The sequence below is a fragment of the Chryseobacterium tructae genome (assembly GCF_030409875.1).
GTDB lineage: Bacteria > Bacteroidota > Bacteroidia > Flavobacteriales > Weeksellaceae > Chryseobacterium > Chryseobacterium tructae.
In genome coordinates, this window is sequence record NZ_JAUFQR010000001.1 from 2,249,188 (window position 1) to 2,364,530 (window position 115,343).

The 115,343-nt window shown below is 35.1% G+C and carries 110 protein-coding genes, 6 tRNA genes and 2 pseudogenes (2 of these 118 only partly in view); 64 read left to right on the forward strand and 54 right to left on the reverse strand.

Translation table 11 applies throughout. The features are described 5' to 3' along the window. The 5 genes from QWZ06_RS11110 to QWZ06_RS11130 form a co-directional block, all read left to right on the forward strand. Positions 1 to 1,886 carry the 3' portion of a YCF48-related protein gene (locus tag QWZ06_RS11110; protein WP_290298046.1) on the forward strand. Its footprint begins 163 nt before the window's first position, so only the last 1,886 of its 2,049 coding nucleotides appear in the window; its start codon lies beyond the left edge, outside the window; it ends in the stop codon at positions 1,884 to 1,886. A gap of 28 nt (positions 1,887 to 1,914) precedes the next feature. Further along, positions 1,915 to 2,661 (forward strand): hypothetical protein, encoded by a 747-nt coding sequence (locus QWZ06_RS11115; RefSeq protein WP_290298048.1) that lies wholly within the window; start codon positions 1,915 to 1,917, stop codon positions 2,659 to 2,661. 47 nt (positions 2,662 to 2,708) lie between these two features. Further along, positions 2,709 to 3,008 (forward strand): helix-turn-helix domain-containing protein, encoded by a 300-nt coding sequence (locus QWZ06_RS11120; RefSeq protein ID WP_290298050.1) that lies wholly within the window; start codon positions 2,709 to 2,711, stop codon positions 3,006 to 3,008. A gap of 154 nt (positions 3,009 to 3,162) precedes the next feature. Then, positions 3,163 to 3,948, forward strand: coding sequence for an SDR family NAD(P)-dependent oxidoreductase (locus QWZ06_RS11125; RefSeq protein WP_290298051.1), 786 nt, complete (start codon positions 3,163 to 3,165; stop codon positions 3,946 to 3,948). Further along, positions 3,945 to 4,916 carry an NAD-dependent epimerase/dehydratase family protein gene (locus QWZ06_RS11130; protein WP_290298053.1) on the forward strand — a complete coding sequence of 324 codons (972 nt, stop codon included), beginning with the start codon at positions 3,945 to 3,947 and terminating at the stop codon, positions 4,914 to 4,916. The genes QWZ06_RS11125 and QWZ06_RS11130 overlap by 4 nt, the downstream gene beginning before the upstream one ends. Before the next feature lie 54 nt (positions 4,917 to 4,970). Here the strand turns inward: QWZ06_RS11130 and QWZ06_RS11135 are convergent, their stop codons facing one another. From QWZ06_RS11135 to QWZ06_RS11170, 8 genes are all read right to left on the reverse strand, one after another. Further along, entirely contained in the window at positions 4,971 to 5,678 is a 708-nt protein-coding gene (locus tag QWZ06_RS11135; protein WP_290298054.1) for a hypothetical protein, read from the reverse strand. Continuing rightward, the gene (locus QWZ06_RS11140) at positions 5,618 to 6,259 is read right to left on the reverse strand and encodes an L-type lectin family protein (RefSeq protein WP_494337501.1); all 642 of its coding nucleotides are present in this window, start codon (positions 6,257 to 6,259) and stop codon (positions 5,618 to 5,620) included. The genes QWZ06_RS11135 and QWZ06_RS11140 overlap by 61 nt, the downstream gene beginning before the upstream one ends. A gap of 258 nt (positions 6,260 to 6,517) precedes the next feature. Next, positions 6,518 to 7,090: a phage tail-like protein gene (locus QWZ06_RS11145; protein WP_290298056.1), complete on the reverse strand. Its 573-nt coding sequence runs from the start codon at positions 7,088 to 7,090 to the stop codon at positions 6,518 to 6,520. Positions 7,091 to 7,655: 565 nt separating this feature from the next. Then, entirely contained in the window at positions 7,656 to 8,015 is a 360-nt protein-coding gene (locus QWZ06_RS11150; RefSeq protein WP_290298057.1) for a DUF4180 domain-containing protein, read from the reverse strand. Between the two features lie 40 nt (positions 8,016 to 8,055). Then, on the reverse strand, positions 8,056 to 8,898 hold the full coding sequence (gene prmC / locus QWZ06_RS11155) for a peptide chain release factor N(5)-glutamine methyltransferase (RefSeq protein ID WP_290298060.1): 843 nt from the start codon (positions 8,896 to 8,898) through the stop codon (positions 8,056 to 8,058). Beyond that, positions 8,899 to 9,657 carry a peroxide stress protein YaaA gene (gene yaaA, locus QWZ06_RS11160; RefSeq protein ID WP_290298061.1) on the reverse strand — a complete coding sequence of 253 codons (759 nt, stop codon included), beginning with the start codon at positions 9,655 to 9,657 and terminating at the stop codon, positions 8,899 to 8,901. A gap of 4 nt (positions 9,658 to 9,661) precedes the next feature. After that, positions 9,662 to 10,363: a CPBP family intramembrane glutamic endopeptidase gene (locus QWZ06_RS11165; protein ID WP_290298063.1), complete on the reverse strand. Its 702-nt coding sequence runs from the start codon at positions 10,361 to 10,363 to the stop codon at positions 9,662 to 9,664. Positions 10,364 to 10,430: 67 nt separating this feature from the next. Beyond that, entirely contained in the window at positions 10,431 to 11,042 is a 612-nt protein-coding gene (locus tag QWZ06_RS11170) for an L-threonylcarbamoyladenylate synthase (protein ID WP_089736094.1), read from the reverse strand. A 101-nt stretch (positions 11,043 to 11,143) separates the two neighbouring features. Here QWZ06_RS11170 and QWZ06_RS11175 point away from each other — a divergent pair. The 6 genes from QWZ06_RS11175 (at position 11,144) to QWZ06_RS11200 (ending at position 11,775) form a co-directional block, all read left to right on the forward strand. Continuing rightward, positions 11,144 to 11,216: transfer RNA gene (locus QWZ06_RS11175), tRNA-Met, on the forward strand. A 39-nt stretch (positions 11,217 to 11,255) separates the two neighbouring features. Beyond that, positions 11,256 to 11,328, forward strand: a tRNA-Met gene (locus tag QWZ06_RS11180). A gap of 38 nt (positions 11,329 to 11,366) precedes the next feature. After that, positions 11,367 to 11,439: transfer RNA gene (locus tag QWZ06_RS11185), tRNA-Met, on the forward strand. Between the two features lie 39 nt (positions 11,440 to 11,478). Next, a tRNA-Met gene (locus tag QWZ06_RS11190) sits at positions 11,479 to 11,551 on the forward strand. Between the two features lie 39 nt (positions 11,552 to 11,590). Continuing rightward, positions 11,591 to 11,663 (forward strand) — tRNA-Met (locus QWZ06_RS11195). A gap of 39 nt (positions 11,664 to 11,702) precedes the next feature. Beyond that, positions 11,703 to 11,775: transfer RNA gene (locus QWZ06_RS11200), tRNA-Met, on the forward strand. A 166-nt stretch (positions 11,776 to 11,941) separates the two neighbouring features. Here the strand turns inward: QWZ06_RS11200 and QWZ06_RS11205 are convergent. The 6 genes from QWZ06_RS11205 to QWZ06_RS11230 form a co-directional block, all read right to left on the reverse strand. Next, a complete protein-coding gene (locus QWZ06_RS11205) occupies positions 11,942 to 12,472 on the reverse strand; it encodes a terpene synthase family protein (protein WP_290298068.1) in 531 nt (176 codons plus the stop codon). 10 nt (positions 12,473 to 12,482) lie between these two features. Continuing rightward, positions 12,483 to 12,824 carry an isoprenoid biosynthesis enzyme family protein gene (locus QWZ06_RS11210; RefSeq protein WP_290298069.1) on the reverse strand — a complete coding sequence of 114 codons (342 nt, stop codon included), beginning with the start codon at positions 12,822 to 12,824 and terminating at the stop codon, positions 12,483 to 12,485. 54 nt (positions 12,825 to 12,878) lie between these two features. Further along, entirely contained in the window at positions 12,879 to 13,892 is a 1,014-nt protein-coding gene (locus QWZ06_RS11215) for a terpene synthase family protein (RefSeq protein ID WP_290298070.1), read from the reverse strand. A gap of 883 nt (positions 13,893 to 14,775) precedes the next feature. After that, positions 14,776 to 15,582, reverse strand: coding sequence for a class I SAM-dependent methyltransferase (locus QWZ06_RS11220; RefSeq protein ID WP_290298072.1), 807 nt, complete (start codon positions 15,580 to 15,582; stop codon positions 14,776 to 14,778). 68 nt (positions 15,583 to 15,650) lie between these two features. After that, entirely contained in the window at positions 15,651 to 15,893 is a 243-nt protein-coding gene (locus QWZ06_RS11225) for an Ada metal-binding domain-containing protein (protein WP_290298074.1), read from the reverse strand. 254 nt (positions 15,894 to 16,147) lie between these two features. Continuing rightward, entirely contained in the window at positions 16,148 to 16,861 is a 714-nt protein-coding gene (locus QWZ06_RS11230) for a 2OG-Fe(II) oxygenase (protein ID WP_290298076.1), read from the reverse strand. A 196-nt stretch (positions 16,862 to 17,057) separates the two neighbouring features. Here QWZ06_RS11230 and QWZ06_RS11235 point away from each other — a divergent pair, with 196 nt between their 5' ends. Next, complete coding sequence (locus QWZ06_RS11235) at positions 17,058 to 17,504, forward strand: GNAT family N-acetyltransferase (RefSeq protein WP_290298078.1); 447 nt, start codon at positions 17,058 to 17,060, stop codon at positions 17,502 to 17,504. A gap of 459 nt (positions 17,505 to 17,963) precedes the next feature. Here QWZ06_RS11235 and QWZ06_RS11240 read toward each other — a convergent pair whose 3' ends face one another. Beyond that, positions 17,964 to 18,545: a hypothetical protein gene (locus tag QWZ06_RS11240; RefSeq protein WP_290298079.1), complete on the reverse strand. Its 582-nt coding sequence runs from the start codon at positions 18,543 to 18,545 to the stop codon at positions 17,964 to 17,966. A gap of 262 nt (positions 18,546 to 18,807) precedes the next feature. Here QWZ06_RS11240 and QWZ06_RS11245 point away from each other — a divergent pair, with 262 nt between their 5' ends. The 4 genes from QWZ06_RS11245 to QWZ06_RS11260 all read left to right on the forward strand — a co-directional run bounded on the left by QWZ06_RS11245 (position 18,808) and on the right by QWZ06_RS11260 (position 23,792). Further along, entirely contained in the window at positions 18,808 to 19,179 is a 372-nt protein-coding gene (locus tag QWZ06_RS11245; protein WP_290298081.1) for a hypothetical protein, read from the forward strand. 190 nt (positions 19,180 to 19,369) lie between these two features. Beyond that, a complete protein-coding gene (locus QWZ06_RS11250) occupies positions 19,370 to 19,852 on the forward strand; it encodes a DsrE family protein (protein ID WP_290298083.1) in 483 nt (160 codons plus the stop codon). Positions 19,853 to 20,225: 373 nt separating this feature from the next. Further along, positions 20,226 to 22,583 carry a TonB-dependent receptor gene (locus tag QWZ06_RS11255; protein ID WP_290298085.1) on the forward strand — a complete coding sequence of 786 codons (2,358 nt, stop codon included), beginning with the start codon at positions 20,226 to 20,228 and terminating at the stop codon, positions 22,581 to 22,583. A gap of 6 nt (positions 22,584 to 22,589) precedes the next feature. Then, entirely contained in the window at positions 22,590 to 23,792 is a 1,203-nt protein-coding gene (locus QWZ06_RS11260; RefSeq protein ID WP_290298086.1) for a DUF4374 domain-containing protein, read from the forward strand. 130 nt (positions 23,793 to 23,922) lie between these two features. Here QWZ06_RS11260 and QWZ06_RS11265 read toward each other — a convergent pair whose 3' ends face one another. After that, the gene (locus QWZ06_RS11265; protein WP_290298087.1) at positions 23,923 to 26,046 is read right to left on the reverse strand and encodes a TonB-dependent receptor domain-containing protein; all 2,124 of its coding nucleotides are present in this window, start codon (positions 26,044 to 26,046) and stop codon (positions 23,923 to 23,925) included. A gap of 10 nt (positions 26,047 to 26,056) precedes the next feature. Further along, on the reverse strand, positions 26,057 to 27,265 hold the full coding sequence (locus tag QWZ06_RS11270; protein WP_290298089.1) for a PepSY-associated TM helix domain-containing protein: 1,209 nt from the start codon (positions 27,263 to 27,265) through the stop codon (positions 26,057 to 26,059). Between the two features lie 441 nt (positions 27,266 to 27,706). Here QWZ06_RS11270 and QWZ06_RS11275 point away from each other — a divergent pair, with 441 nt between their 5' ends. The 6 genes from QWZ06_RS11275 (at position 27,707) to QWZ06_RS27855 (ending at position 31,539) form a co-directional block, all read left to right on the forward strand. Next, positions 27,707 to 28,072, forward strand: a complete 366-nt coding sequence (locus tag QWZ06_RS11275) for a BlaI/MecI/CopY family transcriptional regulator (protein ID WP_290301345.1) — start codon at positions 27,707 to 27,709, stop codon at positions 28,070 to 28,072. A gap of 5 nt (positions 28,073 to 28,077) precedes the next feature. Continuing rightward, a complete protein-coding gene (locus QWZ06_RS11280) occupies positions 28,078 to 29,883 on the forward strand; it encodes a M56 family metallopeptidase (RefSeq protein WP_290298090.1) in 1,806 nt (601 codons plus the stop codon). 57 nt (positions 29,884 to 29,940) lie between these two features. Next, positions 29,941 to 30,471 (forward strand): GLPGLI family protein, encoded by a 531-nt coding sequence (locus QWZ06_RS11285; RefSeq protein WP_290298091.1) that lies wholly within the window; start codon positions 29,941 to 29,943, stop codon positions 30,469 to 30,471. 29 nt (positions 30,472 to 30,500) lie between these two features. Further along, positions 30,501 to 30,845 (forward strand): hypothetical protein, encoded by a 345-nt coding sequence (locus QWZ06_RS11290; protein ID WP_290298094.1) that lies wholly within the window; start codon positions 30,501 to 30,503, stop codon positions 30,843 to 30,845. Between the two features lie 128 nt (positions 30,846 to 30,973). Continuing rightward, positions 30,974 to 31,237, forward strand: a complete 264-nt coding sequence (locus QWZ06_RS27850) for a maltose acetyltransferase domain-containing protein (protein ID WP_353959961.1) — start codon at positions 30,974 to 30,976, stop codon at positions 31,235 to 31,237. Beyond that, a complete protein-coding gene (locus QWZ06_RS27855) occupies positions 31,234 to 31,539 on the forward strand; it encodes a sugar O-acetyltransferase (protein WP_353959962.1) in 306 nt (101 codons plus the stop codon). Before QWZ06_RS27850 ends, QWZ06_RS27855 begins: the two co-directional genes overlap by 4 nt. Positions 31,540 to 31,598: 59 nt before the next feature. Here the strand turns inward: QWZ06_RS27855 and fsa are convergent, their stop codons facing one another. After that, a complete protein-coding gene (gene fsa / locus QWZ06_RS11300) occupies positions 31,599 to 32,252 on the reverse strand; it encodes a fructose-6-phosphate aldolase (protein WP_290298099.1) in 654 nt (217 codons plus the stop codon). A gap of 237 nt (positions 32,253 to 32,489) precedes the next feature. Between fsa and QWZ06_RS11305 the strand changes: the two genes are divergently transcribed. Beyond that, a complete protein-coding gene (locus QWZ06_RS11305; RefSeq protein ID WP_290298100.1) occupies positions 32,490 to 32,975 on the forward strand; it encodes a YdeI/OmpD-associated family protein in 486 nt (161 codons plus the stop codon). Positions 32,976 to 33,052: 77 nt separating this feature from the next. Here QWZ06_RS11305 and QWZ06_RS11310 read toward each other — a convergent pair whose 3' ends face one another. Together QWZ06_RS11310 and QWZ06_RS11315 are read right to left on the reverse strand one after the other, a co-directional pair. Further along, positions 33,053 to 33,256: a hypothetical protein gene (locus tag QWZ06_RS11310; RefSeq protein ID WP_290298101.1), complete on the reverse strand. Its 204-nt coding sequence runs from the start codon at positions 33,254 to 33,256 to the stop codon at positions 33,053 to 33,055. Between the two features lie 152 nt (positions 33,257 to 33,408). Then, complete coding sequence (locus tag QWZ06_RS11315) at positions 33,409 to 33,612, reverse strand: hypothetical protein (RefSeq protein ID WP_290298102.1); 204 nt, start codon at positions 33,610 to 33,612, stop codon at positions 33,409 to 33,411. A 186-nt stretch (positions 33,613 to 33,798) separates the two neighbouring features. Between QWZ06_RS11315 and pepE the strand changes: the two genes are divergently transcribed. The 4 genes from pepE (at position 33,799) to QWZ06_RS11335 (ending at position 38,020) form a co-directional block, all read left to right on the forward strand. After that, entirely contained in the window at positions 33,799 to 34,491 is a 693-nt protein-coding gene (gene pepE / locus QWZ06_RS11320; RefSeq protein ID WP_290298103.1) for a dipeptidase PepE, read from the forward strand. After that, positions 34,491 to 35,354: a hypothetical protein gene (locus tag QWZ06_RS11325; protein ID WP_290298104.1), complete on the forward strand. Its 864-nt coding sequence runs from the start codon at positions 34,491 to 34,493 to the stop codon at positions 35,352 to 35,354. The genes pepE and QWZ06_RS11325 overlap by 1 nt, the downstream gene beginning before the upstream one ends. Before the next feature lie 119 nt (positions 35,355 to 35,473). Continuing rightward, entirely contained in the window at positions 35,474 to 36,847 is a 1,374-nt protein-coding gene (gene dacB, locus QWZ06_RS11330) for a D-alanyl-D-alanine carboxypeptidase/D-alanyl-D-alanine endopeptidase (RefSeq protein WP_290298105.1), read from the forward strand. Between the two features lie 6 nt (positions 36,848 to 36,853). Next, positions 36,854 to 38,020: a sensor histidine kinase gene (locus QWZ06_RS11335; RefSeq protein ID WP_290298106.1), complete on the forward strand. Its 1,167-nt coding sequence runs from the start codon at positions 36,854 to 36,856 to the stop codon at positions 38,018 to 38,020. A 106-nt stretch (positions 38,021 to 38,126) separates the two neighbouring features. Here QWZ06_RS11335 and QWZ06_RS11340 read toward each other — a convergent pair whose 3' ends face one another. From QWZ06_RS11340 to QWZ06_RS11375, 8 genes are all read right to left on the reverse strand, one after another. Further along, positions 38,127 to 39,983 carry a M61 family metallopeptidase gene (locus QWZ06_RS11340; protein WP_290298107.1) on the reverse strand — a complete coding sequence of 619 codons (1,857 nt, stop codon included), beginning with the start codon at positions 39,981 to 39,983 and terminating at the stop codon, positions 38,127 to 38,129. Positions 39,984 to 40,117: 134 nt separating this feature from the next. Further along, positions 40,118 to 41,755 (reverse strand): M1 family metallopeptidase, encoded by a 1,638-nt coding sequence (locus QWZ06_RS11345; protein WP_290298109.1) that lies wholly within the window; start codon positions 41,753 to 41,755, stop codon positions 40,118 to 40,120. Positions 41,756 to 41,895: 140 nt separating this feature from the next. Next, positions 41,896 to 44,877: a reprolysin-like metallopeptidase gene (locus tag QWZ06_RS11350; protein ID WP_290298111.1), complete on the reverse strand. Its 2,982-nt coding sequence runs from the start codon at positions 44,875 to 44,877 to the stop codon at positions 41,896 to 41,898. 320 nt (positions 44,878 to 45,197) lie between these two features. Further along, on the reverse strand, positions 45,198 to 48,164 hold the full coding sequence (locus tag QWZ06_RS11355) for a reprolysin-like metallopeptidase (RefSeq protein WP_290298113.1): 2,967 nt from the start codon (positions 48,162 to 48,164) through the stop codon (positions 45,198 to 45,200). A gap of 250 nt (positions 48,165 to 48,414) precedes the next feature. After that, entirely contained in the window at positions 48,415 to 49,242 is an 828-nt protein-coding gene (gene tatC, locus QWZ06_RS11360; protein ID WP_290298115.1) for a twin-arginine translocase subunit TatC, read from the reverse strand. 216 nt (positions 49,243 to 49,458) lie between these two features. Beyond that, positions 49,459 to 50,145, reverse strand: a complete 687-nt coding sequence (locus QWZ06_RS11365) for a type 1 glutamine amidotransferase domain-containing protein (protein WP_290298117.1) — start codon at positions 50,143 to 50,145, stop codon at positions 49,459 to 49,461. 102 nt (positions 50,146 to 50,247) lie between these two features. Next, on the reverse strand, positions 50,248 to 50,808 hold the full coding sequence (locus tag QWZ06_RS11370) for a Crp/Fnr family transcriptional regulator (protein ID WP_290298119.1): 561 nt from the start codon (positions 50,806 to 50,808) through the stop codon (positions 50,248 to 50,250). An 11-nt stretch (positions 50,809 to 50,819) separates the two neighbouring features. Then, a complete protein-coding gene (locus tag QWZ06_RS11375) occupies positions 50,820 to 51,779 on the reverse strand; it encodes a KpsF/GutQ family sugar-phosphate isomerase (RefSeq protein ID WP_290298121.1) in 960 nt (319 codons plus the stop codon). Between the two features lie 281 nt (positions 51,780 to 52,060). Between QWZ06_RS11375 and QWZ06_RS11380 the strand changes: the two are divergent. The 8 genes and pseudogenes from QWZ06_RS11380 to QWZ06_RS11410 all read left to right on the forward strand — a co-directional run. After that, positions 52,061 to 53,691, forward strand: a pseudogene (locus QWZ06_RS11380) (RecQ family ATP-dependent DNA helicase); the annotation flags it as partial. Between the two features lie 108 nt (positions 53,692 to 53,799). Continuing rightward, complete coding sequence (locus tag QWZ06_RS27860) at positions 53,800 to 54,141, forward strand: hypothetical protein (protein ID WP_353960012.1); 342 nt, start codon at positions 53,800 to 53,802, stop codon at positions 54,139 to 54,141. Positions 54,142 to 54,607: 466 nt separating this feature from the next. Then, a complete protein-coding gene (locus QWZ06_RS11385; protein ID WP_290298123.1) occupies positions 54,608 to 55,687 on the forward strand; it encodes a glycosyltransferase in 1,080 nt (359 codons plus the stop codon). 60 nt (positions 55,688 to 55,747) lie between these two features. Continuing rightward, positions 55,748 to 56,881 carry a helix-turn-helix domain-containing protein gene (locus tag QWZ06_RS11390; RefSeq protein ID WP_290298125.1) on the forward strand — a complete coding sequence of 378 codons (1,134 nt, stop codon included), beginning with the start codon at positions 55,748 to 55,750 and terminating at the stop codon, positions 56,879 to 56,881. Positions 56,882 to 56,938: 57 nt separating this feature from the next. After that, the gene (locus QWZ06_RS11395) at positions 56,939 to 57,592 is read left to right on the forward strand and encodes a DUF2306 domain-containing protein (RefSeq protein WP_290298127.1); all 654 of its coding nucleotides are present in this window, start codon (positions 56,939 to 56,941) and stop codon (positions 57,590 to 57,592) included. 54 nt (positions 57,593 to 57,646) lie between these two features. Then, complete coding sequence (locus tag QWZ06_RS11400; protein ID WP_290298128.1) at positions 57,647 to 57,994, forward strand: hypothetical protein; 348 nt, start codon at positions 57,647 to 57,649, stop codon at positions 57,992 to 57,994. Between the two features lie 127 nt (positions 57,995 to 58,121). Further along, positions 58,122 to 59,525, forward strand: a complete 1,404-nt coding sequence (lpdA, locus tag QWZ06_RS11405) for a dihydrolipoyl dehydrogenase (protein ID WP_160137345.1) — start codon at positions 58,122 to 58,124, stop codon at positions 59,523 to 59,525. Between the two features lie 523 nt (positions 59,526 to 60,048). Then, positions 60,049 to 60,888, forward strand: coding sequence for a proline and serine-rich protein 1 family protein (locus QWZ06_RS11410; RefSeq protein ID WP_290298130.1), 840 nt, complete (start codon positions 60,049 to 60,051; stop codon positions 60,886 to 60,888). Positions 60,889 to 61,116: 228 nt separating this feature from the next. On the opposite strand, the gene QWZ06_RS11415 is transcribed toward QWZ06_RS11410, so the two are convergent. Further along, positions 61,117 to 61,563, reverse strand: a complete 447-nt coding sequence (locus tag QWZ06_RS11415) for a hypothetical protein (RefSeq protein WP_290298131.1) — start codon at positions 61,561 to 61,563, stop codon at positions 61,117 to 61,119. Between the two features lie 130 nt (positions 61,564 to 61,693). Here QWZ06_RS11415 and QWZ06_RS11420 point away from each other — a divergent pair, with 130 nt between their 5' ends. After that, positions 61,694 to 62,521, forward strand: a complete 828-nt coding sequence (locus tag QWZ06_RS11420) for a CvfB family protein (RefSeq protein ID WP_290298133.1) — start codon at positions 61,694 to 61,696, stop codon at positions 62,519 to 62,521. A 34-nt stretch (positions 62,522 to 62,555) separates the two neighbouring features. Here the strand turns inward: QWZ06_RS11420 and QWZ06_RS11425 are convergent, their stop codons facing one another. After that, positions 62,556 to 66,506: a DUF7948 domain-containing protein gene (locus QWZ06_RS11425; protein WP_449252260.1), complete on the reverse strand. Its 3,951-nt coding sequence runs from the start codon at positions 66,504 to 66,506 to the stop codon at positions 62,556 to 62,558. 263 nt (positions 66,507 to 66,769) lie between these two features. On the opposite strand from QWZ06_RS11425, the gene QWZ06_RS11430 reads away from it, so the two are divergent. The 5 genes and pseudogenes from QWZ06_RS11430 to QWZ06_RS11450 all read left to right on the forward strand — a co-directional run bounded on the left by QWZ06_RS11430 (position 66,770) and on the right by QWZ06_RS11450 (position 72,956). Next, complete coding sequence (locus tag QWZ06_RS11430) at positions 66,770 to 67,243, forward strand: TetR/AcrR family transcriptional regulator (RefSeq protein ID WP_290298135.1); 474 nt, start codon at positions 66,770 to 66,772, stop codon at positions 67,241 to 67,243. Positions 67,244 to 67,330: 87 nt separating this feature from the next. Then, a complete protein-coding gene (locus QWZ06_RS11435; protein WP_290298136.1) occupies positions 67,331 to 68,314 on the forward strand; it encodes a TolC family protein in 984 nt (327 codons plus the stop codon). Between the two features lie 20 nt (positions 68,315 to 68,334). Next, positions 68,335 to 68,697 carry a TolC family protein gene (locus tag QWZ06_RS11440; RefSeq protein WP_290298137.1) on the forward strand — a complete coding sequence of 121 codons (363 nt, stop codon included), beginning with the start codon at positions 68,335 to 68,337 and terminating at the stop codon, positions 68,695 to 68,697. A 6-nt stretch (positions 68,698 to 68,703) separates the two neighbouring features. Further along, on the forward strand, positions 68,704 to 69,765 hold the full coding sequence (locus QWZ06_RS11445) for an efflux RND transporter periplasmic adaptor subunit (protein ID WP_290298138.1): 1,062 nt from the start codon (positions 68,704 to 68,706) through the stop codon (positions 69,763 to 69,765). A 7-nt stretch (positions 69,766 to 69,772) separates the two neighbouring features. After that, positions 69,773 to 72,956, forward strand: a pseudogene (locus QWZ06_RS11450) (efflux RND transporter permease subunit). Positions 72,957 to 73,289: 333 nt separating this feature from the next. Here QWZ06_RS11450 and QWZ06_RS11455 read toward each other — a convergent pair. The 5 genes from QWZ06_RS11455 to QWZ06_RS11475 form a co-directional block, all read right to left on the reverse strand. After that, the gene (locus QWZ06_RS11455) at positions 73,290 to 73,736 is read right to left on the reverse strand and encodes a KTSC domain-containing protein (protein WP_290298139.1); all 447 of its coding nucleotides are present in this window, start codon (positions 73,734 to 73,736) and stop codon (positions 73,290 to 73,292) included. A 153-nt stretch (positions 73,737 to 73,889) separates the two neighbouring features. Next, positions 73,890 to 74,849 carry a hypothetical protein gene (locus QWZ06_RS11460; protein ID WP_290298141.1) on the reverse strand — a complete coding sequence of 320 codons (960 nt, stop codon included), beginning with the start codon at positions 74,847 to 74,849 and terminating at the stop codon, positions 73,890 to 73,892. A gap of 117 nt (positions 74,850 to 74,966) precedes the next feature. Then, entirely contained in the window at positions 74,967 to 75,734 is a 768-nt protein-coding gene (locus QWZ06_RS11465) for a hypothetical protein (RefSeq protein WP_290298142.1), read from the reverse strand. A gap of 159 nt (positions 75,735 to 75,893) precedes the next feature. Continuing rightward, complete coding sequence (locus QWZ06_RS11470; RefSeq protein WP_290298143.1) at positions 75,894 to 76,463, reverse strand: hypothetical protein; 570 nt, start codon at positions 76,461 to 76,463, stop codon at positions 75,894 to 75,896. Further along, complete coding sequence (locus tag QWZ06_RS11475) at positions 76,460 to 76,651, reverse strand: hypothetical protein (RefSeq protein ID WP_290298144.1); 192 nt, start codon at positions 76,649 to 76,651, stop codon at positions 76,460 to 76,462. Before QWZ06_RS11475 ends, QWZ06_RS11470 begins: the two co-directional genes overlap by 4 nt. A gap of 233 nt (positions 76,652 to 76,884) precedes the next feature. Between QWZ06_RS11475 and QWZ06_RS11480 the strand changes: the two genes are divergently transcribed. The 3 genes from QWZ06_RS11480 (at position 76,885) to QWZ06_RS11490 (ending at position 81,661) form a co-directional block, all read left to right on the forward strand. Beyond that, positions 76,885 to 78,708: a tetratricopeptide repeat protein gene (locus QWZ06_RS11480; protein ID WP_290298146.1), complete on the forward strand. Its 1,824-nt coding sequence runs from the start codon at positions 76,885 to 76,887 to the stop codon at positions 78,706 to 78,708. A gap of 77 nt (positions 78,709 to 78,785) precedes the next feature. Further along, positions 78,786 to 79,184 carry a hypothetical protein gene (locus tag QWZ06_RS11485; protein WP_290298148.1) on the forward strand — a complete coding sequence of 133 codons (399 nt, stop codon included), beginning with the start codon at positions 78,786 to 78,788 and terminating at the stop codon, positions 79,182 to 79,184. Between the two features lie 17 nt (positions 79,185 to 79,201). Beyond that, complete coding sequence (locus tag QWZ06_RS11490; RefSeq protein ID WP_290298151.1) at positions 79,202 to 81,661, forward strand: SEL1-like repeat protein; 2,460 nt, start codon at positions 79,202 to 79,204, stop codon at positions 81,659 to 81,661. Positions 81,662 to 81,779: 118 nt separating this feature from the next. On the opposite strand, the gene QWZ06_RS11495 is transcribed toward QWZ06_RS11490, so the two are convergent. The 8 genes from QWZ06_RS11495 to QWZ06_RS11530 form a co-directional block, all read right to left on the reverse strand. Continuing rightward, a complete protein-coding gene (locus QWZ06_RS11495) occupies positions 81,780 to 82,160 on the reverse strand; it encodes a VOC family protein (RefSeq protein WP_290298152.1) in 381 nt (126 codons plus the stop codon). A gap of 579 nt (positions 82,161 to 82,739) precedes the next feature. Beyond that, positions 82,740 to 83,396 (reverse strand): DUF2306 domain-containing protein, encoded by a 657-nt coding sequence (locus QWZ06_RS11500; RefSeq protein ID WP_290298153.1) that lies wholly within the window; start codon positions 83,394 to 83,396, stop codon positions 82,740 to 82,742. 9 nt (positions 83,397 to 83,405) lie between these two features. After that, positions 83,406 to 83,864 carry a DUF2750 domain-containing protein gene (locus QWZ06_RS11505; RefSeq protein ID WP_290298154.1) on the reverse strand — a complete coding sequence of 153 codons (459 nt, stop codon included), beginning with the start codon at positions 83,862 to 83,864 and terminating at the stop codon, positions 83,406 to 83,408. Between the two features lie 18 nt (positions 83,865 to 83,882). Continuing rightward, positions 83,883 to 84,530 carry a DUF4279 domain-containing protein gene (locus QWZ06_RS11510; protein ID WP_290298156.1) on the reverse strand — a complete coding sequence of 216 codons (648 nt, stop codon included), beginning with the start codon at positions 84,528 to 84,530 and terminating at the stop codon, positions 83,883 to 83,885. A gap of 81 nt (positions 84,531 to 84,611) precedes the next feature. Beyond that, positions 84,612 to 85,193 (reverse strand): GDP-mannose pyrophosphatase NudK, encoded by a 582-nt coding sequence (gene nudK, locus QWZ06_RS11515; RefSeq protein WP_290298158.1) that lies wholly within the window; start codon positions 85,191 to 85,193, stop codon positions 84,612 to 84,614. A gap of 26 nt (positions 85,194 to 85,219) precedes the next feature. Beyond that, positions 85,220 to 86,128: a TIGR01777 family oxidoreductase gene (locus QWZ06_RS11520; RefSeq protein ID WP_290298161.1), complete on the reverse strand. Its 909-nt coding sequence runs from the start codon at positions 86,126 to 86,128 to the stop codon at positions 85,220 to 85,222. 32 nt (positions 86,129 to 86,160) lie between these two features. Further along, on the reverse strand, positions 86,161 to 86,505 hold the full coding sequence (locus QWZ06_RS11525; protein ID WP_290298163.1) for a hypothetical protein: 345 nt from the start codon (positions 86,503 to 86,505) through the stop codon (positions 86,161 to 86,163). Between the two features lie 5 nt (positions 86,506 to 86,510). Then, positions 86,511 to 87,113: an HPP family protein gene (locus QWZ06_RS11530; RefSeq protein WP_290298165.1), complete on the reverse strand. Its 603-nt coding sequence runs from the start codon at positions 87,111 to 87,113 to the stop codon at positions 86,511 to 86,513. A gap of 370 nt (positions 87,114 to 87,483) precedes the next feature. On the opposite strand from QWZ06_RS11530, the gene pnuC reads away from it, so the two are divergent. Then, entirely contained in the window at positions 87,484 to 88,080 is a 597-nt protein-coding gene (gene pnuC, locus QWZ06_RS11535) for a nicotinamide riboside transporter PnuC (RefSeq protein ID WP_290298167.1), read from the forward strand. After that, on the forward strand, positions 88,067 to 89,080 hold the full coding sequence (locus QWZ06_RS11540) for an acyl-CoA dehydrogenase family protein (protein WP_290298168.1): 1,014 nt from the start codon (positions 88,067 to 88,069) through the stop codon (positions 89,078 to 89,080). The genes pnuC and QWZ06_RS11540 overlap by 14 nt, the downstream gene beginning before the upstream one ends. Before the next feature lie 119 nt (positions 89,081 to 89,199). Here QWZ06_RS11540 and QWZ06_RS11545 read toward each other — a convergent pair whose 3' ends face one another. Continuing rightward, positions 89,200 to 90,366, reverse strand: a complete 1,167-nt coding sequence (locus tag QWZ06_RS11545; protein ID WP_290298170.1) for an iron-containing alcohol dehydrogenase — start codon at positions 90,364 to 90,366, stop codon at positions 89,200 to 89,202. A 67-nt stretch (positions 90,367 to 90,433) separates the two neighbouring features. Further along, positions 90,434 to 91,309: an AraC family transcriptional regulator gene (locus QWZ06_RS11550; RefSeq protein WP_290298172.1), complete on the reverse strand. Its 876-nt coding sequence runs from the start codon at positions 91,307 to 91,309 to the stop codon at positions 90,434 to 90,436. A gap of 359 nt (positions 91,310 to 91,668) precedes the next feature. Between QWZ06_RS11550 and QWZ06_RS11555 the strand changes: the two genes are divergently transcribed. Next, a complete protein-coding gene (locus QWZ06_RS11555) occupies positions 91,669 to 91,839 on the forward strand; it encodes a single-stranded DNA-binding protein (RefSeq protein ID WP_290298173.1) in 171 nt (56 codons plus the stop codon). 322 nt (positions 91,840 to 92,161) lie between these two features. Here QWZ06_RS11555 and QWZ06_RS11560 read toward each other — a convergent pair whose 3' ends face one another. After that, complete coding sequence (locus tag QWZ06_RS11560; protein WP_290298176.1) at positions 92,162 to 94,819, reverse strand: GTPase; 2,658 nt, start codon at positions 94,817 to 94,819, stop codon at positions 92,162 to 92,164. A 379-nt stretch (positions 94,820 to 95,198) separates the two neighbouring features. Between QWZ06_RS11560 and QWZ06_RS11565 the strand changes: the two genes are divergently transcribed. The 16 genes from QWZ06_RS11565 to QWZ06_RS11635 all read left to right on the forward strand — a co-directional run bounded on the left by QWZ06_RS11565 (position 95,199) and on the right by QWZ06_RS11635 (position 106,204). Then, positions 95,199 to 95,531, forward strand: coding sequence for a single-stranded DNA-binding protein (locus tag QWZ06_RS11565; RefSeq protein WP_045497669.1), 333 nt, complete (start codon positions 95,199 to 95,201; stop codon positions 95,529 to 95,531). A 14-nt stretch (positions 95,532 to 95,545) separates the two neighbouring features. Beyond that, on the forward strand, positions 95,546 to 96,001 hold the full coding sequence (locus QWZ06_RS11570; protein WP_290298181.1) for an HRDC domain-containing protein: 456 nt from the start codon (positions 95,546 to 95,548) through the stop codon (positions 95,999 to 96,001). Between the two features lie 137 nt (positions 96,002 to 96,138). Further along, positions 96,139 to 96,681 (forward strand): hypothetical protein, encoded by a 543-nt coding sequence (locus QWZ06_RS11575; protein WP_290298183.1) that lies wholly within the window; start codon positions 96,139 to 96,141, stop codon positions 96,679 to 96,681. Between the two features lie 97 nt (positions 96,682 to 96,778). Further along, positions 96,779 to 98,146 carry a histidine--tRNA ligase gene (gene hisS / locus QWZ06_RS11580; protein ID WP_290298186.1) on the forward strand — a complete coding sequence of 456 codons (1,368 nt, stop codon included), beginning with the start codon at positions 96,779 to 96,781 and terminating at the stop codon, positions 98,144 to 98,146. A 27-nt stretch (positions 98,147 to 98,173) separates the two neighbouring features. Beyond that, positions 98,174 to 98,902, forward strand: coding sequence for a hypothetical protein (locus QWZ06_RS11585; RefSeq protein WP_290298187.1), 729 nt, complete (start codon positions 98,174 to 98,176; stop codon positions 98,900 to 98,902). A 180-nt stretch (positions 98,903 to 99,082) separates the two neighbouring features. Next, positions 99,083 to 99,607: an SHOCT domain-containing protein gene (locus tag QWZ06_RS11590; protein ID WP_290298190.1), complete on the forward strand. Its 525-nt coding sequence runs from the start codon at positions 99,083 to 99,085 to the stop codon at positions 99,605 to 99,607. A gap of 19 nt (positions 99,608 to 99,626) precedes the next feature. Then, positions 99,627 to 100,118, forward strand: coding sequence for an SHOCT domain-containing protein (locus QWZ06_RS11595; RefSeq protein WP_290298193.1), 492 nt, complete (start codon positions 99,627 to 99,629; stop codon positions 100,116 to 100,118). Positions 100,119 to 100,303: 185 nt separating this feature from the next. Continuing rightward, entirely contained in the window at positions 100,304 to 100,597 is a 294-nt protein-coding gene (locus QWZ06_RS11600; RefSeq protein WP_290298196.1) for a DUF4428 domain-containing protein, read from the forward strand. A gap of 59 nt (positions 100,598 to 100,656) precedes the next feature. Continuing rightward, entirely contained in the window at positions 100,657 to 100,932 is a 276-nt protein-coding gene (locus QWZ06_RS11605; protein WP_290301346.1) for a PH domain-containing protein, read from the forward strand. Between the two features lie 140 nt (positions 100,933 to 101,072). After that, entirely contained in the window at positions 101,073 to 101,162 is a 90-nt protein-coding gene (locus tag QWZ06_RS27865; RefSeq protein ID WP_353960013.1) for an SHOCT domain-containing protein, read from the forward strand. A gap of 91 nt (positions 101,163 to 101,253) precedes the next feature. Then, on the forward strand, positions 101,254 to 102,132 hold the full coding sequence (locus QWZ06_RS11610) for an SHOCT domain-containing protein (RefSeq protein WP_290298198.1): 879 nt from the start codon (positions 101,254 to 101,256) through the stop codon (positions 102,130 to 102,132). A gap of 12 nt (positions 102,133 to 102,144) precedes the next feature. Continuing rightward, a complete protein-coding gene (locus QWZ06_RS11615) occupies positions 102,145 to 103,023 on the forward strand; it encodes a PH domain-containing protein (RefSeq protein WP_290298200.1) in 879 nt (292 codons plus the stop codon). 18 nt (positions 103,024 to 103,041) lie between these two features. Beyond that, positions 103,042 to 103,695 (forward strand): GNAT family N-acetyltransferase, encoded by a 654-nt coding sequence (locus tag QWZ06_RS11620; protein ID WP_290298202.1) that lies wholly within the window; start codon positions 103,042 to 103,044, stop codon positions 103,693 to 103,695. Positions 103,696 to 103,720: 25 nt separating this feature from the next. Next, positions 103,721 to 104,803, forward strand: coding sequence for a leucine-rich repeat domain-containing protein (locus QWZ06_RS11625; RefSeq protein ID WP_290298204.1), 1,083 nt, complete (start codon positions 103,721 to 103,723; stop codon positions 104,801 to 104,803). A 136-nt stretch (positions 104,804 to 104,939) separates the two neighbouring features. Further along, positions 104,940 to 105,470 carry a PH domain-containing protein gene (locus tag QWZ06_RS11630; RefSeq protein WP_290298207.1) on the forward strand — a complete coding sequence of 177 codons (531 nt, stop codon included), beginning with the start codon at positions 104,940 to 104,942 and terminating at the stop codon, positions 105,468 to 105,470. Then, a complete protein-coding gene (locus QWZ06_RS11635) occupies positions 105,467 to 106,204 on the forward strand; it encodes a hypothetical protein (RefSeq protein ID WP_290298210.1) in 738 nt (245 codons plus the stop codon). The genes QWZ06_RS11630 and QWZ06_RS11635 overlap by 4 nt, the downstream gene beginning before the upstream one ends. A 95-nt stretch (positions 106,205 to 106,299) precedes the next feature. Here QWZ06_RS11635 and QWZ06_RS11640 read toward each other — a convergent pair whose 3' ends face one another. The 3 genes from QWZ06_RS11640 to QWZ06_RS11650 form a co-directional block, all read right to left on the reverse strand. Continuing rightward, entirely contained in the window at positions 106,300 to 106,536 is a 237-nt protein-coding gene (locus QWZ06_RS11640; RefSeq protein WP_290298212.1) for a YtxH domain-containing protein, read from the reverse strand. A 100-nt stretch (positions 106,537 to 106,636) separates the two neighbouring features. After that, the gene (locus QWZ06_RS11645) at positions 106,637 to 107,479 is read right to left on the reverse strand and encodes an isoaspartyl peptidase/L-asparaginase (RefSeq protein ID WP_290298215.1); all 843 of its coding nucleotides are present in this window, start codon (positions 107,477 to 107,479) and stop codon (positions 106,637 to 106,639) included. Positions 107,480 to 107,807: 328 nt separating this feature from the next. Next, the gene (locus QWZ06_RS11650; protein WP_290298218.1) at positions 107,808 to 108,698 is read right to left on the reverse strand and encodes a cyanophycinase; all 891 of its coding nucleotides are present in this window, start codon (positions 108,696 to 108,698) and stop codon (positions 107,808 to 107,810) included. Positions 108,699 to 108,895: 197 nt separating this feature from the next. On the opposite strand from QWZ06_RS11650, the gene cphA reads away from it, so the two are divergent. Continuing rightward, on the forward strand, positions 108,896 to 111,526 hold the full coding sequence (cphA, locus tag QWZ06_RS11655; RefSeq protein ID WP_290298220.1) for a cyanophycin synthetase: 2,631 nt from the start codon (positions 108,896 to 108,898) through the stop codon (positions 111,524 to 111,526). A 142-nt stretch (positions 111,527 to 111,668) separates the two neighbouring features. Here the strand turns inward: cphA and QWZ06_RS11660 are convergent, their stop codons facing one another. The 5 genes from QWZ06_RS11660 to QWZ06_RS11680 form a co-directional block, all read right to left on the reverse strand. After that, on the reverse strand, positions 111,669 to 112,112 hold the full coding sequence (locus QWZ06_RS11660) for a MepB family protein (RefSeq protein WP_290298221.1): 444 nt from the start codon (positions 112,110 to 112,112) through the stop codon (positions 111,669 to 111,671). Positions 112,113 to 112,186: 74 nt separating this feature from the next. Further along, entirely contained in the window at positions 112,187 to 112,648 is a 462-nt protein-coding gene (locus QWZ06_RS11665) for a hypothetical protein (RefSeq protein WP_290298222.1), read from the reverse strand. A gap of 20 nt (positions 112,649 to 112,668) precedes the next feature. Next, positions 112,669 to 113,853, reverse strand: coding sequence for a hypothetical protein (locus QWZ06_RS11670; RefSeq protein WP_290298224.1), 1,185 nt, complete (start codon positions 113,851 to 113,853; stop codon positions 112,669 to 112,671). A gap of 212 nt (positions 113,854 to 114,065) precedes the next feature. Further along, entirely contained in the window at positions 114,066 to 114,899 is an 834-nt protein-coding gene (locus tag QWZ06_RS11675) for a type 1 glutamine amidotransferase (RefSeq protein ID WP_290298225.1), read from the reverse strand. Positions 114,900 to 114,932: 33 nt separating this feature from the next. After that, positions 114,933 to 115,343 carry the 3' end of a carboxylate-amine ligase gene (locus tag QWZ06_RS11680; protein ID WP_290298227.1) on the reverse strand. Its footprint extends 711 nt past the window's final position, so 411 of the gene's 1,122 nt are visible here — the last part of the coding sequence; its start codon lies beyond the right edge, outside the window; the stop codon is at positions 114,933 to 114,935.

A 115,343-nucleotide genomic window follows, 5' to 3' on the forward strand; every position in this document is an offset into this window, starting at 1 on the left:
TATCTACTAATAATAAAGGAGTTACCTGGAATGTTAAACAGAAATTGAATTTTTTCCCACGCGATATAAAATTCAGAAATAATATAGGATTTATTGTAGGAGACAATACGGTTCTCCGCTCTGATGATTATGGGGTGACCTGGAATCCTGTAAATACTTATGGATTTTTATTAAACTCTATCAATTTTATCAATGATGATGTGGTGTATATTTCCGGACAGACGCAGACATTAAAATCTTCGGATAAAGGACTTACGTTTCCTGTTAATACAACCATGTATAATATGTCGGCAGCCATTACGGTCTTTACAGATGCTAATACAGCTAACGTTGCGACTTATGATGGAAGGTTACTGAGAACAGTAGATGGAGGAAACAGTTGGGTAACTGTTTATTCTGATTCAAGTTCAAATAATGGGTTTTACTCTGTTGTTTTTCCATCCCAAAATGTAGGATATGCAAACAAAGGCTTTGGAAATATGCTTAAGACTACTGATGGTGGGCAGACCTGGACTACTTTAAGCGAGAGTATCTATTATAGAGAAGCATACGGGATGCAGTTTTTTGATGAAAACAATGGGTTTACAGTAGGAGATGGCGGTGCCATCTATAAAACAACAAATGGAGGTACTTCATGGCAATGGATTAGTTCGTCTCCAACATTTGTCTATGGTGATGATTATGATTTAAACGGACTGTATTTTTTTGATACTCAAAATGCTATTTGTGTTGGAAATAACGGTAGAATCATAAAAACCCAAAATGGAGGCACAACCTGGTCCAATTATTCACCCACTTACGATATTATTAATGAACTACATTTTACAGATGCTAATAATGCGTATATGAAAACAGATAGGGGAGGTTTTTTCAAAACATCAAATGCCGGAGACTCCTGGGAGAAAGTCCAATATCCTCCTCACCAGTCTTATAGTCATAAATTTTCTTTCCTGAATGAAAATGTAGGATACTCAATTGGAGCCAACCAGGGAGTTGTATACAAAACAACAAATGGAGCTCAAAGCTGGGTAGCAAGCCCGGTTATTCAATATGAGCCATTGTATGCTGTAAGCTTCCTGAATGAAAATGTAGGCTATGTAAGTGGTGGATATGATACATCAAATAAAGGAATATATAAAACAGTAGATGGAGCATCTACATGGCAGAAAATCTCAAATATGAGATTTTCCAGTTTTAAATTTTTCAATAATAATGTAGGTTTCGGAGTTGTATCAGGATCTTTGGGAAAGCTATATAAAACTTTGGATGGAGGAATTACCTGGAATATATGCCTTAATGAAGGTACTTCGAGCATATATTATGATATTCTGAATGAAAACCAGATCTTTCTGCAAGGGGATAATGGTAATTTCTTTAAATCAAATGACGGAGGAAATACATGGATGAAGCTTCAAACACCTTCTTATGGTTTTGATAAAATTAAATTTGTAAATCAGAATACAGGGTATGTTGCAAATAAAGAAATGGTATATAAAACGGAAGACGGTGGAACTACCTGGAATATGATTTTAAATAATAACTACGATTTTGATATAATAACATTGGAAGTTGGTGGTGATTATTTATATTTGTCTGGTAATGGAGGTAGAGTTTATAAATATTCGTTAGGCTTCTTATCTGCGAGTGAGGTTGGGGTAAATAGTAACAACATTAAAATCTATCCTAATCCTGCAACAGATTATGTTACAGTAAGCTCTAAGAAGAAAATAAAAGAGATCAAATTGATTGATATTTCAGGGAAAACGCTAAAAACCGTTATAAATACACCCCAAATCAATGTATCTGAGTATCATCCGGGAATGTACTTTATGGAGATAATTTTTGGTGACAACACCAAGCAAGTAACCAAAATTATCAAAAAATAGCGGGATATATTTAAGATAATAAAAACCAATGAACACATCAGAATTCAACAGTTTCATCGTGATACTTATCTATGGTTCATTGGTTTTGCTTTCTCTGCTGAACATTGCCAATCCTTTAAAAGTAAACCGAAAAGCCAACTTCTGGTTCGGGATCTTTCTTTTTCTCTGGTCTACCTTCTGGATGGATGAAGTTCTTTTCCTGATAACAGGTTCAATGATCGAATTTCATTCCCTTTTTCTGATTCGACTTATACAATATCTCACCCCCATCTTTTTTTACTTCAGTGTATTATTTTACACCAATCCTTCTTTTACCTTTAAAATAACGGATGTGAAATTTTTGCTGTTTCCAGCAGCATTCCTGGTTTGCCTTGTATTGTCAAGTCTTGGTTATACCACTCCTTTTGAATTTCTGAGCATTATTTTGATCCTGATTCAGGCGTTATTCTATACTGTACTTTCTTATATTACGATCAGAAAACACCAACAGAAAATTCAGCAGTTCTCTTCCAATACAGAAGGAATCAATCTGAACTGGCTCGAATACATTATTCTGGTAATTCTTGCGGTAAACATTATCTATGTCGTTTACAATCTGTTTTATGATCCCAAATCATTAAACTTTTTTATCAATGCAGTATTCCTATTAGTTATTTACTGTGTAGGATACTATTCTTTGAAACAAAAAGAAATTTATCCATTAGAAGAAAAACAACGGGAGGAATTGATCTCTATTGAGGATAATACAAATTCGGAAGAAGTAAAAAGAAACTAATTCCTGATGAAGAACTTATCAAGATCAAAATGCAGCTTGAAAGCATTATGGAAATCCAGAAACCTTACCTGGATAGTGAGTTGAATCTTATCAAGCTGGCAGAAATAGTATCCGTTTCTACCCATCATTTGTCTTATGTGATTAACACCGGTTTCCAAAAGAACTTTTTCCAGTATGTAAACGAGTACAGAGTGGAGTATGCTCAAACACTTCTGAAGGATTCCAACAGCAAACTATCCATTCTTGGAATTGCTTACGAATCAGGGTTTAATTCCAAGACATCTTTTAATACAACCTTTAAAAAATTGACCGGACAAACTCCGTCTGAGTTTAAAAATAGGTTCTGATTTATAAACTTTTACTTTTTGTGATTATTTAAGTGCTTGGTTTTTAATTATTTAAATACGTTCTGCAATTTTTGTTGAAAATAAGTTCGTCCAGATAACTCGGAACATTAAAAAGCTCCTCTCATGATAGCTTTGTACTGTAAAATTTAATCTTATGGATACTAAAGAATCATACGCTGTGGTAACAGGAGCAAGCCAAGGACTGGGCAAAGCCTTTGCTGAAAATCTGGCCCGGAAAAATATCAATGTCATTTTGGTAAGTCTTCCCAACCAGAACTTAAAAGAACTTACTCATAGACTTGAGGAGATATACCGTATAAAAGCTCATTATTATGAAGTGGATCTTTCGGTTAATGAAAATGTGATGAAGCTTACAGAATGGCTTAATTCGTCTTTTCATATTCATATTCTGATCAATAATGCAGGACTTGGAGGTACCAGAAAGTTCACCGAAGCAACTTCAGATTATATCAATACCATTCTGCAGGTCAATGTAACCGCTACATCATTGATTACCCATCAGCTGCTACCCAATCTTTTAAAACAACCCAAAGCTTATATTTTAAATGTTTCCAGCATGGCCGCATTTTCTCCGATAGGGTTTAAAACCGTATATCCTGCTTCTAAAAGCTTTATCCATTCTTTTTCCAGAGGTTTGCATGAAGAATTGAAAGGCACTAGTGTTTTTGTAAGCGTGGTGAATCCGGGTGCCATGAAAACTAACGCAGATGTCTGCAAGAGAATTGAAAAACAGGGCTTATTTGGAAGATTGACGCTTTTAAATCCTGATAAAGTGGCAGCAAGATGTATTCAACGGTTATTTAAAAAAGATTCCGTAATTATGGTCAACCCAATAAGCTGGCTGATGATGAAGATTCTTCCGATATGGATAAAACTTCCTCTCATGACCCAAGCCATTAAAAGAGAGATCGAAGCATGAAAAAAGTTTTTGTAACCGGAGCCACAGGGCTTCTGGGAGCTAATGTTATCATTAAATTATTACAAGATGGTTATTCTGTTATTGCTCTGGTGCGCCAGAAAAGCAAATATCTGGGTGAAGAAAATGAAAACTTGACATTGATTGAAGGGAGCCTGATTTCTGATCTCTCTTCATACCTTACCAATATTGACTGTATTATTCATATGGCTGCAGAAACGAACCAAAACCTGATTCGTTATGAAGATTATAGAAAAATAAATTACGATATCACTATAAAGCTCTTCTCCCAGGCAGAAGCTTGTGGAGTCAGACGATTTCTGTTGGTAAGCTCAGCTAACACCATAGGATATGGAAGTGAAAAAGAACCAGGAAATGAGAAAGCACTTCAAAAATATCCTTTTACAGACTCCTTTTATGCGCAGAGCAAGTTGGAAGCTGAAAATTATCTTTTAGAAAACCGTAAAAATACAGGAGTCATTATTCTGAATCCCACATTTATGATCGGAGCTTATGATACAAAACCAAGTTCCGGGAAACTGATTTTCTGGGCCTGGAAAAAGAATCTGGTATTTTATCCGAAAGGAGGGAAGAACTTTGTACATGTGGAAGATGCTGCCATCGGAATATTAAATGCAATTGAAAACGGAAGAGATGGAGAAAAATATCTTTTAGCCAATGAAAATTTAAGTTACAGAGAGTTTTTTAATAAAGTAAACCGAATTACCCATCAAAAACCAGTTATGATAGCCATTCCCAATACGTTTTTAAGCTTCCTTGGATGGATTGGGGATGGGTTGAGAAAACTGAAAATAGAAACAAACCTCAGTACTTCCAATATGAAAGCGCTTCAGATCAGAAATTATTATTCTCATCAGAAATCAATAGAAGAGTTTCGGATTCAGTACCAGCTTATTGATAAAGCGATTGAAGATGCTGTTCAGTATTTTATTAAAAGTAATAAAGGTTGATTTTTCATTTCGTTCATTAAAAAAAGCCAGCTTTTAAAAGCTGGCTCTGTCCAATTATTTTGTTATCGTTTGTGTTATATTTCTATTGGAAACAACGCAGGCTTTGCTGCAGTTATTTGTACTTGAAATATTAACCTGTACCAATGCTGGCAATGACCTGTATTCTTCCTTATTATAAGGAGCTTCAGTGCCATTTCTTCCACCGCCTTTAATATCATACTGAATTTGGGCAACTCCGGTAAATCCACTCGCAGGCCTAAAAGAAAGCGCTCCGGTAGTGGGTAAATAGGTCCATGTTCCCTGACTGTTGGTGTAAACACCACCTGTTATGTTCGGAATTACAGCTCCCTTGTTATCCAAAAATCTGAATGAATTAAAATCAAGGTTATTATATGAAAGTGTTGGTGGGTTTTGACCACTTGCTGAAGAATAAGCTGCATCATTAAGCAAAGGATAATAGGTTGACTTGATGCCCGGGCAGCCTGCAAACAGGTCATCTGTTACTTCGGCAGCATAAGGCCTTGTAACCCCTAAGTTTCTCAATAAATGGATATTTTTGGCCGCTCCTGTAGAAGCTGCAAATCCAATTCTAAAAGTAGAAGGAGCTGAAGTATCCAGAGTTCTTACCCTAGTGTTGGATATGGTAGTCTCGGTATATTTCAGAGAAGTAGGGTAATAATAATTATCAATTACTTTCTCCTTTATGTTTCCATGCTGTATTTCCAGGGTAATATTGTAACCGCCTGCCGGATTGGGAACCAAACGACATATGCTTTACGAAATCTTGCATCATTTTCATTTTGAGGAAACGTAGTTCCTCCACTTTCAATGCTGAATTGCTGAAGATTCGGGTTTTTAATACCGATATATTTTCCTGTTGCAGTATCCAGATAAGCAGACCTGTTATTGCTGGTAGTGGAGGCATTGGTTGCTATACTGTAAAGCAACGGATACCCGTTATATCCTGCAGGCTCAGCCGATGATAAATATTGGTTTCCACGCTTACCTCTTAAAGAGACATTGCTTCGCCCATCAGCCAGTGTTACTCCAAATATTCCATTTCTGACTCTTTCACCCTGGTTAAAGCTTGTTTTAAAATTTCCAAATTCATCCAGCCCTATTCCAAGATAGGCTCCTCTCAACCCTTCGGTAGATTCCCGGCCTCGTACAAAACTATAACCTAATCCTCCTCCAAAATATCCAAGATTAAGTTGTTCTTTAGGGATAGATCCGTCTACCAGGAATATAGAAATACCATCTCCTCCATTACTGTTGCCTCCATAAATGGCAAATTCAAATTCAAATTTAATTCCCTGATCACTTTTAAATGTCTTATCCGCCAAGATAACTCCTCCTGAAATGTTATTGACGCTGCGGGTTAGTCGTAATCCGTCTGTGGTAAAGGTAGCGTCATTCTGAACACCACTTGTTGCTACTTTATAAGCTTCCTGAGGCTGTAATCCCTCTGTAAAGTTGACAAATAGGGATATCCGGTTCCCTGTTCATTCTGTGCATAAATATTTTGAGCGAAAATGACCAGGAGAAAAGTAAGCAAGAATCTGTTGTATTGTATAATTGATTTACTTTTTATCATACTTCAATTATTTGACAACAAAAACAATATTGATAAAAGAACAGTCTGTAGCGGCTGCTTTTACATCATACTTCATTACACCATCATCAGAAATAGTAATATTACTGAATACATTAGGATCAGCATCAGTTACATAATAGTAAAGATCTTTGCTTGAAGGGAAAAAAGGAATGGATGCAGGAGCACTGGTACTTTTGGCTTTTGGTGATCCAAACTGAGTTTTATACAGCGTATATAAATCTTTAGTTCGGCCAGCTACAGTGGTAGAAGTATCAAAAGAAACACTTGGCATATAAAACATTTTTACAGCATTATTGCTAATACATAACCAATCCGGATTGGTTGGGGTTCCCACATTCTGACTTAAACATTTCTTATCAGTATCATAAATAAGAAGTGAGTTGGCCGGATTTGAAATAGCATCTCTTTTTGCAGTAGTAAGTCTCGGTATCAACATTCCCTTATCCTGACTGTAAATATCAAGGGCTGCACTGCCGTCTGGTTTGGGTGTGTTAATCCCTACTTGGGCAAATGAAAACGAACTTACTAAAACGATCGGTAGAAATAATTTTTTAATCATGATGTTCTTAAATAATTTTTTATCTAGGTATTTTATGTTTTTTTTAATGGTTATGTTTTTAGTTAGGAGAGAATCTTCAGGAGGCTTAATTCCATAAAGGAAATAAGAATCCCTAACAGTTCATTGAAACAATGAATTGTTACGTTCAAAAAATGACATAATAAGGCCTTTTATTTCAAAAGCCAATAACAGATAGAACAACGATGTCTCATAAAGAAACATGCTATGTTTAACCGGAAAGTCGAAAAAAATGAATTGAATTAAGTGGCGGTGTAAGCCCTTAAATAATTAAGATTCATATTCCCTCGTGTTTTTTGTAAATGTACGAATAAAATATGAAAGGGCTTGTTTTCGGGTTGTTAATTTTTATTTTCCTTAATTAGTTGATTTAATTATTATATTTTAGTTTAAATTTTTATATAATTAATAAATTATTGAGATTGTTTTTAATGTGTAAATCTTTGTATTTTATTAAAAATTTGAAAAATAAACGGTGTAGACAGGTAGAAATTGGGAAAAATACTTTAAATTTTTCTTTTTTTTATCTAAAGAACTGAAAAATAGTCTAGTTTGAAAAATGAGTCAACGCCTCTTCCAACGTTTCTACAAAATTGACATGCCCGGTTTTATTACTTTCAAAGATGAAATCCCTCATGCTTTTGCTTTCGTATTTATTAAAATCGCCAACAATAGCTAATCCAATGCGGTAATTTGAAAATTTTTGCAGAATTTCTCCAGCTATTTTAGTCCTCAGGTCAAAAAAGGCCGGAGTAATATTTTTTTCATAGAGAACTACTTTATCAAATCCTTGATAATAGATGTTTCCCATAAGATCTAATGCGTCTTCTGCTGATTGGATAATGATTTGATATGAAGTTACTTCTGCGATTTGCCTGTTTCCGACATTGTGCGGTTTGATCACCATGATTTCTGTGATGTATGGTTATTATACAGGATAAAATTACTTATTTTCTACCATAAATAAACCGATCATTTTCAGATAAGTCTTTTAACAGTTGTGCGTTGGAGAAATAGTGATATAGTTCCAACGTTTCTTGCCCCAACTTTTGATTGATCTCTAAAAATAAAAGTCCGTTATTTTTCAAATGTTCTTGGGAATCCTCTGCAATCTTTCTGTAAAAAATCAAAGCATCAGATGTAGGGGAGAAAAGCGCCATTGTAGGCTCAAATCCTTTCACCGAATCAGCAATTTCCGTTTCCTCTTCAACGCCTATATAAGGTGGATTTGAAATGATAATGTCGTATTCTTCAGTTAATTGGGTGTTCAGATAGTCTGCATGGATGAATTGAATATCAAGCTGATGATAATCTGCATTTCGTTTGGCTGTTTCAAGTGCCTTTTCAGAAAAATCTATTGATGATACTTCAGCATCAGGAAAATGTTTCTTTAAAACCAAAGGAATTACACCACTTCCGGTACCAATATCAAGAATCTTTAACGCTTTATTTCCTGATTTTTTAATCTCCTGAATGGCAATTTCAAGAAGCTCTTCCGTTTCCGGGCGAGGGATCAATACATTTTCATCCACTAGAAATTTCATTCCGTAAAACTCCGTCTCACCAAGAATTTGTTGATAAGGTCTTCCTGTTTTTAAAATTGAAATCAATTCACCAAGCTTTTGTTCATCATCTGTCAAAAGTTCCTGTTCTGAAAATCTTCTTTGTTCAAAAGAATCAAAGCCTGTAATTTTCTGAATAAATATTGAGGCTAAAAAAGCGCTTTCCGACTCAGTATAAAGGCCGGAAAGTTCTGCTTTGAAATATTTTTTATATGCTGAAACTGTCATTTATCTCGTGAAAACAAGTTTAGTGTCTGTAGATTTTTCTTCATCAATTCTATAGCCTTCATAGTTGAAAGCTTTTACATCTTCCAGTGTTTTGGCATTGGTTTCTGCACAGAATCTTACCACGAGACCTCTTGCATGTTTTGTGTACACTACAATGGTTTTCAGTTTACCTTCTCTTAATTCATAAAAATCAAAATCAATTACCTTATGGTTCAGTTTTTTTCTATCAATAACTTTTCCATATTCATTGCTGGCCAGGTGAAGCAGGATTTCTCCTTTTTTCATTTCAGAATTCAGTTGCTCTGTGATCTTCTCTCTCCAGAATTCATAGAGATTTTTGTACTGATCGAATTCAAAAGGACGTCCCATTTCCAGTCTGTAAAGCATTACTTTATCAGAAGGTTTCAGAAGACCGTACAATCCGGAAAGCATTCTGTAGTTTTTTTGAAGGTAATCTACGGCATCTTTATCAAGCGTTTTAGCATCCAATCCTCTGTACACTTCGCCTGTAAAAGCAAACATAGCAGGAGTAGATTCTTTCGCAGTAGGCTTTGATTTCCATTTTTGATTTCTTTCCCAGTTTTCATCAGCCAGCTTTGGCGAGATCTCCATAAGCTCAGAAAGATATTTGGGTGATTTTTCCTTTAAATAAGTTTGTATAAATGCTGCATCTTCAATGAATTTAGGAGTAGTAGATTTCAACAAATCGGTTGAATTTTCTACATTCATTAATTTGGCAGGTGATGTTACAATTTTCATAATATTAAAATACAGATAAATGTTTAAAATCAATAAAATTCATGGCCATCAGTGAGATCAGATCGATCATAAAATGACAGACGATCAGAATTTTAATGTTTGAATATTTTTTATAAAACATAGCAAAAACGACTCCAATAAAGAAAGGTACTACTACCTGGCCAATGGTTCCGTAAGTGCTGTGCAGAATTCCGAATAAAGCTGCGGAGACTAAGATCCCCGAAAGCGAACTGTTATATATTTTCTCAACCCTAGGTTGTATATAACCTCGCATCAGAAGTTCTTCAACAATGCCCGCTGTAAGGCATGTGAAAATAATTAAAAAGTAATTATTTTTAAAAAGGGTGGTGAATTGCAGAATTTTACTACTGTCTTCTTTATGGATGAAAAACTGAATCAATACATTCAGAATAGCTCCCCCGAATACACAGATCAGATATAGACAGATCACTGCTTTTATATTGAATGCAACAGAATACTTTTTTTCTTTTTTAAGCAAAAAAGAACCCTTTTCAATAAAGAGACTGTACAGAAATAAAATGAGCAAAACAGCCCAAATAGCAAGTCTGCTAAAAAAGAATATAGTACCCGTAACGATCTTTACTCCTGTAATCATACTGATAACAGGGAATACGTAAAGCATCACAATGCCTAAAAGCACAAATGTGAGCAGAATTCCTACAGAATATTTTCCATTAAGTCCCATACAACCTACCAACCGTAATTCTTACTTTGAATCTGAACCTTGAATTTTAAATGTCAAAAGATTTAAACTAAATAATTCCTTTTCCCTGACGAATAATTTCCGGCTCACCAGAAGTAAGGTCTACAATAGTGGAAGCTACATTATCACCATATCCTGAGTCGATAACAATATCTACCAGGTGATCATATTTTTCAGCGATCAATTCCGGGTCGGTAGAGTATTCGATAATTTCATCATCATCTCTGATAGAAGTTGAAGCAATAGGATGTCCTAGCTTTTCAACAATAAGTTGCGGAATCGGGTGATCCGGAACACGGATACCGATTGTTTTATGTCCTTTATAAGCCAGAGGTAAACTTTTGTTAGCTTCAAGAATGAAAGTGAATGGTCCCGGAAGATGACTTTTCAGAAACCTGAAAACTGAAGTATCAATAGGCCTTGTAAAGTCGGAAAGATGACTCAGATCATTACAAATAATCGAGAATTTTGACTTTTCAAGCTTTAATTTTTTCAATTGAGCCAACTTTTCCATGGCTTTTATATCAAAAATATTACAGCCAAGTGCATAAATTGTATCTGAAGGATAGATAATCAATCCGCCATTATTTAATGTTTTAATGACTTCATTCACAAGATTTTCCTGTGGATTGTCGGGATAAATTTTTAATATCTTTGCCATAAAACAAAGATACAAATAATAAAATAGTTTTCATAAAAGTCCTTTATTTAAAAGAAAAATTAGGATTTGTGAAAAATATTCGTACCTTTGCAATCCAATATCGCGGGATGGAGCAGTAGGTAGCTCGTCGGGCTCATAACCCGAAGGTCATCGGTTCGAGTCCGGTTCCCGCTACTAAGTTAAGTGCTTTCGGTAAGCACTCTAAAAATACACCGCGGGATGGAGCAGTAGGTAGCTCGTCGGGCTCATAACCCGAAGGTCATCGGTTCGAGTCCGGTTCCCGCTACTAAGTAAGTGTTTTCGGTAAACACTCTAAAAATACACCGCGGGATGGAGCAGTAGGTAGCTCGTCGGGCTCATAACCCGAAGGTCATCGGTTCGAGTCCGGTTCCCGCTACTAAGTTAAGTGCTTTCGGTAAGCACTCTAAAAATACACCGCGGGATGGAGCAGTAGGTAGCTCGTCGGGCTCATAACCCGAAGGTCATCGGTTCGAGTCCGGTTCCCGCTACTAAGTTAAGTGCTTTCGGTAAGCACTCTAAAAATACACCGCGGGATGGAGCAGTAGGTAGCTCGTCGGGCTCATAACCCGAAGGTCATCGGTTCGAGTCCGGTTCCCGCTACTAAGCTAAGTGTTTTCGGTAAACACTCTAAAAATACACCGCGGGATGGAGCAGTAGGTAGCTCGTCGGGCTCATAACCCGAAGGTCATCGGTTCGAGTCCGGTTCCCGCTACTCAACGAGAGGAGCAATATAATATTGCTCCTCTTTTTTTATGGATAAAATTTGATTTTCAAATATGATTATATTGAAATTCCATATTCAGGTTTTGGAAATTCACCGGGGGTTTTATATCGGGTAGAATTTCCTTTATGGTACCATGCACCTAAGCCGGAGATCATTAAAGCCATATTGTGAACAAAGCGTTCAATATTCTTTGTTCCAGCCCAAAATCAGGTAGGTTGTTTTGCAGTTCTACAAATTCATTTACATATGAATCATGGATGCGCATGGCTTCTGTAGTAGCTTCTTCTAATGAAACTTTATACTGATTTTTTATAACAAGTATAATATTGAGAACTTCAGTATCTACAGCGAGTTCTTTTTCTATTGAAGCAAAATCATTTTGAATCGCCATAATACGACACATGAGCATTTTCAATCGCTTAATTGTTGGGTGTTCAGATATAGAGTTTGGAACAATATAATTAATTGATGGCTCAACCGGATCTCCGTAAGGATACATGGAAATTGAATATTCACGGATAAGTAAAAGATTATTTAAAGTAGGGAATTCTTTTTTTAGTTTATATGGCGTTTCTTCCATAATTCCATAAGTGGTATAGCTGTAAAAATCTTTTGTCCAGCGTTCAAACCAGTCATTATTAACGTAAGGAAGAAATTCTTGTCTGCTTAAGGCTACTTGTCTCATAAGCCCAATATCAATCTGATTTAGGTTTTTCGCCCATCATAATATCCATAATATGGTTTCTGATATCGATGAGTTTATTAACAGGACATACCTCGTAATAGTCATCATATAATGTAAGCCATACCATAAATCTTGCTATGGGCCTGATTTGCTCTATGGTAGAAGCTGCTGGAAACATGTAAGAAGTGGCTTCTGCAAGACCATGTTTCTTATATTTTTTTCTCGTGGATTCAGACATGAACTGGTAATCTGTATCAATCCAACTTGTTTCTTCTTCATAAAAAGATTGAGAAAAAGGACCAATTTCATATGACCAAGGATACTGTAAAATAGGAACATCTTTTTGTTTCATGATTTAAAATATTTAATAAGTGATATAAATTTTTATGTACTCTTTTTATAAAGATTATTTTTGGTTGAGCCTTTCTTTTAATTCACCAGCACTTGGAAATTCAGCTTGGTTATAACGATCCAGCTTGGTAGAAATGTTCTTCCATCCGCTAAGTACCATACTCATGTAATGTACCCAATTGACCACAGCATCGTGCCATATCCCGAAATCCGGAAGTGAAGCTTGCAGTTCTAAAAATTCCTTTAGATCTTCATTATGCAAACGAAGATCTTCCAGGCAGGCTTCTTTCAAAGACATTTGATTTTGATGTTGGATTACTTTCACAATATTATAATAGATGCTGTCTGTGGCTTCATCTTTTATAACGGATTGTACTTCATTGAAAAAGGTAACTAAATGACAGGCTAATGCTTGCAGGCGCTGAATCACAGGATGTTCATGTATTTCTGGAGGAAGAACAACGCCTGTTTCTACCTCTGTCAGCTGTAGGAAAGGATAGAGGCATATAGAATCTTCTCGTAAAATAATGCACTCTTTCACAGAGGGATACATTTTATTTTTCTTGTACTTAAGCTCGGTTTCAAGCCCGTTAAAATACCTGCTGATCATTTGTGTAAAACGAGTGAGTGATTCTTTTGGTATAAACTGTAGTAATTCTTCTCTAAGAGAAACAAGCATAGCTCCTAAAGGTATTCCTGATTCTTCAGCGTTGATCTCGCCATTTAATATGGCAACTGATTGAGTATGTACATATCCAATTTCATTGGGGTCGCTTTCCTCATAGAGGTCGTCATTATACAAAGTCCATAGCATCAATCTGCAGATAGGTTTGAAGCGTTCAGGTGATGCGGTTGGGAACCACTGAGCTGCAATATGAGCGGTTTGGGTTTTTTTATACTTTTTGCGGAGATCAGGATTCTGTGCATAAAGCCAAAAGTATTCTCCATCGATCCACTGGCTCTCAGTAATCTCTTGCAGTTGTTCTGCGTTAGGATTTTTTAATGTAGGAAACGGGTACCTGAACTGCTGACGAAGCAACTCAAGTGTACTAAAATTTTCTTGATTCATAACTAATGTGTTTGGTTTTGTATAAATGTACGATTATTTATAAAAATATATTAATTATTTAATTATAAATGATTATTAAAATAAAGTTTGTTTATAAATTAAATATATCACCATTATATGAAATAATTTGAAATCCTCTTCAATACAGGAAATATTTATTTTAGTTCACTTTTGATCTCAAATGAAACGGATAAATTTGCGAAGTAAAAAGAGGAGTATATTTTCACTTTTTTGAGGTTTATTCTGACTTGTGAAGAAACCTTTTTCCCCTTTTTCGTTACTTACAATGTAGTAAACTCTAGAATTTTAGTTTTTATTTACATATATATATAATGTTAAGTTCTACGTAGATTAAATAGCTCATGAATAGTTTTGTACTTTATCATTGAGTATTATTATGAATGATGTTGGGAGATGATAAGATGCTAAGTCTTTTTGAATAGCTGCTGCTTGTAAGAATATGGGGGATTTTATCTGAGGTATTCTCCCAGATTACACAAATATTTAACCACCACGAATGCATTAATAATTTTATTTATCCAAAAAAACAATGTACTTATTGTGGTTAAAAAATAAGTGGTTTAATCGCATAGGAATATAGAATCTTGTAATGAAAAGATATGATTTCCTGCGGAGAATCTTGAATTCTTTTATGCCTTAAAAAGAGCAAGTATGATAAGGACTTTATGCTTTTGCGTTTTTAAACTTGGAAAATTCAAAGATTTTGTTGATTACGCAGATTCTTTTAAAGAGATAAATTACCTCTTTGAGATTGTATAATTGCCACGAATACAATAATGATTTTATTCTTTAATCCGTGGCAAAAATATGGTGCTTGTTTCCGGTTCCAAAAATCCTGAGAAACTCTAGAAATCAGAAGATATTAATGGCTTTTCTTTGTAGCCACTACAGAATATACCATAGGGATCTTGTCTTCCAAATGGGCTATTCTATATTTTTGAGGCTCAAATTCAACGGTTCCATTGAAACAATTGTAGGGTGAATAATCAAACTCATCAAGGCTGTTGATTTCAAGTCCGTTTTTGATAAGACTGTTCATTACTTCACTTAATCCATGGTTCCACATAACATAAGATTGTGTGATATCAGCGTTTTTGTCAGCATAAGTTCCACTTTGAGTTTCGAGGATAGCTCCGGAATTAAAATATCGGTAGCCTACGGTTTCAAAATTATCATCAAACATCCAAACCACAGGATGAAATTCAACAAATACAAATTTCCCATTGGGCTTTAGAAAATGTGAAATGACTTTTGCCCATTTGTCCAGATCCGGTAACCAACCAATAGTTCCATAGCTGGTAAAAACAATATCAAACTGTTTGTCCAGATGATTAGGGAGGTCATAAACATCACTACAGATGAACTGAGCATTTGAGTTCATATCATGTGCCAGTTTTTGGGCACTTTCAATGGCTTTATCTGATAAATCAATGCCTGTAACTTCTGCTCCAAGCCTGCCTAATGAAATAGTATCCTGCCCAAAATGGCATTGTAAATGTAGGATTGACTTTCCCTGCAGGTCACCTAATAGATCCAATTCAATGTCATTGAGTGAACTTTTCCCTTTCAAAAATCCTTCTACGTCATAGAATTCAGAATTTATATGGGTTTCTGTTCTATTGTTCCAAGAGTTTCTGTTGATTTCTATATAATTATTTTCTGGGTTCATTTTGTAAATTAGTTTTTAATAGATGTGTAAACTACTAATTTACATAAAATTTATGTTTATTTAGAACATTACTGCTCAGATTTCCATTGTTGGTATTCTTCTCTCATACAATGACCACATGGGCGATATCCATTGTGTAAGGCCTCTGCTTTATCGGTAAAAAATATTCGGTTCATTTTTTTTATTCTTTTTCCTGATTTACAGCCTAATAATCCATAGATTTTTAGCTTTTTATTTCCGCCCAGACGAATTTCCTGGTTTCGGATTTTACTTCTTAGTGCAGAGTCTGAAAGGTGTGAGTGTAGGAGCATGTTTTTAGAGGGAAGTTTGAGGCTGGAAGCTGGAAGTTGTTGAAGCCGAGGTTTAAATAAAGGTTTGTTTTAATGAATGAAATGGGATGATGATTTGTTTTTAGAGGGAAGTTTGAGGCTGAAAGCTGGAAGAAGGAAGTTTCTTGAGTTCTGAAGCTTAAATATTTGTATTATAATCAATTGAATTCAATGATCATGATTGATTTTCTGCCTAATATAAACTTCCAGCCTCCTGCTTCCATCTTCCAACCCAATTAATTCGCTGCATCATGGAAAATAATGCCCAAAGCATATCGTTTTCCTGTTTTTACTTCACTTACTCCATGTTTCATATTGACTCTGTAATATCCTTTTACTCCCTTTTCAGGCTTGAAATGAGTAGTGAAAATAAGAATGTCTCCTTTTTTAGGTCTTAAAACAATTGCTTTGGATTGGGCTCTCGGAACTTGTTGGGTAAGAACAAACTCTCCGCCTGTAAAGTCTTGATCAGGTTCACTCAGCATCAATACAATCTGAATGGGAAAATACATATCACCATATAGATCCTGGTGCAAAGTATTGAAACCGCCTTCATCATATTTTAAAATCAAAGCAGTTGCTTTTTGTTGATTATTGGAGTGGCATTGCTGCAAAAACATCTGGTGTTCCGGAGGAAAAGAAATAGAAATATTCAACGCTTTAAACCAGGTGTTGGCAATAGGAGCGAGATAAGGATAGATGTGGGTTCGCAGGTTTTGAAGGAGTTCAGGCAGTGGGTAATTAAAATATTTATATTCGCCCAGGCCAAAACGATGCCGTGCCATTACAACGGTTTTTCGATAGAGTTCAGGCTGGTCATAGTTCAGGGATAGGGTGTCACATTCTTTATCTGAGAGTAAGTTGGGGATAATAGCGTATCCGTTTTGATGCATAGATTCCGTTATGAAGTGCCAATCTGTATCTTGAATTCTTTGAAGTATATCTGTCATTGTTTTGTATTTATACTACAAAGATCTGAACTCTGTTGCGGGTATAAAATCCGAAATATGCGGTATTTCGTTGCGTATAATATGTTTTTGAATTCGGTTGATTGATTCTCTGGACTATCTTTATAACTTAAATCTGGATGATAAATATAGTCCTGTTTAAAGATACTTTTGCAGAGTTAATTAAATACATATAACAATGAATTACACGATTAAAAAAGCAAGTCTTGAGGATCTTAATGAAACCGCAGAGCTATTTAACCTTTACCGTATTTTTTACAGGCAGGAATCTGATGTAGAAAGAGGAAAATCATTTCTTAGAGAAAGATTTCTAAACAGTGAATCTGATATTTTTCTTGTTTGTGTTGATGGGAAAGCAGTAGGGTTTGTACAGCTTTATAAACTGTTTCATTATACTAAGCTACAAAAACAATGGTTGTTAAGCGATTTATTTGTTCATGCTGATTATAGAGGAAAAGGGCTTTCTGTAGCATTAATCGATCGCAGTAAGCAATGGTGTGAAGAGACGGGAGCTTGCGGTCTGATGCTTGAAACTGAGAAAACAAACGATGTCGGAAATAGCCTATATCCTCGTTGCGGATTTGAGTATGATGGATTACACAATTATTATCATTGGTGGAAATAGAAAAAGAAGAGTTTAAATCGGAGGCACAGAATAGCATTCTTTTTGTCTTTGGACTCCTTATTTATACGCAATGAGAAGTAGTATTACTTCTACAATTACCATCATTTAATTCTACAGGTATTCTTTTATGGGTAGGGTGCATAGTCCTATTTTTGTACTGCTCTTAGATCAAGGGTAGGACAGTTGATCTTAGAGTTTATGCAAATTATCTCCGCCTTATTTCTACTTTTTCCCCAGGTTTTATGATTAGTACCACAAAACTGCTTTTTGGCGGGGATTTTTTGCGATAAAAAAACAGCATTGATCTTCTTTAAAAGATTCCATTTACTTAGATTTTAACATTTTATATATTCCGATTTTATAGAATTAACATTACGCTTTTTGTAAGGTATTTTTTTGATCATGAATGTATATGTTTTCCATAAAAAATCCCGCTTTAAGCGGGATTTAAATTGTATATTATTGTGCCAGTTGAGCGTAAGGAGTAAGTTTATTCTCATCACTCATCGTTGCTCCCAGGAATTCTCTTTTTTGGTCTGCTTTCATTCTTCCTGCCGCATCATTGGCATTAAAATAAGCTTCATTAAGTTTTGTTGCAATCTCAGCTGGTTTGAATTCAAATTTTGTATCACCTTCTACTCCTAAATATCCATTTTTTCTGGTAAGATTAGAAATATAGTTGCTATAATTAATGAATGTATTTCTAAGGTATTGTGTATGATATTCCATACATTTTTTAGCTTTCTTAGAAGAATTGTTCATAATGCAGTTCTTCATGTTGTTTCTGTATAAAAACCATTCAGATTCTAAGATGCCATATTCTTTTCCCAGTGCAATTTTTCCGTTGATCACGATATTATTGTCGCCTTCTTTTGTAGAAATGGCTTGAAGATGTTGAATGACTAATGGAACTGTAGCTTCAACTTTAGATTTAGTATCCTTTAGTATGCTAAGATCAGCAGCAGGAGATTTTTTCTTTTGAGCTGTAGTAACGTTAAAAATGAGCAGCAGTAGTACAATCAGTAAATTATATCTTTTCATGAGAAATTTTTAAGGCACTAAAATAAATATAATTTCCCGGTTTTAACAAATTCATTTTAATTTTATTTAATAAATTTTAACAAATCTATAATGTATGTTGTTCATCGTTGTATAAATGGTTGTTTTTAAGTCTTTATTTCAATCATTTTTATAATTAATTGTTGGAAAGAGTGAATTAAAAAGGAAGGAAACTTTTCTTATTTAAACAAATACTATATTTTTGTGGGCAATGAATTTACAGAAATTACATACAAATTTCCGATTGAAAACTATTTTAGCACTGGTTTTTACGTTTTGTATTATTATTTCTTCATGTGCAGTAAAGAATAGCATCAAGCGGTTTTTGAATGTTGAGACAACTTCAAAAAATCAGTCTTCTATTCCTAAAGGAAATAATCATTCGGTAGCATCATCTTTAAAATGCAAATTCTGTAAAGAAAAAGAAGTCTTATCTAATGATCATGATCTGATAGATTTCCCCCTTTCTGATGCTCAGGAATTGTTGGCATTTACCTTTATTGTCTTTTCTGGGCTGTTTGTCTTTAAAAAAGAATCTCATCATCCATTTTATAATACCTCTAAAATAGGCAGCCCTCTTCCTATTTTTCTGCAATACCAAAAACTTATCATTTGATTCGGGAAACATCCATTAATTCTACCGGATACGCTGGTAATTAATCCTCTTAAAAAATAATAAAACATTTTAGTCATCCCGTATGGATGGTTAACATTCTGCTATTGGAAGCCAGTATTCAAGAAATGAGGGATTTTAATGATCCTCAGGTCTATGAAACATTAAAACAGTTATTGACGAAATAAAAAATATGAGACATTTAAAAAAACAGATTAGTAGAAATTGGGTAAAAGTGGTCATTTTATCCCTGGTATTTTTAACCTTAAAATTAAACGCTCAAAAAACAAGTATGGAAGATTTTCAAATAGCCAAAGCAACCCATAAGTCCTATCAGGCAATGTATGTTATAAATGAATCAGACAAAAATAAAATAGATGCTTTGATTAGAAATATCGGCAATGCTCTGGAAGATCCTCGTCTGAAAAATAAACTCAAAATCGTTTTGCTTGCTTTTGGTGGTGGGGTTGAGATTTTTAAAAAGAACAATACCTATGAATCTCAGCTATTATCACTTAAGGATAAGGGAGTTGTGTTCTTACAGTGTGAGAATACACTTAGAGAGAAACATATTTCCAAAGATGAATTGTACGAATTTATTCATTATACTCCTTCTGGAAATGGTGAAATTATCCTTCGGCAATATGAAGGCTGGGCAATCGTAAACCTTAATTAAAAAATGTTAAAGATAACACAGCTCTCATTGGTAGGCTGTGTTATTTGTTTTTAGGCTGATCTTTTAACTTTTTCCCCTATTTATATCCGAAATGTTGATGGAAATGTTGCTTATTTTTTTTGAAAAACCTAGCAATAATTAAGAATGTTTGTAGAATTGTGTTTTTATATCAGATGATTTTTTTCATGTTAAATATAATATTGAAATTGTTTGTTTTTCTTTTTTAGTTGATTGTTAGTTGTTTATATTTTTTGTTTAAATCTATATGTTAATTAATATTAAACCTAATTAGAATAATTAAAAATAAAAGACGGTTTTTCTTTGAGGATTTATAGGTAACGTTTAATTTTGCTATTTATAATAATTATAAATAATGAAATTGTATCAACGTATTTTTATTTTTCTCATTTTTAGCCTTTCCATCTCTCATATCAGCGCGCAAGAAGCTGGTTTCGTGTATGGGACGGTACAGAATCACACAAAACAGGGGTTAAGTGGAGTAACCATTTTTGTTGAAAATACAAAAATTAAAACACAATCCGACCAAAATGGAAATTTTAGGATTCATTACAAAAAAGGAGAGGCCACATTAGTATTTAGTGTAGTAGGCTACAAGAATTTCAAAAAGAGAATAAGCTTTGATAACGGAACATCGCCAATAAATATTCAACTTGCCGAAGATCGAGGAAACGTTGAAGAAGTTATTGTACATGGTAAAGGTAAAGTGAAAGCACTGCAAGACGGTGCTTTTACTGTTAATGCTATTGATGTCGCTAAATTAGCCAATACTACTGCCGATCTTAATCAGGTTCTAAACAGAACCACAGGAATTAAAGTCCGCCAACAAGGTGGTGTAGGTTCCGATTACAATTTTTCGATCAACGGAATGTCCGGGAAAGCCGTGAAATTCTTTATAGATGGTGTTCCTTTGGAAATGCTTGGAAAAGGAGTAGATTTGAGTACGCTGCCTGTAAATATGGCTGATCGTGTAGAAATCTATAAAGGAGTGGTTCCTATTCATCTGAGTACTGATGCAATGGGAGGAGCTGTAAATATCATTACTCCAGCTAGTAGTAAAAATTATTTGGATGCTGGTCTAAGCTTAGGGTCTTTCAATACACAACGTATCAATCTGAACGGACAGTTTAAAGATGATAAAACAGGGCTGATTCTTCGCGTCAACAGTTTTTATAACCACTCGGATAATAACTATCTGATGAAGGATATGAAAATATGGAATCCTGCCAAAAACGAATATGAACTCAGAAATCTAAAACGTTTTAATGATCGGTATCAGTCGGTTTTTGGGATGGCTGAAATCGGATTAGAAAATAAAAGCTGGGCAGATTCTTTCTTTGTTGGAGTGTCTCAATCAGTTTTCGACAAGCAGATACAGACAGGTTCTAATCAGGATGTTGTTTATGGGGGGGTAAAGCAAAACGGAGAAGCTCAAAATTACTTTATGAAGTATAAAAAAGCTAACCTTTTCAATGATCATCTGGATGTGAATGTGTATGCAGGTTTCTCTAAAAGTATTCAGAAAGCAACCGATACTCTTATGCGTAAATACAGTTGGGATGGTACATATGTGCCTTCTGCTACCAGTGAAAAAGGAGGCAAAAGTATCATCATGCAACATGAAGACCGTCTTTACTCACAGGTGGGGGCTACTTACAGAATCGTTGATCATCATAAGCTTATCTTCAATTATGTACTCGATTATCTTAAGAATACCACGTTCAATCAACTTGAAGAAGAGAAAAAAGATGTACCTCCTGCCAAGATGACCAAGCAGATTTTGTCTATGGCTTATCAACAGGAATTTTTCAATAGGCACTGGACGAATATTTTCTTTGGTAAATATTACAGTGTAGGACTTCAGAAAATGGTATTTGATCCGGTGACGAGAACTGATCATCCGGTAAAGGATAATTTTAGCAGTTGGGGATACGGTTTTGCCACAACCGTAAAAATTACCCAAGGATTGGGCATAAAAGGTTCATTTGAACGTTCTTATCGCTTGGTAGAACCCCAAGAAATTTTCGGAGATGGAGTAGCGGTAACCAGCAATATGAATCTTAAGCCTGAAACCAGTGATAATGTAAACGTAGGACTATACTTCAATCATCATTGGGGGCAACATGCTTTTCGTATTGAGGGAGCAGGATACATCCGTGATACAAAAGATTTTATCTACACTGTTCCTAATTTGTATAACAGTACCTTCAAATATGAAAACCTATCCAATATTTTTACCCGTGGATTGGAAGGAGAACTAAACTATCAGTACAAAAGACTCCTCAATGTATTAATGAATGTGAGCTACAACAAAGCATATGACAATACAAAATTTGCCAATAATAGTGATGATGTAATTTCAGCAACTTACGAAAAAGATGTCCCGAATCAGCCCTGGTTATTTGGAAATTTGAATGTAAGCATTGGTAAAGATGATTGGTTGCAGAAAGAAAGCAGAGTAGAACTTTACTATGGTCTGCAGATGACTGAATGGTTCTACAAAAACTGGAAAACCTATGGGAATCCAAGAAATATTCCGATCATCCCAAGACAAACGCTGCATAACATTGGTATCAGCTATTCTATGAAGAGCGGAAGGTATAATGTAGCATTCGATGTTACTAACCTTAGTGATGCGTTGGCGTATGACAATTTCAAACTTCAGAAGCAGGGACGTGCTTTTTATATAAAATTCAGATATCTATTTAAGTAAAAGATCATGATACAATATTTCAAAAACAGTATATTTTTAATACTCACATGTCTAACCATCATTGGTTGTGAACGCGAACCAGACGCTGGAGACTCCGGAAGTGGTGAAAAAGACTATAAATATTTTCTGCTTTCCGCGTTAGGAAGCTGGCCCAATACCGTTCATTATATGACGGCTACCAATGATCTGACAAAAGGGGCAATGGATATTACCAAAGAAGGAGACGAAATAAACTCCAAGGGAACCTATTCGTACATTGTAAAAAATGGCTTTATCTATAACTACAAAACCGATCAGGGAGTCCTCAAAAAATTTAAGTATACAAAGGATAGACTTACTACGGTAAAAGAAGTTCCATATACCTATATCAGTGATATTTCCAGCTATGTATGGGTAGATAATAATACGTTGGTCATTGTAGGAGAAACCGGTGATGGTCAGCATGTTCGCTATAGTATTTTCAATGCTTCAGATCTTAGTGTCATCCGTCAGGGAGAAATTGAAGGATTTGAACCTTTTCCTAATGATTATAATTTCTATACATTGGGTGCGATAACCTATATGGACGGGCAGATCTATATGCAGTATAGTTTTCGTAATGGGAAATGGATCACACCGGATTATAATAACTTTGCTGTAATAGATTATAATACCTTCAAAGTAAAGCATTCGGTAAAGGATAGCCGAAGTTCCGGAACGGCTAATGGCTCTCCTTATTTCAAAACCTCTTTCAGAAAAGATAATGAAGCCTTTTATTACGCATGCTATCCACGTGTGGGAGCCGGAAACAATAAAATTCATCTTTTCAGAACTCTGAAAGGAGCTGCTTCACCTGATACAGGATTTGACATCAATCTTACAGATCTTGTAGGAAATAAAACGGTGGAAACAATGATCGATTATATTGGTAATAATAAGATGGTGGTTCTCTATCGTGATCCTGCGTTAGGTAATACTTATAATGGTCGATATGCGATTGTAGATTTAGAAACCAGACAATTGGTTCGTGTATTGGATGAATTGCCAGGTGATGAACCTTATGAACAAGGTCTGTTTGTTCAGGATAAAAAATTATACATTGCTGTAAATGCTAGTAAAGGCGGAAACTATGTATGGATCTATGATTTGCAGACTGATAAAATAACCAAAGGAATGAAGCTCCCCGATAATATTTCCGGTTTTGCGAGATTCGATAAATTTTACGACTAGTAATAGCATAGGAAATAAATAATTGATTTGATAAAAAAAAGCTGTTCTCAAAATTATTGAGAACAGCTTTTTTTGTTTGTGGTAAAAGGAGCCTTGTTAAGGTTACAAACCTCGACAAGGCTTAATAAAGCTAAAGCTTGTAATTAAAAGACAGCGTTACCACTCGGCTATCCAGATCGTATTTCTGTCGGATGGTAGAACTGAAGTTATTGCCTGTTACTCGGTAATTATTTGTTTTTAATAAGTCGGTTACCGCTAGTTTTACGGTTGCTTTATCCTTCCATAATGTTTTCGAAACACCCAATGTAAGGTCAAAATAAGCATCACGGATAAACAAGCCGATATTTGATTTTGAAAAATACTGTGCATTAGCCTCTGCTTTCAAGCCTTTCACAATATTGAAGCTGTTTTGTGCATTCAATGTAAAAGCTAGCTGAGAACTGTTTACCGAATAATTCTGATAATTGCCTTTATATTCGTTATTGAAAATATTAAACATGGAAGTGAGTGACCACCAGTTAAACAGTTTTGTGGTAGCTGTTATATTAGCACCATACACATAAGATTTGTTCAGGTTATCCTGAGTCTTTACCAGGATCCCTGTATCTGGTTGGTAGTTGTAGACTTCTGTCATTACATCGTTTGTTACGCTAAAATAAGCTGATGCTATGATGTACTTACCCCAGGTATAGCCTAACTCTGTTGCATGGGTAAATTCTGGGTTCAGATTAGGGTTTCCTTGCCAATAATTGAATGGATCATCATAGAAACGAAACGGATTCAGATCGAAGTGACTCGGTCTATTGATCCTTTTACTGTACGAGGCATAGAATCCATGCTGATCATTCATTTGATATTTGATGGATGCGCTTGGAAATAAATTGGTGTAATCCCTTTTGCGTTGCTCTTGAACCGTTTTCTGATTGATATCTGTATGAGTCATTTCCGTTCTTAATCCTAATTGGAACGTCCATTTCGTCAGATTCAGCTTGTAGTTTGCATACAATGCATGGATTTGCTCTTTGTATACATATTCATTACTTGCTTTAGCATCATTGATCCAATCATCACCCTGTTGTATAAGGTATTCGGAAGGATTGTTATTAGATTTTATAGTAGATTTCAATCCTGTTTCCAGGCTATGCATTTCACTAAAAGGTAAGGTAAAATCTACCTTAGCATTGAAAACTTTTAGACGAGAAGTAATATTTCCTTTTCTGTTGTTAAAATTTTCTGTTCCCTGATTTACCAATACCTCTGAAAACTGATTCTGGCGGGACTTAAAACGTGAGGTTTCATATTCCAAATCAACATCTACCTTATAGTCCTTATCGTTGAAGATATGTGTACCTTTTAGGTTATAAGTATAATCGTACCAGTTTTCTTTATTGTTGTTATCTGAGAATACATTTGCGAACAGATTGTCTTCAGGCTGAAATATTTTGTTTTCACCTTTTGAAAGATTTTCATAGCGACCAATTTTAGCATCAAATAAAGCTCCAATAGTTGTTTTATCATTGAAGGCATAATCCGCCCCTAACTTAAAATTATTAGAAGTTAAAGGCTCACTAGTTGTCGAGTTCTGATTTGTTCTCCGTGTAATCTGCTGAGGCTGTTTTTCATCAAAGAAAACCTGGCTAAAATTTCGTTTTTCTTCCTCACCACGGAAAGTATAACTGTAATCTCCGTGCAGGGATAGTTTCTTATGAGTATAGTTCATACTTAGCCCGGTATTAACTCTATTTTTACGGCCTTTTCCGCCATTCAGGTAATAATTACCACTAAGACCTTCTATTGAACTTTTTTTCAGGACAATATTAATGATCCCGGCATTTCCGGCAGCATCATATTTGGAGGAAGGATTAGCAATAATTTCAATGTTTTTCACCAGAGTAGAGTTGGTAGAACGTAATAAGTTTGCCAGTTCCTTAGTGGATAGAGAGCTCAGTTTACCATTAATCATTACACTTACTCCTTTTTTGCCCCTCAAGGACAGCTCACCTTCCTGAGAAACCACCACACCCGGAGTTTTGCCCAGTACTTCCAATACATTAGTTCCATCAGATAATACACTGTTTTCTACATTAAAAATCATTTTATCGGCTTTCTGCTGAAAAACCGCTTTGCTACCTTTTACAACAATACCACTGATTTCTGAAATTTGTTCTGTTTGCAAAGAATCGGTTGGGCTTTCTGTCTGACCGTAGGCATTTAGGCTCGCCATTAAAGGTAGCCATATATAGTGTTTCTTCACGATAATAGATTTAGCTTGTTGTTTTCTTTTTATTTTTTCGACCCCACCAGATCATAAAACCGGTTATTGGCAGGGAGGCACAGAATAAGCTCATGATAAATGCCAGTATTTTTCCGGGCATTCCAAAGAAGGCTCCTACATGCAAATCATAAGTAGCATCTGTAGCTCTTTCAGCCATAGGTTTATCGCCGTGGGGCCGGTCAAACAGAATTTTCCCTGAATGTTCATCGAAAATCATCATGGAAGATTCTGCATAAGTGAATTCTTTTTCCTTGATCCAAATGCTTAGATTATCGTGTTTGTGATCTGCTTCGGCATGATCTTCCAGATCAATTCCAAAAGAATAGGCTTTCGGATAATGAAGTTTTACCTCCTCTATAATACGGTCTATCGTTGTTGTAGTTTCAACCGATTCCGGCGCAGTGGTTTTGTACTGACTGTAATCTGGTGTAGCAGAAGAAAAGCCGTTAAGCAATATATATACCCATGTTTGGGTAATACGGAATGAGTACATGATTCCGGTAATAGCTACAATAATAGCCAGAAAAGAAGCATAAAATCCAAGGATATTGTGTACGTCGTAGTTCTTACGTCGCCAACCTTTTACTTTATCCCATTGAAACCATAGGCGCTGCTTGCGCATCTTTTTATTCTTTGGCCACCACAGGATAATCCCGGTAATCAGCATGATTACAAAGATGATCGTAGATATTCCTACAATAGTACCACCAACACTATCGCTTAGCAATAATGAGCGGTGCAAGGCCATACAAATAAAGAAAGGATTATTTTTTACATCATATATGGCGATTACTTTTCCGGTATATTGGTTTACATAAACATTTTTATAGATAATAATACTGTTGAAGTGATTCCAGCCATCAGGATTACCTTTAATCAATCCAAATTGATAAGAACGGGCAGGATCAATGGGAATGGTAACTTCTTCTGCTTTTACGATCTCATTTTTCAATTGAGTATTCACTATATCTTTTAGCTCGCGGAGAGGAATAGGCTTCTTATGTTGAATATCTTTCTCCCCATGAAAGATATCTTCTCTACGCAACAAGGCTGTAATGTCTTCATTAAAAACAAAAAATGCACCCGATAAAGAAACAATTAGAACAATGATTCCTGAAAACAGCCCTAGCCATAAATGAGCTTTCAGAATGTATTTTTTAAAGGTTCCTTTAGATTTCCGGTTATTGAGCTTTTGCATTTTATTACTATTTAGTCTTATTAAAAATAACAGAATTGCAAATATAAATTATTTATCATAATTCTAATGAAAGGGAAGGCTTAATTTTACCTTCAAAACCTGACTTTTATTAGGATTTATGGGAATTGATGCTTAGTTGTACAAAAGTGATTACTAAAAAATACATTCTCATAAAGAACAGAAATATATTTTTTGAGCTTGATAACGATAGATAGCATGACCTTACAATGAAATCATCCATAAAATAGAAATCATTACGTATAAAAAAACTATATTTGACTAAAATTATAACATTGATTTACAATCTGTTGTGGTTGATTTTTGTTTATCACTAAAAAAATAGTTGTTTGAATCAAATTTATTTCTACATTTGTATAACTAATTTCTTAGTGATATTAAAGTTGCAAATTATATATCACTTTAATGACAAATGAACAGGATATGAAAAACCAGACTTTAACAAAGGCAGAAGAACAAGTAATGCAGTATGTATGGAAATTGGAAAAAGGATTTCTTAAAGATATTCTTGACCTTTTCCCGGAACCTAAACCACATACGAATACTGTTTCTACCATTCTAAAAGTATTAAAGGACAAGGAATTTGTAGACTACAACGTCCATGGAAGACAACATGAATATTTTCCAATGGTTACAAAAGAACAGTATTCAGGGAAGATCATGAAAAGCCTTGTAAAGAACTATTTCAAAGGATCCTATAAAAGTGCTGTTTCATTTTTGGTAGAAAAGAATGAAATGACTGTAGAAGATCTGGAGATGCTATTAGACGAACTCAAACATAAAGACTAATAACCATGGAGACCTTACTTTTATACTTTGGAAAAGTAATTTTATGTTCAGGTGTAATGTTTTTGTACTACCAGTTGTCTTTAAAAGACAAGACATTTCATCATTATAACAGATTCTATCTGTTGTTTGCCATTTTGATATCGCTATTGCTGCCGCTTATCAAAATAGAGGACTTTACAATAGAAGTAAGTAATGAGATGTATTTGCTTCTTGGTAAGATGAAGAATTTTAATACAGAAAAAAACTTAAACAATGGTAACCTTTATTTTAACATTATTTTTTCAGCTCTGGGACTGGTTTCTTTCTATTTTTTAGGGAAGCTTATCTACGGAATCTTCAAGATTCAGCAGTTTAAGGAACAGTTTCAGAAAGAAAGTTTTGACGGGATCAATTTTTACCGTACAAATCTGACAGAAGCCCCGTTTTCATATTTTAAAAACCTTTTCTGGAAGAATAGCATTACGCTGGATTCTGAAATCGGAAAACAGATTTTAAAGCATGAGATGGTACATATTGAACAGAAACATTCATTAGATAGAATTCTTATTGAAGTGGTAACCGCTGTTTTCTGGTTTAATCCGTTCTTTCATATCATTAAAAGAGAAATTAGTTTAATTCATGAGTATCAGGCTGATCAAAAAGCCGTAAAGCATTCGGACACTAAAGCATTTGCGCAGATGCTTTTAGCAAGCCACTTTTCCGGAACACAGTTGGCTGCTGCCAGTCCGTTTCTAAGTTCAAACCTTAAAAAAAGACTTAAAATGTTACAAAAACCAAAAACCAAATTCGGGTATGCGCGTAGAATCCTTGCGTTGCCGGTTTTATTTACAGTAGCTTTTGCTTATTTAGTAAATGCTAAGAATAGAGAGATTGAAGAAACAAACCTGTCTATTAAGAAAGCAGTTTCGGAAATTAAAAAAGATACCACCATAAGTCCTGAAAAACCGGGGAAGGTGAAAATGGTAGAACCCGGATCTATCTCTCCGGAAGATGAAGCACGATTAGCTGAACTTGAGAAAAAGATAAGCGAAAAGGAAAAAGAACTTGATGGGTTAGATCCAGAAACCGAAGCTTTTAATAAGAAGATTGAGGAAATAAGTTCTATGGCAGCAGAAATGGGCAGTATTGCAGCTAATATCGAAGTTGATGCCTATTTCAAATCTGATGAATGGAAAAAGCAGATGAAGGATCTTGAAAATATGAACCCTCTTTCTCCACAAGAGATTAATAAAATAAAGAAAGAAGCTGAAAAAGCAGCAAAGGAGGGAGCCAAAGCAGCTAGAGAGGCCAGTAAAGCTGGAAAGGAAGCTGAAAAAGCAGCAATAGAAGGAGCCAAAGCGGCAATAGAAGCTAGCAAGGCTAATAAAGCAGGAAAGGAAGCTGCAAAAATTGCAAGGGAGGCTGCAAAAATTGGAAAAGTAGCTGCTGAACAAGCACGAATTGAGTTTGATAAAACAAAAAAAGAAAACGATAAAGCAAAAGTGGACGGAGAAGAGGCAAGACAGGAAGCTGATAATGTAAGAAGGAATTTTAAGAGCATCAACTTTACTGCTGCAAACGGTTCACCCAAGACTATGGTTTTGCAAGCCGATTTTATCAAAAGAGATGGAAATGGAAACATTACCATGAATGGAGTTAAAAAATATGATGTAAAGAGTTGGGATGATTCCAAATACTTCGTTAACGGAAATGAAGTTTCCAAAGCAGAAGCTTTTACGATACGACCTGAGAATATTGAAAGTATGAATATTATTAAGGAAAATAAAGTAAGAGGCACACAGAATGAAATAAGAATTCAGACAAAGAAATAAAGTTCAACCAGGCTTTGTCAATAGAGTATTGGCAAAGCCTCTTTTTAATCATACATTATGAAAGCTAAAGTTCTATTTTTTATGCTCCTGGGGGTCTTTGCCAATGCACAGTCCAACAGGTTTTTCTATGAATACAAGTTTATTCCGGATTCTAACAATAAAGATGATGTAAAGAAAGAAATGATGTTGCTGGATATTGATAAAAACGGATCAAACTATTATAGTCAGGATAAATTTGTCGCAGATTCCATAGGAAGAGCTAATCTTGAAAAGCAACTGAAGGCAGGAAGCGGGAGTATAAGTATGAACAGAAGTGAAAAGCCGGGAATGGTTTCCTATAGAGTAACCAAGCAGTATCCTGATTTTAAAACTTACCTTTTCAGAAGTATTTCTATGGATAAATACAAGATTAAGGAAGATAAAAAACCAGAATGGAAAATTTTAACTGAAAAACAGAAAATAGGAGAATACAATACTCAAAAAGCAACCACAAGTTTTGGAGGAAGAGACTGGATTGCATGGTTTACTACAGATATTCCTATTCAGGATGGTCCTTATATATTTACGGGCTTCCGGGTCTTATTGTAAAATTAGAAGATGCTACAGGCTCTCACAGTATGCAACTTGTAGGGAATAAAAGTATAAAAGCTCAGGTGAAAGATGCAGAGCTTTCGCTTCCAGGAAATGTGAAAATACTGGGACTGGACGGTAAGGATATTGAAGTGACAAAAGATCAGTTTAAAAAAGTATGGAAAGCGTATGTGAATGATCCTACAAAGAATATGAGGGAGATGATGATGAGCAATAGTGGTGAGGCCGGAGGAAAAGTGGCTTTTAAAATAAAGACGACAGACGGAAAAGAATTTACAGACCCCAATGAGGTCTTCAAAGAAATGGAGAAGCGAACCAAAGAGATGCTTCAAAAAGACAACAATCCGATAGAACCGGATCTGGTGAACTAAAATTATTATTTTCTATTGAACAGGATCGCTCAAAAGGCTATCCTGTTTTTATTTGAAGGAGCTTAATAAATTTTATTAGGATAAATATTTCTATTTTTAACAACCTTAAACCAGAAATCTTAAACTTTATGACAGAAAAAGAAAAATGTGAAGCGGGACTTTTATATAATGCAAATTATGATCAGCAGTTAATTAAAGAGCGTATTGTTTGTAAGGATCTTTGTCTGGAATATAATGCGTTGAAAAATTCTGATGCAGAAGGAAGAAGTCAGCTGCTCAAAAAGATATTGGGCACTACAAAGGAAAATCTATGTATTGAACCCTCTTTCTGGTGCGATTACGGATATAATATTGAGGTGGTGAAAATTTTTATTCCAATCATAACCTTGTGATTTTAGATTGTGCTAAAGTAACATTTGGGGATCATGTTTTTATTGGCCCCAATTGTAGTTTCTACACAGCAGGACATCCGCTTGATGTAAAACAAAGAAATGAAGGATTGGAATATGCACATCCAATTACAGTAGGAGACAATGTGTGGTTTGGGGGGAATGTAGTGGTTTTACCTGGTGTTACGATTGGAAATAATGCTGTAATAGGAGCAGGAAGTGTAGTAACAAAGGACATCCCGGAGAATGTTGTAGCCGTAGGAAATCCTTGTAGGGTTGTGAAAAATATTGAAGACAATGAATAAAAACAAAATCCCGGAACGAAGTTTCCGGGATTTTTATATTTTAAAATAACAGTCAGTAATTAAGATAATTTCTGAGAATCAGCAATAAACTGAGCCAATCCGCTGTCTGTTAATGGGTGCTTTAATAAGCTCAAGATCGGAGGAAGTGGAGAGGTGATAACATCAGCTCCGATTTTAGCACAGTCGATGATGTGCATTGAGTGACGGATAGAAGCTGCTAAGATTTCAGTTTCAAACATATAGTTGTCAAAAATTAATCTGATCTCCTGGATAAGGTTTAATCCGTCTGTAGAAATATCATCTAATCTTCCTAGGAATGGAGATACATAAGTAGCTCCTGCTTTAGCTGCCAAAAGAGCCTGTCCTGGAGAGAAGATCAATGTACAGTTGGTTCTGATTCCTTTGTCAGAAAAATATTTTAACGCTTTGATACCATCCTTGATCATTGGAATTTTTACAACGATGTTTGGGTGGATTGCAGCCAATTCGTCTCCTTCTTTGATCATTTCTTCATACGTTGTAGAAAGTACTTCAGCAGAAATATCTCCGTCTACAAGCTCGCAGATCGTTTTATAATGGTTTTTGATCGCTTCAGTTCCCTGAATACCCTCTTTAGCCATTAAAGAAGGGTTGGTTGTTACACCATCTAAGATTCCAAGATCTTTAGCTTCCTTGATTTGCTCTAAATTAGCTGTGTCAATAAAAAATTTCATTTTGTTAAATAGATTTATTGATACAAAGATAAGTGATTTAATTGAGTTCTGGAGTATGATTTTTCGGATGCTTGTTTGAGTGGGAGAGTATAAGTATGAAAGTGTATAAAGACTCTCCATAAGAAAAATGAAGAATAGATAGTAAATAATAAGTAATCATTACAATCGCAAAAGAAAAATTTCATTGTACATAAAATCTAATTAACTAATTTTACCTACAACCTATAACCCAGTCCCATGAAACCTTCTTTTAAAGCCACTTTAGAAATCATAGGAATCAACCCTTTTGTTTTTATTCCGGAAGAGGTTCTTGAAAGAATTTTTGAGAGCTCAGGAAAGAATAAAAGTCCGATTCCGGTGAAAGGAACAGTGAATGGAAAGGAGTTTGAGCAAAATTTGATGAAGTATTTGGGCGAATGGAGATTGTATGTGAATTTGACCATGCTAAAAAATTCACCCAAGAGGATTGGCGAAATGATTGAAGTTGTGTTGGAATATGATGATGTAGAAAGAAGTATTTCTATTCATCCAGAACTGGAAAAGGCTATAAAAAGCAGTATGCTGGCGACAGCAAACTTTGAAAAATTGATTCCTTCGAGAAGGCACGAGCTTATGAAATATATCAATAATCTGAAAACAGAAGTAAGTGTTCAGCGGAATATTGAAAAGATTATCCGCCATTTGCATGGGGAAATAGATTTTTTTGGAAAGAAGATTGAGTAGGTAATACAGTATAATTTTTATTTACGATCGTATTACCATAAAAAGAAAAATCCGGAACATGTTCCGGATTTTTCTTTTTATGAATTTAAAGTTTTACTCAGTTTTATAGCGTCCTGATTGTTTGGGTCATACTGCAGAGATTTTGCAATATGTTGTTTGGCTTTATTAGGATCGCTTTGCTGTTCAGCGAAGGCTATATAAAAGTAAGCATAGGCCAGATTCTTTTTATTCTCCTCCACTTCTTCAGGTTTTACCTTTGCAATATACTTTTCATAAGCCATTTTGGCATTGGCATCGTCTTTAGCCGATTGATAGGCATATGCCTGACTATAATAAGATGGAGCCCAGTCTGGTAATAAAGCAGATATCTTTTTCCAGGTATCTACGGCATTAGTCCAGTCTGAAGCTTCTTGGTAAGCACCTGCTAATTTAGCTAAGGCTTCCGTATCTTTGGATTGGCTTCAATTTGTTTTTTAAGAGATTCAATGGTAGGGTTCTGAGATTGAGTTACAGCAGCCTGAGTTGCTGTACTGCTTGCACTGTCTGTTTGAGTGGTTTGAGCACTTACAAAACTTGCACTTCCTACAAGAATTAAACCTGCAAATAGGTTTTTGATGTTAACTTTCGGCATTTTCATAATCTTATATTTTATAATTCTGAATTCTAAAATTCAATAATAATTCCAGAAAAGCCTAAATTTTAGAGGCTTTAAGATTTTTTAGAAAATATTAACGGGATTCGTGTTTTTTTTAGATTAATTTTTGATTCGTTGAGGATTGAGGTATCTTTGTCATTCAACTATTTTTAATTAATCATATATCCTATGAATATCATATTAGCTTCTACATCCACACTTTTTGGTGGAGAATATCTGGAATATTTAAGAGAAGAATTAATCCAATTATATACAGGAATTGACGAGATTGTTTTCGTACCCTTTGCAAGACCGGGAGGTATTTCCCATGATGAGTATACAGCAAAAGCCCGTTCATTTTTCGAAACAATCAATATCAAAGTAAAAGGTCTTCACGAATTTGAAGATAAAATGGAAGCCTTACACCAGGCAAAAGGCTTTTTTACAGGCGGTGGAAATACATTTTTATTGGTTAAAACCTTGCATGAAGAAGGATTAATGTCTATTTTGAAAGAAAATGTAAGTGGTGGGAAGCCTTACCTTGGATGCAGTGCTGGAAGCAATATTGGAGGACAGAACATGAAAACGACGAACGATATGCCAATTGTTTATCCACCAAGTTTCGACTGTATGGGGTTGGTTCCGTTTAATCTTAATCCTCATTATCTTGATCCCAATCCGGATTTAAAGCATAACGGAGAAACAAGAGAAACCCGTATAATGGAATTTCTTACCCAAAATGACACCAAAGTAGTAGGGCTTAGAGAAGGAAACTGGATCAGAAAAATCAATGATGTAATTACTGTAGAAGGAAGTGAATTAACCAGGATTTTTGAGAAAGGAAAGGAACCTTACGAAATAGAAACAGGAAGTACATTATAATGAAGCAGGAAGACATCAGTTATTTTATAGAGCGTAACCTGAAGAACTTTTCAGTAAATAGCACCGGCTGGAATGATCTGATCGGAAAAATGTTGTCTGAAATGGCTGTCTCAGGTTGGAATATGGAATATGATGTTTTTGGAAAGGAAAGATTCGGAGAACTGTATTGTACTATTTATTCCGAGAATGAAGAGTTAAACATTGTTCTTAAAAAAATTACGGAAAAATATTCTGAATTATCTCAAAAAGTTTGCGAGATCTGTGGCGCTGAAGGCAAAAAAAGAACGATCAACTCATGGCAAACTACTTTATGCCTAAGTCATTTTCTTGAACAAAAGCCGGAAATAGACATCGATGAAGAGCAGAATGTTATATATGGGAAGACAATACTACTGAATCTGAAAAATGTTGTAAAGGCAGAAGTGGACTTTGATCTTCAACAATTAAACCTTTACACGAAGGAAACTGCTCATACAGATGAGCCGTTCTGTTTTTCATATCAGGAATCGAATTATTATCTGCTCTTAAAGACCGTTCCTCTGCATTTATTTCCGGAAGATATGCAAAGCAAGATCTCAGATTTGCTTCAAAATCTGGAGAGTTGTGAAATCTGTGGACATAAAGCTCTTTATCATAACTCTTGTTTACGTTGTTATAACGAATCATGGGGAAGTAGTCAATATCATATAAATGATTACGAAGACAAGTCAGAATATATAAAAGAATGTCAAATGGATATTTTTATAGATGAAGACGATAATGAAAAATATTTAAGAAATGATCGTTCATTTGAGAAAAATCCTGCCCATCAGATTCTTTTTACACCCAGCGATCTTGAGGAATATGAAAAGCTTTTATTTTAACTATATTTGATTTAGAATTTGAAATAATAAACTCATGAATTGCTGCTCTTCAAAATGTAAATTGTTCCGGCAGTGTTTCAGGAATATCAGCAAAAGTTTAGCATAAAAACAACAATGCAATGAAAAAAACACTTGCAGTTCTCACGCTTTCTGTACAGATGGTTTTGGCTCAGAATATAGGCCAAAAATTAGATAAAGCCACTAAAGATCTTATGGATTCTTCAGGAGCAGTTGCTTCCAATTTATCGTTTTATGTATCTGATGAAAGTGGTAATTTTATATATGAATACCAAGGAAGCAAAGGGCTGTCTACTGCTTCTACCCAGAAAATCTTTACAGCTGGTGCCGCGTTAGAAACATTAGGTAAAAACTATACTTATACTACTACTTCAAGTTATTCAGGAAGTATATCCGGAGGGACTTTGAATGGAAATCTTTTCATCAGTTCCAATGGTGATCCTACCTTAGGAAGCTGGCGATATGAAGCCTATAAACCTGAAAGTTTCAAAAAGAAATTGATGGATGCCATTAAAAACTCAGGGATTACAAAGATTTCCGGTGATCTGATCATTGATGATTCTTATTTTGATCATCAGACTATTCCAGGCGGATGGCCATGGGATGATCTTGGGAATTACTATGGAGCAGGAGTTTGGGGCATCAACTGGAAAGAAAATCAGTTTGATATCAACATTAATGGGACGGATTTTAAAAACTTTTCTTATCCATTGGAAGGAGTAAAATGGTTGAATGATCTGAAAGCAGGCGGAAGTTCTGATCAGAGCTTAATCTTTACAGCGCCTCATTCCAATGTAGCACTGATTAACGGAATGCTTCCAGCTGGAAAAACAGTAACGGTTTCAGGGGCTACCCCAAATCCACCTTTGCAATTGGCGATGGAAGTAAAACAGTGGTTAAAAGAATCCGGCGTTGAGCTTTCCGGAAAAGCAATTACCAATTCACAGATTGAATTAGAAGGAAAACAGGCTGTGGAAGCTCCTAAAAATAATATCATTCTTACATACCAATCTCCAACATTGGATAAAATTGTCTATTGGTTTTTGAGAAAAAGTATCAATCTGTACGGAGAAACGATGATTAAAACCTTGGGAAAAGAGAAAAAAGGAAACTCAAGTTTTAAAAGCGGAGTAACGTATTTAAAAGAATTCTGGAAATCAAAGGGAATAAACCCTAATATGATCAATTTTGCTGATGGAAGTGGACTTTCTCCACAAAATTATGTATCAGCAAAAGCCGAGGTACAGGCTCTTTTATATGCTAAGAAACAATCTTGGTTTGATTCTTATTATGATGGGTTTCCAATACAAGATAATGGGATGAAAATGAAAAGTGGGACGATGAGAGATACCAAATCTTTTGCAGGCTATCAAACGGCAAAGGATGGAAAGAAATATGTGTTTTCAATTATTATCAATAACTATCAAGGGAGTGGAAGTGCCGAGCTGCAGAAAATTCTTAATGTTTTAAAATAAATAACTTTGAGGAAATCCATATTAACCAGACTGAATAACTGGATCATTTTTGTTGTAATGACTACTTTGGTCATTGCCATCGTGGTATCTTCTACCATATTGATTAATTTCCTGAGAAAAGAGGAGATTAAAAGGATCAATCTGCTTTCCAAGGCAATCCGAATCCAGCAGGAAGTCAAAAGTCCCGATACTGATGTTCTGGATCTGCTGCCTGAAATTCTGAATATTAACAATACGATTCCGTTTATTGTGACGGATAAATATAAAAATCCCATTCTTGATCTTGGATATTATCGCAATATCCCTGAAAGTACCATTAAAAACCCTGAAAAACTTCATGATCTGATCATTAAGATGGAAAAGAATTATGATCCGATTGAAATTAAGGTTCCGGATGGAAATAACCAGTTTGTGTATTATGACAATTCACGATTGCTTAATAATCTGAGGTATTCACCTTATATTTTGGGGTTGTTTATTCTGCTGTATTTTGGATTTACTTTCTGGTTTTTTAAGACCATTAAAAAGACGGATGAAGGGTATCTTTGGGCTGGTTTAGCGAAAGAAACCGCCCATCAGATTGGAACACCTTTGTCTTCAATGATCGGCTGGATGGAAATTATGAAATTGGAAAATCCGGATTCCGAAGGGGTTGTGGAGATCGAAAAGGATATTGAAAGGCTAAGGACAATTTCTGAACGTTTCTCAAAAATAGGTTCAGTTCCGGAACTGAATGATATGAATTTCAATGAAACAATTCAGGAGAACTATGATTATTTAAAGACAAGGATCTCCAGAAAGGTTGATTTTACTCTCCAGCTTCCTGCTTATATCGTTTTAGTTCCGCATAATAAAATCTTGATGAGCTGGGTCATTGAAAACCTGGTGAAAAATGCTGTTGATGCTATGAAAGGGCAGGGGACTATTGTAATGTCAGTCTTTGAAAGAAACAAAAATATACTGATTGAAGTAAAAGACAATGGGAGCGGAATGACAAGCCAGCAGGCAAGAAATGCTTTTAAGCCGGGATATTCTACCAAAAAGAGAGGCTGGGGATTAGGGTTGTCACTGGCACAAAGAGTCATTCATGAATATCATAATGGAGACATTAAGATTTCTCAGACAGAAGTAGGAAAGGGGACTACATTCAGAATTACCATTAAAAAAGTATAGTAGTGAAGTCTAAATCTTATCGTTTTCCAACATCTACAAGGTTTATTTAAAGATTTACCATAATATGGAATAATAAAAAGCGGGGAAAATATCCCCGCTTTCTCATTTATTTTTTACCTGTTAACCATTGAGTTTGTAGTTTTAATTCTTCCGGCGTCGGATTGGCTTTGAACTGGATTTTTTCTCTGTCTACTTTATCCAGAATAGCTTTACCTTTAAGAGTCATTTTTTCATTTTTACCGGCATTGTCTCTTAAAATTGTTACCGTTACTTCCTGGCCCTCCTTAATGGTTCTGGTATAGCCCATTAAATCTGCCAGCTTGTTGATGTCAACCACTCTTCCATCTATAGCAAGTACCTTATCTGTCGTTTTAAACCCAACGCTTTTTGCAAATGGAGATAAAGCAGCATCCTCATCAAATGCTAATGCTTGGGTTCCCGGATCGTAACCTGTTTGAGTAGGATCTTTAATGAACCAGAAAATAGGAGGAAGTTCCTTTTTGCTTACTTCTACCCCTACCATTTTCAGATATTCTGCGTAAGGAGTAGGCTGGCTTCCTGCAATATATTTATTATAAAAATCCTTGATCTGAGGATAGCCCGTTACGGTTACCAGCTCGTCAATCAATTTGTCATCTTTGAATGGTTTGTTTTCACCAAATCTTTGGGACAGTTTTCTGATCATATCACGATATCCCATCTCCCCATTGGATAGCTTTCTCAGTTCAATATCCATACACATGGCCAAAAGAGCTCCTTTTTCATATACATTTCTATACTGATCTTTGTAAGCATCCTGTAACACGTTTTTACTCATTACCGTAAACGGCATGGTATCATTGTACTTCTTAGAATTATTAATCTTTTCTACAATTCTTTTAAGAAACTCATCCTTGTTGATAAGCCCTTCCTGAATTTGGAATAAATTGGCAAAATACTCAGTTCCTCCTTCATACATCCATAAGTGCTGAGACATTTTCGGATCTGCATAATTAAAATAATGGATCTCTTCAGAATGCGTTTTTAAAGGATTTACCGTGTGGAAGAACTCATGAGAAACTACATCGGTAATCGTTTGGTCAATAGCATCTTTAGGCATTCCTTCAGGAAGAACCACGCTTGTAGATTCGTGATGTTCTAATGCTCCAAAACCATGAACGTCAGGGCCATTACCACCAGATAAGTAAAGCATAATGGCGTACTTCTTATTGGTATTCATGTCCCCAAGGAATTTCTTTTGGGCAATCACCATCTTCTCAAGATTATCTTTGAAATCAGCAGCTTTATATTTTCCGGTTGGTGAATAAACTCCAAGAACAAGTTCCATTCCTCCTGCATTGAAGGTAATATAGTCCGGTTTGGTGTACATTAATGGTGAATCTGTAACTTTTGCATAATTAGCAAGAGTATAGGTATCTGTAGATTCAGATTTATCCTGATCTACCAACGCTGTTGTTCCATAGAAATCAATCGGTTTTTGAATCACCAGCTGATAAGGAACATCCTGCATATTTTCAATATATCCGACAAAACCATGCGTATTGATCATATAAACTTTTCCTTCCTCAATATCAGTTCCTGAAGGAGAAAACACTGCTTTATGTTTTGATGTATCGGTTTCTTCATCGAAGCTGTCATTTACAAGATAAGTGATCTTGTTTAGGTTTTGAGCGTTTTTCAATGAATAGCTGTTGTCATTAACTTTTGTAAAGGCCAATTCCTTTCCTTTATTGTCATAAAACTTAATGCCCTCTATGAATCTTCCATAATCATCTACAGAATAAGTTCCCGGAACCGTCTTTGGAAAATGAAATTTAATATCTCCTGATTTCATTTTCGGAAACTCCATGGTAACCGCTACTTTATCATCTTTTACATTAACGAGGTCGATTGTGGTTTTTATAGATTGTGCATTCGCTAAAAACGCGGCAAAAAGGCCTAAGCTAAGTGCTGTTTTTCTCATTAGGTTTGAATTTATAGTTAAATAGTTGTTTATTTTCTCATTTTGTTACGGATAGAGTATTAAACTTTTCTTAAAATTTTTACACAACAACAAAAAAGGCAAATTTGCTTATTTGCGAATTTGCCTTTTTTTATTTATTGAACACTTAAATAATTAATATAATAATTTCGGTTAAAATCAACCGGAGTATTCTTTTTAAGCTTTACGGTCTGCCATTCTTCGGTTGGATTTATGGTCTGATTCCCATTAATAATGATTGGGAGTTTCAGATTTTTCACAATATCCGTATATCTGAATTTCAAGGTATCTCCATTTTGAGTATATTCAAGAGTAGGAATTTTAATGGTTCTCAGATACTGGTCAAAAACAGTGGAAAAATCAATTCCCGATTTTGATGAAATATAATCTTCAATTTGTTTTGTGGTAACAGTCTGGTGATAGAAATCTTTACCTAAACCTCTTAAAATCTGTCTGAATTTATCATCATTATTAATGACCTGTCTTATCGTATGAAGCATATTGGCTCCCTTTGGATACATGTCTCCACTTCCTTCATTTCTGACACCATATTTTCCAATGATAGGAACATCATTCGCAATTTTTACCTCTAAGACCAATAGCATATAGATCTGCAGACTTCTTATCAAGATAGTTTTTTCTGTAAAAAAAGAATTTCTGAGTACATGGTAAAAACTCTCATGAATCCACATATCTGCCTCATCTTTTGCGGTAATATTGTTGGCAAACCATTCGTGGCCACTTTCGTGAATGATAATATAATCCCATTTCAAGCCAATTCCTGTTCCGGAAAGATCTTTTCCGCGGTAGCCGTTTTGATAATCATTTCCATAGGCTACATTGCTTTGGTGTTCCATCCCCAGATAAGGAGAATCTACCAGTTTATAAGAGTCTTCATAGAAAGGATAAGGCCCAAACCAGTACTCAAATGCAGAAAGCATTGGTTTTACCTGTTCAAACTGTTTCTTTGCTTTTTCTAAATTGTAATCCAATACCCAGTAATCCAGATCAAGTTTTCCTTTTTCCCCATCAAAAGTATCTTTAAAATTTACATACTTTCCAATATTAGGAATAATAGAGTAGTCGTTGATAGGATTTTTTACTTCCCAGGTATAGGTTGTTTTGTTACCATTAGTTTTTTTATCGATCAATCTTCCGTTTCCAACTCCTACAAGATCATTGGGGGTAATGATTTTCATAACGATACCATTGTCAGGTTCATCACTCCAGATATCTTTGGTCGGAAGCCAGACAGAAGACCCGATTCCCTGAACGGCAGGGCTCATCCATGGATTCCCGTTTTTATCTTTGGTAAAGACCCATCCACCATCCCAGGGGGCATTTTTAGCAATCAGCGGATTCCCGGAATAGTCAACGTCAATGGTATATTTTTCTCCTTTTTTAAACTTTTTCTTGGTCGTGATAAATATAAAATCCCCATCCTGTTTAGAGCTGGCAATGGGAAAGCTTGCCGTCACTTTTCCTGCTTTCATAGGTTGTTGCAGATCAATCTGAAATACAGGATTGGTAACATCCTTTATAATTTCAAAGCTTATTTTATTAGTTCCTTTAATGCTTTTCTGCTCAAAATCAGGTTCCACAGAAAGGTCATATTTTTTAACATCCCAGAAATCTCTGAATGATGTATTAGAACCTTTTAAAGTATCTTGTTTAGTATAAACTTTATCTCTTTCAAAGAATTGTCCGAAAGCAATTCCGGAAACAAATAAAAGGGTGTATGACAGCTTTTTCATGTAAAATTAAATTAATAATCTTTTCAAAAGTATAAAATTAAATTAACAGCCCGATAAAGATGCTAGGAAAATACGGGATAATGTTCTGGAATATATAAAAAAAGCCCGGCTAATGCCGGGCGTTATAAATATGAAAATTTTTATTTTTTAATAAATTTTAGGTTTGAAACAGTTCCTTTATCTTCAATTGAAATGACATACGCTCCAGTGCTTAGTCTTGAAACGGAGATTTTATTGTCTGAGATCTGACCGCTCATCACAAGTTGTCCTGCAGCATTTGTAATAGTGAACTTTGCGTTAGGAGAAACTTTTGTTATGTTCAATACATCACTTGCCGGATTAGGATAAACTTGGATTGTACTGTTGTCTTTTGTGATATCATGAGTACTTAGCGGCTGATCATCCATGATACGAACAGGATAATCTTCAGTTTCTCCATCTCTTGCATCTGTACCATCACACCCGTCTTGTACCTGTTTATTATAAGCCAATGTTACTCTCATAATAATGTTTCCATCAGTATAAGCGGTTGCAGGAATAGTAAAAGTTCCTGAAACAGGAGTGATGTTACTTGGAGCACTGGTAAAGATAATCTCAGAAGCAGAGAATAATCCGTCCTTGTTATAATCAATCCATGCAGTTACTCCTTCTTTATATTTTGAGTCGCTCCATTTTTTGGATACACTTATCGTATTTCCTGCCATTCCTTTTTTCAAAGTAATCAGTTTGCTCAGATCAGAAGTGTAATTTGAATATTCTGATGCTCCGCTGTCATTTGAGATTGCCGACATTCCTGCAGGGGTTACCGTAACATTGGAAATATATTCGTCTGCCGGGCTTGCAAAAATGCTACAGCCTTGATAAGGAGGTGTAAGGAAAACATTAGGGGGAGAATAAGTTCCGGTAGCAGATTGGCATACATTGGCAACCTGTGCTTCATACTTGGTGGCGTCAGTTAATCCTGTAAGATGATAAAAATTTGCTGTTACAGGGACGGTTGTCCAGGTAGGAGCTCCCAATTTTCTGTACATTAATGAGTAAGTCCCCCCATCTACTGCGTCCCAGATTACTGTAGCTTTAGTTTGTGTAATTCCTGTGAAGGAAATTCCCGCTGGGGCAGATGAAGAACAGGTTTGAGCAGCAGAAACAGTAGCTTTTCCTATTGCATAAAATATATTATCAATAGCACTTATTCTGATTTTTATATGAGTATCTACTGGAAGTGAAGAGAAGGAATAGGTTTCAGAGCCGTCATTCGGAGTAGATGGGGCAATGACGGTCCACGTACTTCCGTTGTCTGTAGTATAGTCTATTTTAACGTTTTGTACATTATATGGAGCTGTATTGGTATTCGCTACTTCCCAGCTGATTGTGGTTGGAATATTACTGTATGCAGAATTGGATGTTATTGTAAACGGACCATCATCACCTACTATTACTTTAGCAAGAGCACTTTGTGTCTGTTGTTGATTTGTAGCAGGATTGTTATCTCTCACTGTTATCTTAAAGTTCATGTCTCTTTTTACATTAGATACGGTTTCCCAATCTACTAAACTAGTAAGAAAGCCATCTATTACATTTGAAAATTTAGGAAAATAGCGGGTATGAGAAGAAGCGGTAGGCATGTAAGATCTGAAGTCAGCTCCCGTAGGACGATATGAATTTACCTGACCAAAAGCAGCAGCAGCAAGATCGTATTGTTCCCATGTATAAGTCATAGGGTCATTTTCGGCATCGGTTGCACTGGCTGTTAATATAAAGGCTGTGCCCTTAGGGATTGTCTTTTGAGGAATGGGTTGTATGGTTGGTGGGGTATTGGTTGTCGCAGTTACAGTACCACAGGTTTTTGAATTTACATAAGTCTGTACTTGTTCAATATTTTTTACATGAAAATAAGCATCTGAATTCATCTGTACATTGGCATTTGTAATTCCTGCATAGCCCATGATTGTAGAACCGGAACCTGGCTCCATTTGAGCTCCATGAAGTGCAAGAGACATGGTGTGAGCAGCTCCAAACTGATGCCCAAGTTCGTGGGCTACAAAGTCTATGTCAAAAGTGTCTCCATAAGGCTGATCCACTATATTCGGAGAGGTGATTCCTGCTCCTTTAGAGGTTTTGTCATCATTGTTAGCAGGATCAATACATACATTCCCCACACGACCCGCAGATCCGCCACCACCTCTGTGGCCAAAGAAGTGGCCAACGTCATAGGCTCCATTACCTATACCTGCAGTGTTGGTAAGTGTTTGCTGAACCTGTAAATTCCATGCTGATGGTGCACTATAGGAAGTTGTTCCATTGGAATTGTTATTGACAATAACATTTGAGTAGGGGTCTGTGGCTGGGTCTGTAAAAATAATTTGTGGAAAGTCCTGAACGACCATGCGAATGCCAAAATCCTTTTCAAATACACCATTTACTCTGTTCATGGTAGCGTTAATACGTGCAGCAGCGCCCGGAACACCTCCGGCAAGTTGAGTATATTCACCGTTTACAGAAACAGCAAGTCTATAGGTTCGAAACTTTTTATCATTACTTTTATTAAAAATCCCCGCGCCATTTAATCCTTTTTTTGATTGTAGAAGCTGCTTCATTTCTTTTTTCGCTTTTTCAGGCTCCGATGTAGTACATTCAAAAGGAGATCCATCCGATGTTTTGTTAGATTTAAAGAAAACCCCATATACATCCTTTTTTTTATTGATAGGTTCTATAAATTCATATTTTCCCGTCTTAATATCAAAAAGCATCGATTGAAAATCATTCGGAGCTGTACTGAATCTTACCTGTTTGGTAGGATTGTCTAACCCAACTCCTGAATAAGCACCCAACTGATATCTCTCAGCCATTGATTTTTCAACAACAGGAGCACTGTATACGGAGAATCTTTCAATTTTTCCATCAGTAGTAGGAAGAGAAACAATTACTGGACTTCCCTGACCTGCTTCCGGAGCATTTTTTAATAATTCTCTCAGGCTATTAAGATCAAATTGGTAAGACTGTAGAATATTTACTTCTTTTCTTTCCGGATTCACCCTCTCTGACACTGGCATCCAGCGTTGTGCTTGTAGTCCCATCAGGTTTAAACCTAATGCGCAGACGAAAATAAATTTCTTTTTCATTTTACTTTATTTTTTAAATTATGTTTTTGTTTAAAATTAATCAATTTTATTGACATAAAACAATCAATTTTGCTTATTTTGTGATTATTTAATAATTTAATTTAAATTAATTGATATTTTATTCAATTATCTTGTTTTGTTTGAAAATATTACAATCAATGGGGATTACTCAAGAAGAATATTTATAGCTCTTTGTTCTTCAATACCCATCATCAGAAATTATATTAAATAAAGTAGACTGAATCTTTTTGATGAAACCCTTAAGGATAATACATAAAAAAAGCCCGACTAGTGCCGGGCTTTATAAATAGGAGGATTTTTTATTTCTTAATAAATTTCAGATTTGAGATAGTTCCTTTATCTTCAATTGAAATGACATACGCTCCAGTGCTTAGTCTTGAAACGGAGATCTTATTGTCTGAGATCTGGCCGCTCATTACTTTTTGCCCTGCTATATTGGTGATTGAGAATTGTGCCTTAGGAGAAACCTGAGTTACATTCAGTACATCACTTACCGGGTTAGGATAGATCTGGATTGAAGCTTTGTCTTTTGTTATATCGCTTGTAGAAAGCTCTTGTTGGATAAGGATAGGATAATCTTCTATTTCACCATAATCCTGGCTGCTACAACCGTTTTGTGGCTGGGTACCATATGCCATTACAACTCTCATGATCACATTTCCTCCTGTATAAGCATTCATAGGTACAGAGAATGTTCCTGTTACCGGAGTAATTTTATTAGGAACACTTGTGAAAATAATTTCAGACTCAGCAAAATATCCGTCTTTATTAAAGTCTATCCATGCTGTTACTCCTTCGTTATAAGTAGTTGTACTTGTCCATTTTTTGGTTACACTGATCGTATTGTTTGATGATCCTGGTTTTAGAGTAATTAATTTTGTCTGATCGGTGGTGTAATCTGTGTATGAAGAAGCCGTACTCGTATTGGAAATAGGGTTCATACCTGCAGGTGTTACCGTAACATTAGAAATATACTCATCCGAAGGATCAGCAGAAACCGGACAAATAAACGGTAGGGTAGTAAAATTGGTAGAAGACGAATAGGTTCCAACTGTAGTGTTACATACATTGGCTATTTGCACCTCATATTGAGTAGCTGGCTCTAATCCTGAAAGATAAGAAGAGTTAGTTGATACAGGAACAGTTACCCATGTTGTAGCCCCTACTTTTCTATATAGTAAAGAATACTCTGCTCCTTGAAGAGCAGACCAATTTATGTTGGCTGAAGACTTTGTAACTCCAGTGGCTGCAATTCCTGTAGTAGCGGTGTCGGTAGAACAAGGGTTTGCTGAAGCAGACACAGTGGCATTTCCAATTGCATAAAAGATGTTATCAATAGCACTTACTCTGATTTTGAGATTAGAACCTGTGGCAAGTGATGAGAATGAAAAAGGTTCAACCCCGTCATTAGGAGTAGATGGTGTAACAACTGTCCATGTATTTCCGTTGTCTGTCGTATAGTCTATTTTAACATTCTGTACATTATAAGGAGAACTGTTTGTATTCACAACATCCCAGGTAATGGCGCCAGCGAGGTTGTTATAAACAGTAGTTGAGGTTACCTTGAATGGCCCGTCATTACCAACGTCTACTTTTACCAAACTGCTTTGGGTTTGTTGTTGAGTAATATCAGGGTTATTATCCCTTACTGTTACTTTAAAATTCATTAGTCTTGCTACACTAGGTAAAAGTTCCCAGTCCTGCACTGTAGTAAGGTTTCCACTAAGTACGGTTGTCAGTTTTGGGAAATATCGGGTAGGTGAAGTGGTTGGAGATAGAGATCTGAAGGCAGCACCACCGGTACGGGTAGAGGTTAAGGCATTAAATAGTGTAGTTGAAATATCATATTGCTCCCATGTGTAAGTCATAGGGTCATTTTGAGCATCGGAGGCATTGGCTGTTAATACAAAAGCAGTTCCTTTTGGAATAATTCTATTAGTGAGTGGTTGTATCACTGGAGGTGTATTGGCAACCGGAGTAGTAATTCCGCAGGTTTTACTATTTACATAAGCTTGTATCTGTTCAATATTAATGACATGGAAGTAAGCATCTGAATGCATTTGTACATTGGCCGCAGTAATTCCTGCATATCCCATAATGGTAGATCCTGATCCTGGTTCTATTGGAACATCCGATTGATTTTGATTGACCGTCATTGTGTGACGTCCTCCCAGCTGGTGTCCTAATTCATGAGCTACATAATCAATATCAAAAGCATCACCGAAAGGCTGATCTACTACAGATGGTGAAGTGATTCCAGCTCCTTTAGAAGTAGCATCATTATTGTTGGCAGGATTTATACACACATTTCCGACTCTTCCTGCACTACCACCACCACCTCTGTGTCCGAAAAAGTGGCCAACATCATAGGCTCCATTACCTATACCTGCGGTGTTGGTAAGTGTTTGCTGAACCTGTAAATTCCATGCTGAAGGAGCGCTGTAAGTACCATTAGTATTGGCAATAACATTTGAATAAGGATCTGTAGCCGGATCTGTAAAAATAACTTGTGGAAAATCCTGTACAATCAAATGAATTCCTAAATCCTTTTCATACACACCATTTACTCTGTTGATGGTCGCATTAATACGTGCAGCAGCGCCCGGAACACCTCCGGCAAGTTGGGTATACTCTCCGTTTACAGAAACGGCAAGTCTATATGTTCTATACTTTTGATCATTATTTTTATTAGAAATTCCTGCGCCGCTTACTCCTTTTTTTGACTGTAGAAGTTGCTTCATTTGCTTTTTGGCATTCTCAGGCTCAGATGTGTTACATTCAAAAGGAGTTCCGTCTGATGTTTTGTTTGTTTTAAAGAAAACACCATACACATCTTTTTCCTTATTGATAGGTTCTATAAATTCATATTTTCCCGTCTTGGAATCAAAAAGCATCGATTGGAAATCATTGGGAGCTGTACTGAATCTTACCTGTTTTGTAGGATTATCCAGTCCGACACCGGAATAAGCGCCTAATTCATACCTTTCAGCCATTGATTTTGCTACAACAGGAGAACTGTAGACTGAAAATCTTTCAACTTTTCCGTCAGTGGTAGGAAGAGAAACAACTACCGGATTTCCTTGGCCTGCTTCCGGAGCATTTTTTAATAATTCTCTCAACGTATTGAGGTCAAATTTGTAAGAATGAAGGACGTTTACCTCTTTCCTGATCGGACTAATTCTTTGGGAAACCGGTTCCCAACGCTGGGCTTGCAAGCTTGTTAAGCCTATAGCTAACGCAAATAAGAAAGTAACTTTTTTTTTCATAATATATTGTAATAAACTAAAGTTGTTTTATGAACTCCGCGTAAATTTAACCAATTTTATGATAAAATACATGTAAAAGTGTTTAATTTTAGATTATTTTTTATTTTTATAAATGATAATCTATGTAATTGTCAATTTGGGTGTTTTTTTTCGCCATAAATGTAATTTTAAAAAATATTTAATCATATTAAACATCAAAAAAGAGCTTGATTCATCATGAAACAAGCTCTTTTTTAATTATATAATATTGTTATTTCTGTACAGCAGGAAGATTTCCGTTGCTTTTTTGGACCCTTTTATAAGTAAAAGTACACATCATGATGCTGAACTCATATAATATAAGTAATGGGAAAGCAGCCATCAACATACTTAGTACATCCGCCGGAGTAATAATTGCTGCGACCACCATGATCAATACAATAGCATGACGACGGTAGGTCTTCATAAATACAGGAGTAAGAATTCCGATACTGGTAAGGAAATAGATCAGAATAGGAAAAAGGAAAATAACACCCATTCCAAGAACTACCTGTAAAAATAATGTAGTATAGTCGCTCAGATCATAAAGAGGAACTATAATATCTGAAATTTTAAAGATAACTCCAAAATTAACTGCGAAAGGCAGGATTAAAAAGTAACCACATAATACCCCTGTCATAAAAAGCATCCATACAGCATTAATGATATAGATTGAATTCTTTTTCTCTCTTGGATGTAAAGCCGGGCCGATGAAACGCCATAATTCCCAAACGATATAAGGAAATGCAGCTACCATTCCTCCAAAGACCGAAACGGCCATCATCACATTGAACTGCTGATATAACCTTTGTACACGTACAGGGAAATCCTTCGGAAGGTGAATACTGTCTTCTCCTAAAATCATCCTTGAAAAATGATTAACAATTTTGAAGGTCGGGAAATCATTTCTGGTAGGCCCAAAAAAGATATGATCCATGATCCAGTTGATATTGAATCCAACTACAAAGGCTGCAACGATGATAGCAATAATCGAACGAACCAAATGTCCTCTTAATTCTCCAATATGCCCCAGAAAGGACATGTCTTTATTATTGTCCATATAATAGAATCTGTCAAAATACCACCTTTAGAAAAGGCAAGCAGTTTAAGTCTGCGAAATTATGAAATAATAATCAGTATTTAGAATTTATTAGTCATGAATTTGTTCAGGATTATGTTACAGATTATTGATCTATTCTTAAAGTGACTTTCAAGTACAACAGCAAACAGCTCAAAATCATTTCAAGCTGTCCGTTGTTTTTATAATAAGATTCAATTATTTGTCAAGGATCTCTAATACTTTTTCTGCTACAGCAGCTCCGGATTGAGGGTTTTGTCCCGTTACCAGATTTCCATCGGCTACAGCAAAAGGAACAAAATCCTGATCAGCTTTTACATAATGGGCCCCTTTATTTTTAAATACATCTTCGGTAAGGTAAGGCATATGATCTGCCAATTCTGCTGCAATTTCTTCTGAATTGGAGAAGCCCGTCACTGTTTTTTCTTTGATCAGAAGTTCTCCATTAGACAGTTTAATATTAAAAAGCCCTACAGCTCCATGACATACAGAGGATACAATTCCTCCTGTTTCATAAATACGACGTGCTATTTCCTGCAATTCCTTATTATCAGGGAAGTCCCAAACTACACCATGACCCCCGGCATAGTAGATTACACCATAATCATCAGGATTGATGTCTTTTGGAGTTAGAGTGTTTCCTAATTTATTTCTGAACGTTTCATCAGCATAATATTTCCAATCTACAGGTTGTACAAACATTTGTATAGAAATAGGATCCAGTGGAGTATACCCTCCTTTCGGGCTTACAAAATCAATTTCATAGCCTTTTTCTTGCAGCTTTTCATAAAAATGAACTGCTTCACCCAACCATAGGCCTGTTGCTCTTTCCATATTAGGATATTTTTCCACACTTGTCACTACGATTAATGCTTTCTTTTTCATTGGTATTGTTGTTAAAAATTATACTACAAAGATTGGAATTTTTAAAATGCTACAACAAGGATATACCTCAAAAAAAAGATGTGACACAGGTCACATCTTTTTTTAGTATAATCGGCTTAATGTTTCTCTAGATACTCCCAGATAGCTTGCAATAAGCTGTTTCGGAATGTGATCTATAAAACCGGGATATTGTTTTATAAAATCTTCATAGCGTTCCTTCGCAGATTTACTCATTAAAGAAAGTATTCTTTGCTGTAAGGCTACATATCCAAAATTAGATTTTACCCTGAAAAAATGTTCCATGGCCGGAACTTTTGTACAAAGGGTATTTAAGTCTTCATAGGAGATCACATGAACTTCTGAATCTTCAATACAATCAACTGCCAGTGATGAAGTTTCTTGCTTGAAAAATCCTGCAAAATCTGAAATCCACCAGTTAGAAGCAGCGAATTGAAGAATATGCTCTTTTCCTGTATTATCTATGAAACTACTTTTAAGAATACCTTTTTCTATAAGGAATATTTCATGTACCAGCTGATGTTCCTGTATCAGAAACTGTCTTTTCCGGAATCTTTTTTTTACAAAAAAACTTTGAATCATGTCAAACTCATCATCTGTGAGGCTGACAATTTTCTGAATATGTTCTTTTAAAAAATGACTCATCTTAGTCAAGATTAGTTGATTCCTTCATCAAGCAATTTATGCAGATCAATGATTCCGAAATATTTTCCGTTCTCAGTAACGACCAGCTGACCAATATTATTGCCTTTTAAAATTTTCATTGCTTCTTTGGCAAGGGCATCTTTTTCGATGGTTCTTGGATTTGCAGACATAATATCTTTTGCCATAACCTTAGTGATATCTTCTCCTTTCATCAGCATTCTTCTTAAATCACCATCGGTAATCACTCCAATGATCTGATCTTCAGTTGTAACCACAGTGATTCCGTGGCTTGATGCACTGATAGAAATGATAACATCTCTGATGGGGGCATCTTCAGAAACCTGAGGTTTTTGTGAAGAAAGGAACTGTTCCACTTTGGAAGTAAGGTTTTTTCCTAAACTTCCTCCAGGGTGAAATTTGGCGAAATCATTCGCTTTGAAGTCGTTGAGTTCCATTAAAGCAACTGCCAAGGCATCTCCTAATGCCATTTGAATAGTGGTAGAACTTGTAGGAGCTAGTTTATTAGGGCAAGCCTCTACATCAACATGAGTGTCCAAAATAATTTCTGAAAACTCAGCCAGTTTACTGCTCTTATTTCCTGTCATTCCAATTAAAGCAGAAGAATAATCCTTTAAATAAGGAACAAGGTTGGTAATTTCAGGAGAATTCCCGGAATTAGAAATACAAAGCACTACATCCTGTTTTTGGATCACTCCAAGGTCACCATGAATAGCTTCTGAAGCATGTAAAAATTGTGATGGTGTTCCTGTAGAATTTAGAGTAGCCACAATTTTATTCCCCACATGAGCTGATTTTCCAATTCCTACTACAATTAATTTGCCTTTTGCAGAGTGAATAATCTCTACAGCCTGGGCAAATTGGTCGTCAATCCTGTTTTTTAGCTTTTCTAATTCTGAAATTTCAATTTCTAAGGTACTTTTAGCAATTGATATAATGCTGGTTCTATCCATTTTATGATAATAAGGTATACAAAAAAGTTTTCAAAAAACGTTATATTTTAAAAACAATATTTAATATAAATTTTATTTTTTATAAATTCGTTCGCTTTTATTTTAAGCAGAATTTTTATAACTTTGGGTGAGATGCAAATTTAGCAATAGAAAATTAGATGAGCGCAAAAAAAGCCAATTTATCAGGCGAATTGAAAAAGTATTTTGGGTTTTCTACATTTAAGGGACAACAAGAACTGATTATAGAAAACCTATTGAATGGGAAGGATATATTTGTTTTGATGCCTACAGGTGGTGGTAAATCATTATGTTATCAGCTTCCGGCACTTATTTCGGAGGGAACAGCAATTGTTGTTTCACCTTTAATAGCGTTAATGAAGAATCAGGTGGATGCCGTAAATGGGCTGTCATCTGAGGATGGGGTAGCGCATGTATTAAATTCATCATTAAACAAGACACAAACAAACAGGTCTTTGACGATATTAAAAGCGGGAAGACCAAGCTTTTGTATGTAGCTCCTGAATCATTGATAAAAGATGATTATCTGGACTTTTTAAAAGAAGTTAAGATTTCTTTCTTTGCTATTGATGAGGCACACTGTATTTCAGAGTGGGGACATGATTTCAGACCGGAATACAGAAACCTTAAACAGATTATTGACAAAATCGCTAGTGTACCAGTAATTGCCCTTACGGCTACTGCTACACCGAAGGTTCAGGATGATATTCAGAAAACACTGGGAATGACCAATGCTTTGGTCTTTAAGGAGAGTTTCAACCGTCCGAATTTATATTATGAGGTAACTCCTAAAATTAATATAGATAAAGAGATCGTTAGATTTATCAACCAGCATAAAGGAAAATCAGGAATTGTTTATTGTCTGAGCAGAAGAAAAGTGGAGGAATTTGCCCAACTTCTGCAAGTCAACGGAATTAATGCCCTTCCTTATCATGCAGGTCTTGATCAAAAGGTGCGAGTAGCCAATCAGGATAAATTCCTGATGGAAGAGGTGGATGTTATTGTAGCCACCATTGCTTTCGGGATGGGAATTGATAAACCGGATGTCCGTTTTGTAATTCACTACGACTTTCCGAAATCATTGGAAAGTTATTACCAGGAAACAGGAAGAGCGGGAAGAGATGGTGGTGAAGGCCATTGTCTGGCTTTCTATGATCCTAAGGATATTGAAAAACTTGAAAAATTTCTGGCTCAAAAGCCCGTATCCGAAAGAGAAATAGGATTACAACTCTTAAACGAAGTGGTAGGGTATGCCGAAACTTCAATGAGCAGAAGACAATATATTCTTTACTATTTTGGAGAAAGCTTTGATCCTGTGAAGGGAGATGGCGCACAAATGTGTGATAATTCATCTAATCCTCCAAAACTAAAGGATGCTACAGCAGATTTAACGAAAGTTCTTGAATTGATTAGCGGTACAGGAGAAAAGTTTAAATCAAAAGATCTTATTTCCGTTATTGTAGGAAAAGAAACCGCTGTTACCAAGTCTTATAAACTGGAACAGAATTCTTATTTTGGTTTTGGAAAGGAAGAAAAAGACAATTATTGGAAGACGATTCTAAGGCAGGCCACAGTTCAGAATTTCATGCAGAAAGATATTGAAACGTATGGTGTTTTAAAGATTGCAGAAAAAGGAAGAGACGTATTAAGTGGTAAATCTAAAGATGTTTTCCTTATTGCTGAAGACAGAGAATTTGATCTTACACAAGCTAAAGCAGAAAGTGATCAGCTGCAGCAGCAAGCCGGAGGAGGGTTAGATCAAAAACTATTTACCCTATTAAAGGAACTAAGGAAAAAAGTAGCCAAAAAACACGGAATTCCGCCTTATACGGTATTTATGGATCCGAGTTTGGAAGATATGACGGTTCAGTATCCGATTACGATAGATGAAATCAACAAAATTTATGGGGTAGGAGAAGGAAAAGCCAAGAAATATGGTAAAGAATTCGCTGATTATATCAAAACATATGTTGAAGACAACAATATAGAACGTACTCAGGATATGGTATTGAAACAGGTGGCCAATAAATCGAGTCACAAAGTTTTCATTATCCAAAGTACGGATAAAAAGATCGATCTTGAAGATATTGCAAGAGCCAAGAATCTTTCTATGGATGAACTTCTGAAAGAAATGGAAAGAATTGTTTATCAGGGAACCAAATTAAACATCGATTATTATATTGAAGATAATTTTGATGAAGATATCGTAGATGGTTTCATGGAATTCATGAACGAATCTGAAAGTGACAGTATGAAGATTTTATTGGATGAATTTGGAGATGAATTGTCTGATGAAGAGGTAAGAATGCTGAGAATTAAATTCATCAGTGATGTTGCCAACTAAGGAATGAAATATGAAAAAATATCAAAAGCTCTTCAATTGAAGAGCTTTTTTTGTGGTATTTTAGAAAATGTTAATAGCTTATTTAGCATGATAAATTTGGATAATTTTTTAGCTACTAATACACGATTGTTTTATTGATAATGCTTTCTTTTATCTCGTTCTGAAATCCTACATATAGATATTATACTATTCCATAGCGTATGTGGTTCGAAATTCTTTAAACTGCATAGGCTATTAACAAATAAGATGATTAATGACAATTAATAAAAGGTAAAAGTATATTTTAATAATACACAATTTTATCGAAGATAAAATCTTGGCGTCTTATAGCAGCAGATATTAAAAACAAATTGCGCCTTTGCGAATTCCAACAAACACCTATTTAAAAGTGGAGATTACTTTGCTTTCCTGGCAATGGTAAAAGGAATATTTGACTTGTAATTAAACTTTTTAGTAACTTTAACTGATGAAAAAAATATCTGTCATATTTATTCTGCCGGACTTAGAAACCGGAGGTGCAGAAAGAATAGTTACCACCATTGCAAATCATCTTTCCAGGGATCGTTTTGAGCCTAAGATTTTGCTGTTGCGTAAACAAGGCGGATATCTTGATTTTCTGAAAAAAGATGTTGAAATCATCGATATCAATACAGACAGAATCAGACATTCTTTAAAACCTATTTTAGGCGAAATCTACAGACGAAAACCTGATATTGTATTCTCAGGTTTTGGAGAAGTGAATGCTTATTTGTCGTTATTTATCAAGCTTTTTCCAAGAACGAAGTTTATTGCCAGAGAAACGAATGTAGTAACTCAGCATGTTACCAGAAAAGAAATTAAATTTTTCTATAATTTTTACAATAACTATCAGAAAATCATTGCTCAGAGTGATGATATGATGACGGATTTGGTAGATAATTTTAATATTAAAAAGAAAAAAATTGTTAAGATTAATAATCCTGTGGACTTTGATTTTATTGATGAAAAATTAAGAACATCGCTAAAACCTGATGGATTTAAATATAACTATAAAAATGTAGTAGCCATAGGCAATTTATCAGCCAGAAAAGGATTTGATAACCTGTTGAAGGTTTTTTCAAGGCTCAAAAATGAAAATATTATGCTTCATATCCTGGGAGATGGAAAAGATAGGGATGTGTTGCTTCAGATGAAAGAATTTTTAGGGTTGAAAAATGTTATTTTCCATGGCAGACAAGAGAATCCTTATCAGTTTTTAAAATATGCAGATCTCTTTATTTTGTCTTCAAGATATGAAGGTTTTCCCAATGTACTTCTCGAAGCAGGGGCTTGTGGTACCTATTCTTTAGCGAACAATTGCCCGGGAGGAATCAATGAGATCATTCAGCACAACGTGAATGGCGAAATTGCCAATATTGAAAACTATGAAGATTTCGCTCAGCAAATCATCAAAGTGACGCATGGAAATTACAATCGCGATGCCATCAAAAACTCTATTAAATCCAGATTTTCAAAAAATATTATACTGAGTAAGTATGAGCAGGTGCTTTTGGATCTGATCAAATAATATGGATAGATTTAATAAACTGCTCAATAAACTAAAATATTTCAAAATGACTCCCTAATCATGATATTGGAAAGCCTTTCTTTTTCAGGAATCATTGTTGCATTGATGTGCATTGCTTTGTTGCTTTCCAAGAAGAAAAAGGTTTCTTCGGATTATTACCTTATGGTTTGGTTGCTGATTGGTGCAGCTAATCTTTTATACTATCTATTTCCAACTGTACTTCCTGAAATAATTCAGCCCTTTGGTTTTGCAATTCCGGTATTGAGTATGGGAATGCTTTATCTGTATGTTATTTCGATTACTTTTAATATTCAGTTTAACTTAGTGAATATAATTCGGCATTCTTTGTTTTTTATCTGTTACAGTTTATTTTTTATTGGAGTTTCACTCTTTTATAATCAGATCGGGTTCAAAAACAGTATTCCTTATTTTGTTGATGAGGAGCAAAATAGAGTGTTGGATCTGATGACTTTTCCAATGGCTGTAGTGCCCGTTGTATACATTGTTTTGTGTTTTCTGGCTTTAAAAAAATATCAGAAAATGCTTCCTGAATATTATTCAGCTCTTGAAAAAATTAACCTTAACTGGCTGAAGTATATAATCATTTCCTTGATTGTTCTTTTTATTGGAGTTTTCTGTATGATCGCTTTAGGAACACGAACAGATCTTATCCCTTTTGAAAAAATCTTTCAAATCGTTGCAGTAGTACAAAGCTGTTATTTACTGTGTATTGTATTTTTTAGCTTAAGACAGAGCATTGTGTTTCATCAGCAGGGAACGCTTGATGTGGATATGGTCATGAAGCAAGAAGAGAAAATTAATATTCAGAATAAAAGCAGTTCTGAAGGCCTTTCTCAAAAACTATTAGAGTTCATGGAAACAGAAAAGCCTTATCTTGATGAAGAACTGAGTTTGCATAAACTATCTTTATTAATGAAAGTTACTACGCACCAGCTTTCGCAAACCATCAATCAGGAAATCAATACCAATTTTTACAAATTCGTGAATACTTACAGAGTAGAAGAAGTCAAGAAAAAGCTGAAAGATCCGGCGTTTGAAAAATATTCAATCTTAGGAATCGCTTTTGAATCAGGTTTTAATTCAAAGTCTACTTTTAATAAGATATTTAAAGAAGAAACAGAGATGACACCATCTGAATTTAAGAAGTCCAAATCTATAAGAAAAGAGTCCTAACCGATCATTTAGGACGATTAGACTTGTGTTTTATGTGATTTTTGCCATCAAAAAACGATGGATAACTCTCTTCATTTAAGTAACATTATCATACATGTCATCAGCGGAACTCTTGCATTAATTGTCGGATTTCTGATCCTGTTAAAAAGAAAAGGAACTTCTCTGCATATTAAGCTCGGATACTTTTTTGTGTATTGTATGCTCGTTGTGGTAACGACGGGAGCTTTTGGAGTCATTGTATTCAAAAGAAACCTGTTTTTGTTATTGATTACTATTCTTGCAGCTTATAATACTTACTCAGGATTCAGAATTTTAAAAGAAAAATCAAATCGTTTTTACATAAAAGACCTTTTGGCGATGTTGGGAGCTTTAGCCACTGCTTTGATATTTATATATTATCTTAAATTCATTGGTTTTTATTGGAATCCTGCAGTCATCTATTCTGGAGTAGGTTATCTGCTTTTGGTGGTTTCTTATGATGTCTTTCGGTATTGTATTCCGATATCCCGATATGGTAATCTATGGCGTTATGAGCATTCCAGTAAAATGATAAGTGCAATGGGAGCTCTTTTATCAGCATTTGTGGGAACTCTTTTACCAGATTATAAACCTTATAGTCAGATTCTTCCTTCTTTGTTGATGACCATGCTGATGATTTTTTTTAATATTAAAATTTATTTCCGATTGAAAAGACAAGATATCAGACTGTAGGTCAATTCAGATTGAGGTGTTTTTTAGTATTTTTGCGTTTTAAATAAGAATACAATGAAAATGATTCCTAAAATAGGATGTGCTTGTGAAAAACCTGACCACAATTATACTGAATACAGAAGTTCCGAATTAGGGATAGATCATACAAACGGAAGACATGGAGAGGTCAGCATTCAACAATGCAAATTGTGCCAAAGAATATGGATTCATTATTTTGTTGAGTATGAGCATTATTCCAAATCAGGAAGATGGTACAAGGGCATTGTTTCGAAAAAAGATCGTTCACAGATAACTCCGGAAAATGCAGTGGAGTATCTTGAAAATGTTGAATGGTATGTGTATGGAGGTTCTTTTTTTGAGAGTACGGGAACTATAGGAAAAGGCAGCCTACAGCTAGATTGATAACCGCGTTAAGGTATTTAAAATTTTTTGATCTCAAAATTGATAAAACTCACTTTGGGGGTTGGTAATTTATATGTAAATTTGTGAGACTTAAGATAGATAATAATAAACAAATTCATAAAATAACATGAGTCAATTCGATGTTACCGTAATAGGTTCCGGTCCTGGTGGTTATGTAGCTGCGATCCGTGCAGCACAGTTAGGTTTCAAAACAGCAATTATTGAAAAATATTCAACTTTAGGCGGAACTTGTCTTAACGTTGGATGTATTCCGTCAAAAGCGCTTCTTGATAGCTCTGAGCATTTCGAAAATGCAAAACACAATTTTGCAAGCCATGGAATTATTATCAATGAACCACAAGCAGATATTGCAAGAATCATTGAGCGTAAAAACGAAGTTGTAGATCAAACGACTAAAGGGATCAACTTTTTGATGGACAAAAATAAGATCACTGTTTTTGAAGGATTAGGAAGTTTTGAATCTGCTACTCAGATCAAAATCACTAAGAATGACGGTTCTTCTGAAACCATTGAATCAAAATATACAATCATTGCAACAGGATCTAAACCATCATCTTTACCTTTTATTTCTCTTGATAAAGAGAGAGTAATTACTTCTACTGAGGCTTTAAACCTAAAGGAAATTCCTAAGCATTTAGTCGTAATCGGAGGTGGAGTAATCGGTCTTGAATTAGGATCTGTATACTTAAGACTAGGAGCTCAGGTAACTGTAGTAGAGTTCATGGATAAAATCATCCCTGGAATGGATGGAGCTTTAAGCAAGGAATTAACTAAAGTTCTTAAAAAGCAAGGAATGAAGTTTATGCTTTCTACAGCAGTTTCAGCAGTAGAAAGAAACGGAGATACTGTAAAAATCACCGCTAAAGATAAAAAAGGAGAAGAAGTAGTAGTAGAAGGAGATTACTGTTTAGTTTCTGTAGGAAGAAGACCTTACACAGATGGTCTTGGTCTTGAAAAAGCAGGAGTAGAACTTGACGAAAGAGGAAGAGTAAAAACAAACGATCACCTTCAGACGAATGTTGCTAACATTTACGCGATCGGAGACGTTATCAAAGGAGCTATGCTTGCTCACAAAGCTGAAGAAGAAGGAGTTCTTGTTGCTGAAATATTAGCTGGACAGAAACCCCACATCAACTATAACTTAATTCCTGGTGTTGTTTATACTTGGCCGGAAGTTGCAGGTGTTGGTAAAACTGAAGAGCAATTGAAAGAAGAAGGAGTAGCTTACAAAGTAGGTTCTTTCCCAATGAGAGCTTTAGGTAGAAGCCGTGCAAGTGGTGATACTGATGGTCTTGTGAAGATTATTGCAGACGAAAAAACAGATGAGATCTTAGGAATGCACATCATTGGAGCAAGAGCTGCTGACCTTATTGCAGAAGGAGTTATTGCAATGGAATTCCGTGCAAGTGCTGAAGATATTGCAAGAAGTTCTCACGCTCACCCAACGTATGCAGAAGCGATCAAAGAAGCGGCATTGGATGCTACAGCGAAAAGATCGATCCACATGTAATATTTGATTAAGAAGTTAATCATTTAAATAAATAGTAAAAGAGGAGCAATGGCTCCTCTTTTTTGTATTATATAGTAAGGTTTGGTCATTGCGGACAAAGCGAAGCAATCCCAATATTGTAAGTGTGTTGGAAATCGCAAAGTCGCAAATTTTTTTTGAAAAGTTTTTGTTTTTAAGGCGCGAGGATTTTATCTCCGATAAAATTGTATACTGCTAAAACAAGCTTTTAATGAGCATGAATTCACAGATAATCTTATATAATTAAAATGAAAATAGGATATTGTAATAGGAAAATGACTTTTTCTTGCTGGGAATCTTAGATTCTCTTGCGCCTTAAAAACAGTATATTATTTAAATTTTTTGCGTCTTAGTGTTTTCCAACAATTTTAATTCATTGAATATCTAAGAGCATACTTTTAAATATGAGTGCATTAAGAATTTATCCATACAATAAATGAAAGCTAATGCTTAGAATTTCAATTTTTTTGGCATAAAAATGGAGATTGCTTTTGAAAAATTAAATATGAAGAAAATTTTTATCAGCTTAATGCTTTTGATTGGAGCGAGCTCTTTTGCTCAGGAGGCAGGAAAAGTAGGTGAATTGCTGAAAAATGAAGCCTCAGTCTCAGAAATGAAGTCTCCCCAATTGAATACAAAAAATAAAACCTTTGATCGTAATCCGGGTAATCAGAATGATAGATTTAACAATCCCAATTATCAATGGAACAGAAACTACGGATATGCTGAGGTATTTTTAAGAATCCCTGAACAGGGCTTTTTTACCGTTGAAGTCGGAGATCAGACGATCGCGAATGGCTCTGGAAAATATCGTTTTTTTGACCTTCAATCCGGAAGAATGCCAATATCAATTTATGAAAATGGATTTTTAATCTATAGAAGCTCTCTAATGCTTCGCAATAACAGCAGGATGGTATTAGACTTTTTTACCCATGAAGGTTTATATTTACTGGATTCATATCCTGTACAAGGACAATATGGATTTAATGACTGGAATGATCTGTGGAATAATCCTTATGGAAATCAATCAGGAAATTGGAATAAGCAGGGAAATATAATGGATAATACTACTTTCCGGCAATTTTATGAAATGTTGCAGAGAAACGAAAAATTTGATGATGGAAAAGTTGCCATGATTAATCAACAGATGAGAAATTCAATGTTTACTGCTATACAGATAAGAGATCTGGTAAAATCCTTAAGCTTTGATAAAAATAAAATAGCCATGGCCAAATCAATGTATCGTAACTGTGTGGACAAAAACAAATATTTCGTGGTGTATGATGCTCTTGATTTTGAAAATAGTAAGCGGGAGGTGATGGATTTTATATCGAAATCTGAATAGAATACCACTAAAAATCTGCGAAATTTTTTTCGCTACGAATGCACTAATAATATATCATACCAGGTAAAAAAATATGTTTCTATGTTGTAATTTTTTTAATTCAACATAGAAACATAGGAAATTGGGAGAGATTATTATTTAATTATTCGTTAAAATTTGTGTATTCGTGGCGAAAATCATCCCTGAAGTTTTTAATTTATTTGTTCTTTTCCGGGATTGCTTTAGAAATCACATGACTTTTATATTGTCATAAAAATCGGATCCTTTCGGTGCAATATTGAATTGTATTCCAAAGGTGATTCCTTTAAAATATTTTTCACTCTGAATAGGAAATGCATAGCCGGCATTGAGAAACAGAAGATTGAATACCGAAATCCCTATTCTGGGCTCCAATGAATACTGATTCCCGGAAACCCCAAACATCAGCCCGTTATTAGCAAAGTTGATATTAACCTCCGGAATGAACTTATCTGTTCCGTTGATGCGGGTGTAAAGAACGGAAGGGCCAAGAACGACAGATTGGTACTTGGATTTTCCGAGTCTGAATTCCAGACCGGCTTGTAAAACATTTCTACCCGTATAGCGATAAGCGAGATTAAGGGCTGTTCGATCCAGTATTTGAGCATTGGCAGTCATGAGAAAGAGAAGAAGTGATGTTGCAAAATATTTTTTCATGATTTCTGTTTTTTTATTATTCAAATGTATAGGTTTTAAAGCCAGTTTGAAAGATAAAATGATTCTTAAAAGTATTCACTAGGTTAAAACCTTCAAATTTCCGTACCTTTGTGAGCTAATTTTATCATCAATGCAACTCGGAAAAACCCAAAACTTACAAATTTCAGAAAAAAATAATTCAGGATGGATCTTAATAGATGAAGAATCCGGTGAAAAAGCTTTTCTTCCTAAAATCTTCATTCGTGAGGATCAGGAAGTGGGTGAGTATGTTGAGGTTTTTGTGTACCAAGATGATGATAAATTGAAAGCTACCACTGAAATTCCTTTAGCTGAAGTAGGTGAGTTTGCCGTAATGAGCTGTGTACAAAGTCTTCCAAGTGGGGCTTTTATGGATTGGGGAATCATCAAAGACCTATTTATCCCTTACAAGCAGCAAAAAACAAAGATTATTGAAGGGAAAAGATATCTTGTCTACATTTATGTTGATGAAGATATGGAGCTGATTACAGGAACAACAAAGTTCAAAAGAAATCCTCAATATCAGGATTTGCCTTTCCAGAAAGGAGATAAGGTAGATTTGATTATGATGAACGAAAGTGAATTGGGATGGAATGTTATCATCAATAAAAAATATATTGGACTGATTTATACTTCTGATGTATTTAAAAAATTATATCCTTTATCAGAAGAATCTGGTTTTATCAAAGAAATTCGCGAAGATGGAAAAATTGATATATCCTTACAGCCTGTAGGGTTTGAAAACATTGATGAGTTCAAACAAAAGATTTTGGACAAGTTAGAAGAAAACTACGGACTTCTCTATGTCTCAGATAAATCGACTCCTGAAGAGATTAAGGATGAGCTTCAGATGAGTAAAAAGAACTTTAAGAAAGCGATCGGAGGACTTTATAAAGATAAAATTATCGATATTTCCGATGATAAGATCAAATTACTATAAAACAAAAAAGAGCAGAATTTTCTGCTCTTTTTTATTACTCTCTGTTTTTAACTAATAGCCAGCCACTATAATTCCTACCGTCGGAAACTTTTATGGTATACCAATAACTTCCTGTAGCTATTGGTTGTGAGTCATATTTCCCGTTCCATTGGAAAGGTGCCTTTTTAATTATTTCTTTATAGAGAAGAATTCCCTTTCTGTCATACAGGTAAACTTCAGTTCCGGGATAATTTTCCAACCCTACTATTTTCCAGGTGTCATTTATGCCGTCACCATTGGGGGTAATCGTATTAGGAATATTGAAAATTGAAAAGTTTTTCTTTCCGATCACACACCCGGATTTTGTTTTTACATACACTGTATATTCTCCCAGTTTTAAATTGGTGAAAATATTAGAGTTCTGCCAGATGATATTGTCAAGAGAATACTCATAATTACCTGTTTCAGAAAGAATAACAGTAGCCGTATTATTGGTAATGTTTACAGAGGTAATGTAGGCTAAAACAGTATAGCTAACTTGGGAGAAACTGGTATTTTCACATCCCGAACTGTTAGTTACTTTTACAGAATAAGTTCCTGGTAAAGAAACCGTAATTGTCTGTGTGGTAGCACCGGTACTCCATAAATATGATTTAAATCCTGCTCCTGCATCCAATACAGCCGATTTACCTTCACAGAAATCCAGTTTTTCAGGAAGCGTAACCAAAGGTTTGGGATTTATTGTTAAATTCAATCTTACAATCGTAAAGCATCCCTCAACAGTAGCTACTCTTACATAAATAAGTGTTGAACCAATACTTAAAACGTAAGCAGATGGATTGGCAATCACATTTCCACTGGCATCAGTATAGGAGAAAATATAGGCACTAGGATTATTGATGATATTGGCTTCATAAGCATGAAGATTAATAGTCATTGTATTTCCTGTATTGTCATTACACATCACTTGTGCATAACCTTTAGCAGGGATGTTATCTGAGGATAAAGTCACTGAGATAGCAAGTTTTTCAGATTCACAGTTGTTTAATGTTTGCGTTACATAATAGGTTTGACCATGTATAAGAGGTGTTGTTATAGATAAAACATTTCCAGCAGCGTCATAGAACTTCAATGAAGTCCCTGTTACAATGAGTTTCTCTAATGTTGGATTTGCTGTAGTACAGAAATCCTGATTGATATTACCTGTTGGTTTAGGCGTATTGTTTACAGTAACCTGAATCATGATTTTATTACTTTCACATCCGTTTATCGTTTGGGATGCATAATAAGTCTGTCCATTGACAAGAGGTGTACTTACAGGTAGATTTCCTCCTGAATTATTATACCATTTTATACTCTGTCCGGAGATCTGGAGATCTGAAATTGTTGGATTGTTGGTTGCACAAAAGGTTTGCTGTATGCTTGTCGTCGTTGGAACTTGAGGAGAAGTTATAATAACATTTTGATTTTGATTTGTTGTGTTACCATTTCCGTCATTATAAGCCCAGTGGATGATATAATTTCCGGGAATTGAATAGGATAAAGGATCCATTGTCGTGGCTGTAATCGTTCCTGCACAGTTGTCTGTTGCGGTTGGGAAATTGGTAATGTTTGTGTGGCAATCACCGGTGATGTCAGCTAAGTTGGCAACATTAGGAACCGGAGCTATTTGATCACCTACTACAACATTTACTGAGAAATTACCATCACAAACTCCAGACCCGGAAACCTGGCAAGTATAAGTTCCTGAATGAGCTATTGTTGCATTAGTAATAGTCGGGTTTTGGAGATTGGAGGTAAAACCATTTGGGCCACTCCAATTATAGGTTGTTCCTCCGGTAGCATTCAGTTGAATTGTATTATTAGGACATACCGGAGAATTAGAAGACACTACAGCGCTGGAAGTGCAGTCTTGAAATTTAGCGATGAAAATATCATTACCTCCGCCCTGATTCTGTTGAAATGTACCTGGTGTCGCAATACCTGTTGAATTGCCACTTGACATACCGGTTAAATAGATAGCACCTTCTGCATCTTTTGTAACCACACCTAGCTGTGTAGCACCATTTCCCGTATAATAAGTTCCCCATTCCTTTACATCATTCTGATTGTATTTAATCATGAATGTAGAGTTATACATAGCAGGTACTCCCATATATGCTCCGGGAGTAGATATATCTGGCAGCATACTGTCATGCAGTCCGGTGAAAAAAATATTTCCTAAAACATCACAATAAGCTGATATTTGTAATCCTGAGTTAAAATTATAATAGGTTTTGGTAATTGTATTATTGGTTAAGTTTACTCTCCATACCCCAGGTTTTCTAATCGCTCCTCCGGAAGGATTGGGTAATATATATTCTCCTGGAAGGATCAAAGTATTGTTAATAATTCTTGCATCCCAAACGTTTTCCCATAGCGCTTCTCCAAAATAACTTGACCGCAAGAGATTTCCAGTCTTAGAAAATTGTAGATATAATCCATCAGACTGTCCTGCATTAGTCGCCTGAAAAGGATTTATCATTGGGATTAGCTGTGACTGTGTTGCTCCGATAATTTCCAGATTGTTTGCAGATGAAAATATATAATAAATTCCGGTTGAGTGATCTGATCCACCAAAAAATGAAGACCATAGTATATTTCCAGATAATGCATCTAAAGAAGTTAAATATCCGTCACTATATCCAGGAGGACTTTTTTTTGTAAGGTTAGGAGTATTGATTGCTGGAAAATTGGAGCTCATGGTACTTCCGCCAAAAAATACTTGTCCACTGTTATAAGAAACAGTGTACATTTCTTCCGTCTGGCTGGTTATAAATTCTTTTTGATAAATCAATCCTCCATTTGAATTAAACTTAATAAGGGCAACATCCATATTCCCAGGTGATTTCGTTATTTCACATCCGGTATAAATATTGAAGCTTTCATCAAAATCTAGAACTTCAAAGGAATCTCTTTGAAAAGTTCCATAATAAGTCCCCCAAAGCCTTTGTCCATTTTTTGCTATTTTTAATAAAAAAGCATCAAAATTTCCCATAACCATTTGCTGGTAGGTTCCTGAGGTTGCAAAATTTGTAGAACTGTTAGTAGATCCGAAGAGATAACCGGTACTTTGACTGTCTGTTTTCATTCTTCCATATTCTTCTCCAGGCCCTCCTGCATAGCTTCCCCATATCCTTGTTGGTACAGGATCAATGACAATTGTTTTGTCAGAAGTATTTAAAGGCGCATTGAATCCAAAAGTTTGATTTCCAAGATCGGTAAAAGAAACGTCAATGTTCTTCTTAGTATTACCCGCAATCCAGCTGTTAGGAATATTTTCATAGACTTCCCCAAAACGTACATTCATAGTGAGTCTTCCATCTTTGATCTGGGTGGGTGCACCATTGAATTTCATTTGTATATCTGAAATTTTTCCACCCGGATTGATGATGAAATTATATTCTACAGGTTTTAAGGTATCTGTAGGTTTAAAAAATACTAAATCTATATTGGGATATATATTCCTGTATCTTATTTTTTGATATTGATAAACATGAGTGATGCCTTTTGAATGAGTAGGCAGATTATAATAATTACTATAATCAGGAGATCTTCCCTCCGCAGTAATAATTGCTTTTTTATTAGAATTTACAAATTCAATATCTATTCTGTGGATGAGCTTTTCATAAACAAATTCATCAGTATTGTATTTTTTAGGTGTAGGAAGAGAAGCTTCAGTTCTTTTTTGGAAATTAGGATTAGAAGTTTTTTTTAGTTCGTAAATGTCATAAGAAAAACCATCTTTCTTCAATTGAACATTCAATCCTTTGGAATGAAAAAGATATCGAACATCTTTATTCTCTTTTCCATCCTGATCAATGATCTGGCCTTTATTTTCATAGAAATGATAAGAATTGTTTTCAGAGCTTTTTGTTTGTGAAAATAGAAGTACCCACTCAAAAGAGAGAACAATAATAAAATTTTTCGCATCAGTTATTAATTTTTGCGGTAAAGATATAAAAATACCATTCCCATTAAATACTGAGTAACCGAAACTTTATTTCAAAGACATGATGCATGTCATAACAATTCTGTTTAATTTTTTTGTTTAACAATTTTTTCAAAAATAAAATTTGATATAAATTTGCACAAATTTGTTTAACAAAAATGTCAAATCAAGCAAAAAAAGACCAAACACAGGAATTGATCAAGGAGACAGCGAAGAAATTATTCTTTGTGAAAGGAAAATTTGATGCTACTACGCAGGAGATTGCCGATTAAGCAGGAGTGAATAGAACACTTATTAATTATTATTTCCGGTCAAGAGACAAACTGATTCAGATCATCTTTGATGAAGCTCAGAAAGTAGAGCAGGAGAAGTCAAAGATTATTCAGAATTCGGAGCTTCCCTTTAAAGAGAAGATCAGACAGTTTATAGAAAGCAGCCTTTCTACGAGCCTTCAATATCCTTATCTGGAAACTTATATCGTTTCACAGATCAATAAAGGAACCTGCCATCAGAGGGAAATTGAAGAAGATATCTTAGAGAAATTATATGAAGATATTGAAAAAGAAATGGAATTGGGAAATATTGAAAAGATGGCTCCCGTTCAGTTTATCCTGAATATGGTTTCCCTATTGGTTTTTCCAAGTGCCATAAGACCTTTATTCATGGAGAATCTGATGATCAGTGATGAGGAATATGATAAGATTATTTCAGAGAGAAAAGAAATCATTATCAATATGTTATTTAAAAATTAAAAAAATCTAAAGTATTTCTTAAAATGATTCGTCAGTTAGAAATAAATACAAGGACAAAAATTAAAAAAATAAACGAAGTATAAAATTATGAAAAGAAAACGTATAACTGCTAATAAGCTAAAGATTGGGATAGCTGCAGCATTTATGATTTTCGGTTTTTCATCGGTGTCTGCACAGCAGCAGGTTTCTCTGCAAGAAGCAATAAAACAGGCACTTCAGAATAAGGCTGAAGCTAAAAAAGCAGCTTTACAGGTTAAAAAAGCCGAATATAAGATTGATGAGGCCAGAGCCGGAGCCTTGCCTCAGATAAGTGCGACTATCAATAATACGTACAATCCTATTTTGCAAAAAACGGTTCTTCCGGGAGAGATTGTAGGTAAACCAGGAGAGCTTATCCCTGTTGCTTTTGGAACAAAATGGCAATCTGTAAATGTGGTTACCCTTAATCAAAATATTTTTGATCAAAGAGTTTTTATTGGTCTTAAAGCGGCCAAATCAACACGTGAGTTCTATCTTTTGAATTCTGAACTCACGAATGAGCAGATCATTGAAAACGTTGCTACAGCATATTATCAGGTATTTGTTCAGGAAGAAAACCTGAAAACAATACAAGAAAGTTATGCCAATACAGAACGAGTAAGAAATGTAATCAAGAGTTTGGTGGATAACGGTTTGGCTAAACCCATAGATCTTGACAGAACAAATGTTCAGCTTACCAATATTGGTTCTAATAAGCAACAATTGATTAATGCAGTAGAGGTTTCAAAAAATTCATTGAAGTTTTATATGGGAGTTCCTATTGAGAGCTCTATCGAACTTGAAGAAAAAGAAATTATACCTAATCCTGAGCTATTGGCAACCAATGTGAATCTGGAAACCCGTTCAGAATTAAAAGTTTTAAATAAGCAAAAAGAACTTTTACAATACAGCAAAAAGGCAACTATAGCAAACTTATATCCTACAGTGGGACTTACTGCTAACTACGGATGGCAAGGGCTGGGAAATAAATTTCCTTATACAACAGGATCTAGTCAGGGAACAACTGGGGTGATTATGCTTCTGTTGGTTTAGCCATTAAGATTCCAATCTTTATGGGAGGAGCTACCAGGGCTCAAATCCAGCAGTCTGAAATTGATATCCAAGATCTGGATCAGGATATTCAGAGTAAAAAACTGAACTTGAGCCTAGATTATAAAAATGCTATTTCTAATATGGAAAATGCCATTATCAATATTCAAAGCATGAAAGATAATGTGGATCTAGCAGAAAAAGTACAAAAAAATACCCAGTCTAACTACCAGTATGGTTTAGCAACACTTACTGAAGTATTAGATACTGAGAATTCACTTACGCAGGCTAAACAAAACTATGCTAATGCATTGCTAGACTATAAACAGTCCGAGATCAAGGTAATTAAAGCAAAAGGAGAGTTAAACACATTACAAAACTTATAATAAACAATGAAAAAAACTTTAATATATATCATCGTAGCAGCTGTACTCGTAGGACTGGCAGCTTACAAGATTGCTGGTAACAAAGAAAAACAGACTCAGGAGGTAAAAGAAGTTGCCAAGCAGGTAGATAAAATCAATGTCAATATTGTAACAGTAGCAAGAGAAAACATCGATACAGATTATTCTGCGAATGGAACATTTCTTCCTAAACAGGAAATGAACCAGTCTTCAGAAATTTCAGGACGTATTGTGAGCGTTTTAGTAAAAGAAGGTTCAAGAGTAGGGGCAGGGCAGGTGCTGGCAACTATTAAAAGAGATGCTATCGAAGTAGATGTTACCCAAGCTCAGAATAACTTACAGAATGCTATTATTGACAACCAACGTTATGAAAATGCATACAAAACAGGCGGAGTTACAAAACAACAGCTTGATAACTCAAGACTGCAATTGAAAAATATGCAGGCTGCAGTGAAAGCTCAGGGAGTTAAAGTAAACGATACAAGCATCCGTGCGGGAATTAGTGGTACGGTTAACAAAAAAATGGTGGAACCGGGAACTGTAGTTTCTCCGGGAACTGCAATGTTTGAGATTGTTAATATCAACAGCTTAAAGCTTTCTGTTTTAGTAGACGAGAGCCAGGTTGGGAAGATCCAGTTAGGTCAGGAAGTTCCAATTAATGTTAACGTTTTACCTGAAGACTCTTTTGTGGGTAGGATTACATTTATTGCTCCTAAAAGTGATGCTTCTTTGAATTTCCCTGTTGAGATTGAAGTTCAGAACAGAGGAAACCTTAAGGCGGGGATGTATGCTACAGCCATGTTCAAAACAAATCACGGTGCAGAAACTCAAAATATGCTTACAGTTCCAGCTGAAGCGTTTGTAAACGGAGTAAGCTCAGGACAGCTATTTGTGGTTGAAAATGGTGTTGCTAAATTGATTAAAGTAACTGTTGGTAAAATTTACGGAGATAAAGTACAGGTATTAAGCGGACTGAACGGTGGAGAGCAAGTGGTAACCAGCGGACAGATCAACCTGGACAACGGATCTAAAGTAAACATTATAAAGTAATCGATCTATGAAGTTAGCAGAAATATCGATTAAAAGACCCTCGTTGGTAATTGTATTATTTACAATTCTGACGCTGGGAGGTATCCTGAGTTATACACTCATGGGATACGAATTGATTCCGAAATTTGAAACCAACATGGTAACCATTTCCACGGTGTATCCGGGAGCTTCACCCGCAGAGGTGGAGACCTCCGTCACCCGAAAGATTGAGGATGCCGTAGGTTCTTTGGAAAACGTAAAAAAAGTAGAATCTTCTTCATACGAAAGTTTATCCGTTATCATGGTTCAGCTGAACAATGGTGCAGATGTTGACTTTGCTTTGAATGATGCCCAGCGTAAGGTAAATGCTATTTTGGCTGATTTCCCTAAAGACGTAAAAGCACCATCTCTGAATAAATTCTCCTTGGATGATTTACCGATTATCACGATGAGTATTTCATCTGATAAATTGAACAGTAAGGATCTTTACGACTTATTAGATAAAAAGATTGAGCCGATTTTCTCCCGTGTAAACGGAGTAGCACAAGTAGATCTTGTAGGTGGACAGGAAAGAGAAATTCAGGTGAACCTTGATGAGAAAAATTGCAAGGATATGGTCTTTCAATAGGTGATGTACAACAAGCGATTCTTTCTTCAAATCTTGATTTCCCTACAGGAAGCTTAAAAACAAGAACTACAAAATCTACGATCAGACTATCCGGAAAATATAAGTCTACTGAGGAAATGAATAAGCTTGTGGTTTCCAACAAAAACGGAGCACAAGTACGTTTATCTGACGTTGCAACCGTTTTTGACTCTCAGAAAGATGTTGAGAAAGTAGCGCGATTCAATCAGTTCCCTACGATCTTAATGCAGGTTAAAAAGCAGTCTGATGCGAATGCGGTGGCTGTATCTGAAAGTGTTCAGAAAACCATTAAAACAGTAGAAGAAGCCTATAAAGTTCAGGGAATAAAAGTGAAAGTAGTAAATGATACTACAGACTTTACTCTGGAATCAGCTAACCACGTTATTTTCGATTTATTCTTAGCGATTATCCTCGTGGCTATTGTAATGTTATTATTCCTTCACAGTATCAGAAACGCATTTATTGTAATGGTTTCTATCCCGGCTTCATTGGTGGCAGCGTTCATCGGAATGAACTTGATGGGATATACTTTGAACCTAATGAGTTTACTAGGACTTTCCCTTGTGGTAGGTATCCTTGTGGATGATGCAATCGTAGTATTGGAAAACATTTACCGTCACATGGAGATGGGTAAAAGCAAGATCAGAGCAGCTTATGACGGAGCATCAGAAATTGGATTTACAGTAGCAGCGATTACGTTGGTAATTGTGGTGGTATTCTTACCGATTGCAATGAGTTCAGGTCTTGTAGCCAACATCCTGGCACAGTTCTGCGTCACGGTGGTTATTGCCACCTTATTATCATTGTTAGCGTCATTTACTATTATTCCTTGGTTGTCATCAAGATTTGGTAAACTGGAGCACCTGACAGGTAAAAACTGGTTCGAGAAATTTATCCTTTGGTTTGAAGGGTTAATTGACAAATTTACACACTGGATCACAGATATTCTTGAGTGGTGTCTAAAAACGACACTAAGAAGAATTGCTACGGTAGTGATTACATTCATTATCTTATTGTCTTCATTCTCGCTGGTCGCATTTGGTTTCATTGGAGGTGAATTCTTCCCGCCGATTGACCGTGGGCAGTTCTTAGTACAAATGGAGCTTTCAAAAGATGCAACGATTGAAAAAACCAATCAACTAACATTAGATGTAGAGAAGTTTTTAAGAAACGATAAAGATGTTGTAGACTTAATTACAACGGTAGGACAGCAATCAACAGGTTTTGGTGGTGCTCAGGCAACGACTTATCAATCTGAGGTTCAGGTAAACTTAACAGATAAGTCTGAACGTTCTGAAAGTACCAACATCAAAGCGGCGAAAGTAAAAAGAGCTTTAGAAGAGAAATTCACAGGAGTTGAATTCAAAACAGCGCCGATTGGTATCATGGGTGCGGAAAATGCTCCGATTGAAATGGTAGTAACGGCTCCGGATAATGAAACGGCTGTAAAAGAAGCAACAAGAATTCTTGAATTATTGAAAAAAGTTCCGGGAGCAGTGGATGCAGAATTATCTACAGACTCAGGTAACCCTGAAGTACAGGTATCTCTTGATAGAGATAAAATGTCTTCTTTAGGTTAAATCTTTCAAGTGTAGGACAGACAATGCAAACTGCATTTAACGGAAATACAGACGGGAAGTTCAAAGCGGGAGAATATGAATATGATATCAATATCCGTTTTGGAGATTTCAACAGACAATCTATTGATGATGTTAAAAATCTGATCTTTACAAACCCTCAAGGACAGCAGGTTCGTCTGAGCCAGTTTGCTGATGTTAAAATGGGGTCAGGGCCAAGTTTGCTTGAACGTAGAGATAAATCTCCTTCTGTAAAAGTAAGAGCAAAAGCAGTAGGTAGACCAGTTGGAGACGTTGCCAACGAATGGTCAGCTAAATTTATGAATGGTAAAAAACCAATCGGTGTAGATTATATCTGGAGTGGTGATATGGAAAACCAACAAGAAGGTTTCGGTACGTTAGGAATCGCTTTATTAGCAGCTATCGTATTGGTATACCTGGTAATGGTATCCTTATATGACAGTTTTGTATATCCTTTCGTAGTATTGTTCTCTATTCCGTTAGCAATGATCGGGGTAATGGTAATCCTTGCCTTAACCGCTAACTCATTGAACATCTTTACGATGCTGGGGATGATCATGTTGATTGGTCTTGTTGCGAAGAACGCGATTATGATCGTTGACTTTACGAATGCAAGAAAAGCAGCCGGAGCAACCACTCACGATGCATTGATTCAGGCTAACCACGCCCGTCTTCGTCCGATCCTGATGACAACCATCGCGATGATCTTCGGTATGTTACCGATCGCATTGGCAACAGGAGCAGGAGCAGAGATGAACAAAGGTCTTGCATGGGTAGTAATCGGTGGTTTGACATCATCTCTATTCCTTACCTTGATCATTGTACCGGTAGTATACTCTCTATTTGACTCTATTCTGAGAAGAATGGGTAAAGATACTAAAGTAGACTACGAAGCTGAAATGAAGGCAGAATATGAGCACAGAGAATTAAATGAAGACGGATTTACGCCTAAGCATTTAGACAAATAAAATATCATATACCTTTAATTAATCGAAAGCGCCTCAGATTTCTGAGGCGCTTTTTTTGTTTAGTCACGAATTCACGAATTTCTTATATTAAATGATATTATAGGATAAATAGCTTGTCATTTTTAAGATCTTAATTCTTTTAAATATTACTATTCTATGCCTCTGTGTGGTTCAAAATTATTAAAACAATATAGACATATATATTTCCTATATGAAAATAAAATTATTCGTGAATTCGTGGCCATTTAAAAATAAAATTATTTGCGTGCCCAAAGAATTAAAAAAGGCTTCCAGTATACACCGAAAGCCTTCATATATTGTAATTGAAAAAAATTAGTCTGCCATAGCCTCTCCAGCCTTTCTGAAGACAAAATTTCCATAGATATGTCTTCTTGCAAAACGGCTTGGAGAATCAGCATTCACCATTTTAATATAGGTATTTCTAGGAACACCCATATATTCATACGTTTTACCATTCAAATGAAGAACCGTTAAAATCGATTTTTCAAGATAAAAATCCTGAATATTAGATTGGGTAATCGTTTCTGTATATTCCTCTTTGTATTTTTCCTGAGTCTCAGGATTAATACTTACCAGGAAATGATAGGCTTCAATCACAGACTTGCTTCTTGCTTCTGCTTCCAGTTTTCCTGCTTCGTCATTGATAAATTTATCAGGATGTGTATCTTTCATCACATTTCTGTAAATTGTTTTTAACTCTTTTAAAGTTACATTTTTGTCAACTCCAAGAAGTGTTCTGTGCTCACCAATTCGTTTCATAATTTGAATTCTTATTTTCGGGGTGCAAAATTAAGGAAATTAATTGAAAAAATCGTAACTTATTCATTATTAATTTATTTTGTCAGTTTTTAATAATGATTGTAATGTTGTAGAAAGTTGATACACCGAATAAAAGGTTTAATATTAACGGAATTATTTTACATAATACGGAATCGCCTTTTTCTCAAAAATAAAATAGAAATCATTTTTTCTTCGGGCAAGATATCCTTGTTCAGAGATCCAGTCGTAGTCTTTAGAGGAGCTGCCATCTTTATAAAGTATGCTGTATTTTTCTCCTTTTTTGTAAACCCCGAGCTTAATCTCGGATGAATTGAAAAAATGATGGCATGCATTATCATTTTCTGTAATCAAATCTCCACCATTGTTAAAGTAATACCAGATATTCTCTTTTTTTAAAGGAACAATTCCAATATAGGTGCTTTTATTTTCTGCAAAAGTGATTGTAGATTCTTCATATTCAATAGGAACAAGGATTTTTCCATTCTTATGAACAATACCTATCTTTCCTTCTTTTAATACCATAAAATAATCTCTGTCTAACGCTTTTACTTCATCCACTTCAAGGCAGTTGGCATTGGCAATATATTTTCCTGCTTCATTTTTTGTAAAAGGGACTCTGAAATATACAGGATAAGCGCAGAAAGGTCTGTAAGGTTGTGAACATTCATTGACTATTTCAGTCGTGTGAAGTTCATAATTAATCTCAGTCATATTTCCTTCCTGAGCAGTAAAAAGCTTTACAGAACCTATACTACAGTCCACGGGATTACTCATCTGCTTATACTTTCCCCTTTCTAAAATGAAATCTCCGTTTCGGTTAATGGCATTATATGATTTTGTCTCAGAGTCATAAACCAAAGCTGATTTACCATAAAAAGGATAAGCTTCTTTAAATTCTTTATTAAAAGCAGGCTGCCCGGTCTTCTGATTAATATAAATAAATGCTTCCTTTTGGTAGGAGGGAAGTATACTATCCTTGGATGTTTCATAAGAGGTTTGCTCTACCAAAGAGATCATATTGAATGGAACTTCAATCTGAGCTTGTAAAGAGCTTGAAAAGAGTAGGGACAAATAATAGATTCCTTTTTTCATGATTATTAGTTATCCGATAAAAGTAAAAAATTTCAACAAGATATAAGATATTTACCAATAAAAAAACAGTACCCAAAATGAGTACTGCTATTATAATGTTGTAAAGATTTCCTGATATTAAGGTTCGTCACAATTTTTCTTCAATTTTGTAAAGATCTTGTCGAAATCCCTGTATATAGTTGCTTCTTCTTCATTACGTTTCTGTCTGAAGCTGCTGTTGGCACAATTGTGAAAACTAAGTCCGATCATGTCGATCAATGCATAATCTTCGCTTTGAGGATCATTCAGTTTGGCATTAAAACGGTTCATCACGCCTTGTGGATCAGCATTGTTCTTGCTTTTAAGTTCTGTATAGGCTTTCCATGAAGCAAACATTTTTTCCCGGTCAGGAGAAGATATGGCATCTATAGATTCTCTGCAGGTTTCGTAAAATTTACTGTTTTTAAGCGTAGTAGGATCCGAAAAAGCGATGATTTCTTCCTTATTCAGCTCGTATTCATTTTCAAAAGTTTGTATAGCATTTTCATACAGCTTTTTCCAAACGGGTAGATTGATGACCTTGAGATTATAAAGCTCCTCTTTTTTCTCCTGATATTGCTTTTCGAGGTTTTCCAGATGTAAATCTTTATTTTTACGGACGTCCTCAAGGCTGGAAAGTTTAAAAATAGGATTCGTATCAAAATGAACCCCATTGAACTTATATAAAAGTTTGTTAACACCATCTATTTCCTCTTTTTCATATTTGGAGGCATCAAAATATCCCTTGTTGTCACAATTGAATGTCTGATAGCTGTAAGGTGTCAGATTGTTGGTTTTTATCGGGGCTTTTTGTCCCCAAATACTAACAGATAAAGCCAGGGAGAGCCCGACTATCATTTTTTCCATGCGCATAGTTGTAGAAGAATCCGAATTTTCTAAAATTTCAATGCAAAATTAAGGCTTTAAATTTGAAAACTAAAGAATTTAACCAATTTTATGTAGTTATTTTTCTCATTTAATGAGAATTTTAATTTTTTGCTTTAAACAGGCTCTTTTTTTGAAATTTTAAGGTTCATCACAATCTCTTTTTACCTTGGCGAAAACCTTTTCAAAAGTTTGAAATAAAGAGTTTTCTTCATCAACCTTAGCCCTGAAACTATGGTTTGCGCAGCTATTGAATGCATTCATGAGATCAATAAAGGCATAATCATCTCTTCGAGGATCATTCCATTTAGCAGTAAAGGCATCCTGTGTTCCGGGATAAGCTTCTTCCCCTTTTTTAGGCTCAAATAAACTTTTCCATGCCAGATACATTTTTTCTTTATCCTTGGTAGTCATGGCATCAGCATATTCTTTACAGGTAGCATAAAACTTGCTGTTTGGGAGAGATTGCGGATCAGCATAGCCCATAAGAAGAGTCTTATAAAGCTGATATTCATTTTCCAAAAGTTGTATCGTTTCTTCACGTTCATTTTTCCAAATCGGAAGGTCAATGAGTGTAAGCTCTTCAAGCTCCTTCTTTCGCATCAGATATTCTTTTTCAGCCTGTTGTAAAAGCGGAGTACTATTGCTGCGTACCAGATCGAATTTGTTAGGGTTAAATACAATGAGAGAAGGAAAGGTAGACAAGGTCAAAGGTGATATAAGTTATATGTACCCTCTATTTCTTCTTTTTTATATTGGGAAGGATCAAAATACCCCTTAACGTCACATCCAAAAGTCTGATAGCTGTAAAGAACCAGTGGACTCTTTTTTGTAGGTGCTTTTTGAGCGATCATCATCGCACATAGAGCCAAAGAAAGTCCTGTAAATACTTTTTTCATGTTTTTACGGTTGAAAAATTTATACTTTTTGAATTTCGGTCTAAATTAATATTTAAAGTATCAAGTGCTGTCATAAATCAGAATTATTTACTCACTGGTTTCAGGTATTTATAAAGGGTGTCATTTGTTTTTCTTTTTGTTTTTTATATTTTGCACGTCCCTATATTATAAGTCCGGCTTCTGCTGAGGCGGAATGGAAATATAATGATTGAATTATAGACAAAATATTAATAATGTACGACAATTTAGAACAACTGTTTTATAGCGGAGACCTGGAACAGTGTATTATAGAAGGTGAACAATACTTACTATCTCATCCCGAAGACGAAGAGGTCTTATTCTTAATGGCAGTGGCTTATCATGACATTGTGTATTATGAAGGACACGAAGCGGTTTATGACGCTATAAGAGATTATGTTATTCCTTACCTACGCAGAATTCTACAAATCAACCCCAACAATCAAAAAGCCTTATACAATATTTTGGATTATCCATTAGGAAATGAATATACCCTGATGCAGATTGCCAGAGCTAAAAAACACATTAATCAAGAAAATAAAAATGAATTTATAGGCTATGCAGAACGGATGCTGGAAGATCCGGAATATGTAGGTTATGGCTATGATTTCTTGGTTAAAATATATGAATCCCTGGAAGAAAATAAAGCGCTTTTGAACAGTCTTGAAGCCGCAATGTATTATTCTAAAAAAGCAGATGCTGATAACCGTGAGATCAGGGATAAAAACACCTCGCTTTACTGGATTAAAAAGATCTATTTACTAGATCGTACAAAAATGGTTTCAGGAGAAGAGCTTATAGCACTTATTGATAAGGAACAGGCTGCTTTTGTAAGCAGAAACGAATATGATTTTATCAACCTTGCTGATATTGCCTATGAAAATAAAGTACCGGATATTTCATTAAAAATGATGTTAAAAGCCATCAAAGGTGAAAATTCTGCACTTCATATTCATGAAAAACTGGTAGAATGGCACCAGCGTTTTGCAGAACTGATTAAAAACGGATACCATAATCCTGATGTTTTTTACTATCAGTTGATTATTGAAAGAAATTATAACGATTTACTGAATATTGTCGAAGATTTTTACTACCATCATGCCCTTGAAGTCATCCATTCCCATCCGGAACTGTTCTCAGGGTATCATTTTGCAGGAACATTTCTGTACGAAGGTCAACGCTATGCCGAAGCTATTCCTTTATTGAAGAAAGCTGTGGAACTATCATCTAACGCCACGCCCTGGAGAAGAAAAGCTGAATCCGAATACCTTTTGAACGGAATAATACCTTCTGAAATTCCTTTATTTTCTGATTATCCGACAGATATCTATAATGAAGGTGTTTATATGGACGAATTTATAGACGAATTAGAGGATGGAAATGATAAGCTGCAATGGATTGAAGTGAGTCGGGCAGTATATGAGCAGGCACATGAAGCATTCCGAAAGTATTTTGAAGAAGATAAGTTTGAGAGTGATGCTAACAATGACCTGCATACCAGAGCAATGTGCTGCAATAACCTAGCTATTAAGTATTCGTTATTAGGCGACTATCAGAGGGCTGCCTCAACGGCTTCTGAAGGATTTAAATATTCAGAGTTTAGAGAACTTCACGTAGTATTGATTGATGCTTTTATGGATGGAGGCAATTATGAAGAGGCAGAAGAAGCTCTAAATAACTATTTCAGCCTTTATGGAGAATGTGAGGATTATTTTTATAAAAATGTATACTATAGAGCACGACAAGTTCAGCTTCATGAATTATTAGGAGTTCATAATGTTTATAGAGAGGCAGAGGAAGTCCTTACCTACGCCTATCAGCATACCATAGAAAATCCGGAAATTAATGATTATGATTATAGAGATCTGGAAGCCGGTAAAAATATATTGGAAGGAATCTTATTTCAACATCTGGACAGTGGGAGCCTTGATACAAGAAGAGCTCATTATGAAGCGATGGCACAACGTTTCCCTCAAGAGCCCAATCCTCAGTATGCCTTGATGCAGATTTATAATGAACAGGAAACTATGGAAAGGTAACATGGGCAGCCAAAAGATATCTTGAAAATAAAAAAGAATTCCTTTTAGATGCTTTTGATAAAGCGAAAACCATTTATATGATCGTAAAAAATGATTTTCTTCAAGGAAATTACCAGGAATCAGCATCCGTTTTTAGTCAATATGATGCGGAATGTGATGCGGCAATGGATCCTGAAGAATATGTACTTTGGCTAAGCTATGGAATTCGAGTTTATGAAAAACTAAACAATAAAGATCAGGTATTCGCTCTTGCTGAAAGATGTACTACGATCTACAATGCTAAAGAATGGGGCTATGATGATCTTGTGGAAAGTGTTGAACTGGCAAAAGCAGTTGTGTTGTATCAGGCTGGAAGCTTAAAAGAAGCCCATACGATATTGGATCAGGTGCGTTCAGTGGCAGACTATGATCCTATTGCTGATGAATATAAAGCTTCTTGGAAAAAACCGGGACTGTTCTCTAAATTCGGATTTTAATCATTAAAGAATAAAAAATGGCACATCGTCTTTATGTATATAATGTGGATTCAAAGACTGGAGACCAATATTCCCATTATCTGGGAGAATGGAATTATGTGATCCCAGATTTGCTTTTTCCTCTATTCTCCTGTGAACCAAGATCAAAAGGAAAACTCCTGTATTTTGATAAAATAAACGGAGTAGAAAGGCTGAAATCATTCTACCAGTTGTTGGGTGAACATTATCAGTTGCTTTATAAAAAGGCATACTATGAGCCTGTCAACAAGATGTTTGAAATGCTGGATGATCTTCCTTATGATACTTTAATGATCAATGGATGGGATGTCTTCAATATGAGTGAAGAAAAACACTCTGACCAGGCCAAAGACTGGGTACTTGAAATTAAGGAAAAGAGTAAGCTCTATGATAAAGCGATATCTAAGCACAATCTGGGCTGGCTGGAAAAAGAGGTTATAGCCAGAAGTGGATATGTATCTTTTTTAGAGATGCTGGAAACAGACTGGATTGATTATGGTCTTGGCTATTGGAATGAAGATTTGTATAAAGATATTTCAGAAACTTTTGAAGACAATGGTCTTTGGGGATTAAAGGATAAAAAAGGAAATATCATCACTCCGGCAGTTTATGACGAAATATTCGCCTTTACTGAGGAGGGGATTGCTGTAGTACAGAAGAATGGGAAGTACGGATATCTGAGAAATGATGGGAAAGTACTTATTGAATGTATTTATGAGGAAGTTTATGATGCTCTTTTTATTGATGGTAAAAGTTATGGGATTATAGAAATAGATCATCTAAGTGGGCTCATTAGTATTGCTACAGGAGAAATTGTGATCCCTTGTGAATACGAGGAACTGGAGATGTTAAGGCATGTCTACCTTTTCAATGCTAAAAAAGACGGTAAGTATCACCTTATTGATGTATCCAATAAACAGATTATTGCAAAGTCTTTTGATGAGCCTTTTGAATTTAATTATTCTGAATTGCTTTATCGTAGGTTGGAAGGAACTTCAAAGAGAGCCTTTTACACCTTTAAAGGTGTTTTCCTTGGAGAATACCCTGAAGATGTATTGGGTGAAATTGCCGAAGGATATTATTGGGTAAAACCTAATAAGTTTCAGAAAAAAAACAGCATTATAAAAGCTGATGGAAGCCTTTTGGATACTGACATAGATACCGTGATGCTTATAGATTATTATACTTCTTTTGCCTACAAAAAAGCTAAGGAATGGTATATCTACGATATAAAATCAGGTGAATTCAGGTTAAAAGAACATACGATTGAAAATATCAACAGAGATTGGTATACCCAGTTTATGAAGAATGTATTTCTGGTGTGTGATGAAAATGGCTGGGGAGTGTATAATGCTGCTGAAGACCGTTGGTTGCTGCCTTCATCTAAAGAATATAAAAAAATAGAAGCTTGCAGAGAAGAGATTTTCCGTGTGACCACCTCAGACAAGATGTTTTATTTTGACCAGAAAACGGAGACCAGAAGCGATTTTTACGACTATATCGGTGAAGGAATAGATTATGATGAACAGATGCTCTGTCTTTATAAAGGACATGAAATGTTGATTCTAGATGCCGGAAGAAGACTACATCAGATCTCAGATCATCAGTTGGGTGCCTTGTATGAAAAAAGACATAACCTGCGTGGAAAAGATCAAAAGTATTTCCTTGATTTTTATAAAGTATGGACAGAAAGAAAAGGTTCAGGCTATGAGGAATTTTTCGACGATGATACCCTGATGTCAAAGGCAGAAGAATATACCAAAGAAGGAAAGATTAAGGACACCATAAGACTTTATAAAATAGGGATAAATCGCGGAAATACAGATATGATGGTGGAGCTTGGATATATTTATGTTCATCATGAGTATCCTGAATTTTATGATCTGGAGAAAGGGCTTGCTTTGTATGAAAAAGCAGCGTCAAAGAATAATGCTATTGCCTGGAATAACCTTGGTTATCATTATCAGAGTGGTGTTGGATATTCTCAGGATATTAAAAAAGCTCTAAAATGTTTCAGGAAGTCTGCAGAATTAGGAGATGGGCTGGCATTGCAGAATCTTGGACTGTTGTATTTTTATGGTGAATATGTATTACAAGACTATGACCTGGCATTAGACTACTATAAACAGGCCGAAAAGAAATTCTATTACAATGATGAGAAGATGGCAGAAATCTATTACCAGAAAAATGATTTTGATAATCTTCAGCGTTATTTAAGAAAAGATACAGAGGGAGCTTATTCCGATATTTATTACGGAATTATATATGATGAAGGATCAGGAGTAAAAGCAAGCATCAAAAAAGCAATTAAGCACTATGAAAAATCTTTGCAGCATGGATATTACACTACAGCCTTGAGAAGACTCTTATACTTTTATAAGGAAGATCCGGCCTTTGCCGATCCTGAAAAATACCAGTATTGGAAAAAATTTGGAGAGGATAACGAAATGGAAATATGATCGTAAGTTTTAACAAGCATTATCTATGTTTCTATGTGGTAAAAATATTGCACCACATGGAAACATAGGCTTATAGTCTAACGTAGAATCATTTTATAGATGTATTCGCGTTATTAAACTAAGAATAGTTGCTCACTTCAATGAGGTTCTGATCCGGATCACGGAAATAAACAGATTTTATCTTTCCTATAGCGCCTGTACGATCTACGATACCCTCGATGATTTCTACATTTTTTTGCTTCAGTTCCTCCAGAATATCATGAATATCTGTATGAGCAATGAAACAAAGATCTGCGGAACCTCTGGTAGGATATTCAGCTTTGGGTTCAAACTCATGACCTTTTTGATGGAGGTTGATCTTTTGATTTCCAAAAGTAAGTGCTTTTCGGTTGTCACCAAAAGTTACCACTTCAAAACCCATAATTTGAGTATAAAATTCTATGGTTTTATCGATATCTGCTACAGTTAATACAATGTGGTCTATGTTTTTAATCTTCATAATTCTTTGTTTTGAAATATTAGCTTTACAAATATCAGAATTTACAGTCTGTTACTGTGTTATTTATAGCTGAAATTGGGGATATTTAGGGTTCCTGTTTTTTTTCTAATTTTAAAATAATAGCTTTACAATATAAAGTACAGCCATGATCTATTTTTTCTTTCTTTTTGTTATTGCAGTCTTGAGCGTAATTTCCTACCTCATCATGAGTTTTTGTAATCGATGGACTAAAGGCCACAAGTATGAAGTGATCTTTAATACGTTCGTATTCATCATATCATTTCTAATGCTATCATTCATCACTATTTTGATTTTTATAGGGACTCTTGATTTTTCCAGATAGTTAGATTTGAAAATAATAAATTTTTAAAAAATATAATCTTATGCCTTTTGATTGGGTTTACCTTATTATTCTTCTGTTTTTCCTTTTCGTAATTATTATTTTTGCCTGGATCTCTAATGTTATCGTTAGTTTTTGTCATCGATGGACAAAGAATCACAAATACAAAAAATGGCTTAATATTTTGATATTTATAGGCTCATTCCTTTTGATTTCCTTTATCAGTATTTTTATTTTAATTACGAATGTTTCTTTTCAGCGATAGATGATTTTTTTTGTCTAAGAAAGAAATAAGCAATCAGAAGATTAATAATAAGAGCCAACCAAACATTTATACCATAAAAAAGCTCATAGTCATGATGTTTTTCATTGTAGAAAAGATTCTTGATGATTCTGAAAGTAATCGCAGTGGTCGTAATGGCATAGCTTAAAATCATATAATTTTTATGGCTGATGATATTTCCTTTCTTAATAGTAAGGACAGCAACTATCGTAAAATAAGCCCAAAGAATGTCCTGAACCAGAAACCCTGTAATACCTATCAATCCACCATTAGAAAACAATCCCAATACAAAACAGGCCGGAACATTAATGATGAGGATATTATACACATAGACCTTACCAATTATTTTGTGTAAACTTCTGTTTTCTCTCAGAAACTGAGCCGAAAATTGAGTTAAACCAGCCAGAAGGCAAAGTACTATCGAAAAAATATGGATGTAGAAAAAGATCATCCAATATGGGTTATTGACCACTTTTTGTTTAAAGGCAAGAAATCCAACAGTTTTATCAAGAGAAGTATATTGGAAGATTACTTTCAGCATCAGAATACTGAAAATAAAAACCGAAAACACTGCTATAACTTTAGCAGTCTTTATTCCCAATGATTTTACCATGAATCTTTTTTAGTCTTTTAATACATCTTTTATCTGATTCTTCATATCTTCCATATCGTTGAATTTTCTTAGCGTTAAAAATTTATCGTTTTTCCTAAGTTCTTCAATAATTTCAAGAGCAAGTTCCAAAGGTTCTGCCTCATATCCAAACAAATTACGGTCAAAATCTATACCTACGATCAAACCGTCACTATTCATTCCCAGACACCAGTTTTCCAGAAATTCATCAAGTGGAATAGGAGTGGGCTCATAACGGCTCCATTCATTGTATACACAGGATTTTGCTCTTGCTGCATCTGACCAGAAACAAATGATCTGTACAGGTTCTCCATCCTCATATTCCAGATCATTGGAGTAGGAGGTAGCATATCCTTTACCATCTTTTAAACCATAAACGATCTTGGTTTCACAGATTTTCCTGATGAAGTCTTTATAGCGGTTTTGTAAGGTAATGTGATCTTGAAGCATTCTATTGATGTTAGATTATTAAGAAATATATGGGTTTCCTGAAACGTAGAAGTCGAAATCAATAGACAGATTCAAATCAGCTAGTTTTTTAATATTTATATCCGATAAAGATGCACCACCAATCATTCCGTTTCCATTGTGAAAATAGCCCACTACTTGAATGGTTGTTTCTGCCATTTCAGATAATTTTCTAATTCCATCAAGATCTTTCAGAAGTTCAAAAAGCAAATTATTTAATTTTCTTTCAAATGTATCGGGTTTATCATTAAGTTCAATCATAATACAGCTAAAATCATAGCTTCCAATGTTGCGTTTTCTCTGATCACCTTTATTCCAGCTTTTGCTAATTGCTAAATGAGTCATTTCATTGAGCTCAGTATTGCTGAGGTCTTCAGAAATAGCTTTAAAATAAATCGAAATTTTAGGTTCAGTTGAAATTCCAATAATCTCCTTGTTTTTTGAATGAATATAAAAAGTAAGGTAGAAAAGCTCATCAACAATAGGAATATAAACTGCTTTCTCATTTTGATCATCAACAATATTTTCAATGACAATATTTCCATCCTGATAAACCGGAGAATGAATTTCCAATATTTGTTCCGTTATTCCCCACTCTTTATAACTTAATTCATTTTGAATGATATTCGTAATTTCTTGTTCTGTCATATTAAAATAGATGTTTTTCAGTGCTGCCCAAATATATAAGTTACCAGCAACATAAAAAGGCAAATATTATCTGGATCCTTTTTACAAAATCCCTTTTATTCTCAAATATTGCAATAGCATAATTGTTTTAGCATCTTTAATTTCTCCCGTATCAATCATAGAAAGAGTTTCTTCAAAAGGTAATTCCAGCACTTCAATATGTTCTCCTTCTTCCTCAAGCCCGCCACCATCGTTAATTTTCATTTCATTTGAATATTCAGCGATGAAGAAATGAAGAATCTCCGTAACAGAACCAGGAGACATATAGGCTTCAAATACCTTTTCTACTTTAGAAATTTTATAGCCTGTTTCCTCTTCTGTTTCTCTTTTGATACAATCTTCAGGATTATCATTGTCTAAAAGCCCGGCACAAGCTTCAATAAGCATTCCGGTAGCATTTCCGTTAATATAAGTAGGCAATCGGAATTGTCTGGTCAGAATAATGGTATTGGAAGTTTTGTTATACAGCAAAATAACTGCTCCGTTGCCTCTATCATAGGCTTCTCTGCTTTGGGTTTCAGTAGTTCCGTCTTTTTTGCGGACAGTAAAAGTAACTTTGTTTAAAGTATACCAGTTATCAGATAAAACATCTGTTTTTAAAATAGTGATATTAGGATTTTGCATATTGTTGTTTGAATTCTTTTTATGAATTATGGAGTCTTTAATAAATCTTTTAAGGCACCTTTCAGAGCCGGAAATTTAAATTGAAAACCAGCATCCTGAATCTTTTGTGAAGAAGCCCTTGAACCTTCCAGAATAGCACTCGCAAGTTCACCAAATAATATTTTTAAAAGAAAAGCGGGAACATTAGGCATGAATAATGGCTTCTTCAGAACCTCAGCAATCTCTTTAGTTAAATCTGCATTGGTAGCATGTTGAGGTGAAACAGCGTTATAAGCACCGTGAAGGGTGGTGTGTTTTAGAGCGAACTCATATATAGAGCAAATGTCTTCAATATGAATCCAGGGCATATACTGTTTGCCACTTCCCAGAGCAGATCCCATTCCATATTCTATAGGCGGGAGCATTTTCTTTAAAGCACCTTCTTTTTCAGAAAGGACAACAGCCGTTCGAATTTTGACGATTCTATCAGCTAGATTTTGTTCTTTAAAATGGTCAGCAGCCCTTTCCCATAAAACAACCACTTCACTGAGGAAATCATGTCCCGGTGGATCATTTTCCGAATATATCTTTTCTGTGGTCAGAGTTCCATAAAAGTTGATTCCTGAGGCAGAAATAAAAGATTTTAGTTTAAGCTCTTTTTTTCTTAACGTATTTCGCAGTAAGGTAGCAGAATCCACTCTGCTGGAAATCAATTCTTTTTTTCTTTCTGCTGTCCAGCGCTTTTCTGAAATATTAGCGCCAGCCAGATGAACGATATGAGATACATTTTCAAAAGCTGACTCATCGATGGTTCCTTTTTTGAGATCCCATTCATATTCATTGGGCTGTCTTTTTTTTCGGGTAAGAAATCTTACCTCAAATTCATTCTCGATTTTTTTAGCAAGTTCTTTTGCAATTAAGCCATTTGCTCCGGTAATCAAAACAACTTCTTTCATAGTACTATATTTGAGGTGGTGTGGTTAATAGGTTATGCTTGGTTTTTAACGATCAAAACAAAGTCTTCTTCTAAAAGCTTATAGCCATAATCATAAATGAACTTATATTCAGATCCGTTTTTATAAACCTTTACATTGGTAAAATATTCAAAGTCAAAACCGATGCTTTCTAATTTGGATTTAGCAATCTTTGTTTTGCCATCTATATTTACCTCTACAAGGATCCTGTAGTTTTTGCGAAGCTTATTATTAATATTCCGCATCAGATTCGAAGAATCTTTATTTTGTTTATTATTGTAGGCATTTCGGCAGGCATCATTGCAGAATTTTTTATCAGACCTTCCTATGATTTTTTCGCCACATTCCAGACAATTCATAATTTTTATTTTTTCACTTTGTGTCCATGAGCATGTTTTTTTCGTAACAATCTTATAAACCTGCTGTGTGAAGGATAGCTTCTGTTAGGCGTTATATTGTTGAAAAATAAAGCCACCAGCAACAGGATAATACACCCCGAAAGAACCGGAGAGATAACATACCAATACCCTAATTCCGGAATTTTCCCGGTAGAGCTCACTGCAATCAGAGCTGTTGCTCCGCCCGGCGGATGCAGGGTTTTTGTATACTGCATTAATACAATAGAAAAAGCTACTGCTAATGGAGCAGAAAGCCATATAATATCCGGAACAATTTGATAAACAGTAACTCCCACCAACGCGGAAAGGACGTGGCCGCCAACCAGATTTCTGGGTTGAGCCAATGGACTTTGGATTGCTCCGTAAATAAGAACACTCGAGGCACCAAAAGAACCAATCAGAAATATGTTTTCAGCCTGTGCTAAAGAATGAGACTGGATATATGCAATCAGGCCAATTCCGAAAAAAGCACCTAAGAATGACCAGAAATGCTCCTTGTAATCAACCAAAGTCTCTTTATAAATTACATATTTTGAAACTCTGAACGTTCTTTTTATTGTCTTCTTCATTGAGGTTGTCCTGCTTTATTTTAGGGTTAATTATTACAAAAAACCGGTTGGATATTTTAATAAAGCAAAGATACAGAATTATCCGTTTGTAAATGGATGGTATTAAGATGGGAGCATTTTTTAAAATCTGCAAAATTTGAATTTGTGTTTTCTTTTCAAAATCTAAATCACACGAAAGATTATTTGTAGTAAAAGAATAGTTGAATTATTTTTTATTGTCGCTAAAAAACATCAAATTTGTGTCCTCAATGGGGTGCTGCAATAGCGGCTGAGATGATACCCGGGAAATTTTTCCACACCTGATTCGGATAATGCCGACGTAGGGATTTTTTTGATTGATCATCTCATCATTTAATTTATGTAAGTTAATTTGATGCAGGAAATTTTACAACAGACAACATGGCAGGAATGGCTTGGAGTCTTCTTTTCAGTAGTTCAGGTCTTATTGGCACGAAAAAACAATTCCAATACCTATCTTTTCGGGATTGCCGGAATTTTACTTTCGCTATATGTCATGTTTTTCGCTAAACTCTATGCGGAATTTACCTTAAATCTCTACTATTTAGTAATGAGCATTTACGGATGGCTGTATTGGAAATTCGGGAAACGAAAAGCGGAAACTGTTATTTCTGAAACTACTCATCAGGAAAAACTGATTACCGCAGGAATTGTAATAGGAGCATTCTGTCTTTTCTGGGTTTTTCTGACAAACTTCACCGATTCTGACGTTCCGGTTTTGGATTCTCTGGTAAGTGCTTTTGCCTGGGCCGGAATGTGGTTGATGGCAAGAAGAAAAATTGAAAATTGGATTTTACTCAATATAAGCAATATTATTGCGATTCCGCTGCTGATCCATAAAGGTCTCTATTTATATTCAATGCTGACCGCTTTCTTATTCATTGTTGCTATTTCAGGCTATCTGGAGTGGCGAAAAATCATTAAAAACAGAAAAAATGCTTTCGCATAAGGAAATAAGAGAAAAAATGTACGGAGCCTCTGAAGTTCCGCAATCAATAATCAATCAGATTCATCAGGAAAGACTGCTCCAGATCTGGGTTCCTGAAATGTATGGCGGATTGGGATTTCGATTAAAAGAAGGTTTATCTGTATTGTTCGATTGGTCAAAAATAGATGGAAGTTTGGGTTGGATGCTGACTTTATGCTCAGGAGCCAATTTTTTCTCAAGAAATTTAAAACCCGAAATTGCTCAAGAACTTTTTTGCAACCCTCAAACCTGCTTCGGCGGAAGCGGAATGATTGGCGGAACGGCAGAAAAGCAAGCCGATGGAACTTTTTTAATTTACGGACTTTGGCATTTTGCAACGGGAGCACCCCATCTAAGTCATTTTACTTTAAATGCTAAACTTACTCAAAAAGGAGAACCGTTGCTAGACAAATCGGGATCTGAAATGATAAGATCATTTGTTATTTCCAAAAATCAGGTTGAAATTATTCCAAATTGGAAATCGATGGGGATGAAAGCAACCGGAACCTACTCCTTTAAAGTTGAGAATGTGAAAATTTCGGAAGAGTATAGTTTTATTTATGATGAATTTTTTACGGATGATGTTTTAGATAAAATTCCATTTAGGATTTTTGCCGATTTAACTTTATTGGTTAATTATCTTGGGATAGCTTCTCATTTTTTAGAAGAAGCGGTTAAAATTAGACCTCATCTTGACTTGCATCTTTTTAATGAAAAAATAGAAGAAGCGATGAGAAGAGTATTTGAATTTGCCGATGAAATTGAATCTTTACTCAATGATTTTGCAACAATTTCTTTTGAAAAACAAGAGGAAATTCACGATTATTCATCAGATGTAGTAGAAGGTTTGTCGCATCAGATTCTTGATATTTATTTTCAGTTAGGAATACAAGCAAGTCATACAGATTCTGCAGTGTATCAGGTTTTTTGTGATTATTTTACGGCAACGCAGCATTCTAATTTTAGAAAGGAAATCCAATAGCCGGATATTGTGTTGAATACGAAAAAAATATAACCTTAGAATTCTTTTGGTTGAATAGCAAAACAAGAGCCCAAATCAGGCTCCTGCTTTTTTATGCTAAAATTTAAATATAAAATTAACTATCCTGCCACCAATTCTTCTGTGTATACAAGACCTTCATAACAAGCATTATAAATAGCCTTTAATTCATCTAAAGAAGGAACTCTTGGGTTGAAACCTGTACATGGATCTGCAAGCGCATTCGCTGTGATATAATCAATGTTTTTATCCCAATCTTTTCTTGAAATTCCAAATTCTTTGATTGCCGATTGATTATTAACTTCTAAACGCAGCGTTTCAATGGCCTGTGCAAGATCTTCAGCGGTTTCTTTACCAATTACTCTGGCTAAATCAGGGTAGCGCTCTGTAGCTTGAGCATTATAACGGATAACATTCGGAAGGAAAATGGCATTGGAAGCACCATGAGGAATTCCGTACAGTGCTCCAACCTGGTGAGATAAAGAGTGAACAATTCCCAACCAAGCGTTGTTGAATGCTAAACCTGCCATAAAGGAAGCGTCATGCATATTCTGACGTGCCGTAATATTGTTTGGATTTTCTACGGCCTCTTTTAAGTTATTGAAAACAATCTCAAGACCTCCTTTTGAAAGTGCATCTGCAATATTATTATCAATGTTGGATACAAAAGCTTCCACACAGTGCGTCAATGCATCAAGACCTGTATTTGAAGTAACGTGTGCAGGCATTGAAGCACAGATCTCTCCATCTACGATAGCAATATCCGGTGTTAATTCATAAGAAACGATTGGATATTTCACCCCTTTTTCCCTGTCTGTAATCACGGCAAGACCTGTTGTTTCAGTTCCTGTACCACTTGTAGAAGGGATAGCGATAAATTTTGCTTTATTTCTTAAAACCGGAACCGTGAAAGGCTTAATCATCGCATCGAAATCAGCATCAGGATATTCATAAAATACCCACATGATTTTTGCGGCATCAATGGCAGAACAGCCTCCTAAACCAATTACCCAATCCGGCTCAAATGTTTTCATCATTTCAGCACCTTTCATGCAAGTTGCTGACGATGGATCTTCCTCTACACCTTCGAAAATCTGAGTTTCGATTCCTGCTTCTGTTAGGTAAGCAATCGCTTTATCAAGAGTTCCACTTTTTCTCATAGAGCTTCCTCCCGTTACGATTACCGCTTTTTTACCCTTAATATTTGCTAATTCTGAAAGGCTTCCGGCACCATGGAAAACTTCTCCTGCAATAAATAATTTGCTCATTTTTTTTGTTTGATTTTAATGAGACAAAATTAGATAAGCCCAAACGGATGGTGTTATACAAACAAGATTATGTGTTATACATTTGCGCCAATTCCTGTTGTAGAGCAGTAGGCGTTTCCTTCAATTTAGACTTTACAAATTTGTTGAGAGCAGAAGGAGAATTGAAACCGAGATCAAAGGCAATTTCTTTATGAGAAAGGTCTGAAAACATCAATTGTCGTTTAATCTCTATTAAAATTCGGTTATGAATAGTCTGAATAGCCGTTTCCCCGCAATGTTTTTTAGTAATTGAATTTAATTTTTTTGTCGTAATGGATAGTTCATCAGCATAATACTGAACTGTTCTGTATTGTTTGTAATGTTCGTTCAATAATTTTTTAAAACGAACATAAATAGGTTTGTCAGTTGTTTCTTTATGAAGAATAGGATGCAATCCGTGAACAGATTCAATTAAGCCTAACAGAAAAATTTTGATATGAAACCTCGTCTGTTCCTTTTTGATAAGGCTTGGATATTGATAAATTCCCTGGATAATAGAGATTGTATATAAACTTTGCTGAAAGTCTTCTGAAGATAAAATGGTACAATGAAGCTGTGTGGAAAGATTTACATTATAAGTACTCAGTTCATTTTTCAAAATATCTGAACAGAATAATACCTCTTCAAACAGAATTATTTTTCCTTTCAAATCATTACTTATATCAGAAATAAAATGCACCTGCTCCGGAAATACTACAGAAATTTTTCCTGGTTTCAAAGAATGAACCTTATCCTCAATATGCAGCTGTAAAGTCCCGTTTTCAATAACAATAATAAAAAAATGATCTTTCTTGTGTGGCTTATCATACTCTTGTAAATAGTCACTTGTTAAATCAAAAACCCGAAAAGAAAGATTTTTATCCTCTTCCTTTTGAATATTCTTTTTAATTTCTAACGTCCTCATATATTCATTTCTTTATAATCAAAAATCATCATTGCTTCTTTTTAGTAAGAAACAGAAAGCAAAATTAATTTAAATCTTAATAAAATAGCCACTAATGCACGAATAAAAAGGATTCGTGCATTAGTGGCTAACTCTTATATAAATTTTTGTTTTTCAAATTATATCAACATTTTTTGCTCTAAAAAACAATTTCTATAACTTTTTTTTAGTTTTGTCTATCCGACCGCAAACGACTACAAACGAATTTAAATAGTTTATAACCGACTGGCTTTTGGTGAGATCGCAACCTTTGCAACAGAGATTTGAGAAAACAGTGAACGTCTCTTATCTGAAATATTAATCATTAAAATCTAAAAGTTATGTCACTAAGAAACAAAGTAACATTAATTGGTTACACAGGTAAAGAAGTTGAAATGGTAAACTTCGAAAACGGAAATGTAAAAGCAAGTGTATCTTTAGCTACCAGCAATCATTACACCAATGCTAAAGGCGAAAAGGTAGAAGAAACACAATGGCACAATTTATCATAAGTTAATACTTATCAAAATTAATCAAATATTTATAATGTAATCATATGATTTACAGATGTGATTAGGTTAATATTGTTTTGATTAATTTAAAATCTTACACAAAACGCAAAGTTTATAACTTTAAATAAACACAGACCCACTGTAATGGCGGGGGGTTGTCTGATTAAACTAATAGCTGATGAAATCTATGCATGAACGGGTATGCTTGCTAATAAGCATACCCAATTGTACAAAAAATACTTGTTTCCAAATGATTACTGACAGAATATTTTAGAATTGCTCAAAAACTTTCTTTTTAAATATCTGTGAAATCAGAATACCCCTAAATTGGTTCCAGTTCCCTTTCTATATTTTCTATTTGATCTTTAACTTGTTCCAAATCATTTTTTGTATTTTTCAACAATGTAAAAGAAGGCTCAATCGATTTTTCCTTGACCTGCTGAGTTATTACACGGATTTTTTTGACATTTTCATCTGGATTAGAGAAAATCCCCAAAAACAAAGACTGGAATTGTGAAACAAGGCTTAAATATTTGCGTTGTTGTTCAACGAACAGTGCATTTTTGCTTGCTAACCCATCCAAAACCTGCATTATATCACTGTTGGCTTGGCTAGTAACTGGTGTTAGCTTTTCTTCATAAATTCTCTCTAGCGAGATCCGTTTTTTTGGTCTTGCATCAGCCAAGCTTGCGCTAAGGGTATTAAAAAAATCTTCATTGAACGTCAATCTAAGTTGTTCCTTGGCTTTTTGTTTGAATTTTTTGTGATGTCGCTCTGTCATTTTGTTAAGATCGGTCCTAAGCCTAGTAATTAAATTACCAATCAATGCAAATACGGTACTACTGATCACACCAAATCCAATCGTCCAACGGACAGCCGTAGGGGTAACCATATTCAGCTTTACCATTAACAGATAAATCAAGATCCCTGAAATTGCAGCTATACCTGTCCACTTAAAAATTGCCTTCTGTCTTGTTTTTTTCTGCTTTTGCTGTTGTTCCCTAAATTCCTGAAAACTGCTCCTGTGATCCTCAAAAGCTATCAATAGTTTTTCTTGGTATAACCTATTGATTTCCATTTCTATTGCGAGTCGCGCTTCCTCCATTATATCAACAATTCTGAACTCTTCCTTTTGGAAAAAAATATTGACCGTCGAATTTCTTCTAATGGTGTCCGAACCTAATTCTCTTTTAAGCTGCAGGATATTATCCTCTACTTCTGTAAGATCTTTTTTTAGATCTAATATCTTTTGATCTTTTCTAGGATATATGCTTAATATAGCTCCCTCTTTTTTTTCTTGCTTATAATGCTCTGGGAATTCATCATCTAATTCATCCAACTGCTTTCCGATCCTTAGCTTTTGGATAGTGTCTTTTGTATTTTTAGTAAGCACACTCGCTTTGTACATCTCGATAACATCAAAATATTTATCGAAATTTTCTGTTATGTTGTCTGCTCCTTGTTTATATACATCTTCAAGTGCATTGATGACCTGTTGCCTGTCCATTGCAGCCTTAAATTGATCTAATCTTCCCATTAGCTTGCTTCTCTCCTCATCGGCCAAAAGATACAAACGGTTGAGATAACTAATTACAGAACTATCCATTTTTGAAAAATCTATTTCCAAGGTATCGTCAATGTCGAAAAAATCTATTCTAGATGGAAGAACTTCTCGGATATCCTCTTTGTCTATATCTGTTTCGTCGCTTTCTAGAACATTACCAATATCCTGCTTAATCGTCAGTATCTTAGCTTTTGCAAGACTGTATAGTTCTGCTGTAAATCTTCCGATGTTGCCATTTGATTGATTTTCTATAAAAGTAGCAATCGCTCTCTTTTCTGTAGCCATCTCCTCTGTATTGGAAAGTATTCTAGGAATTGTCTTTGCCATCATAGAGTTTAATTGATCATACTCGGTCTGGAGTGTCAGTTTTAGCTTTCTTTCTCCTTCGACCCAGACATTTCTCAATTTTTCGTTATTTACATCAACTGCGGCATCGAATTTATTAATATTTTCTCCTGCAGTCCTCAGAAAATCTCCGGTAATCTTTATTTTTTCCTTAATATTATTAAGAAAAAACGATTCCAGATCTTCTAAATTTCTCGAATAAAATTCCAATTTATGGCTATGGTTATCCCATAATGAACTTTGTCCGAGTTCGGTAGACCATCCTAAAATTTTTACACGAAGTTCTTCTATATTATATCCCTCTCTATTATCTATAAAGACAAAATCTTTTTCCGAAAGTTCGGCAGCACCTGAAAATTCTTTCAGCCGCGACATCAGTTGGCCCATGAAACCATTTCTTTTGCTTGAATCTGTATTCTCGTCAGACAATGGTTGGTTGCTTGTAATCTTGAACTCGTCTGTTCTGGTTATAACGAAATACAGAGGTATAAACGGCAGCCTTTTGTTTTTCTGTAGTAGCAAAGGAATGTCAGCTTGATCTATCGGATTTGCTGCCGAAATGAAATAAAATATATAGTCACATATTGGCAGGAAATCTTGTATAAGCTCGTTGTCTATATTTGGATCACCCGATCCGGGCGTATCTGCAATAACCAGATCCTTTAGAAAGGCCGAGTCTATAGTTACGGTTCTAACTGGAACATAAACGCTTTCTTTTGTCATGTGCATAATCTTTTGAGAATTGGCCTTGTCTGTGATCAGCGTAATTGTTGTATCGGTTGGGTGCAGAGCCGTGTCGCGCTCATCACTCCCCCCTTTAATTTGTAGGATACTGTTGATTGTGCTGGACTTACCTGAAGAATAGTGTCCCACAAGACCAACATAGACTAGGTTTTGCTCCTTTGCTATATATTGTTCCAGACTTGAAATGAGCCTTTCTAAAAGCCTTTTGTTTTCTGCACTTGTAGCGAGTTCTTTAATTTCGAGTGCTTTAGTAACCAGTTCCTTGTTGATAATTACATTTAGCTCCTTTGCCTTATTAAGGATTTTTCTAATTTGAGTTTCGTCCATGAGGTTATTAATTTAGATTGAACGGTTTGTTGTTCACCCTTACAATTTATGAAAAATTTCATGACTGAAATAAGACTATTTTATGGAAAAATTTTCTTTAATAGAATTAATGTTATAAAGGTAAAATTGATCAGGCCATGTCCTGAGTAAGTTCCCATTATTCCTTTTTATTGTAAAATGATATCAAAATTTTTTACCATAAAAAATAAGGATTGCTAAACAATTTTAATTTCACTTATCCGACCGTAAACGACTACAAACGAATTTAAATAGTTTATAACCGACTGGCTTTTGGTGAGATCGCAACCTTTGCAACAGAGATTTGAGAAAACAGTGAACGTCTCTTATCTGAAATATTAATCATTAAAATCTAAAAGTTATGTCACTAAGAAACAAAGTAACATTAATTGGTTACACAGGTAAAGAAGTTGAAATGGTAAACTTCGAAAACGGAAATGTAAAAGCAAGTGTATCTTTAGCTACCAGCGATCATTACACCAATGCTAAAGGTGAAAAAGTGGAAGAAACACAATGGCACAACCTGATTGCTTTCGGGAAAGTTGCGGAGATTATGGAAAAGTATGTTCCTAAAGGAAAAGAAATTGCTATTGAAGGTAAGCTTACGTACAGATCTTATGATGATAAGGATGGTGTAAAGCGTTACATTACGGAAATTCGTGTAGATGAGATCCTGTTGCTGGGAGGTAAATAATTCTAAAAACTCAAATGATGAAAGTAAAAGTTTTTAAAATAAGACTTCCCGAGGAGTTTCTCTACAAAGATCAGAAAATGCTCGATGATTTTCTGGAAGGTAATGAGATTATAAAAGTGGAAACCGCTTTTGTAAACGATGAATGTTATTGGTCTGTGATTCTGTATTTTGAAGAACAAAAGTTAGTGAAAAATACAGTGAAAGAGCCAAAAGTTGTTAAATATTCTGCAGAAAATGACTTGCTTAATTCTGATGAAGAAAAGATCCTGGATGCCTTGAAGCTTTGGAGATCAGAAAAAGCCAGGGAACAAAATCTGCCAAGCTACTTCATTGCAAGTAATAAAGAACTGATGTCTGTAGCTAAGTATAAACCTGCCAGAAAAGAAGAACTATTGGAGATCAAAGGATTCGGAAAACATAAAATTGAAAATTATGGCGAAGAAATACTGGAAATTCTTGAAAATGTTTGATTTTTTAGAATAATAATTATCTAATTTTAAAAACCGAAGAAAATTTTTTTATCGGTTTTTTTTATATTGAATGTCTGAAAAAAATAGGCACTATATTTGATGAGATGTTGTTGATTTATAACATAAAAGAAACACAAATGAAAATTTACTTTTTAATGACAACTTTGTTGTCTCTTTCTGCCTATTCTCAAATAGGAGTCAATACAACAACTCCAACCAAATCATTAGATGTTAATGGTGAGCTAAGAGTAAGAATTCTTCCTAATCAGTCTGCACCTAATGTAACGAAACTTATTACTTCAGACACCAATGGAAATATTCAGGAAACCACTCCGCTTGATGCTATGTATTCTTCGGGATTGATTACAAAAGGGCATATGACCTGGAATAATATTCTGGTAGGAGCAAAATCTGCAAGATTAGACTTTACCGGAAGAGTGGCTGCCAATCTGACAAATTTTACCTGTTCTCTTTTTTATCAAATTGGTTCGGGATTTACAGTATTGTCCTCATCCTCTAATGTAGTGGTAGCAGCTAACAATGCCACAAGTTTCAGAATTACATCAGGAGGTACTACTTATATCCTAACCTTCAGTGTAAATAGTAATGGATATGCTAATGTTACCAGTAATACAGATTGGGTACAAGGGACATTTTTTTCTATTCCAAACATAAACTAAATATTACATGAGCTTCAATTCCGGTTTCTTAGGTTTTATACTGTGTAAAGTCTTTGTAATTCCGTACTTTTGTAGTTATCAAAATGACATACAATAAATGAAGCCAAGTTTAGCAAAAGGAACGAGAGATTTTACGGCACAGGAAGTTTCCAGAAGAAAATATATTATCAATATTTTGCAGAATAATTTTGAATTATTCGGATTTCAGCCATTGGAAACACCAAGCTTTGAAAATCTTTCTACTTTAACAGGAAAGTACGGAGAAGAAGGAGATCGTCTGATTTTTAAAATTCTTAATTCAAGTATTAACGAAGCAAAGGAAGAAAAGAAGCATCAAATGCTTAATGACTTCCAGAGAGCATTAGAGAAGCCTTTCAGTGCAGAAAGTTTGACAGATAAGGCACTTCGTTATGACCTTACCGTACCTTTTGCAAGATTTGTAGCGATGAATCATGGCAAATTGACATTCCCGTTCAAGCGTTTCCAAATCCAACCGGTATGGAGAGCAGATCGACCTCAGAAAGGAAGATACAGAGAGTTTTATCAGTGTGATGCAGATGTTGTAGGAAGTGAAAGTTTACTACAAGAAGTAGATTTGGTTCAGTTATATTTAAAATCATTTGCTGATTTGAGAGTACCTGTTACCATTCACATGAACAACAGAAAAATCCTTTCCGGATTAGCTGAATATGCAGGAATTACGGATAAACTGATCGATTTTACAGTCGCTTTAGATAAGCTGGATAAAATTGGAAAAGAGGGAGTTGTTAAGGAATTATTGGAAAGAGAAATCTCTCAGGAATCTATTGATAAATTAGACTTTTTATTCAGCCAATCTGATGATGCTTTGGAAAACTTACTTCAGTTGAAAGAAAAATTTGTAGGTAACGAGATCGGATTGAAAGGAGTAGAGGAATTAGAGTTTGTTCTTACACAATCTTTGAGCCTTGGGGTTGATATGCAGAATCTAGTATTCAACATTACTTTAGCCAGAGGTCTTGATTACTATACCGGAGCTATTTTCGAAGTGAAAGCAGATGAGGTAGCGATGGGATCTATTGGTGGCGGTGGTAGATATGACAACCTTACAGAAGTATTTGGGGTGAAAAACATCCCTGGAATTGGTATTTCTTTCGGATTAGATAGAATTTATCTGGTAATGGAAGAACTGAACCTTTTCCCTGAAGAAGCTTCTTCTAAAATAGAATATCTGTTTGCTAATTTTGGAGGTGAAGAGACTACAGAAGCTCTGAAATTAATCATGCAATTAAGATCAAAAGGAATTTCAGCAGAACTGTACCCTGAAAATGCAAAAATCAATAAGCAGTTTACTTATGCAGAGAAGAAAGGAATTAAAAACCTTGTTTTCTTAGGTGAAGAAGAGCTTAAAAATGGTACAATAACCTTTAAGGATCTTGTAGCTGGAGAACAGAAAACGCTTTCTTTGAACGAATTTCTAGGATAAGAATATAAAGCAAAGTTAAATCTCATAATGGAAAACTGTATCGGTTGTTTAGTCCCATTACAAAACGTATCTGGCTTTTTTTCTGATATAGAAGAGCTGGCAGATAATACTTATGTATGCAACAGTTGTGGCTTGAAAGCACGTGAGGTTTTCATAATTATGGATATTCCGCATACTGGATCATTGCAAAAGTATAGCTCTTTTCAGATTCAGGAACTATTGGCAAAAGGAATATGGTTTGAACAGTTTAGCTATCAGCTTGTAGAAAAGTATAATATTCTTTTATCTCAAAACTCAGCAATTAAGAAATTGTTTAATGCTCTTTTGTATGATGAAAATATTGTACATGCATCCAATGCTGTATATGACAGTAATTTTGGTGTTTTACTTGCAACAGATCGAAAACTTATGTTTATAGGAGCTGATGCAAAGATCAATCTTCCTGAAATCATTGATTATAGTGAAATAATTTCTATAGATTTAATCACATCAATGAACCAAATAAAAATTACTACTACCGAAAATATTTTTAATTTTTCAGACGTTCTTAATGAACCTGAAAAATGTTTGCTAGAAACAGAAAGACAAATAGACCTTACAAAAGATAAAAAGCCAACTGAAACCCAACCTATCCAAAATAATAATGAGCCGTCGCTTTTTGATATTTTGGAAAGGCTTGGTTGTTTCAGACAAAATAGCCTCATTACTGATGAGGAATTCACCGAGCAAAAGAAAAAAATATTGGAGCGGCTTTAAAATACATACATTAAGGAAATGAATAGTTGTGCCATTTGCAAAGGAGAAATCTCAGATTCGAACGCTGAAAGGCTTTTAGACAATGTTGAAATTTGCAATGTTTGTAAATTTAAATTGGATAAAATATATCCTGGATTTTTTTTAAACAGTAGGCAGTTTAGTATACACCAAGCCAAAAGGTTGCTAAAGAAAGGTTCGGATGTTCATCAGTTTAAAACAGAGATTTTTAGAATTAACCCCAATCTTCCTGATTATTCAGGTGTAGTTTTATGGGGTGTTTTTGAAACGATCCAATATGAAAAACTGATGCATATTGTTTTTGGAAAGCACGATCAGCGAGGCTACGGAACACTTATTTCTACAGACAAAAGATTAATTTTCATTGATGCCGGAATTGATGAGGTGTTATTTAAAGAGAGTATTTTCCTTGAAGATATTAATTCAATTAATTTTTCTCCTTCAAATAATATAATGACCATTGTTATTCCACAAAAAACAATTGAAATTGAGCTAGATCATCCACAATCTGGAGTCCCTTTTTGTGAAGTTGTGCATCAGTTGATAAGCCGTTCTAAGAAGATGGAAATTCCGGATATTTCTATAATCCTGGATCTTGTAGAAAGGCTTGGGACATTGAAACAAAAAGGTATTCTGACAGACGAAGAATTTTCACAAGAAAAAGCTAAATTATTTAGTAAACTATAATACTTCTGATTGTTCCATTATGCAAAATATAAAGTATCAGATCAAATATATTAACCCGGATTTATTATTGTGGGCATCAGAAGATATAGAACAGCTTTCAGATATTCTGATGGAAGATGAGAAAATGATTCATATTATTGATGGATTGTTTGAGGGTACAGCAGGACTGCTTTTTTCAACAAACAGCCGTATCATTTTTAAAGGAAGCGGTGTAGACTTTATAGAAGTGATTCCTCATGAAAAAATTACTTTGATACAATATCAGAATTCTCAGAAAATTATTGAACTGTATACACAGGAGCAGCAATATCAGTTTGAAATAAAAGATCTATTTTTTGCAGAACAATTTTGTAAAACAGTTAATGCTTTTATTAAAGGGGAGGAGAGTACAGAACTTTCTAAAGACTCTATATTTGAACTTCTGGAAAGGCTCGGAAAGCTAAAACAAAACGGTATTCTTACCGATGAAGAATTTACTGATCAAAAGAAAAAATTATTGGATAAATTATAATTTGCCTGAAATCCATATAAGAAATGATCAGCCACAAAAAATATTTTTGTGGCTGATTTACTTGATGAATCATAAGTTTTGAATACTTTGCCCTTCAGAATCGGTTTAGAATTTGTAATTTGGGACGATTAATACAATAGTAGAATTACCTCTACTTATATGAAACTTTTAAACATAAAAACCAGATGAATACTATTTGTGCATTGTGCGGAACTCCGCTAACGTCTACGGATATGCTTGTTGGAAAAAATAAACTTGCAGATGGCGGCTATTTGTGTGCTGAATGTTTTAATAAAGCCATTACAATTAATAGAGACCTTATCAATAACCTGCATCAGTTTTATTTTGCTGAAATAACAGGAATGTTCCTTAAAAGCAAAATTGATGGGAGCCAGAGTTCAGGAACTCCATCTTCAGGAGCGGGCAACTATGAGTATGATGCTCCCACCAGACTAGACGAAATAAAGACCAGATTGTAGCGCTGAAAGCCAGACTAAGCGTTTTAGCCAATGAAGAAGTAAATGAACTGGATAAAGTCCTGGATTCGAATGAACGATTGATTGCCATTGCAGAATGTATCAATCTTCGTAATAACAGGGAAGGAATTATTTTTTCAACCCAATGGAGAGTTATTTTCATGGATAAAAAATTTCTGGGTGGGGTGGTAAAAAACGAATATACCCATAAAGACATTACTTCTCTGGATCAGGTTGAAAATCTTTTATATTCAGTATTAAGAGTCAATACAAGAGAAGGTACTGTTGAGTTTAACTGCATAATAAAGGTGATGGAAGATCATTCTGTGATAGTGTAAACGGACAGATCAAACAACCCGAAAGACAAACAGTTCAGCAACCGGTACAACCACAGTCATTCTATCAAAATACTCCAAGCCCTGCACCTCAAAGCACTCCCGGTATTTCAAAAGGATCATCAGAAGATATTTTTGAGCAACTGGAAAAACTTGGAAAACTAAGACAAATGGGCGTTTTAAGCGAAGAAGAATTCTCGGTGCAGAAAGCAAAATTATTAGAAAGACTTTAAAATCGATCGTTACTTGAAGATTGGGTTGATGTAAAATGGAACAAATGATTTTGGCTGATCTGATTTAAAAACTTTTAAACATAAAAATAGAATGAACACAAGTTGTGCTCTTTGTGGACTCCCGTTAACTCCAATGGATACTGTTCTGGGCGAGAATAAGCTTTCAGATGGTGGAATTTTATGCAATAAATGTCTGAATAAAGCAACAGCTGTTAATAAAGATCTGGTGCATAGTCTAATAAATTACAATGTAGCGGAGATCAGAGAGTTGGTGTGGGGTGAAAGTATTGAAGAAGTAGAGGACATTGAGGAAGAAAATGTGACAGAGACTTCAATGTCTCATACCAGCATAACATTTTCCCATACTTCTGTGCGGTTTTCGATTGGCAAAACAAAACCTACAAGATCTGATGAAATTCAAGAACAGATTTTTGCCTTAAATGTTAAACTCAGTTCTTCTGTGAATGATGAAGTGGGTGAACTTGCAAAGGTTTTAGATAAAGATGAGAAACTTGTTGCAATTGCAGATGCCAGGTATTTGCACAATAATGCCAATGGACTTCTGGTAGCAACGCAACGTAGAGTCGTTTTTCTTAATAGAAAGTTTTTTGGGAGTGTATACAAAAAAGAATTCTTACATCAAAATATCCATACAGTGTCAGATGGTAAAGGAGAAAACCCTTCTTTACTAAAAATGATTACGAATGAATCCACCACTGATTTTATTCTTAATAGCAGCCATGCAACACACATATTTTGTGAGGCAATAGAAAGCTATATAAACAGTTCCGGAAACAAACAAAAACAACAGGCTGCAAATCCTGAATTCCAGTCACCGAAACCGGTACAAAAAGAAGATCCTTCAACTGTTTTTGATAAGCTCGAAAAATTAGGTAGATTAAGAGACAATGGAATTTTAACAGATGATGAATTTGCAGAGCAGAAGAAGAAACTGCTGGATAAATTATAAAAAATAAAAAAAATGAGTAATATTTGTTCATTATGTAATACCGAATTAACCTCTATGGATACGCTTCTGGGAGAAAATAAACTTTCAGACGGTGGAGTGCTATGCAATAAATGTTTGGATAAAATAAGCTATATCAATCAGGAAGTATTGTATAATCTGAATCAGTTCAATATCGGTGATATTCACCGAATCATTCAAAATAAAAATACAGAACAAAATGTACCTGCTGTAACTCAAGAGATTCTTCCTATGGCCATAGATGAAGAACCACAAGATCTATCTAAGGATGTATACAAAAGAAGAAAACAGAAAATAAAAACAGAACTGGAAAGACTGAATGCCAGCCTTTCTGTATTTACCAAAGGTGAGATCAAAGAGCTTCCTTATCTGATTTCCGAGGAAGAGAAGATCATTGGCATTACAGATGCTCAGTTTGTCAATACACTAGCAGCAGGAATATTGGTGGCAACCTCTAAAAGAATGATCTCCGTTTCAAAAGCAATGTTTGGAGACGCTAAAATCAATGATTATCCTAATGAAGCGATCAGGTCTGTAAGTTTTGTAACAGATCCGAGATCTCCCATTATTAAAATTCATCTTGACGAAAGAGTCGTAGAGTTTGAATGTTTCATGGATAAAGAAGATGCCGAAAAATTCTATAGTATTATAAGTCCTATTTATAATAATCTGATACAACAACCTCAGCAAGAGGTAAGTCCTGTAGACGCTAATACAAATGCAAATGCAAATGCAAATACAGCTGTAAACGCAACGTTGTCTCTTGAAATTATTGAAAAATTAGAGAAATTGGGCAAATTGAGAGAAAATGGCATCCTTACTGATACTGAGTTTACAGAACAAAAAAGAAAACTGTTGGCTCAATTAAAATAAAACTTTTAACACCTGACCATGAAAGATAAAACAGAAATCGTAAAAAGTTGGCTTAAAGGATGGTGTTTATCAAGAGAAGTATCTTTTCCTGTTCCATATAAGTCTGGATTTAATGTATTTGTGGGCGATGAAAAACAAAAAGAACGCTATGTATTTCCTGACCTTAATGAAGACTTTTATCAGCTTGCCCAGTCAATTGACGAGCCCTGGGTTTATCTGAAAGTAAGTACCTCTCCTGATCAGTTTATAGGAAAAATTCCTAAAAAATGGCAACTACAGGCACAAGGATATTTGATGACTTGTTTTCATCCGATGATTTTCCCGGAAATCAGTCTGGCAGAAGGATATCATCTGGAATTGTCAGAATACAATACAACATTTGTTGTCAGAATTGTAGCCGAAAATGGGGAACAGGCTTCAATAGGACGTGTATCTTTAATAGATGATGTTGCTGTTTATGACAGGATCATTACCGAAGTAAACCATCAAAGAAAAGGGTTGGCGTCTTTTCTATTGAAAGAACTGGAGAAAATAGCCTTATCGAAAGGATTTGCTAATAATCTTTTGGTGGCTACAGAAGAAGGGAAGCTATTATATAAAAATTTAGGCTGGGAAGTATATGCTTTGCATTCCTCTATTGTCATTCCTGGAGAAGATCATTCTCTATTGTAAATAAAAATACTCAGAAATTAAATTCATGAAAAAAAAATACGTACTTCTTTTTACCATACTATTTCTAAATGCCAATGCTCAGATGGTGCCACCGCCTGCGCCACCTGCACAACAAATAGAAGAATTGAAACCTTCAGATGATATAAAGCTATATGGCATCAATGAAATTCCAGACAAAATTTTTGCATGGAATGTTAAAGGGCTTACGGTAGACTGTGGATCCAATTTTACAAAAATTCCTGAGAAGATAGGAAACCTAAAGGAGCTAGAAGGATTTTCCTTAAAGGGCGGGGATGTGATTAAATTACCTAAAGAATTTGGAAATCTGCGGAACTTAAAGCATTTATATATTAATTCCAATAAGCTTACTGAGATTCAACCCGAAATTTTAAGAATAACAAATTTGGAATTTTTAGATTTTCAGAGCTATAAATTAGACAGTTTTCCTGAGGACATAGGGAAGCTAATTAATTTAAAGCAGTTAAAAATATCCAAAAGACTATTTTTTGGAGGAGCAATTACCAATGATAACCAGGTGTTTAAAGAGTTGGTTTTGCCGGCTTCAATAGGTAAACTAACTAAACTTGAGCGGCTAAACCTTCCCTCCAATAGGCTAAAAAAATTACCTGCTGAAATAGGAAATCTTGAAAATCTAAAAGAGATTGATTTATCAAATAATTTATTAGAAAACCTTCCTTTTTCTTTTTCAAAGCTTAAAAACCTGAAATCTATTTCATTAACAGATAACCGTTTTAAGACTTTTCCTAAAGAATTATATGAAATACTTAATTTGGAAGACGTAGATTTGAACAGAAATGGAATTACCTTAATTCCTGCAGGAATAGAAAAATTAAAAAAACTAAGATCCTTAAATCTATCAAATTGCAGCCTTTCGGAGCAAGCATTGTCAGAAATTTATAAATTAGAAAGCTTGGTGACGTTACAGTTGGAAAATAACCAATTAGAGAATATTCCGCCTGGAATAGATAAACTAAAAAACTTAGAGACACTAACAATTTGGGGAAATAACATATCTCCGGAAAATATTATAAAGATAAAGAAGATGTTACCTCGCACCTCAGTGGTGGAAAAAGAGGTTTATCGATAAATATTTCTAAGGAAAATTATTTAGAAATAGATGAAAAATCCTTGAATGTAAAAGTAGAACCGTATTTGAAGTCCGATTTCTGCTTTGTAGAAGAATTTTGAAAATGAATAGTAATTTAGACGCATAAACTATAACCATGAGATCAAGACTTGACGAAATAAAAGAAGAACTCGAAGAACTGGATATTAACCCTACTATTTTTGCTAGAAAAGAGATCCATGCTCTGCCAGAGATTCTTTCAGCAGATGAAAGAATTGTTTATCTTGTTGAAGGCAGACAGAAAACAACACAACATCATATCATCTTAGTCGCTACAGACAGAAGGTTGATCTTTGTAGATAAGGAATTTATGTATGGACTCACGGTAGAAGATTACTCCTATACTAAAATAAGTTCTATACAATATGAAACAGCTGTAATGCTGGCTTCCATAGATATTCAGGTTTCAGACGATCTGGTTGAAATTGACGGCGTTGGAAAATATGAAGCAAAACTTTTCTGCGAAAAGGTAAGAGATTTCATGTCTCGCCCTAAAGAATACATTCAGCATAAATCTGAACCTACTGTTTTAGATCAATTGGAGCAACTAGGAAGATTAAAAGAAAGCGGTATTTTGAGCGAAGAAGAATTCAATGAACAAAAGAAAAAAATTATGGAGAAATTATGATAAAAGAAGTTGTTTTTAGAGCATTAAACTGGAGGTGGTACTTTACCTCTTTAATAACCTTGTTTACAGGGATTTTTTGTTGGTTAATGATTCTTATTCTACCCATCAGTAAATTTACATGGAATTTTTTCTCAGTTATACCGTTTCTGGTTGCAGTGGCAAGTTTTATATTGGGGATTTCGAGATTGTTTAAAAAAGGAGAATTTAAAAATGGACTTTGGCAATGCCTTTTAAGCTTCATCATATGTTCTATTCTTGGTGTTCTCTTCGCTTTTTATCCACCTAAAAGTCCATATAAACCTTATAATAATGATATTAAAAATCCAAAGAACGCAAAATTTTCAATGCCTTTGAAGCTTTTTGTAGATGAAAAAGAACTCGTAGAGGTTACCCAGCCTGATATTCTGATCTATGATTACTTACAGCCGGGATCTTATAAATATGATGTTTTCCTGAATAAAACAGAAAAAGGTAAAGTCTATTTAAAAGTATATGACTTTAATACCAACAGGATTCTTTCAGAAAAAGAAATTAAAAAACAATCAATAAGAACTGTCTTTAATCCTAATGATGAGTTGAAAGAATTTTCAAGTGGTAATGATGGTTTTACAGTGAAAGAAGGGGATTGGGGCGACTATTACGGAACTAGGATTGAAGTTTGGTTTCAGCCGGACGATACTGGTAAACCTGAAAGAAAATTAATAGAAAAAAATTATATTATTCAAGGAAATTAAAGTGTATTTTTTTCTGAACTATAAACAAAAAGTCATCGCAAACTACTACGATGACTTTTTCTATATATGAATGTTAAAAAAACTACTGTTTGTTTTTAGTTTAAAGAGTCTTCGGCTTTTGTTTTTACCTCGTCTACTTTAGTTTGAACCTGGGAAGCAACATCATTGGCTTTACTCTTAAGGTCATTTCCCCATTTGTTAAAATTATCTTTTGCTGTATTAAGTTTATCCTTTACGGCTTGTTGATCTTCAGGACTTGAATTTTTATATTTCCAATAAGCTAAAGCACCCAATCCTAGTAAAGCTAATAAACCTTTTGTTTTGTTTCCCATGATTTCTATTTTTAAAAGATATTAATATTAAAATTTGTTATTAATACATATGTAAAATACGTGCCAAAAAATTAAGCAGAATTATAAAATAATGTTAAAATTAAGAAAAGATGTCGAAATTTTCACCGTCAAAACTAGCGAAAACCATAGTAGGATAAGAGTCCTGATGATAAACATTTCCCTCTTTGTCTATGGCAATGGCACCTGCAAAACCGTCAATAGTTTTAAGTTCATCAAAAGTTTTACTGAAAGCCATCTCAAGGCTCATTCCATCTGTCACACGGGTTACAATTTTTGTAGCAGTAGCATTGCTTACAATATCTTCACCCACACCTGTACAGCTTACTGCACAAAATGCATTAGCATAATTTCCTGCCACTGTGGCAGAATCTGAAATTCTTCCCGGAATTTCAAAACCTTTACCTCCTGTAGAGGTCGCTACGGCTAACTTACCATCTTTATCAATGGCTACGCAGCCTACCGTACCTTTACCTCCATGATTAAGTTTAGCTTCATATTCTCTTCTTCTTTGTGGAATTTCCGTAGAAAAGTTTTCGAATCCATGTTCTGTTGCGTAGCGTTTTGCTCCATTTCCACCCAAAACCCTATCATCCTCACCGATAAGGTCTTTAGCTACAAAAATGGGATTCTTAACATCCTGAATATTGATAACGCCACTTAATTTTTGGGTTTCACCATTCATAATGGCAGCACTCATCCGAATGACACCGTCACTTTGAATCTGTGAACCGATTCCTGCATTGTACAATGGATCATCTTCCAATAAAGAAACGGCATAGGCTACCGAATCAAAAGCAGAGTGTGTCTGAAGATATTGAAATGCCTTTTGAGCAATTTCTTGTAAAGAATTCTGTTTCGCAGTTTTTATTTCATGGCTTTGGTCACTTTCTGAGAAAAAACCGCCGTGGATAATGATTTTCATATAAATAAGAATTGATGAATAATTTTTACGAAGGTAATTTATAAATAAAAGATAAAAGATAAAAGATAAAAGATAAAAGATAAAAGATAAAAGATAAAAGATAAAAGATAAAAGATAAAAGATCTTGTCGTTAAGCAACTACAATGCATCAGGATATCAACATCAATAGAGGTGGGCTTTAGCCCACCTAATAAATAAAACAAAAATTCATCCGGCTTTAGCCCAAACCTAAAATACGGAATCTCTTTATGAATTGACTTCTAATCCTTAAAAATTAGGAAACAAAAAACGGAACCTTGGTTCCGTTTATATAATTGTATGATTTTTATTATTTATCCTGTGGAATAGGATTAAACTGAGAGTTTTCAATGGTCAGAGCCTTAGTCGTAAGATCGTAATGATCATTCATAGACATGACATGCACCGTTAAATTGTCAATAGAGATAGGTTCTCCAAGGTTAATATTGGTAAGGTTGGTATCTTTAATGAATCTTCCGTCTACCAGAATTACAAGTCCTGAACCTACTGCAGTCATAACATCATTATGAATGAAAAGCCCTGTATCTTCCCCAAGCCCAATTCCTAAAGTTCTGGGGTTATTTACCACTGCCTGGAAAAGACGTCCTATTCTGCCTCGCTGCACAAAATGCGTGTCGATGATCACATTATCAATTAAACCTAAACCTTGTGTTGTTTTAATTTCTCCTTTTAATAGTGCTTCGGAGCTACTTCCTTGATAAATCATATTTTCAGAGGCAGCAGCAGCACCGGCAGAAGTTCCGGAATAAATAAAGTCCTGTTCCTGATATTTTAATAAAATGGTATCATGAAATCTTGTTCCGCCAAGAATAGAAGTCAATCTAAGTTGATCTCCTCCAGTAAACATCATAACGTCTGCAGCATTTGCTCTTGCTACCATTGCATCAGAATTTGCTTCTTCACGGTTATGAATATCAAGAATATTCACATTTTTAGCACCCAGAAACTCAAAAGCCTTTTTGTATTCAGCACCTACGATCTGAGGAATTTGAGAGGCTGTTGTTACCACTTCAATGACAGAATCCTCCTTATATTTTGATTCGTTAATGATTTTTCGCAAAATTCCACGTTCAAAAAAATTAAGATTCTTCTCAATATTTTGATCATAATCGGTTTCTGCAAAACTTCCCTTGTTTACAGCTCCTCCGATAACTATTAATTTTCCAACAGGTTTCGTCATGGTACAAAATTAAAAAATAATTAACATTATTGGCGAAATTCGTGCCATCTTTAGTTGATTTTTAATGTTTTAAAAATGTTAATAAGAATTAAATTTTTTTTAGTAAATCTTCAATCAGGGTATGGTTTTGTTTAGGGTTTTATATTATATTTGATTGTAAAATAAGTTATCGTTAACTGTTAAAATGCCAATAGACTATGAAAATCGAAAAGATTCAGGCACTGCGTGGTCCTAACATCTGGAGTATCAGAAGAAAGAAGTTGATACAAATGAGGTTAGACCTTGAAGAAATGGAGAATTATCCTACCAATAAAATTGATGGATTCAGGGAAAGAATTGAAAAAATGATCCCTTCATTGATTACCCACAGATGCTCCGAAGGAGTAGAGGGTGGATTTTTCCATAGAGTGGAAACAGGAACCTGGATGGGACATGTCATTGAGCATATTGCCTTGGAAATACAGACCTTGGCAGGAATGGATGTTGGATTTGGAAGAACCCGCGAAACAAAGACTCCGGGGGTATATAATGTAGTATTCAATTATCTTGAAGAAAATGTAGGAATTTATGCTGCTGAGGAAGCAGTAAACATTGCCCAAGCATTAATTGAAGGAAAAGAGTATGATCTGCATGCTTGTATCCATAAACTGAAAGAGATCAGGGAACGTGTTCGTCTGGGACCTTCTACAGGAAGTATCGTAGAAGAAGCTGTTTCCAGAAAAATACCATGGATCCGATTGGGAACAAACTCCTTGGTACAGCTTGGATATGGGGTAAATCAGCAGCGTTTTCAGGCTACAATCACAGGAAAAACAAGTTCTATTGCTGTAGATATTGCCTGTAATAAAGAGCTGACCAAAAGGATGCTTCATGATGCAGCTATTCCGGTACCAATAGGTGATCTGGTGGTAGACGAAGAAGGCTTACATGAAGTGATCAGAAAAATAGGATATCCTATTGTTTTAAAACCTTTGGACGGGAATCATGGGAAAGGATCCTCTATCAATGTCAATGATTGGGAGGCTGCTAAAATAGGATTAGAGCATGCTCAGAAATACTCCCGAAAAGTAATTGTTGAAAAATACATTACAGGATATGATTTCAGAGTATTGGTGATTGATAATAAAATGGTAGCTGCGGCAAGAAGAGTTCCTGCTCATATCGTTGGAGATGGGGAACTAAGCATTCAGCAACTGATTGATAAAGAAAATAAAGATCCACGCCGCGGTTATGGCCATGAAAATGTCCTTACCGAAATTGAAGTAGATAAAGATACATTAGAATTGCTTGAAAAGCTTCAGTATACTCTGGAAACCACTCCGCAAAAAGGAGAAATAGTGTATCTGAAATCAACTGCAAACCTTTCTACTGGAGGAACATCCATAGATGTTACTGATATGGTGCATCCAGAAAATATCACCATGGCAGAGAGAATCTCTAAAATTATCGGGCTGGATGTTTGTGGTATTGATATCATGGCCGAAAACTTAACTCAACCATTAAAAGAAAGCGGTGGAGCAATCATTGAAGTGAATGCTGCTCCCGGATTCAGAATGCACTTGGCTCCGAGCGAAGGATTGCCTAGAAACGTTGCTGCTCCGGTAGTAGACATGTTGTATCCACAAGGGAAACCTTTTACGATTCCGATTATTGCTGTTACTGGTACCAATGGAAAGACAACAACAACAAGGTTGATTTCTCATATTGTAAAAAGCAATGGCTATAGAGTAGGATTTACTACTTCAGACGGGATCTATATTCAAAATACAATGTTGTCAAAAGGAGATACTACAGGGCCTCTTTCAGCAGAGTTTATTTTAAAGGATCCTACTGTTGAATTTGCCGTTCTTGAAACAGCAAGAGGCGGGATTCTTCGTTCAGGGTTAGGATTTTCTCAATGTGATATTGGGGTGTTGACCAATATTGAGGAAGACCATTTGGGAATGAATGATGTTCACAACTTAAAAGATCTTACCAAAGTAAAGCGGGTTGTATTAGACAGTGTAAAGAAAACCGGCTGGAGTGTATTGAATGCGGATAATGAATATTCCATGAAAATAGTGAAAGACCTTGATTGTAACGTTGCTATTTTTAGTATGAATGAAAATAATCCCCATATTGTAAAATTTGCAAAAGAAGGCAGAATCACTTGTGTTTATGAAGAAGGATTTGTAACCATTAAAAAAGGAGATTGGAAAATCAGAATAGGAAAGGCCAAAGATTTCCCGATTACGATGGAGGGAAAAGCCAGATTCATGATCGAAAATGTTTTGGCAGCTAGTTTAGCCAGCTATCTTCATGGATTTGGGATTGAGGACATCTCCAATTCTTTAAGAACCTTTATCCCAAGTGCACAGCTTACTCCGGGAAGATTAAATGTTTTTAAGTTTAAAAGCTTTAAAGTACTGATCGACTTTGCTCATAATCCATCCGGATATGAAGCAATAGAAGATTACCTGAAAAATGTTGAATCTACCAAGAAAATAGGAATTATTTCAGGTGTAGGAGATCGAAGAGACAATGACATCAGAGAATGCGGAAAAATCGCAGGAAGAATGTTTGATCATATTATCATTCGAAATGAAAAACATCTTCGCGGAAGAACAGAAGAGGAGATCAACGGGTTGATTATTGAAGGAATGCAAGCTTCAGGGAAAGATGTCAGTTATGAGATTATTCCTAAAGAAATTGAAGCATTGAAGCACGCTATGGGAATGGCAGAAGATGGAACATTCATTACTGCATTAAGTGATGTTATTTCTAATGCTATTGATCTTGTTCAGGAATATCAGGCAAGAGAACTGCTGGAAGATGATAAAAATTTGTAAAAATCAAACGATTTGAATAATAAACGGCTGTACTTTGTAGTACGGCCGTGTTATTTCTAACGATGTTTTTTATAATCTCTCTCGGATTTTACCGATCAATATGCCTCTGCGTGATCTGCAAAATCTGCGTGTGTTAGTATTTTTATTTTAGCAATGCCCTTGCTCGTTGAAGTATTTTATCTTGCTCTCCGGAAAATACTAAGAAATATTGCGTTTGCCAATCCTGTGTTTTTTGAGCTTGCTTACTTTCTGTTTTATCCCAGGCTGGATAAACTCGGATTCCCCGTTTTCCTGTCTTTTTTCCATCAGATAGAATCCCTTTTCCCGCTAAAATAGATTTAGGGAAAATAAATATCCCTGAAAAGTTATCTTTAAAAGCTGCAACAAGATAAAAGTCAATATCATCTTTAATATCAAAAGGAGCTGTTTCTCCCTTTTCATTTCTTTTCCAGATTGTTACAAATTGTCCTGTTTTAGTGGGTGTTATTTTGGAAATCCGGAACTTGATGTTCAAATTATTTAATCTAAAATTAAAACCAGAATACTCCTTACATTCTAAATCTTCTTCAAGGGCTGAACAATTCATACCCAGAGGTTGAAAAAAGTGTTCTTGGAAAAATTTTAGTGACATTACTTTTTATAGGACAATTTAGAAATAATTTATTTTAAACGCTTCCATCTTTTCTCAATTTTTATCATATCGATTAAATAAAAGCAGAGCGGAATAAGTTCCATTCTGAAAGTAAAGGGATATGATGGTAAAATGAAGGGCCGAACCATTACAGCTATACAAATGATCAATCCTAAAATGGCATCTGTTATCGCCGCTTTTGGAGCCCATCGGTATTCAAACCAAAGGCTATAGGCGACGATTCCTTTAAGGATAAATAGCCAGCATATAATGATTCCGGTCGCTGAATAGGGATGAGTGGTGCTCAGTCCATATAATGATAGATCTGTATCATCAAGGAAAGCCCCAAAGGATAATATTAAACTGGCTATAATTCCTAAAATTAAAAAGAACCAGATGAAAACCTTAATCCATAAAGGGAGTAACTTTCTTCTACGATTGAAATCATTTTGTGAATCAAATATATCAGGTACGGGTTCTCCTTTTTTCATGATCCATCGGTTTTATAGATTTATCCCTCTGCAAAAAAGGCATTAGAACTTCCAATCCAAATAGCATCTTTCTTATTGAAATCTACATTTACCATGGCAGCTTTGGTCATTCTTCCCAGATTTTCCAGGAGGATAGGACGCTCTTCATTTTCTTTCCATATATATAATAAACGGATTTCTGCTTTTGAAAAATCTCCATTGATGTCTTCAAAAAGCGGTTCATACGTTACCTTTCTCTGTAATATATAATTTTCTTTATCTTCAATGGCATCCGTGATCTCTTTGGTTGGGTTTAGATTTACACCGCTTCCAGCAAATGAAAACAAGGGTTTCAATACAAAGCTGTCTAAGTTTTCATGCTGTGGGAATTCATGTAAGAAATAACTCTTGGGAACAAATTGATGTTTTAATAGAGGTAAAAGAAACTTGGAAATTTTAAAGAACCAATTAGGATGAGTAATCCACTTTACATCAACCTCTTCACGAAAATTAAATTCAGTGACCAGATCTGGGATTCTGTCCAATTCATCAAATATAACCCGATTGTAGATCCTTTTGATCTCGACAAGTCTGCCATTGTTTTCGTAATAAAGCTTTTTACCTTCCTTCTTTATCTTGGTCAAACATACTGTTTTGATGCCTAATAACTTTTCTGTCAAGGCGAAATCAATAGCTGTTTTTTGTTTTTCAGGGAAAATTTCAAGAAGAATTACATTCTCGGGATTTTCATCTCCTACAATCAGTTCCTTCAAATGGTTTTTAAAAATCTCATGAGGCATAGGATTTTTGATCTCTGAAATAAAAGGGTACACCTCACAGTATGTTTCTTCATATACTTTCTGAAAAGCATACAAAGAAGGAAAGGCTTGCAGTTCTATGAGTTGGGGTTCTATTTCCCCATTTCCACTTTTACAAACTCCAAAATCGATGGTGAAAAAATGAGGCTGATTCGTATCATTAGGAACTCTGCAATTATCAGGAATAGCTTTTTGAAGCGTTTCAACAGGGAGAGCCTTAATCTGACTAATAATACTTTCGCTGGCATCGAGTAATTTAGCCTCAAATTCTTTCGTAAGAAAAATCGGACTTTCTGATACTCTAAAACCCGGTTCTACACCTCCTTTTTGCTGCAAAATATCCTTCAGGTTTTTATATTTTTCATCTGAAAACTCCTTGTTGAACTGTTTTCTGTATTTTGGGATCATATTTTTTCTTTTGTGATGTTAAAAAAATCGAGCAGTAATGCCCGATGTTTTATTAGATGGAAGCCAGTTGCCGGAAGAGGGAAGTTTTTGAAGCTGAGATTTTAAAGCAAGAGCAATTGTACTGATACCTCATTAAAATCAAAAGTTTACCAGAAGTTTAGTTACTGTTAGAAACTTCCAGCCTCCTTCTTCCAGCTTCCTTACTTATTAAGTTAAGCCAAAGACTCAGCTTCCTTCAAAATGTTTTTTTTTGCGAACTGAAGAAATCTCGGAAGAATCTGGTTTCTGGTCAGGATGATTTTATCTTCATCATCTATTCTGTCCATCGTTTCAAGGTATTTCTCCATTCCGAAGTTTTCGATCATAGCTTCTCTGTTTTTGTCATCCTTAAGGTTTTCAATTAAAGCCTGAGGGCTTGCTTCCGGATGAAACTGAGTTCCAAAGATCTCATCAGAAAAACGAACCGCCATTACAGCTCTTTCCAGATTGATATGTGGACGGAATTTTTCAATGGCCATAACCGTCATTCCTAATTCTTCGAAACGATCATGATCAGGTTCAATGAATTGATAAGCTCTGGAATCTACCGCATAAAAAGGATCCTGAAGATTTTTAAATAAAAATTCATCTCTGCCTTCTCTTGTTTTGTGTACGGGCATCACTCCAAAAGAATAGGATTTTCTTTTACAGATATTTCCTAATTTCCAGTGAATACTCGCCAGTTGGAATGAATGACAAATCAGGAAAAGATACTTTTTATCTTCATTGTATTTATTATGTTCTAAAACGGAATCTAAAAAATGAGCAAACCTACTTTCCCACTCAAAACCTTCACGGTGTGGAGTCCCTGGTCCGCCTGAAGAAATAAAAATATCAAAGTCTCCAATCTCCGGCATTTCATCTTTAAACCTCACATCAAATGTCTTGATAATTACATTTTCTTCAGAGTTCTGCTGAAACGTTTCAGAAATTTCTTTAATGTTTCTAAAGCCTTGATTGACGTGATTATTGTTCATGTCCAGCAGAGCAATTCGAATATTTTTCATTACATCATATTTTTTGTAAAGTTACCAAAAATATTATGAAGCAGTCTCGCCATGTGTTATGCCATACTCTGTTTCCGAAATCATATAATCCACAACCTTAGTAAGATCGCCGGTTTCCTTGAATATCTGGAGTTGTCTGTCTGCGCCGGTTCCGTTTTCCAAAATTTTCCATGCGTATTCTACCTCATGACGGCATCCTAAATCGTCTACTACATCATCTATAAACTCCAGTAATTCTTTTAATAAGATAGGATAAGGAACAGATTCTTCTTTTCCAAAGTCAATCAGATGAGATTCGATGCCACTTTTTGAAGCACGCCATTTATTTTCGTTCAACAAGAGTCTTCTGTAGCTTCTGAAGCTTAGATTTTGTTGGTGAAGTTTATAAATTTTGGCCACTAAACTCTGCATAATGGCTGCAAGACATACTGTTTCATCAATTCT

Excerpts from the sequence above, each read along its gene's own strand:
- QWZ06_RS11115 (WP_290298048.1), top strand. The coding sequence starts at position 1,915 with ATGAACACATCAGAATTCAACAGTTTCATCGTGATACTTATCTATGGT.
- QWZ06_RS11120 (WP_290298050.1), top strand. The coding sequence starts at position 2,709 with ATGGAAATCCAGAAACCTTACCTGGATAGTGAGTTGAATCTTATCAAG.
- QWZ06_RS11125 (WP_290298051.1), top strand. The coding sequence starts at position 3,163 with ATGGATACTAAAGAATCATACGCTGTGGTAACAGGAGCAAGCCAAGGA.
- QWZ06_RS11130 (WP_290298053.1), top strand. The coding sequence starts at position 3,945 with ATGAAAAAAGTTTTTGTAACCGGAGCCACAGGGCTTCTGGGAGCTAAT.
- QWZ06_RS11145 (WP_290298056.1), bottom strand. The coding sequence starts at position 7,090 with ATGATTAAAAAATTATTTCTACCGATCGTTTTAGTAAGTTCGTTTTCA.
- QWZ06_RS11150 (WP_290298057.1), bottom strand. The coding sequence starts at position 8,015 with ATGGTGATCAAACCGCACAATGTCGGAAACAGGCAAATCGCAGAAGTA.
- prmC (WP_290298060.1), bottom strand. The coding sequence starts at position 8,898 with ATGACAGTTTCAGCATATAAAAAATATTTCAAAGCAGAACTTTCCGGC.
- yaaA (WP_290298061.1), bottom strand. The coding sequence starts at position 9,657 with ATGAAAATTGTAACATCACCTGCCAAATTAATGAATGTAGAAAATTCA.
- QWZ06_RS11165 (WP_290298063.1), bottom strand. The coding sequence starts at position 10,363 with ATGGGACTTAATGGAAAATATTCTGTAGGAATTCTGCTCACATTTGTG.
- QWZ06_RS11170 (WP_089736094.1), bottom strand. The coding sequence starts at position 11,042 with ATGGCAAAGATATTAAAAATTTATCCCGACAATCCACAGGAAAATCTT.
- QWZ06_RS11205 (WP_290298068.1), bottom strand. The coding sequence starts at position 12,472 with ATGAGACAAGTAGCCTTAAGCAGACAAGAATTTCTTCCTTACGTTAAT.
- QWZ06_RS11210 (WP_290298069.1), bottom strand. The coding sequence starts at position 12,824 with ATGAAACAAAAAGATGTTCCTATTTTACAGTATCCTTGGTCATATGAA.
- QWZ06_RS11215 (WP_290298070.1), bottom strand. The coding sequence starts at position 13,892 with ATGAATCAAGAAAATTTTAGTACACTTGAGTTGCTTCGTCAGCAGTTC.
- QWZ06_RS11220 (WP_290298072.1), bottom strand. The coding sequence starts at position 15,582 with ATGAACCCAGAAAATAATTATATAGAAATCAACAGAAACTCTTGGAAC.
- QWZ06_RS11225 (WP_290298074.1), bottom strand. The coding sequence starts at position 15,893 with ATGCTCCTACACTCACACCTTTCAGACTCTGCACTAAGAAGTAAAATC.
- QWZ06_RS11230 (WP_290298076.1), bottom strand. The coding sequence starts at position 16,861 with ATGACAGATATACTTCAAAGAATTCAAGATACAGATTGGCACTTCATA.
- QWZ06_RS11235 (WP_290298078.1), top strand. The coding sequence starts at position 17,058 with ATGAATTACACGATTAAAAAAGCAAGTCTTGAGGATCTTAATGAAACC.
- QWZ06_RS11240 (WP_290298079.1), bottom strand. The coding sequence starts at position 18,545 with ATGAAAAGATATAATTTACTGATTGTACTACTGCTGCTCATTTTTAAC.
- QWZ06_RS11250 (WP_290298083.1), top strand. The coding sequence starts at position 19,370 with ATGAGACATTTAAAAAAACAGATTAGTAGAAATTGGGTAAAAGTGGTC.
- QWZ06_RS11255 (WP_290298085.1), top strand. The coding sequence starts at position 20,226 with ATGAAATTGTATCAACGTATTTTTATTTTTCTCATTTTTAGCCTTTCC.
- QWZ06_RS11260 (WP_290298086.1), top strand. The coding sequence starts at position 22,590 with ATGATACAATATTTCAAAAACAGTATATTTTTAATACTCACATGTCTA.
- QWZ06_RS11270 (WP_290298089.1), bottom strand. The coding sequence starts at position 27,265 with ATGCAAAAGCTCAATAACCGGAAATCTAAAGGAACCTTTAAAAAATAC.
- QWZ06_RS11275 (WP_290301345.1), top strand. The coding sequence starts at position 27,707 with ATGAAAAACCAGACTTTAACAAAGGCAGAAGAACAAGTAATGCAGTAT.
- QWZ06_RS11280 (WP_290298090.1), top strand. The coding sequence starts at position 28,078 with ATGGAGACCTTACTTTTATACTTTGGAAAAGTAATTTTATGTTCAGGT.
- QWZ06_RS11285 (WP_290298091.1), top strand. The coding sequence starts at position 29,941 with ATGAAAGCTAAAGTTCTATTTTTTATGCTCCTGGGGGTCTTTGCCAAT.
- QWZ06_RS11290 (WP_290298094.1), top strand. The coding sequence starts at position 30,501 with ATGCAACTTGTAGGGAATAAAAGTATAAAAGCTCAGGTGAAAGATGCA.
- QWZ06_RS27850 (WP_353959961.1), top strand. The coding sequence starts at position 30,974 with ATGACAGAAAAAGAAAAATGTGAAGCGGGACTTTTATATAATGCAAAT.
- fsa (WP_290298099.1), bottom strand. The coding sequence starts at position 32,252 with ATGAAATTTTTTATTGACACAGCTAATTTAGAGCAAATCAAGGAAGCT.
- QWZ06_RS11305 (WP_290298100.1), top strand. The coding sequence starts at position 32,490 with ATGAAACCTTCTTTTAAAGCCACTTTAGAAATCATAGGAATCAACCCT.
- QWZ06_RS11310 (WP_290298101.1), bottom strand. The coding sequence starts at position 33,256 with ATGGCTTATGAAAAGTATATTGCAAAGGTAAAACCTGAAGAAGTGGAG.
- QWZ06_RS11315 (WP_290298102.1), bottom strand. The coding sequence starts at position 33,612 with ATGAAAATGCCGAAAGTTAACATCAAAAACCTATTTGCAGGTTTAATT.
- pepE (WP_290298103.1), top strand. The coding sequence starts at position 33,799 with ATGAATATCATATTAGCTTCTACATCCACACTTTTTGGTGGAGAATAT.
- QWZ06_RS11325 (WP_290298104.1), top strand. The coding sequence starts at position 34,491 with ATGAAGCAGGAAGACATCAGTTATTTTATAGAGCGTAACCTGAAGAAC.
- dacB (WP_290298105.1), top strand. The coding sequence starts at position 35,474 with ATGAAAAAAACACTTGCAGTTCTCACGCTTTCTGTACAGATGGTTTTG.
- QWZ06_RS11340 (WP_290298107.1), bottom strand. The coding sequence starts at position 39,983 with ATGAGAAAAACAGCACTTAGCTTAGGCCTTTTTGCCGCGTTTTTAGCG.
- QWZ06_RS11345 (WP_290298109.1), bottom strand. The coding sequence starts at position 41,755 with ATGAAAAAGCTGTCATACACCCTTTTATTTGTTTCCGGAATTGCTTTC.
- QWZ06_RS11350 (WP_290298111.1), bottom strand. The coding sequence starts at position 44,877 with ATGAAAAAGAAATTTATTTTCGTCTGCGCATTAGGTTTAAACCTGATG.
- QWZ06_RS11355 (WP_290298113.1), bottom strand. The coding sequence starts at position 48,164 with ATGAAAAAAAAAGTTACTTTCTTATTTGCGTTAGCTATAGGCTTAACA.
- tatC (WP_290298115.1), bottom strand. The coding sequence starts at position 49,242 with ATGGACAATAATAAAGACATGTCCTTTCTGGGGCATATTGGAGAATTA.
- QWZ06_RS11365 (WP_290298117.1), bottom strand. The coding sequence starts at position 50,145 with ATGAAAAAGAAAGCATTAATCGTAGTGACAAGTGTGGAAAAATATCCT.
- QWZ06_RS11370 (WP_290298119.1), bottom strand. The coding sequence starts at position 50,808 with ATGAGTCATTTTTTAAAAGAACATATTCAGAAAATTGTCAGCCTCACA.
- QWZ06_RS11375 (WP_290298121.1), bottom strand. The coding sequence starts at position 51,779 with ATGGATAGAACCAGCATTATATCAATTGCTAAAAGTACCTTAGAAATT.
- QWZ06_RS27860 (WP_353960012.1), top strand. The coding sequence starts at position 53,800 with ATGGTATTGAAACAGGTGGCCAATAAATCGAGTCACAAAGTTTTCATT.
- QWZ06_RS11385 (WP_290298123.1), top strand. The coding sequence starts at position 54,608 with ATGAAAAAAATATCTGTCATATTTATTCTGCCGGACTTAGAAACCGGA.
- QWZ06_RS11390 (WP_290298125.1), top strand. The coding sequence starts at position 55,748 with ATGATATTGGAAAGCCTTTCTTTTTCAGGAATCATTGTTGCATTGATG.
- QWZ06_RS11395 (WP_290298127.1), top strand. The coding sequence starts at position 56,939 with ATGGATAACTCTCTTCATTTAAGTAACATTATCATACATGTCATCAGC.
- QWZ06_RS11400 (WP_290298128.1), top strand. The coding sequence starts at position 57,647 with ATGAAAATGATTCCTAAAATAGGATGTGCTTGTGAAAAACCTGACCAC.
- lpdA (WP_160137345.1), top strand. The coding sequence starts at position 58,122 with ATGAGTCAATTCGATGTTACCGTAATAGGTTCCGGTCCTGGTGGTTAT.
- QWZ06_RS11410 (WP_290298130.1), top strand. The coding sequence starts at position 60,049 with ATGAAGAAAATTTTTATCAGCTTAATGCTTTTGATTGGAGCGAGCTCT.
- QWZ06_RS11415 (WP_290298131.1), bottom strand. The coding sequence starts at position 61,563 with ATGAAAAAATATTTTGCAACATCACTTCTTCTCTTTCTCATGACTGCC.
- QWZ06_RS11420 (WP_290298133.1), top strand. The coding sequence starts at position 61,694 with ATGCAACTCGGAAAAACCCAAAACTTACAAATTTCAGAAAAAAATAAT.
- QWZ06_RS11435 (WP_290298136.1), top strand. The coding sequence starts at position 67,331 with ATGAAAAGAAAACGTATAACTGCTAATAAGCTAAAGATTGGGATAGCT.
- QWZ06_RS11440 (WP_290298137.1), top strand. The coding sequence starts at position 68,335 with ATGGGAGGAGCTACCAGGGCTCAAATCCAGCAGTCTGAAATTGATATC.
- QWZ06_RS11445 (WP_290298138.1), top strand. The coding sequence starts at position 68,704 with ATGAAAAAAACTTTAATATATATCATCGTAGCAGCTGTACTCGTAGGA.
- QWZ06_RS11455 (WP_290298139.1), bottom strand. The coding sequence starts at position 73,736 with ATGAAACGAATTGGTGAGCACAGAACACTTCTTGGAGTTGACAAAAAT.
- QWZ06_RS11460 (WP_290298141.1), bottom strand. The coding sequence starts at position 74,849 with ATGAAAAAAGGAATCTATTATTTGTCCCTACTCTTTTCAAGCTCTTTA.
- QWZ06_RS11465 (WP_290298142.1), bottom strand. The coding sequence starts at position 75,734 with ATGGAAAAAATGATAGTCGGGCTCTCCCTGGCTTTATCTGTTAGTATT.
- QWZ06_RS11475 (WP_290298144.1), bottom strand. The coding sequence starts at position 76,651 with ATGAAAAAAGTATTTACAGGACTTTCTTTGGCTCTATGTGCGATGATG.
- QWZ06_RS11480 (WP_290298146.1), top strand. The coding sequence starts at position 76,885 with ATGTACGACAATTTAGAACAACTGTTTTATAGCGGAGACCTGGAACAG.
- QWZ06_RS11485 (WP_290298148.1), top strand. The coding sequence starts at position 78,786 with ATGATCGTAAAAAATGATTTTCTTCAAGGAAATTACCAGGAATCAGCA.
- QWZ06_RS11490 (WP_290298151.1), top strand. The coding sequence starts at position 79,202 with ATGGCACATCGTCTTTATGTATATAATGTGGATTCAAAGACTGGAGAC.
- QWZ06_RS11495 (WP_290298152.1), bottom strand. The coding sequence starts at position 82,160 with ATGAAGATTAAAAACATAGACCACATTGTATTAACTGTAGCAGATATC.
- QWZ06_RS11500 (WP_290298153.1), bottom strand. The coding sequence starts at position 83,396 with ATGGTAAAATCATTGGGAATAAAGACTGCTAAAGTTATAGCAGTGTTT.
- QWZ06_RS11505 (WP_290298154.1), bottom strand. The coding sequence starts at position 83,864 with ATGCTTCAAGATCACATTACCTTACAAAACCGCTATAAAGACTTCATC.
- QWZ06_RS11510 (WP_290298156.1), bottom strand. The coding sequence starts at position 84,530 with ATGACAGAACAAGAAATTACGAATATCATTCAAAATGAATTAAGTTAT.
- nudK (WP_290298158.1), bottom strand. The coding sequence starts at position 85,193 with ATGCAAAATCCTAATATCACTATTTTAAAAACAGATGTTTTATCTGAT.
- QWZ06_RS11520 (WP_290298161.1), bottom strand. The coding sequence starts at position 86,128 with ATGAAAGAAGTTGTTTTGATTACCGGAGCAAATGGCTTAATTGCAAAA.
- QWZ06_RS11525 (WP_290298163.1), bottom strand. The coding sequence starts at position 86,505 with ATGAATTGTCTGGAATGTGGCGAAAAAATCATAGGAAGGTCTGATAAA.
- QWZ06_RS11530 (WP_290298165.1), bottom strand. The coding sequence starts at position 87,113 with ATGAAGAAGACAATAAAAAGAACGTTCAGAGTTTCAAAATATGTAATT.
- QWZ06_RS11540 (WP_290298168.1), top strand. The coding sequence starts at position 88,067 with ATGCTTTCGCATAAGGAAATAAGAGAAAAAATGTACGGAGCCTCTGAA.
- QWZ06_RS11545 (WP_290298170.1), bottom strand. The coding sequence starts at position 90,366 with ATGAGCAAATTATTTATTGCAGGAGAAGTTTTCCATGGTGCCGGAAGC.
- QWZ06_RS11550 (WP_290298172.1), bottom strand. The coding sequence starts at position 91,309 with ATGAGGACGTTAGAAATTAAAAAGAATATTCAAAAGGAAGAGGATAAA.
- QWZ06_RS11555 (WP_290298173.1), top strand. The coding sequence starts at position 91,669 with ATGTCACTAAGAAACAAAGTAACATTAATTGGTTACACAGGTAAAGAA.
- QWZ06_RS11560 (WP_290298176.1), bottom strand. The coding sequence starts at position 94,819 with ATGGACGAAACTCAAATTAGAAAAATCCTTAATAAGGCAAAGGAGCTA.
- QWZ06_RS11565 (WP_045497669.1), top strand. The coding sequence starts at position 95,199 with ATGTCACTAAGAAACAAAGTAACATTAATTGGTTACACAGGTAAAGAA.
- QWZ06_RS11570 (WP_290298181.1), top strand. The coding sequence starts at position 95,546 with ATGATGAAAGTAAAAGTTTTTAAAATAAGACTTCCCGAGGAGTTTCTC.
- QWZ06_RS11575 (WP_290298183.1), top strand. The coding sequence starts at position 96,139 with ATGAAAATTTACTTTTTAATGACAACTTTGTTGTCTCTTTCTGCCTAT.
- hisS (WP_290298186.1), top strand. The coding sequence starts at position 96,779 with ATGAAGCCAAGTTTAGCAAAAGGAACGAGAGATTTTACGGCACAGGAA.
- QWZ06_RS11585 (WP_290298187.1), top strand. The coding sequence starts at position 98,174 with ATGGAAAACTGTATCGGTTGTTTAGTCCCATTACAAAACGTATCTGGC.
- QWZ06_RS11595 (WP_290298193.1), top strand. The coding sequence starts at position 99,627 with ATGCAAAATATAAAGTATCAGATCAAATATATTAACCCGGATTTATTA.
- QWZ06_RS11600 (WP_290298196.1), top strand. The coding sequence starts at position 100,304 with ATGAATACTATTTGTGCATTGTGCGGAACTCCGCTAACGTCTACGGAT.
- QWZ06_RS11610 (WP_290298198.1), top strand. The coding sequence starts at position 101,254 with ATGAACACAAGTTGTGCTCTTTGTGGACTCCCGTTAACTCCAATGGAT.
- QWZ06_RS11615 (WP_290298200.1), top strand. The coding sequence starts at position 102,145 with ATGAGTAATATTTGTTCATTATGTAATACCGAATTAACCTCTATGGAT.
- QWZ06_RS11620 (WP_290298202.1), top strand. The coding sequence starts at position 103,042 with ATGAAAGATAAAACAGAAATCGTAAAAAGTTGGCTTAAAGGATGGTGT.
- QWZ06_RS11625 (WP_290298204.1), top strand. The coding sequence starts at position 103,721 with ATGAAAAAAAAATACGTACTTCTTTTTACCATACTATTTCTAAATGCC.
- QWZ06_RS11630 (WP_290298207.1), top strand. The coding sequence starts at position 104,940 with ATGAGATCAAGACTTGACGAAATAAAAGAAGAACTCGAAGAACTGGAT.
- QWZ06_RS11635 (WP_290298210.1), top strand. The coding sequence starts at position 105,467 with ATGATAAAAGAAGTTGTTTTTAGAGCATTAAACTGGAGGTGGTACTTT.
- QWZ06_RS11640 (WP_290298212.1), bottom strand. The coding sequence starts at position 106,536 with ATGGGAAACAAAACAAAAGGTTTATTAGCTTTACTAGGATTGGGTGCT.
- QWZ06_RS11645 (WP_290298215.1), bottom strand. The coding sequence starts at position 107,479 with ATGAAAATCATTATCCACGGCGGTTTTTTCTCAGAAAGTGACCAAAGC.
- QWZ06_RS11650 (WP_290298218.1), bottom strand. The coding sequence starts at position 108,698 with ATGACGAAACCTGTTGGAAAATTAATAGTTATCGGAGGAGCTGTAAAC.
- cphA (WP_290298220.1), top strand. The coding sequence starts at position 108,896 with ATGAAAATCGAAAAGATTCAGGCACTGCGTGGTCCTAACATCTGGAGT.
- QWZ06_RS11660 (WP_290298221.1), bottom strand. The coding sequence starts at position 112,112 with ATGAATTGTTCAGCCCTTGAAGAAGATTTAGAATGTAAGGAGTATTCT.
- QWZ06_RS11665 (WP_290298222.1), bottom strand. The coding sequence starts at position 112,648 with ATGAAAAAAGGAGAACCCGTACCTGATATATTTGATTCACAAAATGAT.
- QWZ06_RS11670 (WP_290298224.1), bottom strand. The coding sequence starts at position 113,853 with ATGATCCCAAAATACAGAAAACAGTTCAACAAGGAGTTTTCAGATGAA.
- QWZ06_RS11675 (WP_290298225.1), bottom strand. The coding sequence starts at position 114,899 with ATGAAAAATATTCGAATTGCTCTGCTGGACATGAACAATAATCACGTC.